This is a genomic window from Flavobacterium sp. LAR06 (assembly GCF_041946075.1).
Taxonomy (GTDB): domain Bacteria; phylum Bacteroidota; class Bacteroidia; order Flavobacteriales; family Flavobacteriaceae; genus Flavobacterium.
In genome coordinates this window covers 1-115343 of sequence record NZ_JAUTYT010000008.1, presented here as the reverse complement: position 1 = coordinate 115343, position 115343 = coordinate 1, and the positions used below count along the sequence as shown (strand labels likewise).

General features: G+C 35.1%; 99 protein-coding genes. 44 read left to right on the top strand and 55 right to left on the bottom strand.

Annotated features, from left to right (window positions below):
* Positions 1 to 21: 21 nt before the first annotated feature.
* On the bottom strand, positions 22 to 1302 hold the full coding sequence (locus tag Q7C23_RS13185) for an acetyl-CoA C-acetyltransferase (protein WP_375032961.1): 1281 nt from the start codon (positions 1300 to 1302) through the stop codon (positions 22 to 24).
* Positions 1303 to 1420: 118 nt separating this feature from the next.
* The gene (locus Q7C23_RS13180; RefSeq protein WP_375032960.1) at positions 1421 to 5371 is read right to left on the bottom strand and encodes a two-component regulator propeller domain-containing protein; all 3951 of its coding nucleotides are present in this window, start codon (positions 5369 to 5371) and stop codon (positions 1421 to 1423) included.
* Between the two features lie 392 nt (positions 5372 to 5763).
* Here Q7C23_RS13180 and Q7C23_RS13175 point away from each other — a divergent pair, with 392 nt between their 5' ends.
* The 10 genes from Q7C23_RS13175 (at position 5764) to Q7C23_RS13130 (ending at position 22312) form a co-directional block, all read left to right on the top strand.
* A complete protein-coding gene (locus tag Q7C23_RS13175) occupies positions 5764 to 8772 on the top strand; it encodes a SusC/RagA family TonB-linked outer membrane protein (protein WP_375032959.1) in 3009 nt (1002 codons plus the stop codon).
* An 18-nt stretch (positions 8773 to 8790) separates the two neighbouring features.
* Positions 8791 to 10317 carry a RagB/SusD family nutrient uptake outer membrane protein gene (locus tag Q7C23_RS13170; protein ID WP_375032958.1) on the top strand — a complete coding sequence of 509 codons (1527 nt, stop codon included), beginning with the start codon at positions 8791 to 8793 and terminating at the stop codon, positions 10315 to 10317.
* An 81-nt stretch (positions 10318 to 10398) separates the two neighbouring features.
* Complete coding sequence (locus tag Q7C23_RS13165) at positions 10399 to 11571, top strand: 1,4-beta-xylanase (protein WP_375032957.1); 1173 nt, start codon at positions 10399 to 10401, stop codon at positions 11569 to 11571.
* Between the two features lie 94 nt (positions 11572 to 11665).
* The gene (locus Q7C23_RS13160; protein ID WP_375032956.1) at positions 11666 to 12709 is read left to right on the top strand and encodes a glycoside hydrolase family 43 protein; all 1044 of its coding nucleotides are present in this window, start codon (positions 11666 to 11668) and stop codon (positions 12707 to 12709) included.
* Entirely contained in the window at positions 12710 to 14458 is a 1749-nt protein-coding gene (locus tag Q7C23_RS13155) for a sugar-binding protein (protein ID WP_375032955.1), read from the top strand. It begins immediately after the preceding gene.
* Positions 14459 to 14579: 121 nt separating this feature from the next.
* The gene (locus Q7C23_RS13150) at positions 14580 to 16394 is read left to right on the top strand and encodes a glycoside hydrolase family 2 protein (protein ID WP_375032954.1); all 1815 of its coding nucleotides are present in this window, start codon (positions 14580 to 14582) and stop codon (positions 16392 to 16394) included.
* Between the two features lies 1 nt (position 16395).
* Positions 16396 to 17424, top strand: a complete 1029-nt coding sequence (locus tag Q7C23_RS13145; RefSeq protein ID WP_375032953.1) for a family 43 glycosylhydrolase — start codon at positions 16396 to 16398, stop codon at positions 17422 to 17424.
* A gap of 21 nt (positions 17425 to 17445) precedes the next feature.
* Positions 17446 to 18621 (top strand): aldose epimerase family protein, encoded by a 1176-nt coding sequence (locus Q7C23_RS13140; RefSeq protein ID WP_375032952.1) that lies wholly within the window; start codon positions 17446 to 17448, stop codon positions 18619 to 18621.
* Positions 18622 to 18697: 76 nt separating this feature from the next.
* Complete coding sequence (locus Q7C23_RS13135) at positions 18698 to 19675, top strand: glycoside hydrolase family 43 protein (RefSeq protein ID WP_375032951.1); 978 nt, start codon at positions 18698 to 18700, stop codon at positions 19673 to 19675.
* A gap of 243 nt (positions 19676 to 19918) precedes the next feature.
* Positions 19919 to 22312: a TonB-dependent siderophore receptor gene (locus Q7C23_RS13130; protein ID WP_375032950.1), complete on the top strand. Its 2394-nt coding sequence runs from the start codon at positions 19919 to 19921 to the stop codon at positions 22310 to 22312.
* A gap of 147 nt (positions 22313 to 22459) precedes the next feature.
* Here the strand turns inward: Q7C23_RS13130 and Q7C23_RS13125 are convergent, their stop codons facing one another.
* The 3 genes from Q7C23_RS13125 to Q7C23_RS13115 form a co-directional block, all read right to left on the bottom strand.
* Complete coding sequence (locus Q7C23_RS13125; RefSeq protein ID WP_375032949.1) at positions 22460 to 23479, bottom strand: LLM class flavin-dependent oxidoreductase; 1020 nt, start codon at positions 23477 to 23479, stop codon at positions 22460 to 22462.
* A gap of 123 nt (positions 23480 to 23602) precedes the next feature.
* Entirely contained in the window at positions 23603 to 24010 is a 408-nt protein-coding gene (locus Q7C23_RS13120; RefSeq protein WP_375032948.1) for a DUF1634 domain-containing protein, read from the bottom strand.
* Positions 23997 to 24833: a sulfite exporter TauE/SafE family protein gene (locus Q7C23_RS13115; RefSeq protein WP_375032947.1), complete on the bottom strand. Its 837-nt coding sequence runs from the start codon at positions 24831 to 24833 to the stop codon at positions 23997 to 23999. Before Q7C23_RS13115 ends, Q7C23_RS13120 begins: the two co-directional genes overlap by 14 nt.
* A 252-nt stretch (positions 24834 to 25085) precedes the next feature.
* On the opposite strand from Q7C23_RS13115, the gene Q7C23_RS13110 reads away from it, so the two are divergent.
* Together Q7C23_RS13110 and Q7C23_RS13105 are read left to right on the top strand one after the other, a co-directional pair.
* The gene (locus Q7C23_RS13110) at positions 25086 to 25526 is read left to right on the top strand and encodes a TlpA disulfide reductase family protein (protein ID WP_375032946.1); all 441 of its coding nucleotides are present in this window, start codon (positions 25086 to 25088) and stop codon (positions 25524 to 25526) included.
* A 3-nt stretch (positions 25527 to 25529) separates the two neighbouring features.
* Entirely contained in the window at positions 25530 to 26141 is a 612-nt protein-coding gene (locus Q7C23_RS13105) for a thioredoxin family protein (protein ID WP_375032945.1), read from the top strand.
* A gap of 75 nt (positions 26142 to 26216) precedes the next feature.
* On the opposite strand, the gene Q7C23_RS13100 is transcribed toward Q7C23_RS13105, so the two are convergent.
* The 3 genes from Q7C23_RS13100 to Q7C23_RS13090 form a co-directional block, all read right to left on the bottom strand.
* On the bottom strand, positions 26217 to 26510 hold the full coding sequence (locus Q7C23_RS13100; RefSeq protein WP_375032944.1) for a DUF3861 domain-containing protein: 294 nt from the start codon (positions 26508 to 26510) through the stop codon (positions 26217 to 26219).
* Between the two features lie 255 nt (positions 26511 to 26765).
* A complete protein-coding gene (locus tag Q7C23_RS13095; RefSeq protein ID WP_375032943.1) occupies positions 26766 to 27497 on the bottom strand; it encodes a LytR/AlgR family response regulator transcription factor in 732 nt (243 codons plus the stop codon).
* Positions 27497 to 28540, bottom strand: a complete 1044-nt coding sequence (locus Q7C23_RS13090) for a sensor histidine kinase (RefSeq protein WP_375032942.1) — start codon at positions 28538 to 28540, stop codon at positions 27497 to 27499. The genes Q7C23_RS13095 and Q7C23_RS13090 overlap by 1 nt, the downstream gene beginning before the upstream one ends.
* 267 nt (positions 28541 to 28807) lie before the next feature.
* Between Q7C23_RS13090 and Q7C23_RS13085 the strand changes: the two genes are divergently transcribed.
* The 4 genes from Q7C23_RS13085 (at position 28808) to Q7C23_RS13070 (ending at position 35371) form a co-directional block, all read left to right on the top strand.
* Positions 28808 to 29974 (top strand): efflux RND transporter periplasmic adaptor subunit, encoded by a 1167-nt coding sequence (locus Q7C23_RS13085; protein ID WP_375032941.1) that lies wholly within the window; start codon positions 28808 to 28810, stop codon positions 29972 to 29974.
* 7 nt (positions 29975 to 29981) lie between these two features.
* The gene (locus Q7C23_RS13080; RefSeq protein ID WP_375032940.1) at positions 29982 to 33143 is read left to right on the top strand and encodes an efflux RND transporter permease subunit; all 3162 of its coding nucleotides are present in this window, start codon (positions 29982 to 29984) and stop codon (positions 33141 to 33143) included.
* Between the two features lie 19 nt (positions 33144 to 33162).
* Positions 33163 to 34569 (top strand): efflux transporter outer membrane subunit, encoded by a 1407-nt coding sequence (locus Q7C23_RS13075; protein WP_375032939.1) that lies wholly within the window; start codon positions 33163 to 33165, stop codon positions 34567 to 34569.
* Between the two features lie 328 nt (positions 34570 to 34897).
* Positions 34898 to 35371: a hypothetical protein gene (locus Q7C23_RS13070; protein WP_375032938.1), complete on the top strand. Its 474-nt coding sequence runs from the start codon at positions 34898 to 34900 to the stop codon at positions 35369 to 35371.
* A gap of 68 nt (positions 35372 to 35439) precedes the next feature.
* Here the strand turns inward: Q7C23_RS13070 and Q7C23_RS13065 are convergent, their stop codons facing one another.
* On the bottom strand, positions 35440 to 37788 hold the full coding sequence (locus Q7C23_RS13065; protein ID WP_375032937.1) for a mechanosensitive ion channel family protein: 2349 nt from the start codon (positions 37786 to 37788) through the stop codon (positions 35440 to 35442).
* A gap of 203 nt (positions 37789 to 37991) precedes the next feature.
* Between Q7C23_RS13065 and Q7C23_RS13060 the strand changes: the two genes are divergently transcribed.
* Both Q7C23_RS13060 and Q7C23_RS13055 read left to right on the top strand, forming a co-directional pair.
* Positions 37992 to 39593 (top strand): Na+/H+ antiporter, encoded by a 1602-nt coding sequence (locus tag Q7C23_RS13060; protein WP_375032936.1) that lies wholly within the window; start codon positions 37992 to 37994, stop codon positions 39591 to 39593.
* A gap of 140 nt (positions 39594 to 39733) precedes the next feature.
* Entirely contained in the window at positions 39734 to 40771 is a 1038-nt protein-coding gene (locus Q7C23_RS13055; RefSeq protein ID WP_375032935.1) for a LacI family DNA-binding transcriptional regulator, read from the top strand.
* A gap of 167 nt (positions 40772 to 40938) precedes the next feature.
* Here Q7C23_RS13055 and Q7C23_RS13050 read toward each other — a convergent pair whose 3' ends face one another.
* Entirely contained in the window at positions 40939 to 41193 is a 255-nt protein-coding gene (locus Q7C23_RS13050; RefSeq protein WP_375032934.1) for a hypothetical protein, read from the bottom strand.
* A gap of 329 nt (positions 41194 to 41522) precedes the next feature.
* Between Q7C23_RS13050 and Q7C23_RS13045 the strand changes: the two genes are divergently transcribed.
* From Q7C23_RS13045 to Q7C23_RS13035, 3 genes are all read left to right on the top strand, one after another.
* Entirely contained in the window at positions 41523 to 41951 is a 429-nt protein-coding gene (locus Q7C23_RS13045) for an SRPBCC domain-containing protein (protein WP_375032933.1), read from the top strand.
* Position 41952: 1 nt separating this feature from the next.
* Entirely contained in the window at positions 41953 to 42279 is a 327-nt protein-coding gene (locus Q7C23_RS13040) for an ArsR/SmtB family transcription factor (RefSeq protein ID WP_375032932.1), read from the top strand.
* Positions 42280 to 42501: 222 nt separating this feature from the next.
* A complete protein-coding gene (locus Q7C23_RS13035) occupies positions 42502 to 43473 on the top strand; it encodes a LysR substrate-binding domain-containing protein (protein WP_375032931.1) in 972 nt (323 codons plus the stop codon).
* A 157-nt stretch (positions 43474 to 43630) separates the two neighbouring features.
* Here Q7C23_RS13035 and Q7C23_RS13030 read toward each other — a convergent pair whose 3' ends face one another.
* The gene (locus tag Q7C23_RS13030; protein ID WP_375032930.1) at positions 43631 to 44428 is read right to left on the bottom strand and encodes an alpha/beta hydrolase; all 798 of its coding nucleotides are present in this window, start codon (positions 44426 to 44428) and stop codon (positions 43631 to 43633) included.
* 92 nt (positions 44429 to 44520) lie between these two features.
* The gene (locus Q7C23_RS13025; protein ID WP_375032929.1) at positions 44521 to 44937 is read right to left on the bottom strand and encodes an OsmC family protein; all 417 of its coding nucleotides are present in this window, start codon (positions 44935 to 44937) and stop codon (positions 44521 to 44523) included.
* Positions 44938 to 45477: 540 nt separating this feature from the next.
* Between Q7C23_RS13025 and metN the strand changes: the two genes are divergently transcribed.
* Genes metN through metQ form a run of 3 tightly spaced genes read left to right on the top strand, consistent with a single transcriptional unit; the run spans position 45478 to position 48017 of the window.
* Positions 45478 to 46509: a methionine ABC transporter ATP-binding protein MetN gene (gene metN, locus Q7C23_RS13020; RefSeq protein ID WP_375032928.1), complete on the top strand. Its 1032-nt coding sequence runs from the start codon at positions 45478 to 45480 to the stop codon at positions 46507 to 46509.
* Positions 46502 to 47155, top strand: coding sequence for a methionine ABC transporter permease MetI (locus tag Q7C23_RS13015; RefSeq protein WP_375032927.1), 654 nt, complete (start codon positions 46502 to 46504; stop codon positions 47153 to 47155). The genes metN and Q7C23_RS13015 overlap by 8 nt, the downstream gene beginning before the upstream one ends.
* A gap of 43 nt (positions 47156 to 47198) precedes the next feature.
* The gene (metQ, locus tag Q7C23_RS13010; RefSeq protein ID WP_375032926.1) at positions 47199 to 48017 is read left to right on the top strand and encodes a methionine ABC transporter substrate-binding lipoprotein MetQ; all 819 of its coding nucleotides are present in this window, start codon (positions 47199 to 47201) and stop codon (positions 48015 to 48017) included.
* Between the two features lie 187 nt (positions 48018 to 48204).
* On the opposite strand, the gene Q7C23_RS13005 is transcribed toward metQ, so the two are convergent.
* From Q7C23_RS13005 to Q7C23_RS12960, 10 genes are all read right to left on the bottom strand, one after another.
* Positions 48205 to 48606 (bottom strand): response regulator, encoded by a 402-nt coding sequence (locus tag Q7C23_RS13005; RefSeq protein WP_375032925.1) that lies wholly within the window; start codon positions 48604 to 48606, stop codon positions 48205 to 48207.
* Between the two features lies 1 nt (position 48607).
* Complete coding sequence (locus Q7C23_RS13000) at positions 48608 to 49867, bottom strand: ATP-binding protein (RefSeq protein WP_375032924.1); 1260 nt, start codon at positions 49865 to 49867, stop codon at positions 48608 to 48610.
* A gap of 3 nt (positions 49868 to 49870) precedes the next feature.
* Positions 49871 to 50170: a circadian clock KaiB family protein gene (locus tag Q7C23_RS12995; protein WP_074657902.1), complete on the bottom strand. Its 300-nt coding sequence runs from the start codon at positions 50168 to 50170 to the stop codon at positions 49871 to 49873.
* 2 nt (positions 50171 to 50172) lie between these two features.
* Positions 50173 to 50469 carry a circadian clock KaiB family protein gene (locus Q7C23_RS12990; protein ID WP_026985338.1) on the bottom strand — a complete coding sequence of 99 codons (297 nt, stop codon included), beginning with the start codon at positions 50467 to 50469 and terminating at the stop codon, positions 50173 to 50175.
* A gap of 7 nt (positions 50470 to 50476) precedes the next feature.
* Positions 50477 to 52147 (bottom strand): circadian clock protein KaiC, encoded by a 1671-nt coding sequence (kaiC, locus tag Q7C23_RS12985; RefSeq protein WP_375032923.1) that lies wholly within the window; start codon positions 52145 to 52147, stop codon positions 50477 to 50479.
* Positions 52148 to 52624: 477 nt separating this feature from the next.
* The gene (locus Q7C23_RS12980; RefSeq protein ID WP_375032922.1) at positions 52625 to 53434 is read right to left on the bottom strand and encodes an SDR family NAD(P)-dependent oxidoreductase; all 810 of its coding nucleotides are present in this window, start codon (positions 53432 to 53434) and stop codon (positions 52625 to 52627) included.
* 183 nt (positions 53435 to 53617) lie between these two features.
* Complete coding sequence (locus tag Q7C23_RS12975; protein WP_375032921.1) at positions 53618 to 54205, bottom strand: TetR/AcrR family transcriptional regulator; 588 nt, start codon at positions 54203 to 54205, stop codon at positions 53618 to 53620.
* Between the two features lie 536 nt (positions 54206 to 54741).
* Entirely contained in the window at positions 54742 to 55347 is a 606-nt protein-coding gene (locus Q7C23_RS12970; RefSeq protein WP_375032920.1) for a DNA-3-methyladenine glycosylase, read from the bottom strand.
* Between the two features lie 317 nt (positions 55348 to 55664).
* The gene (locus tag Q7C23_RS12965) at positions 55665 to 55892 is read right to left on the bottom strand and encodes a hypothetical protein (RefSeq protein ID WP_375032919.1); all 228 of its coding nucleotides are present in this window, start codon (positions 55890 to 55892) and stop codon (positions 55665 to 55667) included.
* Positions 55893 to 55926: 34 nt separating this feature from the next.
* The gene (locus Q7C23_RS12960) at positions 55927 to 56067 is read right to left on the bottom strand and encodes a hypothetical protein (RefSeq protein ID WP_375032918.1); all 141 of its coding nucleotides are present in this window, start codon (positions 56065 to 56067) and stop codon (positions 55927 to 55929) included.
* A gap of 878 nt (positions 56068 to 56945) precedes the next feature.
* On the opposite strand from Q7C23_RS12960, the gene Q7C23_RS12955 reads away from it, so the two are divergent.
* Positions 56946 to 57638: a hypothetical protein gene (locus Q7C23_RS12955; RefSeq protein WP_375032917.1), complete on the top strand. Its 693-nt coding sequence runs from the start codon at positions 56946 to 56948 to the stop codon at positions 57636 to 57638.
* Positions 57639 to 57704: 66 nt separating this feature from the next.
* On the opposite strand, the gene Q7C23_RS12950 is transcribed toward Q7C23_RS12955, so the two are convergent.
* The 9 genes from Q7C23_RS12950 to Q7C23_RS12910 form a co-directional block, all read right to left on the bottom strand.
* A complete protein-coding gene (locus tag Q7C23_RS12950; protein ID WP_375032916.1) occupies positions 57705 to 58088 on the bottom strand; it encodes a DUF5367 family protein in 384 nt (127 codons plus the stop codon).
* A gap of 6 nt (positions 58089 to 58094) precedes the next feature.
* Positions 58095 to 58937, bottom strand: coding sequence for an NAD(P)H-binding protein (locus Q7C23_RS12945; protein WP_375032915.1), 843 nt, complete (start codon positions 58935 to 58937; stop codon positions 58095 to 58097).
* 72 nt (positions 58938 to 59009) lie between these two features.
* Entirely contained in the window at positions 59010 to 59888 is an 879-nt protein-coding gene (locus Q7C23_RS12940) for a helix-turn-helix domain-containing protein (protein WP_375032914.1), read from the bottom strand.
* A 298-nt stretch (positions 59889 to 60186) separates the two neighbouring features.
* Positions 60187 to 61203 (bottom strand): FAD:protein FMN transferase, encoded by a 1017-nt coding sequence (locus tag Q7C23_RS12935; protein WP_375032913.1) that lies wholly within the window; start codon positions 61201 to 61203, stop codon positions 60187 to 60189.
* A gap of 94 nt (positions 61204 to 61297) precedes the next feature.
* Positions 61298 to 61660 carry a hypothetical protein gene (locus Q7C23_RS12930; RefSeq protein ID WP_375032912.1) on the bottom strand — a complete coding sequence of 121 codons (363 nt, stop codon included), beginning with the start codon at positions 61658 to 61660 and terminating at the stop codon, positions 61298 to 61300.
* Between the two features lie 139 nt (positions 61661 to 61799).
* On the bottom strand, positions 61800 to 63986 hold the full coding sequence (locus tag Q7C23_RS12925; protein ID WP_375032911.1) for a PepSY domain-containing protein: 2187 nt from the start codon (positions 63984 to 63986) through the stop codon (positions 61800 to 61802).
* Positions 63987 to 64033: 47 nt separating this feature from the next.
* The gene (locus Q7C23_RS12920) at positions 64034 to 64513 is read right to left on the bottom strand and encodes a DUF2271 domain-containing protein (RefSeq protein WP_375032910.1); all 480 of its coding nucleotides are present in this window, start codon (positions 64511 to 64513) and stop codon (positions 64034 to 64036) included.
* 58 nt (positions 64514 to 64571) lie between these two features.
* Positions 64572 to 66056, bottom strand: a complete 1485-nt coding sequence (locus Q7C23_RS12915; RefSeq protein WP_375032909.1) for an ankyrin repeat domain-containing protein — start codon at positions 66054 to 66056, stop codon at positions 64572 to 64574.
* Positions 66057 to 66251: 195 nt separating this feature from the next.
* Positions 66252 to 66635 (bottom strand): response regulator, encoded by a 384-nt coding sequence (locus Q7C23_RS12910; RefSeq protein WP_375032908.1) that lies wholly within the window; start codon positions 66633 to 66635, stop codon positions 66252 to 66254.
* A gap of 185 nt (positions 66636 to 66820) precedes the next feature.
* On the opposite strand from Q7C23_RS12910, the gene Q7C23_RS12905 reads away from it, so the two are divergent.
* The 6 genes from Q7C23_RS12905 to Q7C23_RS12880 all read left to right on the top strand — a co-directional run bounded on the left by Q7C23_RS12905 (position 66821) and on the right by Q7C23_RS12880 (position 73970).
* Positions 66821 to 67858 (top strand): bestrophin family protein, encoded by a 1038-nt coding sequence (locus Q7C23_RS12905; protein ID WP_375032907.1) that lies wholly within the window; start codon positions 66821 to 66823, stop codon positions 67856 to 67858.
* Positions 67859 to 68100: 242 nt separating this feature from the next.
* Positions 68101 to 69438, top strand: coding sequence for a TolC family protein (locus Q7C23_RS12900; protein WP_375032906.1), 1338 nt, complete (start codon positions 68101 to 68103; stop codon positions 69436 to 69438).
* 11 nt (positions 69439 to 69449) lie between these two features.
* A complete protein-coding gene (locus Q7C23_RS12895; RefSeq protein WP_375032905.1) occupies positions 69450 to 70514 on the top strand; it encodes an HlyD family secretion protein in 1065 nt (354 codons plus the stop codon).
* A 3-nt stretch (positions 70515 to 70517) separates the two neighbouring features.
* On the top strand, positions 70518 to 72086 hold the full coding sequence (locus tag Q7C23_RS12890) for an MFS transporter (protein WP_375032904.1): 1569 nt from the start codon (positions 70518 to 70520) through the stop codon (positions 72084 to 72086).
* 52 nt (positions 72087 to 72138) lie between these two features.
* Entirely contained in the window at positions 72139 to 72825 is a 687-nt protein-coding gene (locus Q7C23_RS12885; protein WP_375032903.1) for an ion channel, read from the top strand.
* Positions 72826 to 72869: 44 nt separating this feature from the next.
* Positions 72870 to 73970: an AI-2E family transporter gene (locus Q7C23_RS12880; protein ID WP_375032902.1), complete on the top strand. Its 1101-nt coding sequence runs from the start codon at positions 72870 to 72872 to the stop codon at positions 73968 to 73970.
* 88 nt (positions 73971 to 74058) lie between these two features.
* On the opposite strand, the gene Q7C23_RS12875 is transcribed toward Q7C23_RS12880, so the two are convergent.
* From Q7C23_RS12875 to Q7C23_RS12850, 6 genes are all read right to left on the bottom strand, one after another.
* Positions 74059 to 75528: a glycoside hydrolase family 130 protein gene (locus Q7C23_RS12875; RefSeq protein WP_375032901.1), complete on the bottom strand. Its 1470-nt coding sequence runs from the start codon at positions 75526 to 75528 to the stop codon at positions 74059 to 74061.
* Between the two features lie 461 nt (positions 75529 to 75989).
* The gene (locus Q7C23_RS12870; protein WP_375032900.1) at positions 75990 to 76586 is read right to left on the bottom strand and encodes a hypothetical protein; all 597 of its coding nucleotides are present in this window, start codon (positions 76584 to 76586) and stop codon (positions 75990 to 75992) included.
* Positions 76587 to 76711: 125 nt separating this feature from the next.
* Positions 76712 to 76963, bottom strand: a complete 252-nt coding sequence (locus Q7C23_RS12865; protein WP_375032899.1) for a hypothetical protein — start codon at positions 76961 to 76963, stop codon at positions 76712 to 76714.
* 250 nt (positions 76964 to 77213) lie between these two features.
* Positions 77214 to 77786: a ferritin-like domain-containing protein gene (locus Q7C23_RS12860; RefSeq protein WP_375032898.1), complete on the bottom strand. Its 573-nt coding sequence runs from the start codon at positions 77784 to 77786 to the stop codon at positions 77214 to 77216.
* Between the two features lie 18 nt (positions 77787 to 77804).
* Positions 77805 to 79946 carry a catalase gene (locus Q7C23_RS12855; RefSeq protein ID WP_375032897.1) on the bottom strand — a complete coding sequence of 714 codons (2142 nt, stop codon included), beginning with the start codon at positions 79944 to 79946 and terminating at the stop codon, positions 77805 to 77807.
* Between the two features lie 331 nt (positions 79947 to 80277).
* The gene (locus tag Q7C23_RS12850; RefSeq protein ID WP_375032896.1) at positions 80278 to 81327 is read right to left on the bottom strand and encodes a glycoside hydrolase family 130 protein; all 1050 of its coding nucleotides are present in this window, start codon (positions 81325 to 81327) and stop codon (positions 80278 to 80280) included.
* A gap of 307 nt (positions 81328 to 81634) precedes the next feature.
* On the opposite strand from Q7C23_RS12850, the gene Q7C23_RS12845 reads away from it, so the two are divergent.
* Both Q7C23_RS12845 and Q7C23_RS12840 read left to right on the top strand, forming a co-directional pair.
* Positions 81635 to 81997, top strand: a complete 363-nt coding sequence (locus Q7C23_RS12845; protein WP_026983956.1) for a BlaI/MecI/CopY family transcriptional regulator — start codon at positions 81635 to 81637, stop codon at positions 81995 to 81997.
* The gene (locus Q7C23_RS12840) at positions 81994 to 84003 is read left to right on the top strand and encodes a M56 family metallopeptidase (RefSeq protein WP_375032895.1); all 2010 of its coding nucleotides are present in this window, start codon (positions 81994 to 81996) and stop codon (positions 84001 to 84003) included. Before Q7C23_RS12845 ends, Q7C23_RS12840 begins: the two co-directional genes overlap by 4 nt.
* 70 nt (positions 84004 to 84073) lie before the next feature.
* Here the strand turns inward: Q7C23_RS12840 and Q7C23_RS12835 are convergent, their stop codons facing one another.
* The 12 genes from Q7C23_RS12835 to Q7C23_RS12780 all read right to left on the bottom strand — a co-directional run bounded on the left by Q7C23_RS12835 (position 84074) and on the right by Q7C23_RS12780 (position 96533).
* A complete protein-coding gene (locus tag Q7C23_RS12835; protein ID WP_375032894.1) occupies positions 84074 to 84994 on the bottom strand; it encodes a phytanoyl-CoA dioxygenase family protein in 921 nt (306 codons plus the stop codon).
* Positions 84995 to 85172: 178 nt separating this feature from the next.
* Positions 85173 to 86714 (bottom strand): hypothetical protein, encoded by a 1542-nt coding sequence (locus tag Q7C23_RS12830; RefSeq protein WP_375032893.1) that lies wholly within the window; start codon positions 86712 to 86714, stop codon positions 85173 to 85175.
* A 433-nt stretch (positions 86715 to 87147) separates the two neighbouring features.
* Positions 87148 to 87885, bottom strand: a complete 738-nt coding sequence (locus Q7C23_RS12825; protein WP_375032892.1) for a hypothetical protein — start codon at positions 87883 to 87885, stop codon at positions 87148 to 87150.
* 160 nt (positions 87886 to 88045) lie between these two features.
* Entirely contained in the window at positions 88046 to 88585 is a 540-nt protein-coding gene (gene ilvN, locus Q7C23_RS12820; protein ID WP_375032891.1) for an acetolactate synthase small subunit, read from the bottom strand.
* A 409-nt stretch (positions 88586 to 88994) separates the two neighbouring features.
* The gene (locus tag Q7C23_RS12815) at positions 88995 to 89537 is read right to left on the bottom strand and encodes a YceI family protein (protein WP_375032890.1); all 543 of its coding nucleotides are present in this window, start codon (positions 89535 to 89537) and stop codon (positions 88995 to 88997) included.
* Between the two features lie 12 nt (positions 89538 to 89549).
* Entirely contained in the window at positions 89550 to 89900 is a 351-nt protein-coding gene (locus Q7C23_RS12810; protein WP_072970931.1) for a hypothetical protein, read from the bottom strand.
* A gap of 11 nt (positions 89901 to 89911) precedes the next feature.
* The gene (locus tag Q7C23_RS12805) at positions 89912 to 90757 is read right to left on the bottom strand and encodes a DUF5777 family beta-barrel protein (RefSeq protein ID WP_375032889.1); all 846 of its coding nucleotides are present in this window, start codon (positions 90755 to 90757) and stop codon (positions 89912 to 89914) included.
* Between the two features lie 2 nt (positions 90758 to 90759).
* Positions 90760 to 91155, bottom strand: coding sequence for a hypothetical protein (locus Q7C23_RS12800; protein WP_375032888.1), 396 nt, complete (start codon positions 91153 to 91155; stop codon positions 90760 to 90762).
* A 141-nt stretch (positions 91156 to 91296) separates the two neighbouring features.
* The gene (locus Q7C23_RS12795) at positions 91297 to 92202 is read right to left on the bottom strand and encodes a hypothetical protein (RefSeq protein ID WP_375032887.1); all 906 of its coding nucleotides are present in this window, start codon (positions 92200 to 92202) and stop codon (positions 91297 to 91299) included.
* Positions 92203 to 92533: 331 nt separating this feature from the next.
* Entirely contained in the window at positions 92534 to 95041 is a 2508-nt protein-coding gene (locus Q7C23_RS12790; protein ID WP_375032886.1) for a carboxypeptidase-like regulatory domain-containing protein, read from the bottom strand.
* A 27-nt stretch (positions 95042 to 95068) separates the two neighbouring features.
* A complete protein-coding gene (locus Q7C23_RS12785; protein WP_375032885.1) occupies positions 95069 to 95968 on the bottom strand; it encodes a FecR family protein in 900 nt (299 codons plus the stop codon).
* A 49-nt stretch (positions 95969 to 96017) separates the two neighbouring features.
* Positions 96018 to 96533: an RNA polymerase sigma factor gene (locus Q7C23_RS12780; protein ID WP_375032884.1), complete on the bottom strand. Its 516-nt coding sequence runs from the start codon at positions 96531 to 96533 to the stop codon at positions 96018 to 96020.
* A gap of 200 nt (positions 96534 to 96733) precedes the next feature.
* Here Q7C23_RS12780 and Q7C23_RS12775 point away from each other — a divergent pair, with 200 nt between their 5' ends.
* The 6 genes from Q7C23_RS12775 to Q7C23_RS12750 all read left to right on the top strand — a co-directional run bounded on the left by Q7C23_RS12775 (position 96734) and on the right by Q7C23_RS12750 (position 102477).
* On the top strand, positions 96734 to 97753 hold the full coding sequence (locus Q7C23_RS12775; RefSeq protein WP_375032883.1) for a hypothetical protein: 1020 nt from the start codon (positions 96734 to 96736) through the stop codon (positions 97751 to 97753).
* A 182-nt stretch (positions 97754 to 97935) separates the two neighbouring features.
* Positions 97936 to 98520, top strand: coding sequence for a TetR/AcrR family transcriptional regulator (locus Q7C23_RS12770; protein ID WP_375032882.1), 585 nt, complete (start codon positions 97936 to 97938; stop codon positions 98518 to 98520).
* A gap of 58 nt (positions 98521 to 98578) precedes the next feature.
* A complete protein-coding gene (locus Q7C23_RS12765) occupies positions 98579 to 99631 on the top strand; it encodes an aldo/keto reductase (protein ID WP_375032881.1) in 1053 nt (350 codons plus the stop codon).
* Between the two features lie 229 nt (positions 99632 to 99860).
* A complete protein-coding gene (locus Q7C23_RS12760) occupies positions 99861 to 100502 on the top strand; it encodes an NAD(P)H-binding protein (protein ID WP_375032880.1) in 642 nt (213 codons plus the stop codon).
* A 341-nt stretch (positions 100503 to 100843) separates the two neighbouring features.
* Positions 100844 to 101614: an alpha/beta hydrolase gene (locus Q7C23_RS12755; RefSeq protein WP_375032879.1), complete on the top strand. Its 771-nt coding sequence runs from the start codon at positions 100844 to 100846 to the stop codon at positions 101612 to 101614.
* 47 nt (positions 101615 to 101661) lie between these two features.
* Complete coding sequence (locus Q7C23_RS12750) at positions 101662 to 102477, top strand: alpha/beta fold hydrolase (protein WP_375032878.1); 816 nt, start codon at positions 101662 to 101664, stop codon at positions 102475 to 102477.
* Between the two features lie 86 nt (positions 102478 to 102563).
* On the opposite strand, the gene Q7C23_RS12745 is transcribed toward Q7C23_RS12750, so the two are convergent.
* From Q7C23_RS12745 to Q7C23_RS12725, 5 genes are all read right to left on the bottom strand, one after another.
* A complete protein-coding gene (locus tag Q7C23_RS12745) occupies positions 102564 to 103106 on the bottom strand; it encodes an isochorismatase family protein (protein ID WP_375032877.1) in 543 nt (180 codons plus the stop codon).
* Positions 103107 to 103154: 48 nt separating this feature from the next.
* A complete protein-coding gene (locus Q7C23_RS12740) occupies positions 103155 to 104729 on the bottom strand; it encodes a Na+/H+ antiporter (protein ID WP_375032876.1) in 1575 nt (524 codons plus the stop codon).
* A 183-nt stretch (positions 104730 to 104912) separates the two neighbouring features.
* Positions 104913 to 106244, bottom strand: coding sequence for an ATP-binding protein (locus Q7C23_RS12735; protein WP_375032875.1), 1332 nt, complete (start codon positions 106242 to 106244; stop codon positions 104913 to 104915).
* 33 nt (positions 106245 to 106277) lie between these two features.
* Positions 106278 to 106718: a response regulator gene (locus Q7C23_RS12730; protein ID WP_375032874.1), complete on the bottom strand. Its 441-nt coding sequence runs from the start codon at positions 106716 to 106718 to the stop codon at positions 106278 to 106280.
* Positions 106719 to 106729: 11 nt separating this feature from the next.
* Positions 106730 to 108556 carry an ATP-binding protein gene (locus Q7C23_RS12725; RefSeq protein ID WP_375032873.1) on the bottom strand — a complete coding sequence of 609 codons (1827 nt, stop codon included), beginning with the start codon at positions 108554 to 108556 and terminating at the stop codon, positions 106730 to 106732.
* Between the two features lie 297 nt (positions 108557 to 108853).
* On the opposite strand from Q7C23_RS12725, the gene Q7C23_RS12720 reads away from it, so the two are divergent.
* Entirely contained in the window at positions 108854 to 109279 is a 426-nt protein-coding gene (locus tag Q7C23_RS12720; protein WP_375032872.1) for a response regulator, read from the top strand.
* A 7-nt stretch (positions 109280 to 109286) separates the two neighbouring features.
* On the opposite strand, the gene Q7C23_RS12715 is transcribed toward Q7C23_RS12720, so the two are convergent.
* The gene (locus tag Q7C23_RS12715) at positions 109287 to 110735 is read right to left on the bottom strand and encodes an FAD-dependent monooxygenase (RefSeq protein WP_375032871.1); all 1449 of its coding nucleotides are present in this window, start codon (positions 110733 to 110735) and stop codon (positions 109287 to 109289) included.
* Between the two features lie 440 nt (positions 110736 to 111175).
* Here Q7C23_RS12715 and Q7C23_RS12710 point away from each other — a divergent pair, with 440 nt between their 5' ends.
* The 4 genes from Q7C23_RS12710 to Q7C23_RS12695 all read left to right on the top strand — a co-directional run bounded on the left by Q7C23_RS12710 (position 111176) and on the right by Q7C23_RS12695 (position 115231).
* Positions 111176 to 111376, top strand: a complete 201-nt coding sequence (locus Q7C23_RS12710; RefSeq protein ID WP_375032870.1) for a hypothetical protein — start codon at positions 111176 to 111178, stop codon at positions 111374 to 111376.
* A gap of 65 nt (positions 111377 to 111441) precedes the next feature.
* On the top strand, positions 111442 to 113223 hold the full coding sequence (locus tag Q7C23_RS12705) for a T9SS type A sorting domain-containing protein (protein WP_375032869.1): 1782 nt from the start codon (positions 111442 to 111444) through the stop codon (positions 113221 to 113223).
* A gap of 47 nt (positions 113224 to 113270) precedes the next feature.
* Positions 113271 to 114767: a hypothetical protein gene (locus tag Q7C23_RS12700; protein ID WP_375032868.1), complete on the top strand. Its 1497-nt coding sequence runs from the start codon at positions 113271 to 113273 to the stop codon at positions 114765 to 114767.
* 269 nt (positions 114768 to 115036) lie between these two features.
* On the top strand, positions 115037 to 115231 hold the full coding sequence (locus tag Q7C23_RS12695; protein ID WP_375032867.1) for a hypothetical protein: 195 nt from the start codon (positions 115037 to 115039) through the stop codon (positions 115229 to 115231).
* Positions 115232 to 115343: the final 112 nt, after the last annotated feature.

Genomic DNA, 115343 nt, shown 5'->3' with positions numbered 1-115343 from the left:
TAGGTTTGATTATCAAAGTTATTATTTCTCAATAATCATTGTAATTCCTTGTCCACCAGCGGCACAAATTGAAATAAATCCTCTTCCAGAACCTTTTTCGTTTAATAATTTTGCCATAACACCAATGATTCTGCCACCTGTTGCCGCGAACGGATGAGCGGCTGCCAAACTGCTTCCTTTTACATTCAGTTTTGTTCTGTCGATAGCGCCAAGAGGTTTTTTTAAACCTATTTTTGCACTTAACTCCGGGCTTTCCCAAATTTTTAAAGTGGCTAAAACCTGTGCAGCAAAAGCTTCGTGAATTTCATAAAAATCAAAATCCTGTAGATTTAATCCGGCTTTTTCCAACATTCTGCTCGCAGCAAATAAAGGCGCTAACAATAGATTTTGCTGATTTTTGACATATTCAATGGCAGCAACTTCAGCAAAAGTGATGTAAGCTAAAATTGGAAGTCCGCGTTCTTTTGCCCATTCTTCGCTGGCTAAAAGTACACATGAAGCGCCGTCTGTTAGCGGTGTTGAATTTCCAGCCGTTAATGTTCCGTTTACTTTATCAAAGGCAGGTTTTAAGGAAGCTAATTTTTCAATTGTACTGTCTTTTCTCAGATTATTGTCTTTGTCTAATCCGTTGAAAGGCGTTATCATATCATCAAAAAAGCCTTCCTCATAGGCTTTTACCATATTCAAATGACTTTTAAGCGCCAGATTATCCTGATCTTCTCTTGCTATTTTATAATGTTTAGCCGTGATTTCAGTATGGCCGCCCATGGAAAGTCCGGTTTGTGATTCTTCATTTCGGGGAACCAAAGGCGTTAAATCGGCCGGACGAAGTTTCAAAAACGTTTTGATTTTTTCTCCCAATGATTTCGCTTGTCGGGCGTTCAGCAGAATTTTTCTAAGTTTTTCACTAACTGCAATCGGCATATCGCTGATGGAATCAACTCCGCCGGCAATTCCGGATTCTATTTGGCCCAAAGCAATTTTATTGGCGATGTAAATAGCACTTTCTATTCCTGTATCGCACGCTTGCTGTAAATCGCAGGCAGGAGTGGCAGGATCGAGAGATGTTTTCATCACACATTCCCGAATCAGGTTACTGTCGTAAACATGTTTAATTACAGCACCACCAACTACTTCGCCTAATAATTGCCCTTTTAGGTTGTATTTATCAATAAGTCCGTTTAAAGCTGCAGTCATCATTTCCTGATTTCCAACATTCGCGTAAGCGGTATTAGCCCTTGCAAACGGAATTCGGTTATAACCTACAATGGCTACTTTTCTTATTGTATTGCTATTATTCATCTTTAGAACTGGTTTTGTTTTGAAGATTAAAGGTAATTAGAAAATGTGGCAATTAGATAATGATATTGGTGTTAATAATTATCTAATTGACACATTGGCACATTGACCTATTGGCACATCACTTATTCATCGCGATATAATCTGAAGGGGACATCGAAAAGTGCTTTTGAAAATTCCTTCCAAAGCTTGTTTGTGATTTATAACCCACCATTTCGGCGATTTCATACATTTTGTAGTTTTCATTCAATAGTAATTCTGCAGCTCTTTTTAAACGCACAATATTGATCAGTTCATTCGGGCTCAGGTTTGAAATATCTTTGATTTTTCGATATAAAGTAGAACGGCTCATGTTCATTATCTCTGCTAAAGATTCCACGCTTAAGTCAGGATCTGTAATGTTTTTCAAAATTTCGTCATCCAGTTTTTTAAGGAATTTTTCGTCTGTTTTATTGTGCGCAATACTTTTGATGTGCGAAAGCGGAGAACTCGCATAATAGTTCATAATCTGCTTTCTGTTTTCAATAAGATTATTGACCTGGACCTTTAAATAATCCATTGAGAATGGTTTTGCGATATAAGCATCGGCACCCACTTCTAAACCATCAATTTGTGACTTCAGGGAGTTTTTAGCCGTCAATAAAATCACTGGAATATGACTGGTTTCAAGATTTGTTTTAATCTCTTTGCACATCGTAATTCCGTCCATAACCGGCATGGAGACATCGCTGATAACGAGCTGAATATTTTGGTTATGAATGATTTTTATGGCGCTTTCACCATTATCTGCTTTCAAAATAGTGTAAGTTGAAGACAGTTCAGAAGTAATAAAATTTAATAAATCTTCATTGTCTTCCACCACTAAAATTTGTGCTTTTTCATTTTTGGATTCTGTTTCAATTTTTTCAATTTTAGTCTGAACCTCTTCTTTTTCAGAATCGGTATACAACATAAACTCTTCTTTTTGATGCAGCGGCACAATCAGTTCAAAAACATTTAGCTCTGAGTCTGGAATCAATTGCAGATTTCCATTGTGTAATTGCGTTAGCGAATGCGCCAATGAAAGCCCAATTCCGGTTCCTGAAGTAGAATCCATGTTATCAACCCTGAAAAAGGGTTCGAAAATTTTGTCTTTCAACTGAAACGGGATCAGATTTCCGTCGTTTTTAACCACCAAAGTCAGTTTTTTATCATCTCTGAATAAAGATATCGAAACCTTGTCTTTAGAGTATTTAATGGCGTTACTAATTAAATTGCTCAGGATTTTTTTAAAGGCTTCCTTATCGACAAAAGCAAAAATGTCCTTTTCTCCTAAATTAAGTTCAAAATTAATTCCTTTTTCTTCAATTAGCGGACTGAATCTTAAATGTAAATTTCGAACCTGAGAGGAGATATTGGCTTCCACGAAAGTGAGTTTTAATCCGCCAATTTCCGATTTTCTAAAATCTAATAATTCATTTACCAATTTCAGTAATCGCGAAGTATTTTTCTTCATGATAGAAAGATTCTGAGGTACTTCCGGCGATTGATGTTCCATCACCAAAAGTTTCTCCAAAGGCCCTTTTATAAGCGTCAAAGGCGTTCTGATTTCGTGCGCTACATTGGTAAAAAAGTCAATTTTAGCCTGATAGATTTCTTTTTCTTTTTCGTCATTCAGATGCTTTATTTTGCGGTTATTTTTAATCTGTGTCAGATTTTGAGAATAACGAATGATGTAGTAAAACGAACCGCAAATCAATAGAAAATAGAAAAAATAGGCGTAGGAACTCGCCCAGAACGGAGGCAGAATTACGATTTTTAGTTTCACTTCTTTACTCCAGACTCCAAAACTGTTTAGTGATTTTACTTTAAAAACATAATCGCCAGGAGCCAGTTCTGTAAAGAAAACTTTATTGTTTCTTTCGAGATACACCCAGTCATTGTTGACGTTCTCCAATTTATACCAATATTCTGTAAGTTCAGGAGCAGTAAAATTTAAAGAGGCAAATTCAAGATTAAACGACGATTGATCATTGTTTAATTCGAGCTCAGCAAGATGCGAAATGGATTGTTTTATAGGCGAATCATTTTCATTGGCGTCAATATCTTTATTATTGATCTGAAGATTCGTAATGAACATGGAAGGTGTATACTTGTTTTTAGTGAAATTCTTCGGATTGAAACTGATCATGCCGTTTAGATTTCCAAAATACATATCTCCATTTGTATCTCTAAAAGCCGAACTATAATTAAACTGATCGCTCAATAATCCATTGGCAGTGGTGTAAATTTTGATTTTTTTATGATTTGGATTAAATTTCACCAAACCTTTAGAAGTGGTTAGCCATAAATTCTTTTCTCCATCCTCTAAAATAGAATAAACGACGCTGCTTGGAAGTCCGTTTTTAGTAGTGAATTTTTTGAATGTTCTTGTTTTCTTATCAAATAAATTCAGACCATTTTCGGTAGCAAACCATAAGTTTTTATGGCTGTCTTCAAAAATCGAATTGATGGAATTATTGCTAATGCCATCCGGATTTTTATAATCATATATAAAAACCTCTTTTTTATGTGTTTTAGAATTGTAAAAAAATAAACCATCTCTGTAACTTCCTGCCCAGTAATTCCCATCACTATCTTCTTTAAAAATAGTATAGTGGGTGGTTTCGGGAAACATTTTTAAGATATCAAAATTGTCATTTTGTTCATTATAACGGTAAATTCCCATCGTAGTAACGACTATTAAATCTTTATTTTTTGTTTCACCAAACGAAAAAATAAAATTACTTTTCAAACCTGTTGAAGGATCATTAGCACTGTAATGCTTGATAACTAAACCCGATTTTCTATCTAAAACATCTAATCCATGCTCAAAAGTTCCTACCCAGATTTTATCCTTTCTGGGTAATAAAGCGTGAATATTATAATAAGAAACGCTGCTTTTGCTTCCGTTTGGTAAATAGGAAGTAAATTTTCCTGTTTTAGGATTAAAACGGTTTAAACCGGCATCTTCAGTACCAATCCAAAAATCGCCTGCGTCATCTTTGTGAATTTCTCTAACAGCGCTTCCTGTTATGGAATTTTGATTCTTCTGCGGAAAATATTTCTTGAATTGTGTGTATTGTTTTTGATGGTAGTTGATTCCTCCGAAATAAGTACCAATCCAGATTCCGTTTTCTTTATCAATTGTAATAGAGTAAGCCGCATTGTCTGAAATGGCATACGGATCATTATAGTTTTTTTTGAGGTTAACGCTCGTTTTTGTTTTTAGATTATAAACGTAAACACCGGATTCGCTGGCAATCCAAAGTTCTTCATTTCCCTTTTTTCTAAACTGACGTACAAAAACAGGCTCTTTGGTGCTGAATTTCAAATCAGAAGTCGTTTTGTTTTTTCTATTATATAGTAGTACCCCGTGATCCTGTGTTCCAATCAGAATATTTTCATTGTCTAAAGCATAAATTGTGGTGATTCTGAAATTGGTTTTATTGGAAGGAGGTGTTAAAGCGATATTTTCAAACGACAAACTTTCCTCAGAATAATGATATATTTTGTTTAAGGAAGAAGCCCAGATTTCGCCTTTTGAATCTCTTGCAATTGAGGTTGCCACAAAATATTTGTTAGGACTAAAAGTTTTGGTTTCTTTTTTGGATGGTGCGTATTTGTACAATATATTGCCTGAAATAAACCAAATATTTCCCTTTTGATCATGATTTATATCGTTGATTCTGTCATTTATAGCTTCGTTCAAAACTGTAAAATGATCTGTTTTTTTATCGTACTGATACAAACCTTTATCTGTTCCTACCCAAATATTCCCGTTATAGGCGTGTAACGATTGAACATAATTGCTTCCAAGACTGTGAATTGGATCGTTTTGACTTCTATACGTTTTAAAATGATAGCCGTCGAACCTATTTAAACCATCTTTAGTTCCAAACCACATAAAACCGTCTTCATCCTGAATAGAGGTGATAACAGTGTTATTTGAAAGTCCTTCTTCAACCTGAAAATGTTTAAAATAATATTCCTGTGCGTGAATAAAATTTGTTGAAAAAGTTAAAAAAAATAGTAAAAGAAAGAATTTACGCATTGTTATAATTTTTATTTGAAAAACAGGCTTCAGCAAATCGTCTCAATCTTATTCCAAATGTTGCACGAATTTTATTTTTAGTCAAAATTGATACAATTTGAATCATTTGAGAGAGATATTGACACAAATGAATCATTTTATTTTGAATTAAAATCATCTACTTTGAATTTTCAAATAAATCATATTGATAATTTTTAAGCAAAAAAAATATGCTATCAATAAAATAAAGTTTGAAAAAATACATCATTAATAATTTAACAGAAAAATGAACCAATTCTTATTAAAGAACAATATTAATTATTTTTTTGTTCGCATCCCGGACGATTAAAATTTTTAATATGACTTTACAAAACCAACCAAAAAAATGAAAAACTATCTAAAATGAAAAATCAATGAAAACAAAGTTCACTCAAATTTTAAAGCAGAGATATTACCTCTTGTTTTTCTTTAGTTTATTATTACAGCAAACGTATGCGCAGGAGCAGATTACGATTACAGGTACAGTTACTTCTGAAACTGGAGATCCGATTCCTTTCGCGAATGTTTTAATAAAAAACACAAAAAATGGTGTTGCCACCGACTTTGACGGAAAATATTCTATTGCAGCCAAATCAAACCAAACCTTGATTTTTAGCTCACAAGGATACAAAACCATAGAAAAGGCTATTAACAATCAAACGACTGTAAATGCTTCTTTAACCGAAGATGCAATGAAACTGGACGAGATTGTTGTGGTAGGTTATGGTTCACAGCAGAAAAAAGATCTTACAGGGGCAGTTTCACTAGTCAAAGCGGATGAAATCACGAAAAGACAGGTTACAACTGTTGCTGACGGATTGCAAGGCTTAGTTACAGGTGTTAAAGTTCGTGGTGGTGGACGCCCGGGACAGGAAGCCAATATTGAAATTCGTGGTTTAAAAAATCTTCAGAGTTCTAATCCATTATATGTAATTGACGGTTTAGTGACAACGGCCAACAGAGATTTTAATCCTAATGATATTGAAAGTATTCAGGTTTTAAAAGATGCATCGGCGGCTGCCATTTATGGGTCAAGAGCTGCAAATGGTGTTATCATTATTACGACCAAAAAAGGTAAAAAAGGACCGCTTCAGGTTGAAGTTTCGGCAAAAACAAGTTTTACCACTATGCCAAGATATGATTTAATGGAAACGGAAGAGTTTGCGAAATACAATAATATGGCATACGATAATGCCGGATTTACAAGACAAAACCTAAATATGGCTGTAAATACAGACTGGCAGGATGAAGTTTTTGAAACCGGAATGATTCAGGATTATAATGCCAGTTTTGCAGGTGGTGGAGAAAATTCTACTTTTTTCATGTCGGCTAATTATTTTGGAAATCAGGGAACTGTCGTAGGGACTGATTTTGACAGAATCTCTTTCCGTGTAAATTCAAGTGGTTCAAAAGGAATTTTTAGCATTGGAGAAAACTTAGCGATCAGTAATTCCAAAACAGATGAAATGTCTGGAAATCCAATTATTGATGTATACAGATTAACGCCTACAATTCCGGTTTACGATCCTTCGAACCCTGGAGGATATGGTTACGGAAAGCAAGGTGTTGCAGATACCTTTGGAACAAATCCATTGGCAATTGCAGATTTTGCTAATACTACAAATGAAAATTTTAGAATAAGAGGAAACATTTGGTCAGAAATAAAATTCGCACCCTGGTTGAAATACCGTTTCAATTTTGGATACGAAACCAGCGTTGATTCGTATGAATTTTTAAGAAAAGTTGGAAATTGGTCCTTAAACCAGCCGGTAGATCAATCCTACACAGATCAAAACAGAGGAAGATCGCAAACAATGCTGTATGAAAACACATTGACTTTCAAGAAAGAATTTGGCAAACATGATATTACTATTTTGGCAGGTCAGACTTTTCAAAAAGATACTTATGACCAAATTTACGGGACAAAAAGAAATCTTCCAGTAAATTCAGCAACAGGTGAATATTATACGGTTTTAAATCAAGGAAATTCGCCGGTAGTTGGAGGTTTCATAAATGAAGCAGCTTTGACTTCTTATTTAGGAAGATTAGAGTACAATTATGATAACCGTTATTTATTTAATGCTGTGATTAGACGTGACGGATCATCAAGATTCAGCGATGGCAATAAATGGGGTAATTTCCCGTCGGTTTCTGCAGGATGGAGAATCAGCAATGAATCCTTTTTTAAATCAGAATTCATAAAAGACTTAAAAGTAAGAGCGAGTTACGGAGAATTAGGTTCTGGAAATATTAGAGAATATGAATCTAAAAGTTTTATTAATAATTTCGGACAGGTTGTTTTAGGAGACGGACAAACTTTATATCCTTCTGCAACTCAGGTAAAACTTGCCAATTCTGAATTGCGTTGGGAAAAATTAAAACAAACCAATATAGGGTTAGATCTTGGTGTTTTAAATAATGATTTGCGTTTTACAGCAGATTATTTTATTGCCCGTACAGAAGATGTATTATTTGGTTTCCCGATTTTATTAACAACAGGAAATGATGGAGGAAACCCAATTTCTAATGCTGCAACTGTTGAAAATAAAGGTCTTGAGCTTGAATTGGCGTACAGCAAAAAAATCAATGATTTCTCTTTTAATGCTTCTGTAAACTTCACAAAAGTAAACAACAAATTAGTTGCTTTAGGGAACGGTCAAAATGAAAACATTGTTGGAAACACAATGACCCGCAGCGGAAATCCGGTAGGAATGTGGTATGTACTGCAAACAGACGGCTTATTTCAATCTGCAGAAGAAATTCAGAATTATAAAAATGCAGATGGAAAAGTTATTATGCCAAATGCTTTGCCAGGAGATATTCGCTTTAAAGATGTTAATGGTGATGGAGAAATTACAACTGAAGACAAAGATATCGTTGGAAGCCCATGGCCGGAATTTGAAATGGGGTTAAACGCCGGAGCGGAGTATAAATCTTTTGATTTCTCGATGAACTGGATCGCTTCGCACGGAGCAACTGTTTATAACGGATTTAGAAGTGTTGTAGATCGTTTTGATGACAATAGTAATTACAGAACAGGAATACAACCATGGACACCTGAGAATCCAAACACTGATTTTCCTAGAATTACAAAAGGTTCAACTTTAAACTCAAGAGGAGACAGTGATCGTTTCTTGGAAAGCGGTGACTTTATCAGACTAAAATACATTGGGTTTGGATACAATTTACCTGATAGTGTTTTACAAAAATCAGGAATTACCAGAGCAAGATTAACATTATCTGCACAAAACGTGATTACGATTTCTAAATATAAAGGATTGGATCCTGAGTTCAGCAACAGTAATATTTTTGAGAGAGGTGTTGATAATGGTGCTTTCCCGAACCTTCAGACCTATTCTTTTGGTGTTGAGTTTAGCTTTTAATTTTAAAAAAATAGCATAATGAAAAAAATAATAACAATAACCGTAGTTTTTTTAGGTCTCTTTTTCGCATCATCTTGTGAAAATGAATTAGACCTGAACAGCCAGACTGATATTGAAACAGAACAATATTGGAAAACTGAAAGTGATGCACAAACCGGAGTCAACTCTATTTATGCCATGTTTTATAAAGATGGTTTATGGGCAAGATGGATCTATTTTCGTTTAGATTTAACTTCTGATGAAGGTTATAGTGTAAGTCCGTGGACAGAATTGGCAGACTGGACCAGATTCAATTACATCAATTATAATTTTTGGGAAGGGAACAATGTAACATGGAGAGATACGTACAAAGCCGTTTTTAGATGCAATCAGGTATTAGCCAATGTTCCGAATATTCCATTTCAAAATGAAGATGATAAAAAGAAAATTTTAGCTCAGGCTAAGTTCTTCAGAGCATTACATTATTACTATGCTGCTATTCTTTGGGAAAATATTCCATTGGTTTTAGAGCCTTCTACGCCAGCTGATTTACCGCAGCAAAGAAATGTAACAGAAGTTTGGGCTCAGGTCGAAAAAGATTTGAATGAAGCTTACGCCGATTTACCAAGAGATTGGGCAGGAGACCAAACGGGAAGACCGGATAAAGGAGCGGCAAAAGCTTTTCTTGCAAAAGTGTATATGCAACAGCACAAATGGACAGAAGCGAAAGCAGCTTTAGAATATCTAATTTCTGGTGATGGAGCTAAATACAGCTTAGTGTCGAACTACAGAGATAACTTTACAGATATTAATGAAAACAACAACGAATCTGTTTTTGAAATCCAGTTTGGAGATCAAAGAAAAGGAGGAACTGGTGAAGATCCTAATGCTGCAGTTTCAAGTAATCGTGCGCAGTTTTTTGCGCCAAGAAGTATTGGATGGTCTGACGGACAAGCTCGTTTTTGGTTGATAAATGCTTTTAAAGAGGAGCAAAATAAAGATGGTAATCTTGATATTCGTTTAAGATGGACCTTATATTACCCGGATTTATTGGCCGATTTTGGAGACAAAACCTATGGTAAAGATTGGGAATGGAACAATGATGAAGCCTGGTTTAGAAAAGGAAGCCGTGACTATTACAGAAATAATGAAGATTATTATAGCCAGGTGAATTACAGACTAATTCGTTATGCTGATGTTTTATTACGTTATGCCGAAGTTTTAAACGAATTAGGAAATACTGCTGCCGCTTATCAATATGTTGATTTAGTAAGGGCGCGTGTAAACATGAATACATTGGCTGTGGCGCATCCTGAAATAGGAAACGATCACGATAAGTTTTTAGAAAGATTAAAAATGGAAAGAGTTTTAGAATTAGCCGGCGAAAGTGTTCGTTGGGAAGATTTAAAACGTTGGGGCGATTTAGATACGCAGGCCTCTGTTGATAAAATTGCACTTCGTGACCCTGATTTCAAAAACTTTACAGTTGGTAAAAATCAAAGATTGCCAATTCCACAGGTTGATGTAGACAATAATCCAAATCTGGATCAACACCCAGAATATTAAACTATTTTTAAGGGAATCAGACCACTCAAGTCTGATTCCCTTATCATAAAAGAACGATTGTTCATAATACCAAAATTGATAATGAGAAAAATAAAATTGTACCTAACGCTTACGTTAGCAGGGCTTTTATTGCTTAGCTGCAACAAAACAAAAAGCAATTCTGAAGAAAATAAAAACGAAACAGCCACAGTTGAAAAAAGAGAAATCTGGACCAAAGAACAGGCTAATAAATGGTACGCAGAACAGCCCTGGATGGTGGGTGCCAATTATTATCCGAGCACGGCCATCAATCAGTTAGAAATGTGGCAGGCCGACACTTTTGACGCAAAAAGAATTGATCAGGAATTAGGCTGGGCCGAGGGAATCGGAATGAATGTAATGCGTGTTTATCTTCACGATTTATTGCACAAACAAGATGCCGAAGGACTTTACAAACGCATGGATACTTTTTTAGGAATTGCCGATAAACATCATATCAAAATATTATTTGTTTTGTTTGATTCATGCTGGGATCCGTTTCCGGTTTTAGGAAAGCAACGTGCTCCAAAACCGCATACGCATAACTCAGGATGGGTTCAAAGTCCGGGACAAAAGGTATTACAGGATTCAAAAGAATATCCTCGTTTAGAGAAATATGTAAAAGAAACGGTTTCTAAATTTAAAGACGACAACCGTATTTTAGGCTGGGATCTTTGGAATGAACCGGATAATATGACGGGACCATCTTACGAAAAAGTGGAAATTAAAAACAAAGCCGATTTGATTCTGCCTCTTTTAAAGGATGTTTTTGTGTGGGCGAGAGAAAGCAATCCATCACAGCCATTGACTTCCGGAGTTTGGGTTGGAGACTGGAGCGACGAAGCTAAAATGAAACCAATGCACAAAATGCAGATCGAACAATCTGATGTAGTTTCTTTTCATAATTACAATACGCCTGCCGATTTCGAAAAAGTAATCAAACAATTACAACGCTACGGTAAACCTTTGTTGTGTACAGAATACATGGCGAGACCAAACGGAAGCACGTTTACAGGTTTCTTACCAGTTGCCCGCAAGTATAATGTTGCTATGATCAATTGGGGATTAGTGGACGGAAAAACACAAACCAAATATGCCTGGGACAGTTGGACAAAAACATACACTGCAGAACCAGAAGTTTGGTTTCACGAGGTATTCCACACAGACGGAACGCCATATATCAAAGCCGAAACAGATTTGATTAAAAAGATGACGGCTGAGGCGAATAAGAATTAGATAATGTGCCAATTAGATAATTAGATAATTATTTCAAAGCTTGTAATGAATTATCTAATTGACACATTGTCACATTCAATTAAAAATAATAAACATGATAAAACAACTTATTTTTCTAGGAATATTGTTAGTTGGATTTTCTGCGAAAGCACAACAGCCAGATCCGCCGGGGCAGGTTAAAGGAAGTGAAAAACCTAAAAACGAAGCCTATCTTTTTGCACACATGACGCACAAAGATTATGGCAGATTGTATTATTCCGTTAGTTTGGATGGTTTGCATTGGGATAATCTAAATGATGGGAAAAGGGTTTTTGAAGACTATAAAGGCCATCCGGATATCTGTAAAGGGCCAGACGGGAAATATTATATCGCCGGAAACACGGGTGACGATGCGAAAAGCATTAATATTTGGGTTTCGGATGATTTAATTACCTGGAAAAAACATTCAGATTATACACCTGATTTAAAAAGTACGACTGATTATGCGAATGCTTTACAGCGAATTGGTGCGCCAAAACTGTATTACGATGCACCTTCAGGAAAATTCATCATGACCTGGCATACCCCGCATCTTGACGGAACAAAAGAAGATCCGGAGCGTTATTGGGCAAGTCAGCGAACCTTATATGTCTTGTCTAAAGATTTAAAAACTTTTGAAGGAACCCCAAAACGTTTATTCGATTGGGATATGGGAACGATTGATGTTTTCATCCGTAAAGTTGGTGATTCCTATTATGCTGTTATTAAAGATGAAACCTATCCAACTTTGTATTGGACAACGGGGAAAACGATAAGAATTGCGAAATCAAAATCGCTTTTAGGACCTTATTCTTTGCCTCAACAATCTATCAGTCCAAATTTCAGAGAAGCACCAATGTTGATTCCTTCACCGGATGATAAAGCCTGGTACATGTATTACGAGCAATATCCGGGAGTTTCCTACGGATTATCAATTGCAGATAACCTAAACGGACCTTGGTTTCAGGCTTCAGGATATACTTTTTTTGCGGATTGGGACAAATACAGTTTTCCTGAAAAAGTGCGCCACGGTTGTATGGTTACCATTTCAAGAAACGAATATGACAGTTTGGTGCAGCAATTTGGCCTGACCAAAACCGAATCAAAACCTAAAAAGTAAATGAAAAATGTAAATAGTTTTTTGCTGGGGTTAATTTTTATTCCGTTGCTTTCCTGCAGTGATTCATCAAGCGATCCAATTAGTGAAGAACCAATTGTTACGCCAATTGAATCCAAACCTGCAACAGAAGGCATCAGAATAGCCTGGGATTATGCATCTCTGACTCAAATTTCTGATAAGAACAGTTCTGACTATAATGGTTACGCCAGATTAATTCAATTAGACAGCAAAAAACTAATTTGTACTTATGAAGCCGGAGGAGCCATTTTGGTTAAAATCAGTAATGATTTAGGTGCAACCTGGAGCGCGCCCATTAAAGTGGTTTCAGGAACGGCTTCCGTAAATATGACAACGCCTGATATTTTGCAATTAAAAGATGGCTCGATTCTGATTTGTTATAATCCAAGACCTATTGCAAATAATAGTGGAGCAAATTTTTCTATTAATACCATTAAAAGTATTGACGGAGGATTGACCTGGACTGATAGTAAAATTGTTTATGAAGCGGCAGCAGAATTTGAAAACGGCTGCTGGGAACCTTCGGCATTACAAATTCCAAGTGGAGAAATTCAGTTGTTTTTTTCTAATGAGAATGTATTTAGAAGTTCGAATGAACAAAACATTTCACTGCTTCGTTCTTCTGATGGTTCAACCTGGTCGGAGAATCCTGAAATAGTAAGTTTTAGAACTGGAAAAAGAGACGGAATGCCATCGCCGATGCTGTTGAAAAATCAAAGTGAGATTGTATTTTCAATAGAAGATAACGGTACAAACAATCAGTTTAAGCCTTATATCATTCGAAATACACTTTCAGAAAACTGGAAACAAACGGTTGATGCCTCCAGCAATAATAGAAATTATGCTTTAGCAGAAGAAATAAATCCTGCTGCCTACGCAGGTGCACCTTATTTGGCTCAGTTAAGTACAGGTGAGGTTTTAATGTCTTATCAGGGAACAGAAAACAGAGCCACGAATGACATTAATAATTCTGAAATGAAAGTAGTTATCGGAACTGATCAGGCTAGAAAATTTGACAGGAAATCGGTTCCGTTTTTAATTTCTGGCGGAAAATCAGGTTTATGGAATAGCATTGCTGTTTTAGATGATGATACGGTTATTGCGCTGACAACGACAAATCAGTTTGGAAATTCATCTCAGGTATGGATGATTAAAGGCCGTGTTTTACCCGAAATTAATGCAGCAAATGCAACAGCGGTAACTGACGGACAAAGCAACGAAGCCGAATGGAAGAAAACAAGTCCTGTTTTTATTGGCCAAAATGGAGCATCACAGCTGGAAGCAAATTTTAGTTATGATGCATCGTTTTTATATGTTTTTGCAAAAGTGAAAGATAGCGAGGTTGTGAATGCAAACAGCATTGGCGAAAGCGATGGTTTTAATCTGTATTTAGATCCGAAGAATCAGAATTTAATAGCACCTGGTACTTCAATTTTCAAATTAGAATTTGGACAAGCAGCTTCATTTTCAATGTCTGAAGGCGAAAATAGTAAGTGGAAGAAATCAGATAAGATTCAGGGAATTGTTTCAACAACTGTAAAAACAGCTACGGGATATCAAATAGAATCAAAGATTCCATGGAGTCTATTAGGAGGGATACCTTCAAAACAAACAAGAATTGGCTGTAATGTAGAACTAAGAAAAAAAGGCGGCACAAGTTATTTAGAAAGTATTTCGAGCAATATAGCTGAAAAACCGTATTCGTGGTCAAGCCTGAAATTGAATAATTAAGAATAAAGAATAGTGAAGTAAAATTCACGTAAAATTGGTTAGTTAAGTTAGTGTTTGGAATTACCAGGCTTTTGTGGAAATGGCCTGGTAATTTATTTAATGTCTAAAAAAGGAAATTGTAATGAGAAACAAAACGATAATGCTGGTTGCCCTGTTTTTAGGATTTGCAGCAAATGCACAATGGAAGCCACAAGGAGATAAAATCAAGACAAAATGGGCCGCTCAGGTTGATCCAAATAAAACGTTACCTGAATATCCCCGTCCGATTATGGAGCGCAGCCAATGGAAAAATCTGAATGGTTTATGGAATTACACCATTCAGGATTTTAGAAAAACGGCGCCTTTAAAATATGATGGGCAAATTCTGGTTCCGTTTGCGGTAGAATCGAGCTTGTCGGGTGTCATGAAACAAGTGGGAGCAGAGAAAGAGCTTTGGTACGAAACCAATTTTTCAATTGAATCAAATTGGGAAGGCCAGAATATTCTTTTGCATTTTGGTGCTGTTGACTGGAAAACAGAAATTTTTATTAACGATATAAAAGTTGGTTCGCATACTGGTGGTTACACGCCATTTACATTCGATATTACGCCTTTTATCAAAAAAGGAAGTGCACAAAAATTGGTGGTAAAAGTTTGGGATCCTTCAAACGATGGCCCACAGCCACGAGGGAAACAAGTCAAAAACCCGGAAGGAATCTGGTACACGCCTGTTACCGGAATTTGGCAAACCGTTTGGATTGAACCGGTAAACCCCAAAAATATCACCAATTTAAGAACAACTCCAAATATCGATCAAAACAGTATCAATATCAAAGCAGAAGTTGCCGGAGCAGAAACGGGCGATATTATTGAAATTGCTGTTTTTGATGGAGCAAAAGAAATCGCTAAGGAGAAAGCGGTTGTAGGGGAAAGTTTGGATATTGTTTTGAATAATCCAAAATTATGGTCCCCTGAAAGTCCGTTTTTGTATCAGACAAAAATCAGTTTAATTAGTAAAGATAAAGTGGCTGATGAAGTTAAAAGCTATTTTGCTATGCGAAAAATTTCATCAAAAAGAGATGAATATGGTATTGTGAGAATGCAGCTGAATAACAAAGATTACTTTCAGTTTGGTCCATTGGATCAAGGCTGGTGGCCGGACGGATTGTATACTGCACCAACAGATGAAGCTTTGAAATATGACATTATTAAAACAAAAGAATTAGGTTTTAATATGATTCGTAAACATGTAAAAGTAGAGCCAGACCGCTGGTATACACATTGTGATCAATTGGGAATTTTAGTTTGGCAGGACATGCCAAGCGGAGACGATCAGCCAATTTGGCAAAACAAAAAGTATTTTGATGGAACTGAATTACAGCGTTCGGCAAAATCGGAAGAAATCTACAGAAAAGAGTGGAAGGAAATTATGGATCATTTATATTCTTATCCGAGTATCGTGGTTTGGGTTCCGTTCAACGAAGCCTGGGGACAATTTAAAACGGTAGAAATCGCAGAATGGACAAAAAAACACGATCCAAGCCGATTGACGAATTCCTCTAGTGGAGGAAATCATTTCCAGACCGGAGATATTTTAGATTTGCACAATTATCCAGGGCCGGAAATGTATTTATATGATGCAAGAAGAGTAACTGTTCTAGGCGAATATGGTGGAATTGGTTTGCCAATTGAAGGCCATTTATGGAGAGCCAATGACAATTGGGGATATGTAAAATTCAAAAATGAAAATGAGGTTACTACTGAATATATCAAATATGCTCAAGTCTTAAAAAACTTTGTGAAATCAGGATTTTCAGCGGCTGTTTATACACAGACAACAGACGTTGAAGGCGAAGTAAACGGATTTATGACGTATGACAGAAAAGTAGACAAAATGGACCTTAAAAAAGTAAACAAAATAAATACTGAGGTGATTAACGCCTTAAATAAAAAATAAAATGAAAAAGCACTTAATTCTCTTTTTGCTAATGATTGTTTCTGCTGGATATTCGCAGCAAAAAACATTCTCTAATCCTATTTTGCCTTCGGGCGCTGATCCCTACAGTACGTACTACAAAGGGTATTATTACTACACCAATACCTTAGGAAACAGATTGGTTTTGTGGAAAACCAAAGATTTGTCTGATTTAAAGAATGCCGAAAGTAAAACAATTTGGGAAGCTCCAAAAGGGACGGATTATTCGGCAGAAATATGGGCGCCTGAATTTCATGTAATTAACGGAAAGTGGTACGCTTATTTCGCCGCAGATAATGGCGATAATAATAACCATCGTATGTATGTTTTAGAAAATAAAGTATCAGATCCGTTTAAAGGAAAGTGGGAATTTAAAGGAAAAATTGCTGCAAAAACGGACAAATGGGCCATTGACGGAAATGTATTTGAATACAAAAAACAGCTGTATATGATTTGGGCAGGCTGGGAAGGCGACACAAACGGACAGCAGAATATTTACATCGCCAAAATGAAAAATCCGCTTGAAATTGAAGGGGATCGTGTTTTAATTTCTTCTCCAACACATGGGTGGGAAACGCACGGAGCACTGAATGATCCTGTTAATCCGCCTCAGGTGAATGTTAATGAAGGTCCGCAGTTTTTACAAAATGGCGATAAAATTTTCATAGTGTTTTCGGCCAGCGGTTGTTGGACAGATTTCTATGCTTTGGGATTATTAAGTTTCAATGGCGGTGACAATTTATTAGACCCAAATGCCTGGAAAAAAGCGGATGAGCCAATTTTCAAGCAATCGGATAAAAACAAAGTTTACGCTCCGGGTCATAATTCATTTTTTAAATCTCCGGACGGAAAAGAAGACTGGATTTTGTATCACGCCAATTCAAACCCGGGCGAAGGATGTGGGAACAAGAGATCACCGAGAATGCAAAAAATCAGCTGGGATGCAAACGGATTTCCGGTTTTGGGAGAACCAGTAAGCGAAGAAACGCAATTGGCTATTCCATCAAAATAAAAACATTTTAAAATCATCAAAATGAAAAATATTCAAATAGCAGCAGTCGTTTTGCTGGCTCTTTTTCAATTTAATTGTAAAGACAATAAAAAGGATGTTCCATCTTCTGAAACAACTTCTGAAATAAAAACAGATTCGGTTAAAGCCGTTTTAGAAACAAAAAATTTTGATACTATAATTGATGGTAAAAAAGTCAATTTGTATTGGATCGAAAACAAAGGAATAAAAGCTGCTTTTACCAATTATGGAGGAAGGTTAATCGGACTTTGGGTTGCCGATAAAAATGATAAACAAACTGATGTCGTAGTGGGGATGAACAGCGCAAAAGGTTTTAAAACTTCAACGGAACCTTATTTTGGAGCAACCATTGGTCGTGTTGGGAACCGTATTGCTAAAGGAAAGTTTACTTTAGAAGGAAAACAATATCAGGTACCTTTGAACAACGGTAAAAATGCTTTGCACGGCGGTGTAAAAGGTTTTCAGGATGTAGTTTGGGATGTGAATAAAACGAATGAAAACACACTGGTTTTTAGTTATGTTTCTCCAGACAGAGAGCAGGGTTTTCCCGGAAATTTAACGGTAAAAGTGACGTACACGCTTGAAGCGGATCAAACCATCAAAATGGAGTATGAAGCTACGACTGATAAAACAACTTTAGTGAATTTAACCAATCATGCCTTTTTTAATTTGAATGGAGAAGGAAGCGGTTCCATTTTAAAGCACGAATTGCAAATTTATGCTAATGAATTTACACCTGTTGACGAAGGTTTAATTCCATCCGGAGAATTGAAATCCGTTAAAAACACTCCTTTTGATTTTACTTCGAAACATACTATTGGCGAAAGAATTGAAACCAAAGACGAGCAATTGAAGTTCGGAAAAGGTTACGATCATAATTACGTTTTAAACGGGACCAGAAAAAATGGACTGAATCATGCAGCCACAATTTCGGGAGATAAATCCGGAATTACACTTGATATTTATACTGAAGAACCGGGTTTACAGTTTTACAGCGGAAATTTCATGCAGTCTAAAAACACTTTTAAGTCGGGAGCCAAAGATGATTTTAGAACGGCTTTTGCCTTAGAGACCCAACATTTTCCAGATGCTCCAAATCAGCCAAAATTTCCGCCAATTGTTTTGAAACCGGGACAAAAATACCATACGGTTTCGTTGTATCAGTTTTCTGTAAAGTGATTTTAATTAGATAATTAGAAAATGTGAGAATTAGAAAATGTTAGAATAATGTAATTTTATTTAATCAGATTTAAAAATGAAAAAAATAGTAAGCATGATAAGTTTGTTATGTGCTTTTGCTGCCTGTTCGCAGGAAAAAAGTACAGACAAACCAGCAGAAACGAAAGCAAATGCTATTTTATTGGCCGATCCAACTATATTTTATGATAACGGAACCTATTATTTATACGGAACTACCGGAGGAGAAACGCCATTAAACGGACAAGGATTTATGGTTTATAAATCATCCGATTTACAAAAATGGGAAGGGCCGGCAGGTTCTCAAAATGGACTGGCTTTAAAGAAGGGCGATGCTTTTGGTGACAAGGGTTTTTGGGCACCACAGATTTTAAAGTATAACAATACGTTTTACATGATTTATACGGCTAATGAAAATATTGCGATTGCCAGCAGTAATAGTCCGTTGGGGCCATTTAAAAATGAATCTCAAAAGCCAATTATTGAAACAGGAAATCAAATTGATCCGTTTATTTTTATTGATGAAGATGGAAAGAAATATTTGTATCACGTAAGATTGACAAAAGGAAACCGAATTTTTGTAGCCGAAATAAATGACGATCTTCAAAGCATTAAACCAGGAACTTTAACCGAATGTATCTCAGGAACCTTACCTTGGGAAAACACTCAAAATACAGACTGGCCCGTTACAGAAGGACCAACGGTTTTAAAACACGATGGTTTGTACTATTTGATTTATTCTGCAAATGATTTCAGAAATCCTGATTATGCTGTTGGTTATGCGACAAGCAAAAGCCCACTTGGGCCTTGGGAAAAGGGTGCTGAAAGTCCAATAATCAGTAGAAAAAATGTGAAACAGAACGGAATCGGCCATGGAGATGTTTTTTGGGATAAAAACAATAAAATGCATTATGTTTTGCATACCCATTTTAGTGAAAGTACTGTTGCGCCAAGAAAAACAGGAATTATTTCAATTGATTTTGATGGAAAAACTTTAAAAGCAGATTCTGGTAGTTTTGTTTTTTTTGAAAAGTAAATAAAAATTTATTTCTGTTAATTTAACTTAAATTCAGCTAATTATTGTGGCAATTATTTAGAATGAAAAATGTTTAATGAAGGGCTGTTTCTTTTGGAACAGCCTTTTTTTGTTGGTTACCAGTTATTTGTGCTCTTATTTAAAGGAAATTAATCTTTTTCTTATTTAGAATAAGTAAAAATAATTTGGATAACACAACTTTAGAACTTACTTTTGCACCATAAATTTAACACCTTATTCAAAATGAATATAAATACTATCAAAAAAGTCTTCTTTTATATGCTGTTTTTGAGCTCATTAAGTATGATGAGTCAGGAATTAGGAAAAGTAACTGGAAAAGTTACCTTAAGTGGAAACGTCCCTGCAGAAAATATTGCAGTTGCTCTTAAAGGTACTAAATATACTGCCGTTACCAATTCGTATGGACAATATGAGATTAAGAATGTAAAGCCAGGCAGTTATGTAATTAGCATTCGTGCTGTCGGAATTCAGCCAGTTGAAGACAATATTGTAGTGAAATCGAAACAAACTACAAATAAAAGCTTCTCACTTTCTGAAAGCCAGGAAGACCTTGAAGAAGTTGTTATTACAAAAAACAAATACAAGCAAGATAAACCTTCTTTATCTCTGCGTTTACAGACACCGGTTTTAGAAATTCCACAAAACATACAAATTATTAGTGGTCAGACCTTAAAAGATCAACAAATTACGAGCATGAGTGATGGTGTTATTCGTAACGTGAGTGGAGCTGTACGTTTAGAGCACTGGGGTGATTTGTATACTAATATTACCATGCGTGGTTCTCAAATTCAGGCCTTCCGTAACGGATTTAATGTAGTTTCTTCTTTCTGGGGACCATTAACAGAAGATATGAGTTTTGTTGATCATATTGAGTTCGTAAAAGGACCAGCAGGATTTATGCTTTCAAGCGGAGACCCAAGCGGGCTTTACAATGTGGTGACTAAAAAGCCAACCGGAATCACAAAAGGAGAAGTTTCTGTACTTGGTGGAAGTTATGACTTTTACCGTGTAAGTATCGATCTTGACGGTAAATTAGATAAAAAAGGAAAATTATTGTACCGATTCAATGGAGCTGCTCAAAACAAAGGTTCTCACCGTGCATTTGAGCACAATAATCGTTATGTAATTGCTCCGGTAATTTCATACCAAATCGATGATAAAACAAAATTGACTGCTGAATATAATTTTCAGTATGCAAATATGACAGAGGTAGGTTCTTACTACGTATTTGGACCAGCATCAGGCGGATATGCAACTTTGCCAGTTGGATTCACAATGACACAGCCAGGTTTGCCTGATACTAATATTCAGGATCATAGTGGATATTTAATGTTTGAACACAAATTTGATGATAACTGGAAGCTTACTGCACAGACTTCTTATTTTAAATATTTACAGCAAGGATACAGTTCTTGGCCAAGTTTAGTTGGATCAGATGATAATACTCTTGGAAAAGGAAATATTATTAGAAACGTTGGTATTTGGGATGCAGAAAGTAATATGTATTTGGGACAATTATTTGTGAACGGAAAATTCAATACAGGATCTGTTAGCCATAAAATACTAACGGGAGTAGATTTAGGAAGTAAAGATTATATGGCTGATTGGGGACAATCTCATGATCTTGATACAGCTGCTAATCCATTCAATGTTTATAACCCAAATTATGGAACACCATCTAACGGTTTTCCTGCTTTTGATCGCGAAACACCTCTTAGCCAGAGAGCAGGTGGACTTTATGGTTCGGAATATGCAGCTGGATATATTCAGGATGAACTTGGTTTCTTCCAAAATAAATTAAGATTGACACTTGCTGCAAGATACACATGGATTAGCCAGTCCAGCAGCTATGAGGATACAAAGTCAGACAGTCATATTACACCACGTGTAGGGGTAAGTTATTCTATAACTGATAGTTTTGCAGTATACGGATTGTATGATCAGGCCTTTTTGCCACAGACAGGTAATGTTAAAGAAGGAGAAGAAATCAAACCTTTGACAGGGAATAATATTGAATTTGGTATTAAAAAAGACTGGTTTGACGGTTCATGGAATACATCTTTATCTGTGTACAATATTTTAAAGAAAAACGAACTCACAACAGATCCTTTGAGTAATCCAAGTAAGCCAGTTAGTGTCGTATTAGGTGAAAAAAGAGCTCAGGGAGCTGAATTTGATGTGAGAGGAAAAATCTTTGAAGGTTTAAATCTTATTGCAAACTACGCTTTTACTGAATCTATTGTTCTTGAATCAAATGTTACAACTATTAAAGAAGGTTCTGTTGTCCCTGGATACGCAAAACATACAGCAAATGCATGGTTAAACTATACTGTTCAAAGTGGTAAAATTAAAGGATTTGGAGTTTCTTTAGGAGGAACTTTCCTTGATGGCCGTCAAACAGATACATGGAGTGAAGGGCTTCAAAAATTACCATCTTACTTTAAATTAGACGGAGGTTTATCTTATGAAACAGGAAAAGTAAAAGTTACGGCGAATGTTTTCAATATTTTGGATAAATACCTTTACAGTGGTTCTTATTATGAGTGGCTTTCTGCTTATTACTGGCAGACAGAAGCACCAAGAAACTTCAGAGTTGGGGTTACTTATAAATTCTAATTTTTAGAAAAGATTAAAAACAAAAACATCCGCTATTTGCGGATGTTTTTGTTTTTAATAGGTTCAAAGGGGGAGAGTGACAAAGGTTCAAAGGTTTGATTTAGGTTTGCTAAAAATCCTTTTAATCTGTGTAATCTGTTGCAAAAATTAACCCTTATGAATCAAAGGAATCACTTTTGTACCAATCAATTCTATAGCATTCATTAATTGCTTGTGGGTTAGTCCTGCATTGTCCATTTGGAAAGTGAATCGGTCTACGCCACCCAAAGATTCGCTATGTCTTAATAATTTTTCTACCACACGTTCCGGACTTCCCACAATTAACACACCATCGTCATCAATTAAACCATCAAATTTGGCTTTTGTAACGGGCGGCCAACCACGCTCTAGTCCTAATTTTGTCCAAAGTTCGGCATAACCAGGATAATATTCATCGATGGCTTTTTCTGTTGTACTTCCAACAAAACCCGGAGAGTGCAAACCAACTTTCAATTCTTCTGGTTTATAACCTGCTGCTTTTCCTGCTTCACGATATAAATCGATTAAAGGACGAAAACGATGCGTTTGTCCTCCAATAATTGCAACCATCAATGGCAATCCTAAACTTCCCGCTCTAACAAAAGATTCAGGAGTTCCGCCCACACCCAGCCAAACAGGTAATTTTTCCTGCAATGTTCTCGGATAAATTGGAAGGTTATTCAAAGCCGGACGGAATTTCCCTGACCAGGTTACAAATTCATTATCCCGAATTTGTAGAAATAATTCTAATTTTTCTTTAAAAAGCGCATCGTAGTCATTCAGATTAAATCCGAAAAGGGGATAGGCTTCAATAGAAGAACCACGGCCTACTACAATTTCGGCACGACCTTTTGAAATCAAATCCAAAGTAGCAAAACTTTGATATACTCTCACTGGATCGGCAGCACTTAGAACCGAAACAGCACTAGCTAATCGGATATTTTTTGTTCTTGCGGCGGCAGCACTTAATATCACTACAGTAGCCGAATCTAAAAATTCTTTTTTATGGTGTTCTCCAATTCCAAAAACATCCAGACCAACCTGATCTGCCAGTTCGATTCTTTGAAGTAATTGTTCCATTGCATCAACACTACTCAAATTGTTGCTGCCATACATTGCCGAAGCAAAACTGTCTATTCCTATTTCCATAATTTTAGGTTTTTGCCACGAAGGCACGAAGTCACAAAGTTTTTTTTTGCTCTGAGCTTTAAGATACGCTTTAAGCTTTTTGGGAAAGCCTATAGCTTAAAGCTTACAGCCTACAGCAAAAGATCAATGAGAGAAGCCAAATGAAACACTGATTAAAATAATCAGAATCACAATCAGTGTAATCGCAACATAAAGATAATCTTTCTCCAGAAGGAAAGAAAATAAAGAGAGCAAAACACGAAATACAGGCGTCAGAAAAAGTAAAATGATTCCGAAGAAGATTAGTGATTCACCTTTTCCCTGAATCACGCCCTGATAAACATCAGCAACTACTTCAAATATGTTTCGGTCATTTTCATGAAATACAGAGTAATTCTCAATATGTGTGCTTTGTCCTATCAAATAAACTATTCCACCAATAAAAGCGACTGCTAATGAAATCCAGACGCCGTAACGCAATAAATTACCTACGATGTTTTGAAAATCTTTTTCTCCAAATTTTTCTTGCTGCATACTGTTAGATTTTTCCATTTAGTCCGTTATAAATCATATTTACTGCCAAAACAAAAATCAGGCAGGCAAAAAATATTCTGAGTTTTTTAGGGTTTGTTTTTACTAAAACTTTGGCTCCGGCCATAGCACCGAATAAAACACCAATAACAACCGGCATACAAATTCCGGGTTCGATATAACCTTTTTGAATATAAATCACAGAACTTGCCATTGCCGTAACACCCATCATAAAATTGCTGGTGGTGGTCGAAACTTTAAAGGGAATTTTCATAATATTATCCATCGCAATTACTTTAAAAGCTCCGGAACCAATTCCGAGTAGTCCCGACATCATGCCGGCAACTCCCATCATACTGAAACCGCCAATAACGTTTTTTGTTCCGTAACTGATAACTTCGCCATCATGTGACGGATAAGTGCCTTGTAATCTTAGCTTTTTAGCCAACGGACTTGATTCTAATACAATATGTTCTTCTTTTTTTCTAAGAGAATTTATAGCTGAAAATATTAAAGTCATACCGAATAAAACAGCTATAAATGAAGTAGGAGCAATAGTAGATAGTAAAGCACCGCAAACGGCGCCAATTGTAGTGGCGATTTCAAGAAAAATTCCCAAACGCATATTGGTAATTCCTTCCCGAACATAAGCCGCAGCGGATCCGGAGGAAGTTGCAATTACAGAAACCAAAGCGGCACCAATGGCGTAATGAATATCAACTCCTAAAACGACAGTTAAAAGCGGAATAATAATGATACCGCCGCCTAAACCTGATAATGAACCAATAAAACCTGCTAAAAAAGCGCCAATAAGCATAATCAGGGTAAACGTAAGTATTGTCATTCGAATCAATTTTGTTTTTGCTAATTTACGAATAGAAATTTGGTAAGGAAATCTTTCGGCGCTTAAAAAGTCCTTAAAAAAACGAAAACGATTTAAATTTTGGAATATTTTCAAAGGAATAAATTTCCGCATTAAACTTTCATTAACAGCAACAAAAAAAATTATCGGTTACATTTGTATGGATAATTCAGAAACAAATAATTCTATTGTATGATGAAAATTCGAACATTTAGTTTTTCCATATTTTTCTTAATGGCATTTACATTTTCGGGATACAGCCAAAATGTTAAGCTGCTCAATATTGTCCAGCTTAACGAAAGGATAAAAAATGGAAAAGACAGTACTTATGTAGTTAACTTTTGGGCCACCTGGTGTGCGCCATGCATTAAGGAATTGCCTCATTTTGAAAAACTTCAGGCCGATTATAAATCGGGGAAAGTAAAAGTTTTGTTGGTAAGTGTTGACTTTAAGTCAAAATTGAGTTCGGCTGTTGTGCCGTTTGTAAAAAGGAAGAATTTAAAAAATGAAGTTTTTCTATTGAATGAAAGCAGTCCACAAGAATATATAGACCGCATAGATCCCTCATGGTCCGGAAGCATTCCGGCTACGCTTTTTATCAAAGGCGATAAACGAAAGTTTATGGAAAACGAATTTACTTATGAGCAATTATTAACTGAATATAAAAAACTGTAAATCATGAAAAAGATAATCCTTTTAGTTATGTTGGCGTTTTCTGCCTTTCTTACGCAGGCGCAAAATGCAACCCTTAAAGCTGGAGATGTTGCGCCAGACTTTAAATTGAAAAATGTAGATGGCAAAGAGGTTTCGTTCTCCAGTTTTCCAAAAGCAAAAGGTTATATTGTAGTTTTTACCTGCAATAAATGTCCATACGCGATAGGTTATGAGCAAAGAATAATTGATCTGGATAATAAGTTCAGACCACAAGGTTATCCGGTAATTGCTATCAATCCTAATGATCCGGAAGCTTCTAAAGCAGATACTTTCGAAAAAATGCAGGAATTGGCCAAAAGCAAGAAATACCCTTTCCCTTATTTATTTGATGCAGGCCAAAAGGTAACGGATCAATACGGAGCAAAACGTACGCCGCATCTTTTTATCGTCTCAAAAACAGCTAAACGAAATGTAGTTGAATATGTAGGTGCCATCGATAATGATCCGGAAGGAAACAATCCACAGAAAACGAAATATGCAGAGGATGTGATTGCAGCATTAAAAAGCAATCAAAAACCAACTATTACTCAGACAAAAGAAATTGGCTGTACCGTTAAGAGAAAAGCAAAGGCTTAATTTGTCTTTTTATTTATGTAAAAAACGCTTCAGAAATCTGAAGCGTTTTTTGTTTTTACCGCATTTTTATACCTATTACAAACTCTTTAACTTCTTCATAAACACAGGAAAAACCTCGTTTAATTCATCAAATAAGGGATTTTTACGATGCTTCAATTTCATCTCTCCAAATAATTTTAGTCCCAACGCAAATTGAATCGCTTCAGATTCATTGTCAAATAAGTTTTTTGCCTTTATTCTTTCGATGATATCAAATATTTCATCGTGATTACTAAATTCTATTCCAAGTTCTTTTGCTGGCTGGTTTTCGCCGTTTGCGTATTCTTTTAAGCTTAGTGTTAAGTAATATTTGTTTGATCTTTTTTCCATGAGATTTTAAATGTAATATGTAGTTAAAAATAGATTGGGGTATTTATCTTCAAATGTAGGTTTGTAAAATATTTTAAAATGAGCTCCATCGGAGCGTTATGTTTATAGTAAATAAATGTATTCCGATTTAAAGCTCCAGCGGAGCGATATGTATTGCGGGATATTCGCTCCGCTGGGGCTCTATTCTCACACCGTATAAAATTCTATAAATATGGCGCCCCTCTGGGACTGCGGCGGCGATAATTTTTTACACTTTTACTTTATCCATTTGTCAACAATTACTTTAAAAGTCTCTTTATATTGTTCGCCAACGGTAATTTCTGTTTTATTAATGAAAATTGAATTCTTGCTTATTGCGCTTATTTTTTCAAGAGAAACAATAAACGAACGGTTCATTCGCATGAATTTTGAAGACGATAGTTTTTCTTCCAATGCTTTTAATGAAATCAAGGACATCAAAGCTTTATCTGAATTTTCGAGATGTACTTTTACGTAATCTTTTAAACTTTCAATATATAAAATGTCTTTCAAATTCACTTTTACCCATTGATATTCTACTTTCAAAAAGATGAAATCATCTGCAGCAGTGGCTTGCAGATTTTCATTGGAAGTTTCTTCGGCCAATTGCAAAACTTTGTTGGCAGCACGCAAAAATTCTTCGTAGCTGAAAGGCTTTAAAAGATAATCAACGGCATTAACTCTGTAACCTTCGATAGCATAATGATTATAAGCCGTTGTAAAAACAATTTTTGGCAATAATCCCGCCTGTTCCTGTAAAAGTCTCGCCAATTCCATTCCGGTTAAATTAGGCATATTGATGTCTAAGAAAACCAAATCTGGCTGTTTTTCCCGAATAACACCCATGGCTTCAACGGCATTGTCACAACTGGAAATTAATTCCAGAAAAGGCGTCTGCTCAATAAAAGTTTCGACCAGTTTTAATGCAAGAGGCTCATCATCTACTGCTATACATTTTAATGTTGTCATTATACTAAAGTTATTTGCAGTTTTACGTTATACATGCCATTTTCGCCAATTCCGGCTTTTAGGGAATGTTTGTTTGGGTAGATTAAATGCAGTCTGCGTTTTGTATTGGTTAGTCCAATACCGCCTTCACTTGTTGTAGAAGATTTTTCGAAATAAGTATTTTCTACTTCAAAAGTAAGATCACTTCCATTTTGCGAAAGCGAAATATGTATTTCACTTTTATCCGTAGCGTGAATACCATGTTTAAAAGCATTTTCTACCAAAGGAAGCAACAGCATCGGAACGATTGGATAATCCTGTATTTTTTCAGGAATATCTGTTGTAATGGTCAATTTACTATTGGCACGAAGTTTCATCAGGGCAATAAAATCCTTCATAAAATCAGCTTCTTTCAATAACGTGGTTCTTTCTTCTGTACTGTAAAGTAGGTAGCGCATCATTCGGCTTAAAGTGTGCAGCGCATTTCTGGAATCTTCGATGTTTGTATAAGTAAGCGAATAAATACTGTTAAGTGAATTGAAAAAAAAGTGCGGATTAATTTGCGCTTTCAGCATTGCCAATTCAGCCATGGTTTTATCCTGTTCTAATTTTTGTTTGTGCTGTGCGGCTTTCTGCCAGTGTTGCAGCATCGCAAAACTGGTACTGATTCCTAAAACCAATAAGGTTAAACTAAAAACATAGTTGTCAAAATAATCATTTCTATATTTTTTAAAGCCTAAAAGCGCGGCCAGTTTATCATGAAGATCTGTATTGTAATTATATAAATAGGAAACAAGCTGCAGGGCAAAAACGATCCAGAGCGCCCACAGTAAAAATGGTGTTACTTTATCTTTTATGATTGTTTTTGGAACTATAATCAAGGCATTATAATAAAAAACAACAATCAACAGAAATAAGACAAGAGATTGCCAAAACCAAAAAATGCCCGGAAGGTTAATATTCCAGGTAAGCGGTATGTAAAACAGCTGAATGTATCCTAATAATATCCAGGTTAGGATATGGATTACAGGAAACATATATGGTTTGAAAAAATTAAATGTCATTATACTTTCTGATTTTAAGGACAATATTAGTTTTTATTCCAATATAACAGAAAACCAATCGCTCAAAATGGAATCACAATCCACAAAAACCATTTTACAGCCGACGAGCCTTTATCAAAAATACGGTTTTTTACCGAAACAACTTTTATCGGTTCTCACTGTATATCTATCGATTGTGTCTGGGGCTTCGTCTATTTGAAAAATTTTGTTTGAAGAGTTTTAGTTCTTTTGCTTATTAATAAATTGATAATCTCATATTTCATCAAAATGAATAAGCAATCTTTTTTAAGCATTCTTGCTGCGTCTGTTATCATCGCTTCGTGCGGGAATAAAAATGATCAATCGGCAAAAGCCGGAGCTGCAGCACAAGTAAAAGAATATAAAACGCTGACATTACAGCCACAGTCAGCCACCTTATATACCGATTTCCCAGCAACCATTCAGGGACAGCAAAATATCGAAATTCGCCCAAGGGTTGAAGGCTATATCGATAAGATTTTTGTTGATGAAGGTGCCGTTGTAAAAGTGGGACAGCCTTTATTCAAAATCAGTGCTCCGGAATACGAGCAAGAAGTTAGAACGGCATCTGCAAGTATTAAAAGCGCACAGGCTTCTGTAAGTGCTGCAAAATTGGCCGTGAATAAAGTAAAACCTTTAGTTGAAAAAGGAATCATTAGTAAATACGATTTAGAATCTGCGCAATACAATTACGAATCAGCTATGGCTACTTTAGCGCAGGCAAACGCCGCTTTGGTAAATGCGAAAACCAATTTAGGATATACAACTGTAACAAGTCCGGTTAATGGCGTTGTAGGTTCTATTCCGTTTCGTTTAGGAAGTTTAGTAAGTTCAAATACAGCAGATCCTTTGACCACAGTTTCAAGCATTGGTAATGTTTACGCTTATTTTGCTTTAAATGAGAAAAAGCTTTTGGATTTTACTCAAAGCACAGCATCTCCGGGCACTACGCTGGCTCAAAAAATTAAAAATATGCCTGAGGTTTCCTTGCTTCTTTCAGATGGTACGACGTATCCGGAGAAAGGTAGAGTTGAAACCGTAAACGGATTAATTAATACAGAAACGGGTTCGGTAACTTTTAGAGCACGTTTCGGAAATCCAAAAAGCATCATCAGAAGCGGAAGCAGTACAACAGTTAGAATTCCGAATGAAGTTGTAGAAAAAATACTAATTCCACAAAGTGCCACATTCGAACTTCAGGATAAGGTTTTTGCCGTTACAGTTGGAAAAGACGGAAAAACTAAAAACGTAAATATCACAGTTTTAGAAAATACAGCAGGTAATTACTATGTAGTTACAAGTGGTTTAAAAACAGGAGATCAAATTGTATTAGAAGGAGTAGCTTCATTAAAAGACGGAAGCGAAATTAAACCTCAAAATCAGAGCTCAGAAACGGTATACGCTGACTTAAAATAATAAAAAAATGTTTAAAATATTTATAAAAAGACCTGTTCTTTCGACAGTAATATCTGTTATTATTGTTATTCTGGGTATTTTGGGACTCGTTGAGCTGCCTATTTCTCAATATCCGGATATTGCCCCACCAACCGTAAACGTTTCAGCAAGTTATACGGGTGCGAATGCCGATGTGGTACTGAAAAGTATTGTAATTCCGTTGGAAGAGCAAATTAATGGTGTGGAGAACATGACCTACATGACATCTTCAGCAACAAATGATGGTAATGCCTCTATCAAAATTTTCTTTAAAGTAGGAACAAATCCTGATTTAGCAGCGGTAAACGTTCAAAACAGGGTTTCAAGAGCGACAAGTTTATTACCGGTAGAGGTAACTCAGGCCGGTGTAACGGTAACTAAGAGTCAGAGTAGTAACTTGTTGATTTTCTCTTTATATAGTGAGGATAAAGCATACGATCAGACTTTCCTTCAAAATTATGCTAAGATTAACCTTGTGCCGCAAATTCAGCGTGTAGTTGGAGTAGGAGATGTAACGGTTTTTGGTGCCAAAGATTATTCGATGAGAATCTGGTTAAGACCGGATATCATGCAGCAATACAAACTTATTCCGAGTGATATTTCGGCTGCTTTGGCAGAACAAAATATTGAAGCTGCACCTGGTAAATTTGGTGAGAACGGCGATCAGGCGTTTCAATATGTAATTAAATACAAAGGGCGTTTAACAAGCCAAAAGGAATTTGGTGAAATCATTATCAAATCTGTTGGTAACGGACAAATGCTACGCTTAAAAGATGTTGCCAAAGTAGAATTAGGGTCTTTAAGTTATGCGTCTACAATTAAAACAAACGGAGTAGAATCTGCGGCGATGGCGATTAGCCAGACTCCGGGATCAAATGCCCGTGACGTAATCAACAATTCTAAAAAACTGATCGAAGATGCGGCTAAAAACTTCCCGAAAGGAGTAAAATATACCATTCTTGTTGATGTCAATGAAAATTTAGATGCTTCTATCGAAAAGGTAATTCATACTTTGATTGAAGCTTTTATATTGGTTTTCATCGTTGTATTTATCTTCCTTCAGGATTTTAGATCAACATTAATTCCGGCGATTGCGGTTCCGGTTGCCATTGTAGGAACATTTTTCTTCCTGAGTTTATTTGGATTTACGATTAATTTATTGACCCTTTTTGCGATGGTACTTGCGATTGGTATTGTCGTCGATGATGCGATTGTCGTCGTCGAGGCCGTGCACGCTAAACTGGATCATGGTTATAAATCGTCTAAAAAAGCAACAATCGATGCGATGGATGAAATCTCCGGAGCGATTATTTCGATTACATTAGTAATGGCAGCGGTATTTATTCCGGTAACCTTTATTAACGGATCTACAGGAGTTTTCTACAAACAATTTGGTATTACGCTAGCGGTTGCGATTATTCTTTCGGCAGTAAATGCTTTGACTTTGAGTCCGGCATTGTGTGCTTTGCTTTTAAAACCGCATGCTGATGACCACAAACATAAAAGTTATCTTCAAAGATTTTACACTTCGTTTAACGTTGCATTTGATAATGTAACCAACAGATACAAACGTTCGGTTAGTTTTCTTTCGGTAAAAAAATGGATTGTATTGGCCGCTATTCTTATTGCCAGTGCAGGATTGTTTTATATGATGAAAACGACACCATCTGCTTTCGTTCCTTCGGAAGATCAGGGGACAGTTTTTGCGAATATCAGTTTACCGCCATCGGCCTCTATGGAACGTTCTGATGTAATCGCCAAGCAAGTAGACAGTATTGCCAAAACGATTCCGGGAGTTAAAAACACGCTTCGTATTGTGGGACAAAACTTTACAGCCGGAGCGGGAAGTGCTTACAGTATGGTTATTGTAAAATTAGTACCGTGGGATGAACGTGAGTTAAGCGTTAATGATGTAATTGGTCAGCTTTTCGCCAAAACAAGTGGTATTCGTGAAGCTAATATTTTCTTCATTTCGCCACCGACAATTCAGGGATTTGGACAAAGTGGTGGATTCGAATTTCAGTTGCAGGATAAAGGAGGTCACTCAACAGCAGAATTCTATAAAGTGAATACTGACTTTTTAGAAAAACTATCTAAACGTCCGGAAATACAATATGCAACAACACCATTTAATCCTGGTTTTCCACAATATATGATGGAAATTAATTTGGCTAAAGCCAAAGATGCAGGAGTTCCCGTAAACTCGATTTTATCAACGATGCAAGGGTATTATGGTGGATTGTATGCTTCGAATTTCAATAAATTCGGAAAACAATACCGTGTTATGATACAGGCTTCTCCGGAATTCCGTACCAATACAGAAGGATTAAATAAAATTTTTGTTCGTAACAATGCGGGAACAATGGCACCTATTACAGAGTTTGTAAAAATGACCAGAGTTTTTGGACCGGAATCGATTTCAAGATTTAACTTATTTACTTCTATTTCGATTACAGGAGCGCCAAATCCGGGCTTTAGTTCAGGAGATGCTATTAAGGCAATTCAGGAAGTGGCTGCTGAAAATTTACCAGCAGGTTATGGTTATGAATTCTCAGGTTTAACGCGTGAGGAATTGGCTTCAGGAAGTGAGACTATTTTCATCTTTATTCTTTGTCTTGTATTCGTTTACTTCTTATTAAGTGCACAATACGAGAGTTATATATTACCATTTGCGGTCTTGTTTTCAATTCCGTTTGGATTGGCAGGAGCTTATTTATTCTCGATTATTTTCAAATTGAACAGTAATATTTATTTACAGATTTCCTTAATCATGTTGATTGGATTGCTGGCGAAGAATGGTATTTTGATTGTCGAATTCGCATTAGACCGAAGACGAAAAGGATTGCCAATTGTACAAGCGGCAATTGAAGGAGCCGTGGCGCGTTTACGACCAATTTTGATGACTTCGTTTGCGTTTATTCTCGGACTTGTTCCGTTGATGTTTGCAACAGGAGCAGGAGCTGTCGGAAATAAATCGATCGGAACCGGAGCAGTCGGAGGGATGTTAATCGGAACCATTTTGGGAGTATTTGTAATTCCGGTTTTGTTTATCATTTTCCAGACTTTACAGGAAAAAGTAAGTGGTCCTGCTAAAGACGGTTATGATGACGATGATGAAGAAGTGCAGTTGATCGAAGCTCATAAAGAGTAAATAATTTAATTCAAAAGAAATGACTCATAGTTCAAATAAATATATTGTACTGGTACTGACAGCCGCACTTTTAAGTGCGTGCTCGATTACCAAAAAGTATGAACGTCCGAAAACTATTTCGACAGATAAATTGTATCGTGATCAGGCTTCTGCCGATTCGACTACTATTGCGAATATGCCCTGGCAAAGTGTTTTTAAAGATGAAAAATTAAATGCGCTGATTCAAAAAGGATTAGATCAGAATTTGAATCTGAAAAATGCTATTGAAAATATTGTGCAGGCGCGTGCTTCGCTAACTCAAAGTAAATTAGCGTATTACCCAACTTTAAATTTGGATGCTAACGCAACCCGAACTAAACAATCAGAAGCAGGGTTGAATTTCCCGGCAGGAATCAACATCAATACTTTAACCACAACTTATAAATTAGGTTTGAGTACCTCGTGGGAGGCTGATATATGGGGAAAATTAAGCAGTTCTAAAAGAGCAGCTTTAGCAACTTATTTGGGTACAGATGCAGCCAAACAAGCTGTACAAACACAATTGATAGCTGATATTGCCAACAATTATTTTTTATTATTGGCTTATGATAAACAATTGCTTATCACGCAGGAGACTTTAGAAAGCCGAATCAAAAATGTGCAAACCATAAAAGATTTAAAAGAAGGCGCAATTGTTACCGGTGCGGCGGTTGTACAAAGTGAAGCCAACCAATACGCGGCAGAAGTATTGATTCCGGATTTAAAACGTAATATTCGCGAGACAGAAAATGCAATTCATATTTTGTTAGGTGAAGCTCCGGGACCAATTGACAGAGGTGTTTTAGAAACTCAAAATATACCTCAGAATCTGGCGACTGGTTTGCCTTCTCAATTATTAGAAAATCGCCCCGATGTGCGTCAGGCTGAATTTAATTTGAGAACGGCTTTTGAAATGACAAATATGGCTAAAACCTATTTTTATCCAAGTTTGACATTGACAGCAAGTGGTGGTTTTTCGAATTTGCAATTGACAGATTTCTTTACCAATTCGGTTTTCTATTCGCTAATTGGTGGATTGACACAGCCTTTGTTCAATCAGGGAATTAATAAAATGAGATTGACGACGGCGCAATCGCAACAAGTACAGGCTTATAATAATTTCCAACAAAGTCTTTTGGTTGCAGGACAAGAAGTTTCCAACGCTTTGTACGCTTATCAAATGGCGGCTGACAAAGAAGATTCAAGAAAAAAACAAATTGAAGCCTTAGAAAAAGCAGTTGATTATACACAGCAGCTTTTAGAATACAGTTCGGATACAAACTATACAGATGTATTGACATCACAGCAAAATCTTTTAGCGGCACAATTGAGTGGCGTTAATGATAATTTGCAAAAATTACAAGCGGTGGTTGATTTGTACCGCGCTTTAGGCGGAGGCTGGAAATAGATTCTTTATGCCGAAAAGCATTATTGGTCGATAAAATGGGCTGATCGGTATAAAGAATAATTCTGAAGTTGAAGTTTGTTGTTATTTTTGAAAAATAATAAATACAAGTCAAAGAAAAAGATCTGAAGTTCCACACAATGATCTCTATTATTAAAACATGACTAATGAAAACGCCTCAAATTTTGAGGCGTTTTTGTTACCTCTATGTCGGTTAAAAAGTGCTCTCCGTCGATTGGTTTGGTGGTTCTGTATAATGGATGTGATAATCGAAATTATTGGCACTACTTTCGATTACTATTAAATGAAATTAAAATTTAAAACAAAAACGATGAAAAAATTAGTATTCGCCTTAGTGCTTTTTATGAGTATATCTTTTGCTCAGGCACAAGTTTCAATTAATGTAAATATTGGGACTCCTCCAAGCTGGGGACCGGAAGGAAATGACGACAGTAGATATTATTATTTACCGGATATTGATATTTATTATGATGTCGCGGAACGCCAATATATTTATGATAATAATGGCAGATGGATTCGCGATAAAAGACTTCCTTCACAGTACAGAAATTATGATTTATATGGAGGTTATAAAGTGGTTTTAAAGGATTATAAAGGAAACACTCCTTATTCGTATCACAAGAAACACAGAGAAAATTATCCAAAAGGATATCATGGAAAACCTCAAAAAAGCAGAGGAAGTAAACCGGAGAAAAACAAATCAGAACACAAACAGAAACATGAAAACCCTAAAAATTCAAAAGGGAATTCTAATAAAGATCATAAGCATGATGATCATCATTAATTAAAATGCGATTAACGAAAAACGCCTCAGATTTCTGAGGCGTTTTTTATAATTTATAATGTCAATTCTTAACTCGAAAAAGTCAATCCTTTAGCTTTAAAACTGCTAAAAAGAACCTGACGGGCAGAACTAACGGTTTCTTCGGTACGGTAAATACTGCACCAGAACTTCACTAATACTTTATATTTTCCATCAGAAATAGCATTATAAAAAATTTGTGGTGTTTTGGTTGTGTTTACCAAAGACAAACTTTCCAGTGCCTGCATGATCGTCGCATTGATATCGTCCGGAGTGGTATCACCACTAATGTCTATTGAAACTTCAACCAATTTAAAATTGTCGGTATACGTCCAGTTGGTGATATTTTGAGACAATAAATTTCCATTGGGAATAATGATTTCGGCACCGTTTGGCGCATTGATTTTAGTGGTTCGCAATCCCATTGATTTTACACGACCGGATTCAGAACTAATTTCGATAACGTCCCCAATCTGTATTGGTTTGTCAAAAATTAAGATAATACCCGAAACGAAATTATTAACTACATTCTGAAGTCCAAGTCCAACACCGACACCTAAAGCTCCTAAAAGAATACTCAGTTTATCTAAGGGCATTCCTGAGGCGGCAACGGCCAAAAGATAACCACCAATCAAAACAATTAATCTGGTGATAAGTAACTTAGAATGTTGTCTTTTGTTGACATTTTCTTCATTTTCGTCATCAATTTCACCAAAGAAATACGCGACATATTTTTGGAGTAAATGGGCAATCCAGATGATGATAAAAAACAAAACAATGTTTCCTAAGGTAAAAGTTATGCTTCCAATATTGTTAGGACGGCTTAGTAATTCTCCTAAAGAAGTTCGAAGTGATTGCCAAATGTTTAAATTCGAGGCAATTACCACCACCCACATATAACCAATTATCAAAACAAAAGGCTTTTTGAGTGTATTGGATAAACTTTCGTGATCAAAAATCTTTTCAATTCCACGTTTAACCCTGGTGGTATATATCTGCAGAAGAATGATTTCTAAGATTATTTTCAATAGCACACTAAGCGCTACTATCTGCGTAAGGGAAATGAAAGCAGTCAGGCTCAGCATGTTCGAAAGTGAAACTCTTCCGAAAAGGTTATAAAGTATCGATAAACCATTAAAACCAATAAAAATTATACTGGCCCACTTAAAAAATCCCTGGATGTATAATTGTTTTTTGAGTGTTTTGATTTGCACCAGGCCATAGCGTATTCCAAAAATATTTATGGCAATAAAAGCACAGCGTTGAAAGAATCCAACTTCAATAAAAAGATCCAGAAAACAAAGCGTGAAGAATAATCCCAATAGAAATAGCCAGTTTTTCATCGCTACTTTTGACCATTGATTTTTGAAAAGAATAGTCAAAATTCCTAGCAAAAGCATTTGAAGTAATTCTATAAACAAAGCCGGTGCAAATAAATTACTAACAACAGCAATATTAAGTCCAATTATAGCAACCGGAATAAGAAACCCTCTGTTTAAATATTTGAAATTAAATAATGAAAGGTTTTCTGAATGTCCATTTGTTTTAAGATATTTTAAGTTACGTGAAACATACCAGGCCAGAAGTCCAATAAAGAAGAGCAGCGTAATGAGTCCTCCAGTGCGATAACTCAAATAATAAGCGGCAACTTTTTCCTCAATAACTATTTTGGCGCCAATGTTCTGTGCCACTGTTTTTTTAGGAACAGAGTCGTTAACACTCCATAAAAAAGGATATTCTTTATGCAGCATGCTAATTCCGGACTTTTCAAGCTTACCTTCTACAACCAGCAATGCGTTTGAAACGGCTATTTTTCGTTGTACGGTAATTCTTTTTTTCTTGTTTAGAATCCCCTGATTTTTTGTCATCAGGCTATCTGTACTAAGATATTTTTTTCTAAGATTGGCAAACTCTTTTTTGAAATGCTTGCGGCGGATGGTATCCTTTAAAAGTGCCATCAGATTTTTGTCTTTACGCAGCTCGATAAAACGGCCTTTTATCTTCTCCAGATTTTCATTGCGCAAGTTGATAGCCGTATTCTGTTCTTCCAGTTGTTGCTGAATTTCTTCCAGAACCGTATGATACATTTGCTGGTTACGCACATTTGGGTTCGCGCCTTTCAAACTTGCCAGAATCAGGTCAAGTTTGCTTTGCGTTCTTTTAATTTCTCCAAATAAATGATGAGAAGCACTATCAAAATCGGCATCATTATAAGCTGATTCCATCATTTCATTGGCCTTTTCAATAGCCATAAGATACTCACTGTCTGTGGTTGCTTCTTCAAATAATTTGGAACGGGTTTCCTTTTTGGGAGCAGCGGTTTGTGAATAGGAGAGTGGCGCATAAAATAACGCAAGAAGTAAGGCTAATAAACAAAGAGAATTTCTTTTTTGTAACATAATTGCAATGAATTTAGGGTTTCCAAATTTAATTGTTTTTAAGACACTTTAATAGAAAATATCTAAATATTCTGATGCCAGACAAGTAAAAGTGTTTTGAATTCTGTGCCGGATTATTTACTGTTTTTTACATTCATAATCGCATAAAATATTATATTAGTTCCCTAATTTCGTATAATCCAAAAAACTATAAACGGCAGTAAATGGAAAATATCACAGTAATCATTATGTTACTATTTGGCGTTGCTTTTCTTAGCCTGATTAGTAAAAGATACAATTTTCCAATTCCAATTGTTTTGGTACTTTGCGGTGTTGTTATTAGTATTGTTCCCGGGCTTCCGGTTATTGCCCTAAATCCGGAAGTAGTTTTTATTATTTTTTTGCCTCCGCTACTATATCACGCTGCCTGGTATACGAGTTGGTTTGAATTCAAAAAAACGATTCGGCCAATAACGATGGCAGCTGTTGGTTTAGTTTTATTTACCACGCTGGCAGTTGCTCTCGCAGCCCATTGGCTTATTGAAGATATGTCCTGGCCTTTGGCTTTTTTACTGGGCGCTATTATTTCACCTCCCGATGCGGTTTCGGCTACTTCAATAACAAAAGGTCTGGGTCTTCATCCTCGTCTTATTGCAATACTTGAAGGTGAAAGTCTGCTTAATGACGCTAGTGGATTAGTAGCTTATAAATATGCACTGGCGGCAATTCTGGCTGGAAATTTTGTGCTTTGGGAGGCTGGTTTGAATTTCTTTATCATGTCAATACTTGGTATTGCCATTGGTTTAGTGGTTGGTTTTGTAATGAGCATTGTTCATAAAAAATTTGTTTGCGATGATATTATCGAAGCGACATTAACCCTCTTAACGCCTTTTGCTTCTTATTTAATTGCAGAGCATTTCGAATGTTCCGGTGTACTTGCCGTGGTAACAACCGGACTTTATCTTTCGGCACGATCAGGAAGTATTTTTACACATGAAAGCCGTATTATGGCCGTAACCATCTGGAGTATTTTGACTAATATTTTAAATGGTCTTATCTTTATATTGATTGGTTTACAGCTTCGTCATATTATCATTGGAATCAGTAATTATTCTGGCAGTTCTTTGTTTCTATGGGGAGCGAGTATTAGTGCAGTTGTTATTGTAGTACGTTTTCTATGGGTAATTCCGTCAACATTGTTGCAGAAATACTTAAGCAGTAAAAATAAACAGAAAGAAGAATTTGATTATCGAAACATGATCATTTTTGGGTGGTCGGGAATGCGGGGCGTAGTTTCTATGGCAGCCGCTTTGGCATTGCCTTTAATGATGAATGAAAAAGAGGTGTTTCCTTTGCGTAATCTTATTATCTATCTGGTTTTTTGTGTCATTCTTTCGACATTGGTCATTCAGGGATTAACACTTCCGTGGCTGATCAAAAAATTAAAAATTCAGCCTTATTCTATTATAGCCGAAGAATACGAGATCAGGAATGTTATTGTTTCTGAGACAATTGCCCATATTGAAGATAACTTTTCATTGCTTAATGACGATTTACTTCATAACATTAAAAGTAAATATGAAGTGAAGTTTAATCGTTTGCAGAAAACAGAACTTCCGGCTAATTTTTTTGGGAATGGTAATGTAATGGGAGGAGAGATTTTTAATGAGTTTACTAAACTTCAAATAGATCTGTTGAATATTGAGCGCGTAAAATTGGAAGTGATGCACAAACAAGGGGCAGTCAATGAAGAAATTTTTCGAAAAATAGAAAAAGAACTGGATTTGGAAGAAACACGTTTGTGGATGGAAATGTATGAGGAGTGACAATTAGATAATTGGAATGTTAGAATGTTGGATTTTCATCATTAGATGTTGAGATTGGCTGATCGTAAAAATGGAAGCTTAATTTAGGAAGATATAATGTTGTAAAATAACTTATATTTACATCTCTTATTATCTATTTTATGGAAGAAAATAAACACGTAACGATCTATGATATTGCTGAGAAGCTAAATCTGGCAACCTCAACAATTTCACGGGCTTTAAAAGATCATCATTCAATAAGTGATAAGACGATCAAGAAAGTTAAAAAGGCCGCAAAAGAAATGGGTTTTGTACCCAATACTCTTGCCGCAGGTTTGCGTGGAAACAAGACAAAAACAATAGGTGTTCTGATACCAACAGTTACACAGCCTTTTTTGTCATCATTAATTAGTGGTATCGAAATTACGGCTCAAAAATCGGACTATTCGGTAATTATCATGCAATCGCATGACTCGTATCACGACGAAGTTAATATGGCAAAATCCTTATACAGCAACCGTGTAAGCGGTGTTATTTGTTCGCTTGCGATGGAAACCAGAGATACTTCGCATTTTCAGCAATTTTCAAATAACAATATTCCATTGGTTTTTGTAGACAGGGTTCCTAAGGACTACAATACTTTCAGAGTTGTAATTGACAATTATTCTGCAGGTTATAAAGCGACAAAACATCTTATAGAACAAGGTTGCCTCCGCATTGCGCATTTAACAGCGGGCTCAGAATTTGGTAATTTATATAACGAAAGAAAAAGAGGTTATGTTGAAGCCTTGAGAGATCACAATTTGCCGGTTGATGAAGAATTAATTATTGATCTGAAAGCCGTTACTTATGAAGAAGGAGTGAAGGCAAGCAATAAATTGTTTGACATAAAACCACTTCCTGATGGCGTTTTTGCTTCAGGAGATATCATTGCGGTCAGTGCGGTGCAAACAGCCAAGAAAAGAGGTATAAAAGTGCCTGAAGATATTGCGATTATTGGTTTTAATAATGACCCTATTTCTCAAATTATTGATCCTAATTTATCGACTATAACGCATCCTGCTGAAAAAATGGGAAAAGCGGCTGCAGATATTATTATTAAGAATCTGAAGTCGGCGAAAAATGAAGATGTACAGGAAATCGCTTTCTTAAATACGGAAGTACTTGTACGTGAATCTTCCAGAAGAAAAGAATCTTAAGCCTTATTGAATAATAAGTTTTAGTTCTGGAATCAAAATTCATAAAATTTAACGGCATTTTCTAATATATTAAACTCCTTTCAATTTTAATTTGAAGGAGTTTTTTTATGATTTAAGAGCAACCGATTGCCATACTTTTTTGTTTGTGGTGAAAGTTAATTCAGCGCTCAAATTGAATTTGAAAAAATACTTTCTATCATATATTTGACATGGACAATAAAAACATCTGTGTCTTTAATCTGTTGTTTGATTAATGAATCATAATCCGTTAGGTTAAACTGTTGGATCATGTCTTTTTTTAGATATTTTATAATGGATTCAATACTGCGAGTATCATTGTCCTGCTGTTTTTTAAATTCTCGCTGTTTACTTTCCAAATATTGCAAACTCTTTTTTAATCTCTGAATTTCAGTCTTTTCCAAACTTTTACGGCTTTTATAAAATTTAACGAAATAAAACGATAACCCGGAAGGTCATTAAACTCAATATGCTCCAAAAACTTCTCCATTTGAATTTAAGCCATTCCAGAGTATCGTATATTGATACATACGTACAATTTGAGATTTTGGTTTTGCTAAAAATTATAGAATTTTTTAAAAATGTTATAAAATTTCCATGTTTTTGTTTTAAATAATTGACAATAGGTTATTTAGGTTTTGTTCTAAACGGAACATTGTTATCTTTTTTTTTGAAAATAATTGTGTAACTCAAAAGTTACTTATATATTTGTGTAACTTAAAAGTTACTTATTATGAAAAGAAGCATCAAACATCAGTATTTTTTTGCTCATTCCCCTGAAAAGGTTTGGCAATACCTGACAGACTCAGACTTAATGGCTCTTTGGTTAATGAAAAATAATTTTAAACCAATAGTGGGAACCGATTTTCAATTTAGAATCAACCCGATTCCGGATTTAGATTTCGATGGTACTTTTTATTGTACCGTTTTGGAAATTGAGCCATACAAAAAATTGTCATATTCCTGGAAAAGTGGGCCAGGGGATGAGAAGATCACGCTTGAATCAGTTGTGATTTGGAAACTCGATCCCACAGAAAAAGGCACACAAGTTTATCTGGAACATAACGGATTTGACAAAGATGAAAACTTTGATTTTTTCAATGGTTTAAACCACGGTTGGCTGGAGAAATTCGAAAAAATAAACAATTTATTAAACGTATAATATGGCAACACCAGCTCTTGATGTATTTCAGGTCATTGGAGACCCAAGCAGAAGGAAAATGCTTTCCCTGCTGTGCGAAGACCGTCTGACCATTAATTCGCTCGCTGATCATTTCGATATGAGTCGTCCTGCAGTTTCCAAACATGTGAAGATTTTATATAATGCAGGTTTTATCTCCATAGAAGACAGTGGGCGTGAACGGTATTGCAGTCTCAAAAAAGATGGCTTTGATGAATTGAAGAATTGGATTTCTTTCTTTGATGAATTCTGGGGAGCGAAATTGAAGAAATTGGATTCTTTGATGGGGGATAGCAAATTGCCTAATTAAATGAAATTTGAACAACTTTGACATTTTACCACAAAGTGCGCAATCCCGATAGTTATCGGGATACACAAAGTTCACAAAGTTATATTCACATAGCTTTGTGAACTTTGTGTTTTTACAAAGCCGTCCACATCAAAAAATCTTCATGCACTTTGTGCTAAAATCTCTACATTTTTATAATCAAAATTGATATTTTTCTATCTTTATAAAATAAAATTATAATCAATGACGATCCAGCAATTAAAATATATTGTAGCCTTAGACGAAGAACGCCATTTTGCAAGAGCTGCCGAAGTTTGCATGGTAACACAACCCGGACTAACCATTCAGTTAAAAAATCTTGAAGAAGAAATCGGAATAAAGATTTTTGATCGGAATAAAGTACCATTGACGCCAACTATTTTAGGAATCGAGATTATCAATCGAGCAAAAAAAATTCTTCGCGAGGCAGATGAAATTCGGGATTTTGTAGTGAATGAAAAAAACCTGTTAGAAGGGGAGATCAAAGTGGGTATCATTTCCACTTTATCGCCTTATTTGATTCCGTTGTTTATTAAAGCGATGAAAGAGGCAACTCCAAAAGTACATTTCATTATAAGGGAATCCAATACCGGTCAGTTGATGAAAGATGTAGAAACGGGAACCATTGATGTGGCTATAATGGCAACACCAACCGGAAATCCCAATTTGATTGAACATCCTATTTTTAAAGAACCGTTTGTTGCGTATTTGAATGAATCCCATCCCATGGCGAAAGAAGCGTTTTATGAAATGCAGCCCGGAGATAAAACTGAATTATTGTTATTACATCACGAGTTTTGCTATAATGCACAATTACTGGATATCTGCGGTTTAAAATCCTCAGATAAAATAAAAGAGCAGTTTACCTACGATATCAGTTCGATTGAAACCTTAAAAAATTTAGTCCGCGCGCATTTAGGATTTGCTATTATTCCACAGCTTTCTATTTTGAACGATGCACCATCAGGACTTTTTAAACCATTCACGGAACCTATTCCTGTAAGAGAAATCAGTCTGGTAGTTTCCGATTCGTTTTCAAAGAAATTAATCCTGGAGAAAATGAACGAAGCCATCTGGAATTCCCTCCCGGACTCCCTCAAAAAAGATTTTGCGTATAGAAAAATACGCTGGAACGATTCGCCTTATTTTGTAAAGGCCGTTAGTAAGTTTATGTAATTTTAACACATTGAAACATAGTTTTCCTTTGTAGAGAAAGGCGTTTCACTTGCTTGAAAACACATAGCTATGTGTCGTGAAACAAGTGAAACGCCTTTTTACAGTATAAAAACCTATGTTTCTATGTGTTTAAATATTTAGATCAAATTTGAACTAATTATTGTTTCTTAGAAGCAGCGATAATAACTTTCGAAACAGCCTCTGGTTGCGAAATAAAAACCACATGGCTTCCTTTTATTTCTGTGATTTTTGTGTTCGAACGTTTGTACATCGCACGTTGAATATCTGGTGTGATACTTTTGTCTTCAGTTGCTACAATTCCGTAAGAAGGTTTATCTCTCCAGGCTGCTTTTGTAATAGGTGTTCCAAATCCTTGTGCGTGGAAAGCACCTTGAGAAGCATACATGAAATCAGCTTGTTCTTTGCTTATATCTCCGGCAAAACCAGCGTGGAATTTAGCTTTGTCATAGTAAGCAATTCCCTTGCCATCTGGAGCCAATACACCATTTTCAGGAGCTGGAGGCGCAGTTTGTAACCATTGAATAGAGTTTTCTCCGTTATCAGGCTGTAAAGCCGCTACGTAAACTAATGCTGCAACTTTTGGGTGGTTTCCGGCTTCTGTAATTACAGTTCCGCCCCATGAATGTCCTACCAAAATAGTTGGTCCATCTTGTCTGTCTAAAGCTAAGTTAGTTGCAGCAACATCATCTGCTAATGAGCTCAACGGATTTTGAACAATAGTTACGTTATATCCTTTTTTAGTTAAAATTTGGTATAACCCCTGCCATCCTGAACCGTCTGCGAAGGCACCGTGTACCAATACAACGTTTTTGATTTGTGGAACAGTAGTTTTAGTTTGTGCGTTGATATTTACAGTTGTAAATACTAAACTTAAGATTAAAGCGGCGAACAGGAAATAAGATTTCAATTGTTCTTTTATAGATAGTGTTTTCATAATGATTTTAGATTTTAAATTGTTGATTTTAGATTTTGACATTGAAATTGTCATTAATTTTTGATGTTGATATTTGATTTTTGATATTGAAATTAATTCAGTGTTACAGCCAAAGTAATTTCAGTGTTTAATAATTTTGAAATTGGGCAAATTTCTTTTGCTTTTTGAGCTGCCAGTTGAAAATCTTCTGCTGAAATTCCAGGAACTTTTCCGGTTAGTTCTAATTGAATTAAAGTAATTGTTCCGTCTTCGAAAGTAACTTTTGCTACAGTATCTAAATCTTCCGGAACAAAACCAGCTTCAGATAATAAAAAGCTTAATTGCATGGTGAAACAGCCTGAATGTGCCGCTGCGATTAATTCTTCAGGGTTGGTTCCAACTCCTTGTTCAAAACGGGTTTTGAAAGATAATTGCGCTTCGTTTAAAGTTGTGCTTTGTGTACTGATGGTTCCTTTTCCTTCCATCCCAGTACCTTTCCAATTTGCGTTTGCTCTTCTTGTAAATTTCATGATTTCTATTTTTTAAGTTGTTTTAATTATTTAAAATCAATTGTTTGATTTTGATGAGGCAAATTTAGGGCGAGTATGTTTATTAATCAAATTAATAATTTTTTAGTATTATTAAAATAATTTATAATGATTGAGTTTAGAGGTTTTATGGAAGGAAAACAGCTTTAAGAAAATTTTTGAGGACGGAATGGAATGTAGAATATGAATGTAGAATATGAATGTAGAATATGAATGTAGAATTTGAATGTAGAATTTGAATGTAGAATTTGAATGTAGAATAAAATGAGTTAATCTACTATTTTGATAGGTTAATAAAAGTTTTGATGATTTATGAGGTAAAATCAAAAAATACTCTTTAAATTTGCAAACGCAATGAGAAATAAGAGCTATAATATGAAGAATTATTATAACAGCAACAAAATGATGTGCTGGGATACTGTAATGATTGTATGGGCTTCTATATAAAATAGTACTATTTTTTCAAAAAGCCTTTCATGAGTAATTTGAAAGGCTTTTTTGTTTTTAAACTAAAATTAAAGAATGATTGAATTAAAAAACGTTAGTAAAACTTTTCATCAGAAAGACCGAATTGTTTCGGCGCTATCGGATGTCTCGCTAAAGGTTCCGCCAGGGAAAATTTTTGGTGTAATCGGAACTTCGGGAGCAGGAAAAAGTACTTTAATCAGATGCGTTAATTTACTGGAAAGGCCAACTTCAGGAGAAATTATTGTGGATGGAAAATCGCTAATACAATTATCAAACGCTCAGCTTGCTATTGAAAGAAGGCAAATCGGAATGATTTTTCAGCATTTTAATTTACTTTCATCGAGAACAGTCTTTGAGAATGTTGCTTTTCCTTTGGAATTAGCGGGAGTTTCAAAAGAAGCGATCAAAACGCGGGTTTTAGAATTGCTTCAAATAGTTGGCTTAAGCGAAAAAGCAAATGATTATCCGGCAAGTCTTTCGGGAGGACAAAAACAAAGAGTTGCCATTGCCAGAACATTGGCCAATAATCCAAAAGTTTTATTGTGTGACGAAGCAACAAGCGCGCTTGATCCTGCCACTACAAGATCTATTCTGAACTTATTAAAGGATATCAATCGCCGACTTAATATTACGATTTTATTGATTACACACCAGATGGAAGTGGTTAAATCAATTTGTGATGAAGTAGCGGTAATTAGTCACGGAAAACTAATAGAGCAGGGAAGTGTAGGCGAAATTTTTGCCGACCCTAAACACGAACTGACAAGGGAATTTATTGTCTCTTCCTTGCATCTGGATATTCCTGCTGTTTATCTGGAAAGATTACAAAAGGAAGATGGTACAAACTTAAACCCACTATTAAGACTTGAAATGACTGGTAAATCAGTAAATGAACCTGTCATTTCAGAAGTTTCGAGATTGTTTGATACTAATTTTAAAATTATTAGCGCACAAATGGATCAGGCTGGCGAAGTTAATTTTGGGATTATGCTGATCGAGTTATCCGGTAAACGCGAAAACTACAAAGCTGCAATCGAGTATTTTATATCAAAACATATTAAAACAGAAATCATAGGTTATGTCTGAATCCATTATTGAATTATTATTAAAAGGAACCTGGGAAACGATCGTCATGACATTTTTGTCTGGTTTTTTCGGTTTTCTACTAGGACTTCCAACAGGTATTTTGCTTTTCCTTACCCGTAAAAATCAAATATTAGAACAGCCTGTTTTAAATCGAGTGTTATCTATTTTGGTGAATATTTTCCGTTCGATTCCCTTTATTATCTTAATTGTCTGGATGATTCCGTTTACCCGCGTGATTGTCGGAACCTCTATTGGCGTTAGTGCGGCACTGGTTCCATTAAGTATTGGTGCAGCACCCTTTATTGCACGATTGGTAGAAAATAGTCTTTTAAGTTTGCCATCTGGATTAATTGAAGCCGCAAGAGCTTTAGGCGCAACACCTTTTCAAATAGTATATAAGGTATTACTGCCGGAAGCTTTACCTTCTTTAATCAATGCAGCCTCTATCACTTTAATTACGCTTGTAGGGTATTCTGCAATGGGTGGAGCAGTAGGAGCAGGTGGTTTAGGACAAGTGGGGTATCAGTACGGTTATATTGGGTATGATGCCGTAACCATGAATTCGGTTTTGGCTTTACTTGTAATTCTGGTATTCTTAATCCAGTTTGCCGGCGATACTTTATCAAAACGATTTGACCACAGATAGTTGTCAATTAAAAACTTAGAATTAAAAATTAAAAAATATAAAGATGAATACTAAATTAAATTTCTTTAAAACAGCCGGAATTATAGCTTTATCACTTGTTTTATCAAATTGTGGAGAAAACAAAAAGAACGATCCGCATCATATTAAAGTAGGAGTTGCTTCCGGACCAGAATTGAAAGTAGCAGAAGCTGCTAAAAAAGTAGCCAAAGAAAAATACGGACTTGAGGTGGAATTGGTGTCTTTTAATGATTATGTAATTCCAAACGAAGCGTTGAGTCAGGGCGATATTGATGCCAATGCTTTTCAGCACAAACCTTATTTAGATGAGCAGTCTAAACAACGCGGTTACAAATTGGCCATTATCGGAAAAACATTTGTGTACCCGATTGCGGCTTATTCTAAAAAAATAAAAAGCCTTTCTGAATTGAAAAACGAAAGCACGATCATTATTCCAAATGATCCAACAAACGGTGGACGTTCACTATTGCTTTTAGAAAAAAACGGTTTATTGAAACTCCGTGCAGGAGTTGGTTTGTTGCCTAAAGTAACAGACATTGTAAATAATCCCAAAAATCTGAAAATATTAGAATTAGAAGCGCCTCAATTGCCTCGTGCTTTAGATGATCAAAATGTTTCGATTGCTATTATCAACAACACTTTTGCGTCTCAGGCAGGCTTGGTTCCGGCACGTGATGCCTTGTTTGTAGAAGATAAAGATTCTCCTTACGTAAATCTGGTTGTAAGCCGTGAAGACAATAAAAATGGGGAAAAGGTAAAACAGTTTCTTCAGGCATTCCAATCTGCCGAAGTAGAGCAGGTGGCCGTTCGTGAGTTTAAAGGTGGGGCTGTGAAGGGCTGGTAGTTGATGGTGAATTGTTAGCATAAATGAAGAACAAAATATATCTTCTTATAAAACCAACTCACTAGCCCTGATGGGAAGGGAAATCCTTTTGTGGTGGGGTTCACCACAAAAGATACAAGTGGATAGCGGGAAACAGCTCCAAAAAAAAACGAGACCCTCTCTAAAAGAAACATCTCGTTTTATATTTTTATTCTTCAATACTACTTAAAATCGTCTGCGGGATTTCGGCGAAAGCCTCGTAGGAGTAGGGCTTAATGAGATAGCCTTTTACGCCCAGTACATCGCATTTTTGTTTGTAAGAAGGGTTTATGCTAGTGGAATAGACAAAGCAGGGAATGTTTTTGAGGTCGTTGTGGTTTAAAATTTCCTGCAGGGCCTCGATGCCGTTGAGTATGGGCATGTTAATATCGGTCAGTATCACATCCGGGTTTTCGTTTGCCGCATTTTTTAGGAAATGGAGCAGTTCTTCGCCATTGGCTACGAGGCTCACTTTCGCAAAACTGGGGTTGTTGTTGAAGATTTCAGAGATTACATCGGCATCGTCTTCGTCATCTTCGGCTATTATGATATGAAGTTTTTTTTGTGGCATTTTATACAATTGGAAAGTAAAGATTAAAAGTTGTTCCTTCGTTCAGTGTACTTTCGACAGTGATGTTTCCGGAATGGTTTTCCATTATCCTTTTACAGATCGCCAGGCCTATACCGTTTCCGGAATATTCGTTTCGGGCATGTAGGCGCTGAAAGATGGTGAAAATTTTAAGCAAATGGCTTGATTCCATTCCAATTCCGTTGTCTTTGATCTGAATCTTGACAAATTTAGTGTTTTGTTGTGGAACTTCAACATCTGTGGCATCGGCTTCCAGAATTTGTATAACAGGCGGGATGTTTGCTTTGCTGTATTTAATGGCGTTCGAAATCAGGTTGGCTAAAAGCTGGCGCATTTGCACTCTTGATGCCTTTATAACGGGCAGGTTTCCGGTCTTGATCTTCGCATTTTTATCGGTGATAATGACTTCGAGATCTTCGATTACTTCTGTAATAACGGCGGCCAGATTGACTTCGCCCCGTTCTTCCTGTTTGGTATGCGAAGAATATTGCACCAGATCATCTACGAGCGAATTAAGACGCAACACCGAGAATTTGATGATGTTCATGGACTTGGAATCAATTTCGTTAAGATAGGTGCCGTCAATTTTGCCGTTGTGCATGACAATTTTCCGAAGCGGTTCTTTTAAATCGTGCGAGATCACGTGAATGAATTCTTCAAGACTGCTGTTGATTCGGTTGAGCTCGTTGATTTTGCCTTCGAGTTCTGCCTGATGTTGGATTAACGCTTCTTCGTGTTTTTTCTTTTCGGTTAAATCAATCACTACGATTCCGATCGCGTCTACTGAAGGTTCAAGATCGGTGAGGGAAATATAGGCCGGAAAAGTAGTAGGGGAGCCACCATCGCTTTTAAAAAGGATTTCGTGTGTGCCAAGACCCAATTTTAAGCCTTCGATAAGTGTAGCAAATTGCGAAGGGTTGTCGAAAAATTCCTGTATGTAATTCCCAATAATTTTTTCTGAGGGCGTATTGACCAGTTTTGCAAAATAATCGTTGCAATATAAGATCAGCCCATTTTTGGCAATACTCAGGGCACCCTGTCTGAATTTCTCGATTAGCAGTCTATATGTATAATCGGCTGTTTCCAGTGAGTACAGCTGCGGTGTTCCGTTGGTGTTGACCACAAGGGCATCAACATCTCCTTCTTTTATGGCATCAATGATGCTGTTTGATTCGTAAAGCCGTTGCTTTAACGATTCAATTTCTGCCAATAAGGAGTCAATATTTTTATCGTTTACTATCAAATTCTATTCACTTAAATTAAGTATTCTCAATACCTTTTCCTTGTCTGACAAATCGCCTAAAATGATTCGCCGTGGAGCGGGCTGTATTTTTATTAAAGTTGGGATCGCTACAATTTGATGTATGACAGCCTGTTCTGTATCCCGGCTAATATCTACGATTTCCAGTTCGTAGTTATCGCGGAGATGTTTGTCGCATATTTTGCGTAAATTTTCGATAGCATGTCCTGATTTAACAGACATACCCGAAACAAAAAGCATGAACTTATGTTTGGTTGTACTTGTCCCATCAGCTGAATTGTCCATTTTTAAGTGTTTAAGGGTTTAATATTAAGCCCTACAAGCACTCTTTCCTCATTTGAAAGATCGCCAATGATCTTGCGAATAGGTTCCGGAAATTTCCTGACTAAGGTTGGTACAGCCAAAATCTGATCACCTTCGGCCAATTGTGGATTCTTCAGCAAATCGATAATTTCGATGCTGTATTTCCCTGCCAGGTGTTCTTCTGCGTACTTTTTTATATTTTCAAGTGCTTTGATCGATTTTGGCGTTTGACCTGCTATATAGAGCAGTAACTGCCATTCGGCTACGACTTCTTTTTTCATCTTGTTGTTATTTTTTCTTAGAAAATGTTGCCTGTAATTCTTCTGTGGCTTTCAGGGAGCTTAATTCTTCCTGTGCCGATTCGAATTCGTTTCTAAGTGCTTCTATATTGGCTTCCAGAACTTTGCGTTTGCGTTCAATTTCTCTGTCTTTTCGACTAATTTCGTTCTGAAGCTTAATATCTGATATAGTTTTTTTGTTTTTTTGAGTTTGTCTTGCTGTACCGGTCAGGATTCCATTCGGACCTAGTTCTACATCCAGCAATTCGATTCCTTTACTCGTAATCACAAATTCCCTAACCTGATTGGAATGGCCCATGCCTCTCGCTTTGATAATAAATATCCCACGGTTTCTTTCGCCAATGCCTTCCATATCGCGAACCGTGATCCAGGTATCGACTAATGACGATACGGATTCTTCAGCCAAATCGGGTCTGAAATTATCGGTTTGTTTATTTAAAGACGTAAAAAGAGCCGTTATATTGTGTGCTTTCAGCATATCAATAAGTCTTACCAGCATCGAACGTACTTCGTGTTCACTTCCTACGGTGATCAAATTGCTTATAGGATCAATAATTATAGTAGTTGGCTGAAACTCTTTAATTAGTTTTCGAAGCGTAAGCAAATGCAATTCTAATCCGTTCAGCGAAGGACGTGAAGAATGGATCTGCAAAATTCCTTTTTTAATGTGTTTTTGAAGATCAATACCAATCGATCTCATATTGCGAACCAATTGCTGTGGCGATTCTTCAAAGGCGAAATAGATGGTTTTTTCGTTCTTTTCGCATTGTTCATTGGCAAAATAGCAGGCCACGGTTGTTTTGGCTGTTCCGGCTGTTCCTGAAACCAGGATATTGCTCCCGCGAAAAAATCCGCCGCCGTGAAACATATCGTTTAAGCCCGGAACTCCTGTCGAAACGACATCAGAACTAACTTCGTTATCGAGTTTTAGAGACGTAATAGGCAATACTGAAATTCCGTCTTCGTCAATCAAAAACGGATATTCGTTGGTTCCGTGTGTAGATCCTCTGTATTTCACGATTCGGAGCCTTCTTGTCGAAACTTGTTCGATCACACGATGATCCAGTACGATAACGCAGTCTGAAACGTATTCTTCTAATCCCTGACGGGTAAGGGTTGCTTCGCCGCGTTCTCCGGTTATGATTGCTGTTACTCCTTTGGCTTTAAGCCAATGAAATAAACGGCGCAGTTCGGCTCTCAGGATCGCCTGATTGTCCAGACCTGCAAATAAAGATTCTATGGTATCTAATACTACTCTTGTCGCTTTTACCGAATCGATAGCGTATTCTAATCTGATGAATAAACCATCGAGATCGTATTCGCCTGCTTCTTCAATTTCTGATCGCTCTACGCGCACGTGATCCACTACCAGTTTTTTGTCTTTTTTAAGTTTTTCAATGTCGAAACCTAGTGATTTGACATTTAATGTAAGGTCGTCCGACGGCTCTTCAAACGACATGAAGACCCCGGTTTCGTTATGATCGGTGATTCCTTTAATCAGGAACTGCATTGACATTAATGTTTTCCCACAGCCAGCACCTCCGCAGATTAAAGTAGGGCGCCCTTTTGGGAAACCTCCGTTTGTAATCTCGTCCAGTCCGTCAACTCCGGTTGGAGTTTTGGGGAATATAAAACTATGTGTTTTTGATTTTTTCTGCACTTTATTTAAATATACTGTTTTCTCAAATATACGTTTTCTTACAGAATTAACGATTAGTTTTTATTGAAAATTTAACAGCTGTTTAAAGAAAATATCAATAATTACATAAAAATAAGGGTTTTGATTGCTTTAAAATTGGAAATGAAGTTAAATTTTTGAGATTGTTGATAGGTTTTGAGATGGGGATTATGTAAGATTTTAAGGGGAAGATGTAATGTTAATTTTGAGATGTTAGAAGCAAGAGACAAGATGCAAGAAAATAGAATATAGAAGAAAGAAGAAAGAAGCAAAAAGTAAGATTTGAAATTTAAACTTTGATTTATAGCCGGCTTAAGAAATAATCTATTTTAAGAAATAATCTAATATAAAAACTGCTGCTTAAGTTGAAACCTGAAACAAAACAAACAAAAACCAAAAAAAACGAGATCATTTCCTAAAAAAGAAACAATCTCGTTTTGCAATCAACTTAAAAAAAAATTATCCGTGTGCTGCTACAGAAACGTCATTCCATTCTTCCCAGGTGGCTAGTTTTTGTTCGTAGGCATGTTTGGTGAATGGTAAAGCTACTTTTCCTAGGAATAGGCGTAGAGGTGGGTTTTCGGCTTCGACTAGTTTGATGATGGCCGGAACTGTAGCGCCTGTTTGTCCGAAAGTGTCAGGATCATGTCCTTCTGCAATCGCTTTTTTAAGACCGTCGTAAGCGTCGATGGGTTTGCTGTTGAATGTGTTACCCCAGATATCAGTGAAATAACCGTTTGGTTCTACCAAAGTAACGTTGATTCCGAATTGTTTTACTTCCTGAGCTAAAGTTTCAGTAAGACCTTCAACCGCAAATTTAGAGGCGTTGTAAAGACCTAAAACCGGTAAAGTGGTAATTCCTAAAATAGAAGAAACCTGAATGATGTGACCGCTTTGTTGTTTTCTCATGATAGGCAAAACGGCTTGTGTTAACCATAAAGTTCCGAAGAAATTGGTTTCGAATTGTGCTCTTGCTTCTTGTTCGCTAGCTTCTTCTACCGCACCGTTTAAGGCATAACCGGCATTGTTGATCAGGATATCAATGGCCCCGAAATGTTGGTGTACTTTTTCTACTATTGCAAACGATTCGTCACGATTGTTTACGTCTAGTTTAAGAGGTAGAATTGCTTCTCCATATTGTGCTTTTAAGTCAGCCAGGGTATCAATATTTCTTGCTGTTGCAGCTACCTTGTATCCTTTTGCTAAAAATGCTTCTGCCCAGGCTCTTCCGAATCCTTTTGATGCTCCTGAAATTAAGATTGTTTTCATGATAATTGTGAATTTTTAATTGTTAATGGTGAAATGTGAGTTGTTAAATGTGAATTGTTAGTTGTTTAATTGTGTAACTGTTTATATGCTTCCTGTTGACTATCGATCTTTGCCCCTTTGTAACTTTGCCTCTTTGAATCTTTTTTAAAAGTGACCGATAGGTCACTTTTTTAATAAAAAAAATTAGAGGCTGTTTTTCTCTATGGTTTTTTTGAGGGTTTTGACGATGATTTGCATCTTATCGTTGTTTTCTGACATTCTTGAAATTAAATGACCTCCTTCCATCATGGCGAAAATTACGGTGGCAAACTCTCCGGCATTCCATTTGGGCTTGAATTCACCGTTGGCGATGCCTTTTTTAATGCTGTTTTCTAATAATTGCTGATTGTATTTTATTCCCTGATTGATCTTTTCTTTTACAACAGGGTTGGTGTCATCTGCTTCTGTTCCGAAATTCAATAACGGACAACCTCCTGTTAGGGGCGGGTTTACCGCATTGCTGAAAAAATCGATATACGTAAATAGTTCTTCTTTGGCTGTTTTGCTTTGGCTGATTTTCGCCATCAGTTTATCGCCTAATACTTTCATATTATGATCTACGGCAGCGCAGGCCAGAACTTCTTTGTTTTCAAAATGAACGTACATGCTGCCTTTAGACAATTTGGTCGCTTCCATAATATCGCTCATAGAGGTTGCAGCGATCCCTTTTGTGTTAAAGATGGGTGCTGCTTTATCGATGATGAATTGTCTGGTTTCTTCTCCTTTTGCCATGATAGCTCTTATTTTACCTTGCAAATATATGACCGATTGGTCATTTATCCAAATTTTTTATGATTTATTTGTGATTGTTCTAGGTGAGATGTGAAATGTGAAATGTGAAATGGCGCACGGATGACGCGGATTTAGGCGGGTTTTTGCTGATTTCTTTTGCCGCGGATTGCATGGATTTTAATGGATTTATTTCTTTGGCTTAAAATTATTTCACGTAGATTTTGCGGATTTGGGCAGATTTGTGGGATTTTTTTTTGTCATAGAGTATATGGATTTATGGATTGTTTTCTTTGGCTATAAATTTTGTTCTCGCAGATTACGCAGATTTGGCAGATGAAATCATTCTAATCTGTGAATCCCGATAGCTATCGGGAGTGGCTAAACTTACCAAAAAATAATCTGTGCAAACCAGCTAAATCCGTTCAATCTGCGGGCAATTTCTGCTATAAGTAAAATCAATAGTGGTTTATTAAGTATTTGTTATTCTAATTATTAGTGGTGTATAGTTAAATTTTTTCTTTAATATAGTTTTTTGTTTAGACCTTATTAGGTTTGCTTACATGTTTATTGCCTTTTATGAAAAATCTCCAGGGTAAAAAGGCGTCTTCCTGCGCGTATGCGACACCTACTCTCGGGGTTGCGGCTATGTCATTTTCTGAATATCGGATGCCGTGATCTTCAATCCAGATTTCTTCTCCGCCTAAATCTTTTTGATTAAAAGTCTTGTCAATTCCTAAAGCTTTAGCCGCAGAACCGGGACCCGATGAAATAGCGCTTTTAGTGATCGGCATATTACGTCGTAATTCCATTGTTTCTGTACCAATCAGGGGCTCAATAGCCCGTATGAGCACAGCATGCGGTTCATTTTTAACGGAAGTTACGATATTGAATAAGTGATGAATGCCATAGCATAAATATACATAGGAGACGCCGCCTTCGCTGTACATGATTTCGGTTCGGTTGGTACGTCGGCCGCCATAGGCATGAGAGGCCTTGTCTATTTCGCCGAAGTAGGCTTCGGTTTCTACGATAACACCTGCTGTTACTTGCCCTTCGATTTGAGTGAATAGCACTTTTCCGAGTAAATCTTTGGCCAAAAAAAGGACATCCTGATGAAGATAATAGGATAATGGTAATTTCAAAATAACTTAATTTAATGCTTTAGTAAGTGATTAATAATTATGTGATAATTAGATTTTTATATATTAAAATAAGCGTGTTTTTGGTTGTCTTTTTTTCTAAAATAGCTTTGTTTTGGAATTCTATTTTAAGGATTAAAAATAAAGAAGCTCAATTAAACAATTGAGCTTCTTTATGAAATGAATTTCAAAAATTAATTAAAGCGTAAAGGATGCATAAGATACCAGCATTCTTTTTTAGGCCAATTTGTTTTTCAAGTTTCAGGTTTCAAGTTTCAGGTTGCTTTACTTTGCGCATAGTTTAACCGTTAAGATTATATTCAGGAATCAGATTTGTCTTTTTTATCGAAATCTTCATCTGAAAAATTTTTAAGATCGGCATCTAAAGCGTCATCAAGAGCATCATCAGGATCTTTGTCGAGTTCGGTTTCTAAGTCCTGTTTTAATCTTTTGTTTCTCTTTTTTTTACTGACAGAATGGATTAACTGTTCTTCGGGGTGAAAATTGCGATCGTCCAGACCGAAATCTTCGTTGATTTCTCTTGGCATAATCTAAAGGTTTTATTGGTGTTAATTTATTTATTTATTTATTTATCTGAACTGATTTCCTCGTTTCACTGCTTGATTTCTCATTGCTTCTGGCTGAAGTTGCCATTATTTTAGCTTTTTTAGCAGAGGTTCTGGAACTGTTTTCAACGTTGTTTTTCTGGTTTGAAATATTCATCTCATTGCTTTTAAAAAATTAATAGATACAAATCTAAAACGGAACAAAAATATAAGTTTATACTTTTTTTGTTTTTAATTGCATTATTGTTAGGTGGTTATATTTTATTTGTGTCTAACAAAGCTAGTGATTTTGTAGATGTATATCTACAAAAAGGGTTGCATTTTGCTTCTATTCTAAAATTGAGGTTTCAATTTATAATATGAAACAGACTTAACTTACAATTTGTTTTTTTTAATTCTATTCCGACATAACTTTATACTGTTCTTAATTTCGTGAGAATTTGATTTCTGTTTCTATCAGGGTGTTTTTTGGAGTCTTAAATTCAATCAATTAAAAAATCACATAGTATGGCTGTTCCTAAAGAGTTGTATAATGCCAAATTCGCAGAGTATATAGAATCGCTTAAGATTTTATATTTAGTCGATGACAAGTTTAAAATGATTTGCGATGACTACTGTACTAGCAGGATGAAAGCGGATAAGTTTAAGAAAAAATTCGAAAAGCATTTTCAGTATAAACTGGAATGTGACAATTTGTCGAAAGAATTAGAAGACGAAATATTGATTTATCTTATTCGGAAAGGGTAGAGGGAGAGAGGAAAGAGACAAGAGAAAAGAGGCAAGAGAAAAGACAATAGAGTATAGAAAATAGAGTATAGAAGATAGATTATAGAAGATAGACTTTCGATGTTCGGGTGTTGCTATGAAAGAATAATTAGAAAATATCTTAAAAACAAAGCTCCTGATTAGGAGCTTTGTTTTTTATAGTGATAACCAGATTACTGTTTAATAACCTGCAGGATTTTATATGCAGATAGGTTTCATTTTTGTGTGGTGTAATACAAAATATAAGTTATTAATTTAATTCGAATCGATATGATAACAAATTTCCGAATTAGAATGGCCGCAGCTGTTGTCGCTATTATTTATATCTTAGTTCAGACCTTTCAATGGTGGGTTTTTGCGAAAGTACCCGAAACCGGAAATGTAATTACCGATTTTCTTAATGGAGGAAACAAACTCAATATTTACAGATCCTGGCTGATGCTTTTGAGTATGTTTGGACTCTTGTATTTATTTTTCACCATTTGTTTTGATGATTTCAGGCAGGATAAAGGCTGGCGGATTCTTGCTTTTTCAGGTTTTTTTATTTTTTGTTTACTTGAACTGTTTATACGTTCGATTGAATTGTTTTTTGTGCAGGGTTATTTAGTTGATACTTATGCAACGGCAAATAGTGCAGATCGGGAACCTATTATTAAAACGGTTACGTCGCTACAACAGGTTTGGTGGGCGTTGTATTTTCCGTTAGGACTCTCTCAATTGTTAGGAAGTATTATTTTGGCGGGTTTGTATTTGAAATCAATGGGAATTGATCGTCTGATCAAAGTTGTTTTCATTATCAACAGTTGCCGATTGTTTCTGCGAATGCTCGATTCTTATCTCGATATTAATATTCTAGGTATAAGTACTTTATTGAACAATGAATTATACTTGCCATTGGTGATCATTATGTTTGGGCTGAAGGCTGTTTGGCTGGTCAAATCGCCACTTAAAGAACCGTCCTGATTTTTGTTAGTATTGCTTTAGATTTATATGAAAATAAAATACGCCAGAATGACTCTGGCGTATTTTTTAATTTATTTCGATGTTCTTCTTCCAGTAAAAATAAACCGTAAAAACAGTTATCAAAACGAAAATCCATAAAACGGGACTGCTGAAGAAACTTTGATAACTTCTTCCATTTGGAATTTCAACAAAAGGAACTGTGATCAAAACATCCAATAATAAAGCTGTTGAGGATATTAAAATCCCCGTTATAATTCCGTTAGTTTGATATTCTTTTTTATAATAAAACTGAGCCGCGAGAAAAGCATAAAATGAAATACAGATCATGACAATGAAAGCCTGCCAGTAAAACGAATCCTGTATTAGCTGAATATTTCCCAGAATATAAAAAGAAATACTCACACAAGTCCAAACGAACAAACCTGACAACATTCCTCTGAAATAAATCATTTCAGTTTAGTTTTGAGGTACAGTCTGATTCCAAACTCCGGTTTTAGCGGTTTCTATAGCATAATTGGAGAAATCTTTAGCTTTTCTGCCCAAAACCTTTTCTATATCCGTGGTAATGGATGAGTTTCTTCCATCCAAAACCTGGTCAAATAAATAATTTACCAGCCATATATGATCTTCCGGAACCTGATATTCTTTCAACATCTGGATATATTCTTCTAAAGTTAAAGATTGAAAAGCGATTTCTCTATCCGTAGCTTTTGCAATTTCGGCAATAACTTCTTTGAAAGTTAATAATCTTGGCCCTGTAAGTTCGTAGGTTTGTCCGTTGTGTTTATCTTCCAAAAGAGAAGCTGTAATTACATCTGCAATATCATCAGCATCTGTAAAAGGTTCTAATGCTTCGGCTCTTGGTAATGCAACGTAACCTGCTAATATTGGCTCCAGAAAGAAGCTTTCACTAAAGTTTTGGTTGAACCAGCTTGCTCGTACGATTGTCCATTTTTTTGCATTGGTTTTTACTATTTCTTCGCAAACTTGCGCTTCTTTTTCACCTCTTCCGGAAAGTAAAACCATTTTCTGAACGCCCATTTGCGTTGCTAAGCCACTAAAAAGCTGGATAGCGGTTGTTGCGGATGGAATAGCCAAATCAGGCTGATAACTGATATAAACGGCATCTATGTCCTGAAGCGCCGCTTGCCAGGTTTCCGGTTTTTCCCAGTCAAACGGAATGGCGGCAGATCGTGAACCTGCGCGAACTTCAACATCAGCATTATTTTCTAATCTTTCTAATACTCTGCGTCCTGTTTTCCCGTTGGCTCCCAGAACTAAAATTTTTGTAGTTTTCATATCAATTCGTTTTAAGTGATTAACTGATACAAATTTGGGCCGATTAGAACGAAATCATTTGTCGGAAAAGAATTAAGATTTGTTTGAAAAGAATTGTTGTTTGACTTCATTCGGTCGCGTGCCGAATTTAGTATAAAAAGCATTGGAGAACGAACTCAAACTTTCATAACCCACTTCCCAAGCCGATTCCTGTACGGTTTTTTCACTATCACGAAGCAATTCATAGGCTTTATGCAATCTTTCTTCCTGTATGTATTTAAAAACCGGAATTCCGAATAGTTCTTTAAAATTCTTTTTCAGTTTATTGCTGTTGAGTCCCACCATTTTGGATAATTCGGTTATCGATGGCGGTTTTGAATAATGAGTGGTTATAATTTCCTTAGCATGAAATAATTTGTTTTTGTCGTATTCCGATAAATCTGCTTTTTTGTCTGTGGTTAGTAAAGCAAAAAAATGAGCCAAAAGTTCATTAACCTGACTTTTTAAAAACAGCAGTCGGGTAGTCCCGATGTACGACGTATTAAAGATTTTCTGAACAGCCTGTTGCATATCCAGCGTCATATAAAACGCAGGGCCTTTTACAAAATGTTCTTTTGGATGCATCAAATCTGAAAGATGGTTTTCGAAGATTTCTTTTTCAGCCTTAGGCAACGAGTTAATGTATTTAAGTTTGGCGAAGATGCTGATCGACTGCAAAGGTTTGTCCGGTTCAATTTTATGAGCGAATTCCACTTTCTGATTTCCGAAAAAGCAAATGGCTAAACCGGTAGTATTAGTAAGGTATTTGGTTTGATTGTTATGTTTGATTTCCAACTCGACATTGCCCGAACCATAAAATGCAAAACCAATAGAATCGCCGTCAATTTCGCATTTTTCCACTACTGTTTTGGTTGCATAGGACTGCTCAATTAAAACAATAAAATCATTTACTTCCAGAATATCTGTTGTCATACTAAATCAGGATCTTTTGATAAAAGTATGAAAAGTTGTGGTTTTTTGGAATATTAAAAAGAATTAAAAATTAAAAATCTGCAGAATCTGCGTGAGAAAAAATTAAACACATAGAGAACATAGGTTTTATGTCTAAAAAAGGAAATGGAAAGAAACTAATTTCTAACACATAGCTGTATGTAATTGAAGGAATTAAAATTTATAAACACAATTTACGCCAGCTATGTGTTTTTAGACAAATGAAATGCCTTTTTTAAGCGGTTACAAAGTCTATGTCTCTATGTGTTTAAATTTACACCTAGTTTTTCAAGTGAAATTTGGTTTTATTGAAATTCTTCGATTTAATAATTTTCCCTTTATCTGTAATCATAATCCAGCGGTATTCCGGATATTGATTAATAAGTTTGATTCCGGCTTCTTTTCCTAGAACCATGATCGAAGTACTAAATCCATTGGCTGTTTCTGCATTTGGACCAAAAACAGAAACACTGCAAAGTCCGGTAGAAGGGTATCCGCTCGCAGGATTGATGATATGAGAATATCGTTTTCCATCTAAAACTACAAATTTTTCATAGCTCCCTGAAGTAGTTACCGCGCCATCGTGCAACGGAACAACGGCAAAAAGTTTATCAGTATCAAAAGGATTTGTCATTCCGATGTTCCAGTCTTTGCCATTGGGTTGTTTTCCCCAAACGGTCATATCTCCGGTAGCGTTTACAATTCCGGCTTTGATGCCTTTGGAAAGCATTAAATCTTTGCATTTGTTGGTGGCGTATCCTTCCCCTAAAGCGCCAAATCCAATTTTCATTCCTTTTAATTTTAGGAAAATAGTCGATTGTGCGCTGTCTAAAATGATGTTTTTGTAACCGACTTTCTCAACTGATTTTTTTATGGCTTCCGCCGAAGGCATTTCGGTCATCGAACCATCAAATTTCCAGATGCGGTCCATGGCAGCAAAACTAATATCGAAAGCGCCATCGGTAATTTCAGAAAAACGAAGGGCTCTTTTTGTCAGTTCAAAAACTTCTTTGTCCACTTTTACAGGACGAATTCCCGCATTCTGATTGACTTCTGAAACTTGAGAGGTAGGTTTCCAGTCCGAAATAAGGTTTTCGATTCTGGTGATTTCAGCAATAATTTCATCAATGGATTTTTCTGCTGCCAAAGAATCGTTTGCTACAATCGAAATATCAAATCGGCCTCCCATAAGCATAGTTGTTCTTTTTCGTAACGTTTGGGCTTCAGCATTGAAACCGCAAACAAGTACCAAAATGAACAGGAGAGAATTGAAAAATGAATTGTATTTAGATTGCATATTATTCGTTGTGTTTAATTTCTAACACATAGAAAACATAGGTTTATATGTTAAAAAAGAATATAAAAAAGAAACTAGTTTCTCAGAAGTTACTCTAAGGTTTATAATTCCAGGAATACATTCCTGTTGGTTGAATACTGTCTATTACAATAAACTTTTCAGTTTTGTCTCTTCGAAAAATATATAAATATTTTTCTTCTGATCCTTTATGGATTGAATCACCGACCTTGATAATACTTCTTGGAAAAAAATCATATTGCCACATATACATTTCAGTATCGTTTTTGAACGGAATGGTGCCACCAGTCGGAGTGTCAGTAATCTTGGTCACCACAAAATCATATTTTTCAAAATGCACAGCTCTCGATTTAAAATAGGTATTTATAAATGAAAAGATTACTGCGCCTATGAATATCATAATAAGCAAATATCTGATTTTATTGAAGTTTTTACTCATATAGGATTAAAGTTTAAGCGATTCCGATAGCTATGTGTTTTGAGGTAAATGAAATGCCTTCTTTAAAGATTACAATATCTATGTTTCTATGTGTTTAAATTTTTAGACACATTTTTTTACCATTGTTATGGAATTAAATTTAATAACAATCTGTCAATAATTGACCACTGTTTTTATAGTCGCTTAGTTGTTTGTTTTTCTCCACTAATAAAGCATCAAGCGTCGATTCAACATCTTTTTGCATAGCCAATGAACCACAAATCATGATTACGCCATTATTGGATAATAAATCAGTAAAAAAGTCAGCATCACGTTTGATTAAATCCATTACATAATAATGATTTTCTTCACGGGATAAAGCCAAATGAAAACTTTTTAAATGTTGCTTTTGCATCATTTGGGATGCGAAGGTTTTATAGCCTGAAACCGTTTCCGTTTCCATTCTGAAACCGGCGTATAAATGTGTTTCTGTTTTTTTCTTGTTTTGTTCGATCATTCCAAGGAAAGGCGCAATTCCGGTTCCGTTGGAGATAAAAGCCACTTTTGAAGCTTTCTTTGGTAAATGAAAAGCATGATTATCGATGATTCTTGCTTTGATGACCTTACCGGGTTTTAACTCATTCAAAAAGCCGGAACCCAATCCGTTTGGATGCAGTTTAACAACCAATTGAATGTTGCCGGAATGATTTCCGATAGAGTAGAAACGCTCTCTGGTATCATTGGCAGGATAAATAGCCAGTAAGTCGCCAGAAGTAAATTTGGCTCTCATATTAGCTCTAAGCGTAAGGATAAAAGTATGTTCTGTCTCAGAAATAGCGGTTTTGTCCAGAACCATTATTTTCTGCAAACCTTTTGGCGCATGATTGTATAAAGAAGGCGTTGTAGGCAATGGAATTCCGGTTTTGGCACTCCATAATTTAATCCATTCTACAAATTCCATCGCCGATTTGTCATTGACAGTTTGTAAATCCAGAAAACGTTCTGCCCAGTTTTGTTCTTCTAAAAGACTATCAATTTCGCGGGCAAAACCACAAAAATCAGGATAAGCGGTTGAACCAAATCCAACCACAGAAAAATTGATTTTTTGCTGTTGTGTGTGTTTCTGCAAAAGGGATATGAATTTTCTTCCGTTGGATGGCGCGTCGCCTAATCCGTGTGTGGAAGAGAAAACAATAATATGTTCTGCTTTTGGGAAAGCCGTATAACTATTCAATTCCGTTAAAAAAGCCTTTTCACCAGCAGCATTCAATTGTTTCTGAATCGCATTGGCAAATCGCAATGAACTTCCGTTTTCAGACCCAGCCAATAAAATGTATTTGCTTTCACTGGCTTTGAATTTATTTTTGATTCGGCTTGATCTTCTTTTTAAAGTCATCGCAAAACCGGAATAGATAAAAAAGAGAATATTGGCAGTAGCAAGAGCCAGAACTAAAGCCCAGATCGCGTTAATTCTTCCGGTATGAAGGTCCAAACTTAAAGCAGCAAATTGAGCCGTCATTGGCGATCTTTTTTCGCTAATTACTTCACCCGTAACCTGATTCATTTCAATTTCGCGGTCTTTTAATTCAATGATATAATATTCTTCAGGATCATCTGTAAAAGGAAATTCGATTTTCTTTACATCCGTTAAAAGTATAGTATTGAAAACATTGACTTTCACAGCTTTTTTGGCAGGAATAATAGTTTCTGTCTTTTCCTTTTGCTCTTTTTTATCCATGAAAAAGTTAAACCTTTCCAGAGACAAATAGGTTCCCGTAAGTGCAATAATCAAAATCGGAATTAAAGCCAATCGTCCTAAAACCACATGGTAATATTGAGCAAAGTATTCTTTGATTACTTTCGAAAAGAAATTGCGGATTCCTTTTTGTCTTTTCAAAACCAAAACAAACCCGGAAATAGCAATCAGGAATAATAAAAAAGAAATAACACCCACAAAAAAACGACCGGCTTCATGTAGAAACAAAGAGCGATGAAGGCTGGTTATCCATTGAATAAACTCACTTTTCTTGACCGGAGTTCCTAGTTTTTTTCCTGTTTTGACATCAACATAAGCGTTGATATCATTGCCATCCTGATCAATGGCCTGCAGTGTTACAAATTGATTGTAATCAACAGTTAATTCGGTCATTTCAGAATAGTTCTTTTTTAAAACAGGAAGTGTTTCTCCCAAAGTTATTGTATCAAAATTTTCGACTTTGTACGGAAGTGTTTTTTCCTGTACAGCATCAACAGCCAGGATAATACCCGTTACCGATGCCAAGATCAAAAATAAAGAAGAAACCAAAGCCAAAGCCAGGTGAGAGGAACGCCAAAAAGAAAGAGTCATTGAATGAAAGCTAAATGGTAATCAAATGCAATTGAGTAGCTAAGGTATTAGATTTTGTTTAATCTTACGTATCTGATGTATCCTTTACCTTCTGTTTTATCAGCAAGTCCTGCAGTTGTTAGCGGAATTTCTGCATCAGTCACATAATATTTCTGATCCTCAACAGCCGATTCAAAACGTAATTTATATCCTTTGTTCAGTTTAGCATCTTCAATTTCAAAAGTAGTAATACTACGATCACCACCTGTAACTGAAGCTCCGCTGGTCGCGCTGATATCGTCATGTTTCTTAGTCTGAAATTTATTCCATTCTTTTAATGAATTGTACCATTTTTTATCATCACCCATTACATAAAGGGTTTTTTCATACTCTCCTTTTGGATTAATAAGAGAAACTACGATATAAGCACCTTCACCCATATAATTTGCCATTTGAAGCATGCATTTATATTTGCTTTGAGCAACAGATTGGAAAGAAACAAGGCATATTAACGCAGCTGTAAAAGCGACTTTAAGAATTGATTTCATGTGTATTGTATTTTTATTGGAATTTGGAATTTTTCTTATTTGGAATTTTAAAAATTATTTATTTTAAAAACTCGATTGATATATTTTGCTTTGTTAACGACTCGTTTTCTTTTGCAAGAGCGTAGGCACTTTCGTCAAATTCAGTTTTAATGTCTTTTTTAGCACCAATTGAAATCAGATATTTCAGGACTTCATCATTTTTAGAAATCATAGCAGCTTTGTGTAGCGCGGTCATACCGTCTTTGTTTTTGGCATTTACGTCAATGTTTAAAGAAGCTAATTTTTTCAATAAATTTAAATCGTTTTTTACGGCCGCAAAATGATACAAAGTGCTGCCGTCTTTTTGAGCAGCAGCAAGATTTAAGCCTTTGTCTTGTAGTAATTTTATTTTTGCTTCTAAAGGATCTGGACCTTTTGCTGCTTCAGGACGATACGATTGAATTAAATATACACCTAAGTTGTTACCATCTTTGTCTGTTACATTTACATCTGCAACTTTATTTAAAAGAAAAGCAACATTTTCAGGAGTTCCCGATTTTACTGCAATTGTCAAGGCCGATTCTCCTTTTGTATTTTTTGCGTTTACATTTTTTGTAACCGCTAGTAATTGTTCTAAAACAGCCGTTTCTCTTGATGAAGCGGCTTTGATAAGCGGTGTGTTTCCTTCTTTGTCTAATTTGTTGGCATCAACACCTTTAGAAAGGAAATATTTAATGATTTCTGTCTGATTAGGTTTAGCTGCCAATACGTGCAGGATATTTTCTTCTGATTTATTTACAGCTGTTGGTTTTAGCTTTAATTCTTCGACTAAATATTTATAAGCCTCTATAGAAGTAGTTTCTCTACGGTTTCCTTGTGCAGCAAAAAATAAAGCATTGTCATTATATTTAATCCCTTTAGCTGCGATTTTTTTTAGTAATTCAATATTTCCAATTCGGGCTGCATAATTAAAAGCAGTATTTCCGTTATTGTCAACATCTTTAAGTGACATTCCTTTAGTAGTGAAATAGTCTGCAGTAGTTAGGTTTTTATCATATGGCATAGCAAGTAGCAATAAATTGGCGCCATCTTTGTATTTTTTCTTTGGATCTAAACCTACTTTGAAAAATGCGTCATACAAAGCTGGATTATTTTGTCCGCTGGTAGCAGCGAAATCAGCCGGTGTTGCCCCGTGGCTGTCTTCAAGAGTAATATCTGAACCTTTTGCAATAAGATATTCTACCATTTCAACATTTCCTTTATAAGCGGCCCAATGCAGGTAAATACGATTATCATGAGTTGATTTAGTAACGGGGTTACCTGACTGGTCTAATAAAAATTTAATTGTTTCATTAGGTGCCTCATTATTAATGGCGAGCACAACAACATCAAATGCATTTGGATTGGATTGAGACGGATTGTTTCCTTTTGCGATTTCGGCTTTTACAGTTTCCACATTTGGAGTAGTCTTCCAAAAGCTTGCTTCTAATAACATATTCTTTTGCTGTGCATTAGAAAATAGAGCAGCAACTAATGCAATTGAAATGAAAAGTTTCTTTTTCATATTTAGAATTTTACAATTTTATAAATAGTTTGGTCATACTTTTATTTCTTCTAAAAAGTACTTTTAAAGTAATCTATTTAGAATAAATAAAAATAAGGCAAATGTAAAAATAAATATTAGTAAGACAATTTTATTTGGAAAAGAAAATCAATCTTAATTCAGTCTTAAGATTAGGGTATGTGAAAAAGGTTTAATTTACGAATAAAGTATTTCGTGAAGTATTTGGATTAATTCTTTGTAGCTATTTGGTTTGCAAATAAAATTACTGGCACCAATTTTTTGATAAGTATCTTTTATGATTAGATCAGACTGGCCGGATAAAACGATAATTGGTATATTTTGTAAACGGTCATCTTCTTTTATTTTTTGCAAAAAATCTTTTCCCGTTAAACGTGGCATTTGCAAATCAAGAAAAATAATATCGGGTAATTGTGTTGCTTTTTTGAGGTCTTCAAGCGCCACAGAAGCGTCTGTAGAGGCTGTAATAGTGATGTTTTCCTTAAATGAATTAACGGCTTCTGAAAATATTTCAATATCTTCAAGATCATCATCTATTACCAAAATATGTTGATAGTTCATATTCTAAAAATAAGTGGAAAAGAGTCAAATAAAATTACATAATTTCATATATGATTTTATATAATACCAAGGTTTTTAAGTTTCGGATAAATGATTTTAACGATTAAATGTCACTTTTTAAACCTAAAATGATATTTGTATTACGCTAATTTTTATCTTTATAAGGGTTATAAAATCAGATACTTATGTTTGTAAATAATAGTTTCAGCTTTAGTGCATTAGTGAAATTCAGCGGAGGTTATTTATTATGGATTATTGTATGGTCGTTTCTGGTTTTATTTTCATACGAATTTCTACATCTAAAATGGATTGCAATTCCGTGGGTTAGTATCGGGATCATTGGTACTGCGGTATCTTTTTACATTGGTTTTAAAAATAACCAATCTTACGAACGAATCTGGGAGGCCCGAAAAATTTGGGGAACAATCCTTAATATTAGCCGTATGTGGGGTGTTACTACGAGAGGTTATATTAGAAATCATCCATCTGTTGAAAAACTTTCTGAAGAAGAAATTGATGCCATAACCAAAAAACTCATTTACAGAAATATTGCTTATGTGTATGCTTTTCGTGCCCAATTATCAATACCTACATCCTGGGAACATATTACACTTGGGACTCATATTGCCAAAAGAAGTCGAAGATCCATAGAAAAAGTGGCTGGTGATACTCTTGAAGATGATTTTACGAAAGAGATGCTGGAAAAATATCTTAATTCTGAGGAATATGCTGATTTGAAGAGATTCAGGAACATGGCTACGCATATTATTGATTTGCAATCGCAAGATTTAATGCAGCTTAGAAAAGATGATATCATTAATGATTTTTACCATGTGCAATTGCAAACACTGCTGAATAATTTATACGATGAACAGGGTAAGGCAGAGCGAATTAAAAATTTTCCGTTACCCCGTTTATATGCCTATGCAAGTAATTTATTTGTCTGGATTTTCATTGTTTTATTACCATTTGGATTAATTGCCCAGTTTGATCAAATGGGACCTTATAATGTATGGTTGTTTATTCCGGTCGTAAGTATTGTTTCCTGGATTTTCCTGCTTATGGAACTTGTTGGGGATTATTCTGAGAATCCATTTGGAGGTTTGCCAAACGATATCCCGATGCTTTCTATCTGCCGAACTATTGAAATTGATTTAAAACAAATGATGAAAGAAGAAGATATCCCAAAAACTATTAAGGCCCAAAACGGAATTTTATTGTAAAAGAGACTACTTTTTTTAAAGTTTGGTTTAATTTTATTATTTTAAGAATTAATCTGATTATTTAAAAATAAAATTAACATTTGTTTATGATTATCGAAATAAATATTTAAATTTGATAGGATGTCTCGGTTTATGTAATTGAAATATTCAATTTTTTTCTCCGTACAATCTTTTAGTTGAAGTTATTTAAAATGAATTGTTACTAAATACAATCCTACATAACTAAAAATGAATTAAATCTTATGAATTATTGGCAATTAAAAGATTTAGGTTTAAAGTTTTTGTTTCTTCTTTTGGTATGTACTACCAGCTTTAGTTTTGCTCAGCAAGATAGTCTCGGAAATGCAAAAAAAATCAAGCTGGATGAAGCCATATTACTTGGTATTCAAAATAACAAACAACTTAAAATTGCCAATACCAATCTGGCCATCGCCAATGAAAATGTAGGTCAGGCTAAAATTGCTAAAATGCCCCGCATTGGATTAAGTGCAGGATATACGTATATAGGTGATCCAAAGCTGTACGAGGGATTTTACGAAAGCAATATTACAGTAGATTATTTGAATCATATGGGATTTGCCAATGTGGTATCGGCGATTCCAATTTACAGCGGAGGTTCTATCAACAATAGGATTGAGCAACAAAAATTGCTAAGCCAGATGCAGGAATCCGTTGTTAAGATGACTGAGGCCGACGTTAAAAATGCGATTACAGAACAATATTTTACTCTTGAAAAGCTATACCGCCAAATTGAGGTAACCAAACAAAATATTATCAATACAGATCTTCGTATCAGCCAGTTAAAATCACGCGTGAATAACGGTCAGAACTTAAAAAGTGATCTTTTAAGAACCGAACTACAACAATCTAATTTTAAGGTTTCTGTTTTTAGAAGTACCAATACAATCGAATTAATCAGTAATTATCTGGATATCATCATTGGGTTTCCTACCAATACGATTTTAAAACCTGAAGTTACAGAAAGCATGATTCCGACAGAAAACTTAGATCTGCAACAAAGTTTAGAAGAAGCCTTTTTGAATAGAGAAGAGTTAAAACGAGCCGAAATTGGCATTCAGCTTTCTGAATCTTCTTTGAGTCTAACCAAAAGCGGTTTCAGACCCAACATCAATGCCAATCTTATTCTGAATACCGAATATCCGGCGCAGTGGCCCACTTATGTCAATATTCTTAATTATTGGGCGGCAGGTCTTTCTTTAAGTTGGGATGTTTCGAGTTTTTATACTTTAAAACACCGTATTTCGGGAGATAAACTGGAGATTGATAAGAGTAATATTGCTTTGGCCGTGACGAAAGACCAAATTACTACCGAAGTAAAAAATGCTTATGTGCGTTATGTCGAAAGTAAAGAGAATATCAAAACCTTTAAAAAAGATGTGGAGCTCTCCATGAGCAATTATAAAATTGTAAAAAGCAGGTATGATAACGATTTTGCCTTAATCAGTGAAATTGTAGATGCTGAGCTGCAATTAAATAACTCCCGAATTGAACTGGTTAACGCCAATTTAGATTTAATTATTCAATATTATTCCCTGCAATATGCAATGGGTAAACTTTAAGATATAATATCATGAGCGAAGAAAATGCACCAAATGAAGCAATTGAAAAAAAGGATAATAGACGAAACACGGTTCTAACGGTTTTATCTTTTGTTTTTTTGATTGCCGGAGCTTTATGGATTTTAAGCTTGTTTTTTGATTTCAGTAATTATGAAACCACTAATAACGCTCAGGTTGAGGCTTATATCAACAGTGTTGCAGCAAGAGCAACCGGTCATATTAAGGAAATCAGGTTTGAAGCCAATCAGTATGTTCATAAAGGCGACACTTTGGTTATTTTGGATGATTCGGAATACATCATCAAAGTAAAGCAGGCCGAAGCTGATTTGGCTATAGCCGAGGGAAACCTGCATTCCTTAACACAGACCATTACGACCTCAGCATCGAATCAGGCTTCAGGGCAGGAAAAGTTGGCCGGAGATTTGGCAAGTCTTGAAAAAGCACAAAAAGATTATCAACGCTTCAAAAATATGTATGCCGATTCGGCTGTGACCCGTAATCAATATGATCAGGTAATTTCGAAACTGAAATCGGAAGAAGCTTATGTAAAAGCGAGCCGAAAAGGTCTGGAGGCGAGTGGATCTGTAACCAAACAAAGCAATATCAATTTGGAAGCAGCACGAGCGACAGTCGCCAGAAAAAAAGCAGATCTTGATGCAGCAAAGTTGCAATTATCCTATACCAGCATAATAGCCCCATCTGATGGTTATGTTGGAGAACGCAATCTTTCTATCGGAGAATTAATCAATGCCAATCAGACTATAGCCACGATTGTACTCAATCAAAAATTATGGATTTCGGCCAATTTTAAAGAAACGCAAATCGAAAAAATAAAACAAGGGCAGCAAGTAACCATTACCATTGATGCATTGAACGGAAAAGAATTTAAAGGTAAAGTAGTTGGTTTTTCTCCTGCCACAGGAGCTAAATTCTCTATGGTTGAACCTGATAATTCAACTGGAAATTTCGTAAAGATAACGCAGCGAATTCCTGTTAGAATTGAATTTGAAGCTGCGGCTAAAGATTTAGAAGAAGTAAAGCCAGGAATGAATGTAACGGTTGAAGTAAAAAAATAAAAGATGATTGCAGGAAAAAAAGGAAGTGTTTTTACTCTCATAGGGCTTTATATCCTTACCATTCCTTTTTTTAATGGACTGAATGTTAGTACTTATGATAATTCCCAGATTCTCGGGCATTTTGGGGCCTCGACAACTGTTTTTACGTATTCTGTTTATATCCCTATTTTTAGTATGCTGGCTTTTATGCCTTTAGGGTTAAAATTAGGTAAACAGATTCCGGTTCGCACCATGATTTTATCCGCTAGTTTTTTATCACTACTATTCAATACCGCCTGCTTATTTGCACCCACAATTGAATGGTTTACTCTATGCCGCGCCCTTTTGGCCATTGTTTCCGTGATCGGAATATTTGCTTCAATGTTGCCTATTTTATTAAAATACAATCCTGTTTTCAATATGGCTTTGCTGTACGGTATTCTTCAGTTCATTCAAAAAGGAAGTCAGCATTTGTATCAATATTTTGGTGCTCATTTTACGAGTTTGCATAACTGGACTTTCGGGATCTACTTTCTGAATATCAATTTTTTAGTCTGTATTCTTCTGGCCTGGTTTTTTTATAAAGCCGATGTTGCCCCAATGAAAGCAGTATTTCAGTTTGACTGGAGAGGCTGGATTATCATGATTTTGTTTTTCATGGTTATTCTCTTTTTATGTGCCGAAGGACAAACCCGAAATTGGTTTGATGATCCTAAAATAGGATTGGCTACGGCTATTTTGTTTTTATTATTTGGAATTTACCTGCTGCATGCCCGTTTTACAGAAAATCCTATAATCGATCCTGCTGTTTATCAGTATAAAAATGTAGTGATTGGTGCTTTTTTGATGTTTTATATTGGGGTTATGAACGGAACAGGCAGTGTTGTAACAGGTTATATGACTAATATTTTAGGTTTTGATTCGGTTTTGGGAGCGCAAACACACCTTGCTTTATTATTTGGTTTGTGTATTGCAATTCCGCTGTCAACCTATCTTTTATACAAAAGAATCTATCTGGCCACCATCTGGATTATTGGTTTTGCTTGTTATGGATTGTATCATGTTATGCTGTACTTAAGATTTTATCCCGGAATAGATTCCTCAGATTTCTTTTTGCCATTGGTTTTTAAGGGACTCGGAATGGGATTTCTTTTTCCGGTTTCATTGCTGTATATCTCAGAAGGAGTTCCGCCAAAATTAAGTACGTCCCGTATGATGAGCGGGATTATTGCCCAGGCCGTTTTTGCATCGCTTTTAGGAAGTGCAATTTTAGCAACCGCTATTGCCAATATGAATATACAGCACAAAACGGGACTTAGTCAGCAATTGACAGCGACTAATAAAGAGGCTGAAAATCAATTGGCCAGTTCCAAAAGAAACTTTTTATTCATGGGATTATCTGATGACGAAGCACAGAAGAAAGCAGAGAAAAGCCTTTCTAATCAAACCGCTCAGACCTCGATGTTACTGGCCTACAAAGATATTTATCTGGTCATGTCGGCGATTTGTTTTTTGCCCATTTTTATCATTCTTCTCTTTAAACTTTGGCGAAGGCCAATAGGAAAAGTGGAGGCAGAGCCAATACCAATATAAGTCGTGCATAAAAAAATTGTTTAGCCTTTTATTTAATTAACAATTAAGAATTATGGAACTAAAAAATGATCGCTTTTTATATCGTTTATGGACTCACGAAAAAGGACTTAGCGTCATGTTTTTACTGCTTTGTATCATGCAATTTATTGTGGTTCCGTTATTTGGCAGCTATTCTCGTTTTATGGTATTTGTCAATATTTTTTGGATGTTATTTATTATGGCGGGAATTATTTCATTGGCAAAAGATAAAAAACAGGCCCTTCTTATTTCCATTATTCCATTCCTGTTTTTAATGGTACAATGGATCGATTTTTTTCAGACCAACCTTATTGTGGTATTTGCAGATCTCTTTTTGTCGGTTGCTTTAATGTTGCTCTTAATTACATTGGTTTTGATCAAAGTATTAGAACCCGGGCCCGTAACACAATATCGTATTATTGGTTCGATAGTCGTTTATATGTTGTTGGTTAATCTATGGTGTACGGTGTATTTATTCATTTTTAAACACATCGAAGGTTCTTTTCAGATGGCTGTTTCTCCTTTTGAAAGCAGTAGTGAGCAGGCTAATTTTATGTATTTCAGTTATATCACCATGACCTCGACAGGTTATGGCGAAATTGTCCCCATTCATCCTTTTGCTCGCTCCCTCGTTCAGATCGAGGTGCTGACAGGCGTTTTATATCCGGTAATCTTAATAGGAAGATTGGTTTCTGATGCCAACTTTTCTTTGAAAAAATAATAAACAAAAACGTAAAACCAATTATTATCTAAAAACAAAATAAAATGGAAAATTCGAATGTGAATAAACGAAAAGAACTCTTTGACACTATTTTACAGCTATTTTTTATCTTTCTGGTTGTTGGGTTTTGTCTTACATTGCTAATGCCTTTTTTTATGCCAATTCTTTGGGCAGCAATATTAGCTGTAGCATTTTATCCTTTATTTAATTTTCTGCAAAGAATATTAAAAGGACGAAAAACGTTGGCCGCTGTAATAATAACAATCACTATTATAGCCATAATGTTAGTTCCGGTAATATATGCCTTAAAAGCAGCAACATCCAATTTTTTAGAATTAAAAACGGAGTTTGAAGCGGGAACTCTTAAGATTAGTCCGCCGAAACCTTCGATTAAAGAATGGCCTGTGGTTGGTAAGCCGCTTTATGAGTTTCTACAGTCTGCTTCAACAGATTTGCAGCAAAGTGTTGTCAAGTATCAGGATCAGATTAAGGAATTCTCGACAAAAATTATGGGAAGCATCGTGAGTTCCGGAATGGCATTTTTACAGTTTATCCTTTCCGTTATTATTGCTGGCGTTTTGCTGGTTTCGCCTGGAGCCAAAACTATGGTTTATAAATTTCTAAGAAAGATTGCCGGAAACGAAGCAGATGAAATTATGACGATTTCAACTTCTACTATTTATCAGGTGGTAAAAGGGATTTTGGGAGTGGCCATTATTCAAACCATTATTCAGGCATTTGGATTGTTTTTAGCCGATATTCCCTATGCTGGAATATTAACCTTGATTTGTCTTGTTTTTTCTATTTTACAGATCGGGCCCATTATCATTAATATTGGGGTAATTGTATATCTCTTTTCTACAGGAGATTCTGGTTATGCGATTGGTTGGACTATCTTTTTTGTCATAAGCGGACTTTCGGACAATGTCCTGAAACCACTTTTATTGGGTAAAGGCGCTTTGGTACCTATGCTCGTGATCTTTTTAGGAGTAATTGGCGGATTCATCATGTCAGGATTTATAGGATTGTTTGTAGGTCCAATCATATTTTCAATTGGGTATAAATTGTTCATTGCATGGCTGGATGATCATCCTTATGCTGAACCAAAAACCGTAATTATTGAGCCGGAAGCTACTATTGAATAAAGTTTATTTTTAGCAATAAATAAAAAAACAAATCCCATTTCGGTATCGAAATGGGATTTGTTTTATAAACTAATTTATGTGTGAAATCTTATTTACTACTCTTTAAAGCCATTAATAAATCGACTAAATCGACAACGGCATAAGTAGAAGAATAATCAGAAACGGCATAAGGCAATATCAGGCTGTTATTATGAATAATAGCACCACAAGAATAAACTACATTGGGTACATAACCTTCACGTTCGTCTTCCAGAGGTGAAAGTAAAGGTTCTTTTAGTCTTCCAATTTCCTTTGATGGATCATCAAGATCAAATAAGGAAGCTCCAATGCAATAACGTCGCATTGTACCCACGCCATGGGTAATAACAAGCCAGCCTTCTGTGGTCCAGAGTGGTGACCCACAATTTCCAATTTGGGTAAATTCCCAGGCAAAGCGAGGTTCCTGAAGCAGGATAGGAGTGTTCCACTGTGTAACCCTGTCTGAATACATGATGTAGTTGTTAACGCCATCAATGCGGGAGAGCATCGCATATTTGCCTTTAATTTTTCTGGGAAATAAGGCTAGATTTTTATTCTGAGCACCCACACCGTGCAAAGGCATCACACGAAAAGTGTAGAAATCCTCAGTTGAAATAAGTTTCGGCAATATAGTATGGCCATTATAGGCTGTGTAAGTGGCCAATACGCGATGAGAATCATCATGATCATCATCAAAACGAACAAAACGGGCATCTTCTATACCACGGCTTTCCGACTCGGATATCGGAAAAATAACACGCTCTGTGATGTCAGAATCATGTTTGAAAGACAAATCATAAAAAGAATTGGCCAGCCAGATGATTTCTTCCAGTGCGGTCCTTCTTTCCTGACTAATCGAAGGATCGCTTAAACTGGTTTTCACCAGGCTTTTTAAGATGGCATATTCAAATTCATCCGGTAATTCCTGCATGATTTGTGTGATGTATTTGTCATGCGTATGCATTTCAGATAATTTCATTAAGAATCGCTCTTTATTGTACAAAGTTTTATGCTCGATTTCGGCCTTGTCAATATGATGTCCAATCTTCATTACCTGAAGATTGTTGTTTCGATCCAGAATGGCTCTTCTAAAAACAATGGAAGAAATATGACCTTCTCCAGTCGCTCTAAAAGAAAGAATAACACGTTTTTCGCCCATTTCTAATCCTGTCTGATCAAAATCTTCTATAATTGACGGATTAAAAATAGCAGCTGATTCAATCGCATATTCCATGGTACAGTAGGAACCTATCAGCATTTTTCGATCGAGGGAAATGGCTTCATAATCCACCTGCATTCCTTCGATTATGGGCCTTATTTTCTCGCAATGTTTTAAAAATATGCTTGAAATATTTCGATGTCGTCGTGCAAATTCGCGAAGGGTCTGTTCCAGAGTTTGTAAAACCTGTTTTTCATCCAGCATCATTATCCGCATCACCATTTGTTGGGTTCTTTCATCGCCATTCATAAAATATCGGGCAACAACTCTTTTCGAATCTGGTGTAAATACTATGTTTTTTCTAATGATGGGTACTCGCATATTTTTATTTTTTTGTTAGATAAAAGTCAGTTTATTTTTATTCCTGGCGGATAAAATGACTTCAGTTATTTTTACTTTATGGTCCTTTTTCGGATAAATTAAGAAGTATATCTATTTTAAAATAAGCTTAACTGTGTATTGATAGCTCTATACAAGTTAGTGATTTTGCTAACGAAAAAACCTTAAAATTTTATTAAAACTCCATGCATGGCCTGTCACTTTACCAGTTTTAGTTTTTCTGAAACAATTAATTTATAAAGCCTGATTTTAATAAAGGGGTATTTCAAATTTACAAAAAAGAATAAAATTATTTGTATAAATATTTGATTTACAGTAGATATATTTTGAAGCTTGTTTTTAAACAGAAAAGAAAGAACGTTTGGAATAAAAAAAAAGGGACAAATGATTTTTTCATTTTGTCCCCATTAATAATTTTGAACGAATAATTAAACCTTTTAAGTTTACTCTTTATACAAAATGATAACTGCTTTGTAACCCTTACCAACATTCCATTGGCTAGATTCGATTACTTCGCCTTTATCATCATAAACCTGAAATTCAGCTGTATTTGGTGAAGCAGAACCTTCATTCAAAGCTTCAAAATCAATTTTGTTGATACCTTTTACTAAATTTATTTTAAATCCTTTATAACTTCCATCAAGAATTACTTCAGGTTCAATAACCTTATCATTCAGATACACTTTAATCTTATCACCGTCAACAAAAGCAGCATCTCTGTAACGAATCGTAGAGGTAAAAGATTTCGTTACAAAACCACCTAAATATTCATTTCTTCTATAAAAAACACCTTCTACATTGGCTTCTCTTTTGTAAAGAATATTATTATTGAAAAGTTCGTCCGGATTAATTTTCAAAACAATAGGCTCTTTTGAAAGTGCCGGTGGTTCTGCAGTTGGAGGCACTTCAGTTGGCGGAATAACTTCTTTATTTTCTGAATTTTTAGGTGGGATTGACTGTTGCTTTTTGTTAAGCTCATTTTGTGCAAATCCATGCAGCGAAATACCAATCATTACAACTAAAAACAAAATCTTTTTCATACTTTTTTACTATTTTATATATAAGTTAATATTATATTTAACCTATTAACCTAAACATTTAATTAAATTATTTATTGTCTTTATCAAGAATTGATTATCAAAAAGTGTGCACTTTTATAAATTAATTAACAGCTGTTGCCTTTTTTAAAAAACTTCTCCAATTCTGAAATAGTATCGGCAGGATTTATTTTATACATCATCATAGGAATAGCGCCAAACTTAAGTTCAAGATTTCTGTTGTAACTGATGTACGGCAGTACATTAAAATCGATATTCTTTTTGGGTTTGACAGTTGCAGTACTATCATTTGATTTCGTTTGCGTCCATGCCAGTGAGCAGCAAAAAGACAAGATTATAGATAATAAAATTTTCTGCATTTGGTTTCTTTTGAAAATTATGAATCAGCACTTATTAGATTATTTTCCTTTTTAATTTACTATTCCTTTTCGGAAAGGATTATTATAAGTATGCGTAGAATTATTTATAAAGAACTGAATTATAGTGTGTCATTGTTTTAAATAAAGGATTTACATCCATGTTTTCAGATGAAATCTTGTTATGAAAAAACATCTGCATAAACTGCAGATGTTTTTAGTAAAAATGAAAATAAGTAATTAAGTACGCTGCTTATTCAGCTGCAACCCTATTTACTGTATTTAATGCAACATCATTAAGTACACAGTCGGCTTCTTTTTCTTCAGCCAAAGTTTGCGTTAACAATTTTGCGACGTCATTTTCGCCAAGTGTTTTGGCAAAGGCACACAAAGTACCGTAGGACGCAATTTCATAATGTTCAATTTTTTGTGATGCTGCTATAATGCCGGCATCTCTCACGGCTCCAGGAACCGTTTCCTGCAAAATGCTTTCGCCTTCTTTAAGCAGTCCTGCCATAGCTTCACATTTTTTTCCTTCTACACTTTCCCCAAGGAGTTCGAAAACTTTTTCTAGTCTTTTTACCTGGTTTTCGGTAACAGAAAGATGTTCTAAAATGGCACTCGTAAGTGCAGGAGATGTGGCATTTGAAGCCATTTTAGGCAAGGCAGTAACAAGTGCATTTTCTGCCCAATAAATATCCTTAAGACTGTCTATAAAGAAGTCTTTTAACTCTGAAGCGGCATCAGCAGAAGGGGATACGATATTATGTTTACCGTTTTTATTGACGGCCGTTTTATCCGGTGTAGGTTTATCTGAATTTTTCATATGATTTATTTTTTAATATTAGTTGTATAAATTTTCTTCACGTTCCCAAATACGATGGCTGGCCATAGCGTTTATGAAATCAAGTGCAAATGTTTCGGTTGCAGCATCACTGTATAAAATAATTCCAGTATCATCATTATTAAGTTTTGAAGCAAAAAGTGTTTCGCTGAGTACTCCAATTGCCTGACCATCGGCACCAATAACTTTGCAGTGTTTGTAAGCATCGTTTAAAAACTCAAGTACGTCATCATTTTGCGCCAAATCTTTTAGGCCTTCACTCTGCGGAATATAAACCGCGTCAAAAAGTACTGATGATGTAGTTAGTAAACTAAAGTCAACCGGAATTGCACCACCTTCATCTGTAACAACAGATCCGAGATTTTTTGCAATGACAAATCCTTTGGCATCTTCTTTTAATAATATATTCTTCATGTTCATCACGGAAGCGGCAGAAACACCATCGGCACAAAGTATAGCCACTTTTCTCGAAGCTATTGTGGGTGTATTTGTTGGGTTTTTGATCATTGAAAGCGCATCTGAAGATTTTACAGAGGAATCAATAGAACGTGGTTCCTGATTTCCCATTTCATTTTCTGGAGAAACACCTTTATTTATAGGAGTTTCAAGAATTGAAGGTACTGAGGTACCTAATCCTTCAGCCACTTTTTCGGCTAGTTGCATGTCTACCTGAGATAAAAGCCCAAGCATTCTGACTCTGATCGCAGCTGTTTCTACTTTACCTAGTTCAAAACGTAGTGCTTTTACAATATGACTTTTCTCTGTAGGGGTCTGGCTGTTGAAGAATAATTTTGCCTGACCAAAATGATCTGCAAAACTTTCGCTTCTTTCTCTGATTTTATGAGCATCAACACGTTCATTAAAACTTGAAAATCCACCTTCTTCAATTTTGGCCTGAAAAGGACATCCTCCGCCAAGCGAATTTGGATGATAACTCACACGGCCTTTATTAATTTCCTGACGCATATGTCCATCTCGCTGGTTGTTGTGAACCGGAGCAACACTTCTGTTAATCGGAATTTCATGAAAATTAGGGCTTCCTAATCTTGATAGTTGCGTATCCGTATAAGAGAATAATCTTCCCTGAAGCAACGGATCGTTTGTGAAATCAATTCCCGGTACAACGTGTCCAGGGTGGAAGGCAACCTGTTCTGTTTCTGCAAAGAAATTATCTGGGTTTTTATTTAATACCATTCTACCGATGATTTTAACAGGTACAAGTTCTTCCGGAACAATTTTAGTTGGATCCAGTAAATCAAATTCATATTTGTGTTCGTCTGCTTGCGGAATAATTTGTACGCCTAATTCCCATTCAGGGAAATTCCCGTTTTCAATAGCTTCCCACAAATCCTGTCTGTGGAAATCAGGATTTTTACCTGAAATTTTTAAGGCTTCATCCCAAACTACAGCATGTGTTCCTAATTTAGGTTTCCAGTGAAATTTCACAAAAGTAGACTTGTTTGCTTCGTTAATTAATCTGAAAGTATGCACACCGAAACCTTCCATCATTCTGTAACTTCTCGGAATAGCACGGTCAGACATCGCCCACATAATCATGTGCATAGACTCCGGCATTAGGGAAATGAAATCCCAAAAAGTATCGTGTGCTGAGGCGGCCTGCGGAATTTCATTATGAGGTTCCGGTTTTACGGCATGAATCAGATCCGGAAATTTTGAGGCGTCCTGAATAAAAAATACAGGAACATTATTTCCGACCAAATCATAAATTCCTTCCTGAGTATAAAATTTAACCGCAAATCCTCTTACATCACGGGCAAGATCGGTTGATCCTCTAAAACCTGCAACAGTCGAAAACCGAGTAAAAACAGGTGTTTTTAGTCCTACTTCTTTTAAAAATCCTGCTTTAGTTAATTCCGGAATTGGGTTGGTAACTTCAAAATAACCATGAGCTCCTGAACCACGTGCGTGTACAATTCTTTCCGGAATTCTTTCGTGATCAAAATGGGTAATTTTTTCTCTTAGTATAAAATCTTCGAGTAGAGAAGGTCCGCGTTCGCCAGCCTTAAGTGAATTGTTGTCGTCGTTAATGCGAACACCCTGATCTGTGGTCAGGAATTTATTAGTTCCATCTGATTTATTTTGCAATAAGTCACGCTGTTTTTCGTCTTGTAAATTTTTCATAAACTGTAAATTTTGATTTATTTTTTAATAGTTTAATGTCGGAATACCAAGGGTTTGCATTCAAGGTTTCCAAATTTACTCCATGTAATTGCCAACATATTATAAGATTTTTTTATAAGGTTGTACAATTACCATGATAGAGAAAAGCATGTCAATGTGTTGTTAATCAAATGTTTTTATTTGATAAATAGTAACAGGTTTTATAGTGAAGATCCAATTCATCTTATATAAACAGAAAGCAGTATAATAGCAAAACAGAAAGAAATCCATTTGCCAGTTTTGAAAGTGAGAATGACTCTATAATAAAGATTGAAGATTATTCTGGAAGAGCTTAGGTTTCTAAAGCTGCTAAAATTTCTTTAATTGAAAAATGAGCTCCACAAACAAATTCGTCAGCAGCTCCGTAATACATGGTAATTTTATCACCATCCACAACATGGCCATTGGTGAAAACCACATAACCGAAAAATCCGCTCAGTTCGTAATTTTCTTTTGGACTCATTATAGGTTCGACGGTACGCGCAATAACTTTCGAAGGATCTTCTAGATCCATTAAAAAGGCTCCGAGACAATACTGATGTTCCGCATTTGCTCCGTGATAAATTTCGAGCCATCCTTTATCGGTTTTTATGGGAGCGGCACCGGCACCAACTCTGGCACTGTCCCAAAGTCCCATGCGTGTACCCAAAAGAAATTGATGATTTCCCCAATGAATTCCGTCTGGAGATTCGGCTAGCCAAATGTAGTTGCCGCCAATCTGTGGACTTGATGGCCGATGTAAAGCATAAAATTTGCCGTTTATTTTTTCTTCAAAAATGGCGACATCTTTATTATGCGGAGGAAATATCATGCCTCTTGTTTCGAAATTTTTCCAGTCTTTGGTGGTACGCAATCCAACACCAACACCGTTGGATGAAACGGCTGTATAGGTTATATAAAAAGTATCTTCAAGATAACTTACCCTGGCGTCTTCAATACCAAATTGTTCTAGTACCCCATAACCTACAAGTGAATTGTATCCTTCAGGGGAGTAAAAATGAATTCCATCATCGCTGCATAACAGACGAAGATGAGAGAGTGTAGTTAAATAATCAAGTCCTTTATATTGAATTACTCTGGCATCTGTAGCAACCAGATCAGGATCGTTAAGTGGTATTTCAATAATTTCAATTTTACCTAAAGCGTTTACAACAGGAAAAAAGATAACGCCTTCTTTTTGTGCAATGCTTTCTGCAACTCTTACCAACAGCCAGGTTTTTCCTCCGAAAATAAAAACGCCCGGATTCAAAAGACTGATAATTTGTAATTCTTCGCTGCTTGCCTGCAAATCTTTGGGCATCAAAAGCGGATTCTCTGGAAATCTTTGTGCAATGTCGCTCATAATTTATTGGTTTAAATTAATTAGAAATTCGGCGCAGGCTAAAATGAGTTTTTAAAAGTAAGGAAACATAAAAATAAGCAATTTTGTGGTTATCTCCTTTTATATAATAAGAGTTTAATTTTTCAAGGTTGACATTTTAGTTAAAATAAAAAGAAAGTTTTTATTTGGTTATGTTGTTGTTAATCAATATCATGAAGTTTGTTTTAACCTGCAAGTCTGCTTTACTTACTAATAGATTAGTTAAATTACTAACAAATTAGTTTGTCTACTAATTAATTAGTAGTATCTTGCATCAAAATTTATAACCATGATAAAACTAGCTAAAAGAGAAGAACAAATCATGCAGGTGTTTTGGGATTTGAACAAAGCCTTCATACGAGATATTATTCCATTGTTACCAGATCCGAAACCGCATTATAATAGTGTGGCGACAATAGTGAAGATATTAGAAGAAAAAGGTTTTTTGAATCATGAAACGGCTGGAAATATGCATTGTTTTTTTCCTGTGATTAGTAGAGAAGAATACCAACAATTTGCGTTGAAGGATATTGTTAGTCAGTATTTTGATAATTCTTATCCGCGAATGCTGGCGTTTTTTGCCAAAGAGCAAAAACTTACCGAAACAGAATTAGATGAAATTGTGCACCTTATTAAAAAAGAAAAGATATGATACCTTATATTTTATACTCAGCGCTTATTCTTACTGCCTGTTTGGTATTTTACAAACTGCTTTTGCAAAAAGAAACGTTCTTTCATTTAAACCGGTTTGTATTGCTTTCCTGTATGGCATTGGCTTTTATTTTGCCTTTAATCCCGATTCCTCAGCAATTATCGTTTAGAAAAATTGCAGTAGAAAAGCCTGTTATAGTAGCAAAAACTTTGGTTAATGCCAATATAACTCCAGCAGTAAAAGAAGAGCCTGTACAGCCAACTCTTATTGAAGAAACTCAACAAGTAATCAATGTTGAATCAGTTACTCAGGTGTTGGTTTATTTGTATTGGTTTGGCGTGATTGTCTTTGCACTTAACTTTTTGATGCAGGCCATTATACTGCTTTACAGAGCCTATTCAACATCAGTTATTCAGGATGGAAAATTTCGTATTGTCGAAATAACAGGTGATAAAGCGCCTTGTTCTTTTGCTAATAATATTTTTATCAATCCGGAGAAATATGAATGGGAAACCTACAATCAGATTTTACTGCACGAAAAGATTCACATTGAGCAAAAACATACTATTGATCTTTTGCTAGCTGAGGTCGTTCTTATTTTTCAATGGTTCAATCCTTTCGCATGGCAATGGAGAAAAACGTTAGAAATCAATCTTGAATTCCTGACAGATGATCAAATGCTGCAACAAGATGTGGTTGAAAAAGAAAGTTACCAATTCAGTCTGCTTAAAGTAGCGGCACCCCAATTCCCTTTGAGTCTTACAACTAACTATAATCAATCATTATTAAAAAAACGAATCATCATGATGAACTCAAAAAAATCAAACGTGCACACCACCTGGAAATATTTTTTCCTGGTGCCAATTATGGTGCTGTTTGCCTGCCTTTTTAATCAACCGGCAGCGCAAAGTCAAAATCTTGCTTCTAAAGAGAAACCAGAAAAACAGTCAAATAATCAGGGCGGAATGGAAACCGAAGGAAGTTGGTTTGCTACAATCAAAGGTAATTCTGTAAACATTCAGTTTAAAAGCGACGAGAACAATTCTAACAGTACTTTTCAGTTGAATGAATTTAATGACCTTCCAAGAGACAAACAAGGTACTTTTACCCTGACGCGCGAAGCCGGAACAATTACTTTTACTGGTAAATTTGAAGGTGACAAAGGAATGGGAACCTATAAATTTACAACCAACAAGGAGTATGGTACAGCAATGCGCAAACAGGGAGTTGATCTTGAAGATGATGAAGATTTTATGGTTTTCTTTATGATCAATATCAAACAATCTTATGTGCAAATGCTTAAGAAAAAGGGTTACAGCGATTTAGATAAAGATCAGATTATTCCTCTTGCGGCATTAGATGTAAATGAAGCTTATATTACTTCAATCAAACAAGTAATTCCTGATATTGATTTAGATGATTTGGTTCCTTTTAAATCGTTAGGAATAGACAAGGCTTATATTGAAGAAATTCGTAAATCAGGTTACAAAGACCTAAGTCCGGGTAACATTATTGCATTAAAATCTCAGGGGATAGATGCAAAACATATTAAGGATTTCAAAAGTTCTACAAATTCGAAAAAGAATAACAAAGATGCAGATGACGAAGAAGATAAAGAGGACGACGTTATTGCATTTAAATCATTAGGCATTGATCAGGCCTTTATTGACTCCTATAAAAAAATAGGATATAACGATCTTTCGAATCATGATTTGATGGCTTTGAAGTCATTAAATGTTACACCGGAATATATAAATAGTTTTGGGAAAGCAGGTTACAAAAATATCACAGCAGAAGATTTGTTTGCGTTGAAATCACTAAATGTAACGCCTGAATTAATACTGGAATATAAAGATCTTGGTTTTAATAATTTGGATCTTAACGATGTAGTGGGAGCAAAAGCAGTTGGTGCTACACCTTCTTTTATTAAATCGATGAAAGGAAAAGGACACGATTTTAAGAGCTTAGATAAATATATTTCATTAAAAGCTGTTCTTGGAAATTAAACATAAAAAATAAATCAAGTTGTAAGACAAAACAAGGCCCAAACCGAAAGGAATGGGCCTTTTTTATGATTTAAAGCCATTCTTCCGAAGTGGTATAATCATCCGGTAAGTAAGTAAGGTATTGAACCATTCTTGGGTTTTCGCCTTTGTTTGCTGTTGCACAATGTGGCAGCGCATTATTCCATATTATAAAATCCCCTGCATTACCAATTATAGGTTTAGCTTCTAATGTTTTAATGGCTTTTTCTCTTGGGTTTTCGTTTGGTTTAAGGTCATCGATCCAATGATTTATTTTATTGTGAAATCCCGGAACACAGTGAAAAGCACCATCATTAACACCACAATCAGTCAGATAGAGTAAGCCTTGAAGACCAAATGGAATGGGCTGTTTTAAACTAGTGTCCCAATGAAGCGGACTTCCCATAAAAGTAAAATTTTCAGTCTCAGGCGGATTAAAACTTACTTTGTCAATGGTTTTATAAATTTTATCTGTATTGTAAAGCAGTTCGTATGCTTTATTTATTCTCGTAGAAAATCTGTTTTTATTCAAGGTTTCATGATCCGAAAAATTAAGCATTAAGCCTTTTTGATTTTGATGTCTTTTATACCATGTTTCTTTTTTGCGCGGATCCATTTCCAGAAAATCCCATATGGCTTGTTGTGTCGCTTCGCAATCTTTTTTTGAAATAGCATTTTTTACAACGACATAACCGTTTTTATCCCAAAATTGAAGATCTTCTTCTGACAGAACGTTATCCGTAGAATTTTCAGATGTCGTATTTTCATTTTTTGTTCTAAAATTGATCCAGTTTTTAAATGTACTAAGATCAGGTTTTTCAAAGTATAAAAACTGTAATGTGTCTTCCATGCTAATCCCTAATTGGTATAAGGATTTAATCTCTTCGTTCCAGGTGTGGGTATCATCTGAAGCAGAAAATTCGGAAGGGTACAGTGCGCGTTTCCAGAGTTTTTCAAGGAGGGTTAATTGCATAACTTCTTGGTATTAGTATAAGAGTGCTATAAAATTAGTGATCTTTTACTAATGTATTATAAGTAGATATACCTGATATTAAGGCTTATATATTTATCTTTTGAAGTCCTTTAGCTCTATATAAAAAAAAAATCCACATCATAATTTGATGTGGATTTCACTATTTTTACTCTATAAATTAATTATCAGAGAAATTTCCAATTTGTTGTAAATGGCGCTCTGTTTGGTATTTGTTAAAGTTATTCCATTGTGGCGGAGAACTTGTTTTTTGCCCGTACATTGCATCCAGACAAATATTGTTGTCTTTGTATTTATCATGTAAAACAGCCAGAATTTTGAAGAAAAATTCGTCTAGTAATACAATCGCATCAAATTCAGATTTTAAAGTATTATAATTTTCATCTGAAGGATTTAATAGCTGAAGTAAATTTAAAACTTCGTTCTTTTCTTCTTCATTAATTTCAGTTGCATAACCCATTTTCAACGTTTTAAAAACAAGATTATTCCACGCTTTGCTATCATGACCCCACTGAACATCAGGAAGGTTTAAAGAATGCTCACAAATTAAAATAATTGAGAAAAGTACATCATTTAAATATTCGGCCGGAAACTCATCAAAACTTCTGAATTCGAAACCGCTTTGGTACATTTTTTCCTGATTAAAATCAAGACCCACTTCTGAAAGCATTTCATATTCCATTTCAGTTTCAATCTGATCGCGCCACCAAATGTTTTCTTCTTTTTCGAATTTCAGTAACTTTCTAAAATTGTCTACGTTATAAGTTAGAATTTTACCTTTTGGCATTGCTTTGTTGTATGTTCCAACTCCTATGTAACGAGACATTGCATTTCGCATAGAACCTAAAGTAAACTTTTTATCCAGACTGTATTTGTCGCTGATCACGCCCATAATATCAGGACTTCCAAGAGTAGCTATGAAAAAAGGCTCAAACCATTGCAGTAAATAAATCGCATTAGCGTGTATTTTTTCAAACTCATTGTAATCAACAATTCGACTGTCTTCAGTCAATGAAGGTAATGTAATATGAAAATGATACGTTCCGTTATTAAACAAAACCAGATTTTCCTGATTGGTCATGAACATATTAAGTCCGTTGTTATAATCTGGGAAATTTAATTTTCCATTTAAAACAGATGATTCATTGATTTTATCTAAAAACAACTTTTTGGTCGCTTTTAGCTCTTTGCAAGAATCAGCAATAGTTCTGTTTTCAAAATATTTGGTAACAAATTCGATAGAATCGCCATCAAAATGTACAGATCCCATTGTTTTGTTTCTTTGGGTAATCATACTTTGAATATTGTAGGGCTGATCTTCAAGGAAAAGTTCCATGATCGATTTTCCAAGATATTCAGGATTTTCAATTGGCTGTGCGCTTACTTCACCAGTTGCAGTATCAATCAATGGTTTTATTGGAGATAATGTTTTGTGCTGATAGTTGATATCCAGTTTTTCAAGCGAATGACTGTTCATCATTCGGCTTACTTTATAGTTTTCATTTACACAAAACGCTTTTTTCAAAACAGGAGTTAAGCTTTCCGGTTTATAGCATTTTCTGTAGTCGATACTGTATTTCTCAAAACCAATTTTTTCTTGTATAAACTCACCAGAAACTATTAAGGATTCCTCAAATTGCATATAGGTTTCGTTTTCTAATCCAATTCCCCAATAATATTTTTTTGTCTGATTGTCTTTCATTTATACTAATTTTCTTTTTATGGTTGATATTATTTTAAAGTTGTTTTTTATTCAGAAATACAGTTCTAATTGCTCAAAATCAGAGACAAAAAAGCTGCAACGGATCGCATAAATTGTTGCCTCCATTAAAAAAGTTTTATTCGACTTTTAGAATTTTAGAAATGTATTTTAGTTTTAGGAATTTTGCACTTGTATCAACTGAATAACCGATAAAAAAGTAAGATTTTATAAAGGGGCTTATAAAACTGTAATGATCATTAATTACTTTTATATCAATAATTTAAGCAGATGAATAGCCTAATTGTACTTTTTAGCTATTCCTGTTTTTTCCAAGTTGCAAAAGTAGTTTTTTATTATGTCATTTCCAAGTGGTTAACACGCTGAAAATCAATTATTTTTTTGAATGTTTGAGTAGGAGGTTTGTAGGCTTAATTTATTCATGATAGTAAAACACAAAAGAGGAATATAATTCATCATTCCACCAGTCTTTTCTTACTTCCGAAAAGTAATTGTAATTCAGTTTTCCCGCTTGCGATTGTAATGGATAAACTACAACACCCTTTTCACGATATGCCTTATGTAAATCTGTTTCGGGAACTACAGGAACGATATGTCCCGAAAGTCCTTTTTCTCTTCTTTTGGCACAAATTATTCCGATACCGCCATTTTCATTTACTTTCTTTTGAATCTCATCAGCAGTATACATTTTCTCCCAGCCAAAATTCGGTCCCCATTCAGAAAACCAATCGGTTATGGCACTGGAATAAATTCTGTCTACGGTTTGTTCAAAAACAGCTTCAACCTCTTGTCCTTGTGCCATTTTTTCAAGAGATTCGTCTGTCCACCAAACTGTGGGAAGATATACTTTGGAGAAGTAACAATAATCGTAAGAGTAGACATTGCAATAGGTATCTTCAACAGTTCGCTGATACCTGATACTATTTTCAACATCAAGTTTCGAAATAAGTCGGGAAATACTTTCTTTTTTACTGGCAACGCTCGTTAAATCTCTATAGGGAATAGTGGAATCGCTAAGCGGTGTTTCCTTCATTTCCATAGAATCTAAACGAGATTCCGGATGGGGTAATAAATCGGCTTTTTTTATTTGAGGGTATGTAGTTGGAGTATTTTCCAGAGGTAACGATGCTACCGTTTCTATATGTTTTTCCATTTTGACTTCTAAAAATTAATTGACTCAACAGCATAAAAATTGAATAATTACACCGTTTTTTGTCAGCTAAAAAAGTAAATATAACAATTTAAACTTTCTGAGGAATTTTGACAGCAGAAAATAGTAGAAAAAATAACAGATTTTAAGTTTTTTCAAGGCGTTATACAAAAAGTTCCTCTCTCTGCATTTCCATATCTGACAATTCCTTTGCAAAACCTTCACTGTTTTTTATCAGCGCAATTCTGGGACTTTTTACAAACTCAATAAGACTAAAATTAGACAATTTGACAACTAAATTAGTTATTTCTTTTTCGGTTCCAGAGGCTTGAAAAACAGTGTAATCTCTTTCGATGGAAACAGCTGTAATATCCGATTTTTTTAGGAAATGACTTAAATTTTCTTCATATATAGTGGCTGTTGGTACTTTAAAAAGTGCAATCTGTTTCCAGATAATTTCTTCATTGGTATTGCAATAACATTTATACACTTCAATGATTTTTTCGATTTGAGGTACTAAGTTTTGAACTACTTCAGAAGTTTCTGTTACTACAATTGTATAGCGGGATATGTGATCAACTTCACAAGAAGAAAAGTTGAAGCTTTCTATTTTAATTTTTTTTCTTGAAAAGATTAAAGTGATTTTTTGAAACAATTGTATTTGATCTTCGGCATAAATTGTAAAAGTGTATGGGTTTTTCATGGCTATTTCTTGTGAGTATTCATTAATTGTTAGGTTTAATTTTTTTCAAAAAAAAACCTTTCTCGTTTTGACAGAGAAAGGTTTTTATTATGCAATAGAATCCTGACTCGTCATGTGAGACGAATAATAATAATTGCGATAATACTGTTTGTTGTTACGTTTTTCATAATGGTTTAAAATCAAAAAGACCTCCTGATTAAGGGAGGTCTTTTTAAATTATATCTTCAAATATATTTATATAACACCTCGCTGTAGACATTTAATAATGGCTACACTAATAATAATAGAGATGTTACTATTGTTTTTCATTTTCTTTTTATGAGAGGCAAATATATTGATTTTTAGTCAACTTTAACAACACTACCTTGAAAACAAAAAAGAGAATAGATTTCATTTTTTGATATGTCTTCTATTTTGTTAACAGTAAATTGAAAGTGATCTTTACTTTGTCAGCCACTTTTTTGCTAACCAACTTAGGGATTTCAATGTCAAAGTCTTCTGGTTTTACGTCAAAATTTCCTGTTACAGTAATCTTATCACCAGATTTTGAAATTTTAGCATTTGTTGTTACTTTTTTTGTTTTCCCGTGCAGAGTTAAATCTCCGGAAATTTTAAATATACCGGAGGCTGATGAAAGTTTTGCTGCATCAAAATCTTCTACTTTTCCTTTAAATGTTGCTTTAGGAAATTTGTCCGATTCGATATAATTTTCATTAAAATGTTCTTCCATTAAGGCAACTTTAAATCGGAAACCTTTCATGAGGGTCAGCACAGCAATTTCTCCCGTTGTTGCGTCTAAAATGGCAGATGTATTTTTGTTTTCTGCCGCAATCTCTTCGAAAGATTCAACTGAAGCTTCAAATTTTAAGCTTCCGGTTTTTGTCATATATTTTTGAGCCGAAACATTTACTATTCCAACAAACAAAAATAGGAGCACAATTATTTTTTTCATTTTACGGTTGATTTAATTTTCCAATAATCCATCTGTATTCCATTGCAGGATGGTATTAATTTTGTCCTGCGGCATTCTTCCTGCTTTTGGCATTAGTCCCGGCATTCCGTTTTGTCGCTGAATCCGATCTAATAAATTTGTAGTAGACACGGCATTTTTTACCTCATCATAAGTTTCTAACGGAATAAGTGATCCGCCTGAAGAATGACAGCCAATGCAATTTTGATCAATAATAGATTTGACATTTGCCGTGTAAGTAACTTTTTCAACTATAACAGTTGGTTCCTGCAGACTTTCATACGTATTCGATTCACAAGCACATAGTGACAGGATAAGGCCTGATAAATAAATGTATTTTTTCATATTTTGTACTTTTAAAAAACTCTATATAAATTAAACCCAAAGAAAAAATCGCCTTTTCCCCAATCGCCGGCAGCACTTGTTAAGTAACCACTTTCAGTCATTGATTGCGAGTTTGTAAAAAGCAATTGAAAAACGTGACCGCCGGTTTCTATGTCAAGTCCTACAGATAAGGGGTTGTTGTAAAAGTCTGGTTTGTTAAAATTCTGACCATATTCTAAATTAAGAGAAAGTCTTTTAGTTAATTTTAATCGTCCACCAGCTCCTAAAGTGAATTGGTTATCGTTTTCTATTTCAGGATTGTATAAGTTTTTATGGATGAAGGAAGGAACTAATTCTAAAGAAAGTCTGTCAGAGAATTTTCTTGAAATCAAAATTTGGTGTATATAACTCAAACGGTCAGAGAATTCAATTTTGGGATAATCTTCTTCTTTTAATCCGCTATTAAAATCGATAGTACTGTAACCAACAATATCAAAAGGGAAGGTTTCAGTTTGTCTTACTAGTCTAAATTTGGCTGATGCTTCATTCATTTTTAGCAAAGTATGATGCGATGCACTAACGGAAAGCCAATCGGTTACACCATAGATTCCGCCAATTTTTGTCGTGGCGTCATCAAAACCAAAAAACTCGGAAATACCTCCTTTTACAGACCCAAATCGATGCGATATTACCATATAGAATTCTTTCTTGGCAGCTAGTTTTGTAGATTGTAAGGTTATAATCTGTAAGGCCTTAAAGGTAGCAGTTACACTTTTGTCAACGACCTGAGTAGAATCCAGGTCAGAAAGAAGATCATCTTGAGCGTTACTGTAAAAACAGATTAGAAAGCTGGCTATTAGGAATATTTTTTTTTTCATATTTACTGTTGTTGAATACTGCATTGATCAAATTTTACTAGTTCGAACAAATCATCATAACCAATACATCTTCCTTTTATATTGATTTGTTTGTTTATCAAAGTCTTTTTTACTTCTCCGTTCATCTTGCAAAAAACTTTTTTGTCTACAACCATAGTAGAATCCGTAACTTCTGAAACGATTCCTTGAACTTCAATTGTTTTATTTAAGTATTTAGCGTCGGCCTGAGATGGATTTGCAGCATATTCTTTTTCTAGATTTTGGGCACTAATGGTAAGTGCTGATTTTTCATTATTGATGTCTCTGGCATCTTTATATAAAACATTTTGATAGATATAGTAAGGGCCAAAACTTATCACTAATAAGAATATCAGAATCTTTATTCTCGTTTTAGTCATGTTAATTTTAGGATTTTAAATTATACTACAGTAGGGCAGTTTTTCTTCCTTTTTATTATTTCAAATTAGTCCAATAGAAATTGAACTAATTTGAAATAGATTTAAAAGGGATTACATGAATTTCTACTAATGGTTAGCAGTTTATATCGCAAGAGGTATGTCTTTTACCGGTACAGGCCAAACTCCCGGGCTAGGGAAACTAATTCCTTTATTTGCGCCCCTTATTTTTGCATCTTGCCCAAAATAATATAAAGGCCAGCCATTGTAGACTAATTGAGATTTGCCAAATACTGTAATAACACTAAATTTAGATTTGTCAAGAATAGAAGGAACAACAATTTTATCTGTTTCATATATTGGCCAAATAGCATTGTTTGAAAAATCTGCTGCTGTAAAATTGTTTACTTTGTAATTGTCATTTACGAAAGTATATAATGTCAAACCTTTTGCGTCTGTAAAATAGGTAGTTAAGCCATCTCCAACAGTATAATCTGATTTGTAGTTTTTACCATCATGTCCCACAAGCTGGCTTCTTACGATCATAATAGAATAATCTGGTTTCGCAATAAACCAAATACCACCAACTCCATCTCCGGTCGTTTGGCCTGGATCTTCTATTTTATTAGTACCTCCATTACCATATGGGTCACTTCCAGAAACCGGCGCATAGTAGTACAAAGGCCATCCTTTATAGGTTAACTGTTTTTTAGAAGACGCTGTAGTAATAGTTCCAAAATCTGAAAATGTTAAACCGGCACCTAGCTTATCAGCCGTTAAATTATCTACATAAAAAGGAGGCCATAATGCCTCGCATCCTCCTGTACAAGAGGATTGTCCTTTTGCATCTGTTGAGAAAAAATACAAAGATCTTCCACTTTTGTCTGTCAGATAAGATCCTAATGTTGCACTTGTAGAAAGTTTAACTTCTGTTTTTACTTCTGGCGGTGTAGGAGTAGTATCATCACTACCGTTATCGCTGCTACAGCTAAGAAAAAAAGTAGTTACTACAAGGGCAATTAAAGCTAATTTAAGTTGTTGTAATTTCATGGTTTTTGTAATTAAGTTACTATTGAAAGGAAAAATTATACTTTGACTGATTCTGTAAAGTATTGTTATCATTATACTTATATATCGAGTATTTGTGCCTTCTTTTAATGGCATTTCGTTCGATGATTTAATTGATTAGGTTACGAACTGTCATTAAAAAGATCGCGATGATGGGTTAGTATTAATTTTTTTAAAGAAGTCATGTTTTTTCTTTTGATAGGATTCAATAGTAAAACAGCCTTGATGTAGATTACCCTACCAAAGAATTGATGTTTTTATAAAAAAAATAAAAAAGGGACAAGTATCTTTTATAAATCTTGTAGAAAATGGTTTACAGAGAAACCCTAAAACTCAGATTAGGAGTTCTTTGCAGTGCGAATGTTTCAACTTCTTCTATAGAATTTGTTAAAGTACTTATTCTATAATATTCGCTAATTTCATTTTTTCGATTTAGGATATTTAAAATGGAGATTCCTAATTTGTACTGAATTCCATTTGCTGTTTCCCATTTGTAAGTAGAGGAAATATTAACCTGCGAAAAAATATGCAGATTGGTGTTGTTTGGTTTGTTGTAAACCAATACGGGAGCTGAAGGATCAATTTGAGAAAGGTCAGGAGAAGTTTTTGGCCTTCCGGAAGACCATTTTGTTCCCAAAGCAATTTTAAAATTGTTTTTCTCGTATATTCCTGCCCAGGATACGGTATGCATTAATTCAAAATTGTTTGGGAAACTTGGATATTCATAATTAGAAAAATGATAGATATTATGGTTGTAAGTATAACTTAGCCAGGTTAGAAAATGATTCATTTTTTTCTGAATTAACATCTCTGTGCCCCAAACTTCATAATCACCAGACATTCTAACAAACTCTAATTGATTCTGAAAACCCTGGCTGGAAGTGGTAATACCATTTACTTTTTTATAAAAATTCTCGATATCCAGCAGCCAGTTATTCTTTTTATAGAATAAATTTAAAGAAAGCTGTTTACTTTTCTGAATAGGAATTGTCGTGTTATCAGAGATGATCCAGCGTCTTTTTTCGATACCAAAATAGTCTTTCTGCAAATCAATGATTTGCTGTAGATTTTGACTTTTTAGCTCGCCGAGTAATTCTATATTTAAATTTTTATTGATACCATAACTAAACTGAACTCGTGGTTCTACAATATACTTTTTAAACTTTTCAATATAGTTAATTCGGGTTCCTGCCTTAAAATAGAGTCTGGAAAGTGTATCATTGTATTTTCCTTCTAAAACTATTGCGTGAATTCTTAGTACGTCTTTAACTTTACGATAGAAATCTGGATTAGTTACCTGCTCTAAATTAGTAACTCCCATTTCATTATATTGATAGCCATCGTTAAAACTAAATTTAGAGTTAATCGTATGATTGTTTTCCATATTTATTCCATTGTTATTAACCGTATTTTCCTGAATTACTATTTGATCTCCAATACTAGTTTTTTGGTTGGCCAAAAGTTCATAGGAAGAGTTGTAAATATTAATTTTAGTGGTATTGAAGCTGTTCCAGTTTCTTTTCCACGACAGGTTTCCACCATAATTTTGTTGGCGTAAAACATTGTTTTCGGATCTGTTTATATCATATACAGTAGCACTCTGAAAAACCTTCAGATTATCTTTAATGGTAATTAAATCCAGGATTAGCTGGTCTTTGCTTCCAATTTTTTGGGCATACTTGAGTGTTGCATCATAGAAACCAAATTTTTTATCACTATGATAATTGACATTTTGATTTTTTGAAAAATCAGTTATTGTGGTGTTTTGAAATACTTTATTGAAATACTCTTTATACGTGGGGGTTTCTATAAAATCAGTAATCGATTTGCGTGCTGAAATTTCGATATAACTCTTTTTTGAAAGATTGTACTTTCCATAAATATCAGCATTAATCATATTTATTCCTGCACTAAAAGAATTTTTCTCTACTGATTCGGGAGTCGAAGAAATCGCCACGACACTCGAAACACTTTCTCCAAAAAAGGCAGAACTTCCATTTTTATAAATCGAAATGGTATGTGCCAAATTAGGGTTAAATACCGATATTAATCCAAAGAAATGTCCTGTTTGAAACATTCGTATTCCGTTCCACAAAAATAAATTCTGATCATGTGTACCGCCGCGTACATTAATGCTCGATACACTTTCGTCGATGCTGTTTACACCTGGTATTTGCTGCATTGTCTGTAAAGCATCTGGTTCTATAAGTCCGGGCAGAATACCAAATTTCTTCGGTTTAATTTCAAATGATCCATCTTTATTTTTTGAAATTCCTGAAGCCAGGATCGCGGATGCTTTAATTTCGGCAAGTTTAGTAATTTCAGATTCTAATTCAATTTGAAGGCAGCTTTCGTAGTTAGCCTTATTGACTGCAATTCTTTTAGTTATAAATCCGACATGACTAATTAAAAGGATACCTTCCTCTTCTTTTTTTAATTCAAAATAGCCTTTTGAATCACTTGTAGTCTGAGTCTTGTCAATTAAACTAATGTTTGCACCTTCAATGGGTTTTTTATCAATACTAGAAAAAATATACCCGCAAATTAGCTGTGGTTCACTATCTTTTTTATAAATATTAATGAATTTGTTGCCAATATTTTCAAAAGATAAATGGGTGTTTTTTGCGAGATATTGTAGTTTTTGGTCTAGGGAAAGTGATTTTTTTGGAGGAGTTAATTCCAGACCGTTAATATTATCCTCAGTATAATTAAAACTAACCTGATGTTGCTGTTCAATGTCAGTTATGATTTTTTTAAAAGGCATAAGTTTTCCTTTGTCCTGAGCAAAAAGATTCAGGACAAGGAAAAATATAAAAAACAAAAAATGAAATTGTTTGGGGAGCAACATTTATTTTTCGTCAAAAATTATTTTATTTTTCGATACTTTTTTAGCCTCCAAATGATATGTTGTACTAATAATTTGCAAAGCGATATCTAAGTTTTTAGCTGGCAATTTCCCTGTGAACAAGGATGTTGTGTCTTTTGTGTTTAATTCGATTGTAATGTTGTATTGCCTTTCAACTTCGTCTAATAAGCTTCTAATGTTTTCTTTATAAAAGCAAATTTGATTGTCTGTCCACGCTGGTTTCAATGAATGTATTCTTGTGTTAGTTTGTTTTCCGTTTTCGAAACTAACACTTTGTCCGTGAGTTAACAGCATTTGAGTGTTGGCATAATTTACTTTTACGCGTCCTTCGTAACATACTACGTCAAATCTGTTTTTTCGGGCTTTAACGTTAAACTGAGTTCCTAAAACCGAGACTTTTCCGAGACTGGTATGTACTTCAAAGCGTCTGCCTTTGGCTACCTTAAAATAAGCTTCTCCCTTTAATTCGAGATGCCTATTGTTGTTCCAATTCCATTTTTTATAATTTATTTCAGAGCCGGAATTTAATACTACTTCAGAATTATCAGGTAGTAAAAAAGTTGTTTTTTCCCCGTAATTAGCTGTTTCGGTTTGAGGTACAAAAAACTTCATTGCAAAAGTAACTCCAAGAAAGAGCAGGAATATAGCGGCTGCTCTAAACATCCATTTTTTGTGTAGCGGTACTACTTTTGGAGCTGTTTTTTTCTGACTGAGAATACTGGACAACATAGCGTTTTCATCCACATCATCTATTTCTAAATGAGCGGTATATTTTTTTATTTTTTGGTATTTTTCGAAATCAGGACTTGCTTCAAATGCAGCTAATTCAGCCGGAGATAAATCATCGTTGAGCCATTTTGCTAATAATCGATCTTTTTTCATTGTACTAGTATTATATATTAAAACAAGTGGAACTAAATTTACCCTACTTTTATAAATCAATTTCTTTACGTAAGCTTAATAAAGCTAAATGAATACGTTTTTCAACTGCCTTGACACTAATGTCTAATTCTAAGGCAATTTGACTGTATTTCTTTCCATCAATTCGATGCATCAAAAAAGCAACACGTTGCTTTTCGTTTAGGTTTTCAATAGCCTTCAAAAGTTTGGCCTGAAATTGTTTTTCTTCGAGAAGGTATTCTGGATTTTCATTTGTTTTGTCCAGACCGGTAAAGTTTTTTTCATATTTCAAAACAACTTTTTGGTGTGCCACTTCGTTAAGACTACTGTTGTTTGCAATGGTATAAATGTATGATTTTGCTTTTTCCAGCGGTACAGAAGAACAGTTTTGCCAAAGTTTGACAAATGCTTCCTGTGCCAAATCTTCTGCCTGATCCATGTTGCCAAATTTGTAGAAAAGAAAATTTCGCAGTGCTTTTATCTGACTTTTAAAAAAAGACGAAAAAATTATTTCGTCACAAGTATTTGATTGGTTTTTATTTAGCATTTGGATTTTCGGTTTGTACGCTGTAAAAGTATTTGTTTTTGCTTTAAGTAGGGTAAAAGGAAAACAGATTGTTTTATACAAGTAAGAAATGTTATTTGTTAGCGTAATTCAAAAATAGAAAAAATGAAACCAAAAGCCTTGATGCCGAATTTATTAAAAACCAGTTTCTTAAATTTTATTACATTTGTAAAAATATCAATATGTTCCCTCTGAAAAAATATTTGTCAATAGCAGTTTTCTTGTTCTTACTTTCTTGTCAAAGTGAAATGGATGAGCAAAACAATAATGCACAGGGAACAATTACAAATGTTTCTCCTCTAACGAGTTATTTGCAAAGGGTGGCAATGGTGCAAACAGTGCAGGATAATATAATTGACGGCTCGACTTACTGCACTATAAAACTACCTTATACCGTTACGGTTAATAACGAGCAAATTGCTGTTAACACCAAAGCAGATTATCAAAAAGTAATGGATAATATCAACGAAAGCACTACCGATGATGATATTGTAAAAATAAGTTTTCCAGTAACGATGGTGTATTACAATTACATCGAAAAAAATATTCCGAATGAGGCTGATTTTAATTCTTTAATCGATTATTGGAATATGTATCCAGATCTTTTATCGAAAATAAATGGATTAAACATTAATTATCCTATTACAATAAATACCTATAACAGTGCAAATCAGGTAGCAGGATCTGTATCGATTACAAGTGATCAGGCGTTTTTTAATTTTATAAAAAGCCTGAAGGGCAGTCAATATATTTCATTGCAGTATCCAATTTCTATAATGGATTACCATAATCAAACAAAGTCTATTACAAATAATTTAGACTTCGAAAATGCTATAAAATATGCCATTGATTATTGTCCGGAAAATAATCTTGTAACACTTGATTTTGCTTCAACTATAACAAGTGGTTCCTGGGAAATACCTTATTATTTTGACGATTCAGAAAAAACTTCCTCTTACAACGGTTACTCATTTGTTTTCAAAAGCGACAAATCTGTAGTTGCCAGCAACGGAACTACTTCAGCAACGGGCACTTGGGAAAGTACTGTACAGAATAATATTAGAGAATTAAAACTAAATTTCAGTACAGAACTGCTTGGTAAACTAAATAATAGTTGGAAATTGTTTGAGTTTAATAATTCGCAAATAAGATTACGCGACGTAAGTAGTAGCACCAGCTATCTTTATTTTGAAAAACAATAATTTCTGGAAGTTAAAAAATAGGCCTTCATCTTATCCTCTATATTTAAATATTTAAAAAACAAGTATAAATAGCTGTTAGTTAGTTAGTTGTATACGAGTTTTGTTAATTTTCTGTTAAAGAGTTAATCTTATTTTGTACTAATCGGTACAATATTATATCTTTAACCCATAATTAATTCAAAATGGCTGGAAGACCAAAAATATTCGACGAACAGGAAGTGATTTCAAAAGCCGCGCAGGTCTTTTGGGAGAAAGGATATGAAGCCGCTTCAGCCGAAGAATTGTTAAAAGCCATGGGAATTGGTAAAGGAAGTTTTTATCTTTTTTTCAAAGGAGGTAAAAAAGAACTTTACGAAAAATCACTGCAGCAGTTTGCTTCTAATTTGCTTTCACGATTGAGAAAAGAAATTTCGGAGAGCCAAAATCCTTTTGAGTATCTGAAAACTTTTTTTCTTGAACTTTCAGAAGGTGCCAATATACATAAGGCAAAAGGATGTTTCATGGGAAATGCTTTAGTTGAAATGGCAGCAAAAGATGAATATACCAGAAAAATGATAGCAAAACTTCTCTTTGAGTTAGAAAAGATCTTTGTTGATATCATCCAGGAAAGCAAAGACAAAAATATTATCAAAACAGATAAAAGTGCTGAACTTCTGGGAAGTCATCTGCTTAATTTATGGAACGGAATTAATATTACCAAACGAATGAATATGAACGACGCTTCTTTGGCGGCGCTAATAAAATTTAATCTCGATATGATCGGGTGATTTTTTTTAATATATTTTGTACCTATTAGTACAAAATAAAATTTAAGCTTTTTATATTATGAAATACAAAATTTTCGGACAGAAAACCGGACTAAGAGTGTCGGAACTGGCATTAGGAACAGGAAACTTTGGAACACGTTGGGGACATGGTTCCGACGAAGAAACCTCAAAAAACATATTCAATAAATACATTGAAGCGGGAGGTAATTTTATTGATACAGCCGATGGTTACCAATTGGGCCAATCAGAAGAAATCCTTGGAAATCTTATCAAAGAAAAACGCCACGATTTAATACTTTCTTCTAAATTCTCTACTGGAGGGTCTACATTATTGACTACAGGAAACAGCAGAAAAAATATAATTCATTCTGTTGAACAAAGTTTAAAACGTCTGGATACTGATTATTTAGATATTTATTGGGCGCATCTTTCTGATGGACAGACACCAATTGAAGAAATTATGAGAGCAATGGATGATTTGGTTCGTCAGGGGAAAATTTTGTACACCGGATTCTCCAATTTTCCTGCGTGGAAGATAGCAAATGCAGCGTTGCTTGCCGAGCTTCGTGGATGGGCTCCGGTTGCAGGAATACAAATAGAATACAATTTAATTGAAAGAGGAGCAGATCGCGAATTATTACCTATGGCGGAATCACTAGGTTTGGGAGCTGCTTTTTGGTCTCCATTAGCCGGAGGAACACTAACTGGTAAATATCGTTCGAATTTGAAAGATGAGACTTCAAGACAACAAGCTTGGGGAGGAGCATTATTAAAAGGTGAAACGGGCAACAGGGAAACTGAAATTTTAAATATGCTAGAAAATATTGCGAATGAAAAAGGAACCAAAATATTAGACATAGCTTTAGCTTGGCTAAGACAAAAACACGACAATAGCGGGTTATCTACTGTGACAATTTTAGGCCCACGAAACGAACAGCAGCTTGCTGATAATTTGAATTCACTAAATGTTACACTTTCCAGCGAAGAGATTGAAAACCTTAATCAAATAAGCACAATTGATTTAGGATATCCCCATAAAATGATTTCAGAAAGTCAGGTGGGTATATTTGGTGAAAGTACCGGACTTGTAGAAGTAAAACATAAAGTTTAAAAACGCAAAAAAATAAGAGAATTTCTAAATAGGTTAAAAGAAAAAAAAGCTAAACGAGGAGTTTAGCTTTTTTTTTACATTTGTTAGAACGCTATCTAAGGTAGTTAAGTTTTTTATATCCTTACCTTAAATGAAATTTTGATAACAATGTAAATTGAAAACCAATTTCGAGATGGAGTCCGGAGGAAAAACAGTAAAACAGTTAAAAAGGAATTTTTAAATTTATATTATGAAAGCATTAGTTATTGGAGCAACAGGTTCGACAGGAGAATTTTTGGTTGACCAACTTTTAGAAGATGCGGCTTATACCTCAGTTACTATTTTCGTTAGGAGATCTATCGGAAAACAACATCCCAAGTTGACAGAACAAATTATCGATTTTTCTAATATAGATTCTTACAAAGATGTAATTATTGGTGACGTGTTTTTTTCTTGTTTAGGAACAACGCTTAAAGCTGCCGGCTCCAAGGAAAATCAAACTAAAATAGACTTTGATATTCCCGCAACGTTTGCAAGACTAGCAAGAGAAAACGCAGTTCCATCTTTTGTTTTGTTATCTGCTTATGGTGCTGCTGCAAAGAGCAAGGTTTTCTATTCTCAGATAAAAGGGAAATTGGAAGATAAAATTGCAGAACTTGATTTCCCACAATATATTATTTTCAAACCTGGATTGTTGTCAAGAGTTGGCACAGATCGATTAGGTGAGAAAATCATGGATAATCTGCTAAGAGCAGCCAATGCAATAGGATTGTTTAGAAAATTCAAGCCATTGGCAACTACTATTTTGGCGAAGAAATTGGCAATTGCTCCAAAAGTTTTACCCAATGGAACTTCTATCATTGAGCTGGATCGAATATTCAGTTTCGGATAGTATTTTTTAGTTTAAAAAGGTATAATTCCTATCAGTTTTTCCGATAAATAACAGAGCGATTCCAGTACTTTTTAAGGAAAAGCTATTTCTTGTTATATATCACAAATGGCATTAAAAATTAGCGAAATGTAGCGAGTAGTAAAAAACATTTTTTATTTAATTGATTGATAATAAGTTATTTGTAATTTAGGTGTAAAGATTGTATTAGTATTTTAGAATTGAAAAATCAGGTAAACAATGTCATTTATTCAAAAAAAGACAGTTGTTGGAATAGTAATTAAAGCTTGAAATTTTAAAATCGTCATTGATAATACATTATTAATCCTTAAATATTAATTCTTATGACAAAATCAAAATACATAATTCTCATCCACGGAAACTTTGTAAATGACGTTAGCTGGGCAAAGTGGAAAACGTATTACGAACAAAAAGGATATACGGTTTATACACCTGCTAATCCGGGACATGATGGAAAACCTGCAGCTTTAAGAAATCAGGTACATCCTGCACTTACTAAAACAGGTTTTATAGATGTGGTTGACAACATTTCGAAACTGATCGACAGTCTTCCTGAAAAACCATTAGTTATTGGACATTCAATGGCGGGAATGGCAGCGATGAAATTGTTAGAATTAAATAAAGTAGCGGCAGCTGTAAGTATAGATGGTGCACCGCCTAAAAATGTATTTCCTCCAATACAAACATTAAAATCAGTGATACCGGCATTTGGCTTTTTTTCTGGTAAAAAGTATTTTATGGGAAGCCGTGAGTGGTATGATAAATGTTTTTTTAATACACTGCCAGAAAGTGAAAGAGCAGATGCTTTTGCAACTTATGCAGTCCCTGAAAGTTATAAAGTAAGCCGTGAGTTGGTCCTAAATTCTTTTTCTAACATTGATTTTAGTACATCACACGAACCTATTCTATTTATTGGAGGAGGTAGTGACAATATTTTCCCACCATCCCTTACAACAACTTTAGCCAATAAATACAAAGACAAAAAAAGTCGTGTCGATCTCAAAATTTTTCAGGGTAAAAGCCATTTCATCTGTGGAGAAAACGGATGGGAAATGGTGGCCGATTATATTTTGGACTGGTATGAAAAACTATAAAAGTGAATTCAATTTAAAGTGATTAATAACCATTAAAAAAAAGTAAAATGAGTACGATTACAGTTAAAGACGGAACAGAAATTTATTATAAAGATTGGGGAACAGGACAGCCTATTTTCTTTCATCACGGTTGGCCATTATCAGGAGATGACTGGGATGCACAGATGTTATATTTCCTTGATCAGGGATTCCGGGTAATTGCGCATGACAGACGTGGGCATGGAAGATCTACACAAACGTATAAAGGAAATGAAATGGATACTTACGCAGCTGATGTAGCAGAACTTACAGCATTTTTAGATTTGAAAGATGCCATACATATCGGACATTCAACCGGAGGCGGAGAAGCCATAAGATATGCTGCAAAATACGGAAGCAGGGTGGCAAAAGTAATATTGATTAGTGCCGTAACGCCTTATATGATTTTGGATGATAACAATCCAGACGGAGTTCCAATCGCAGTATTTGATGATATTCGTTTGAATACAGCCACTAACAGACAACAGTTTTATCACGATATAACGTTCCCGTTTTACGGATACAATAGAGAAGGGGCTGATATAAAAAAAGGAATTCAGGATAATTGGTGGCGTCAGGGAATGAATGGAGGAATTAAAGCACATTATGACTGTATAAAAGCATTTTCGGAAACGGATTTTACAGAAGATTTGAAAAGTGTAGATAAGCCCGTACTTATATTACATGGAGAAGACGATCAGATCGTTCCTTATGTGCCAACAGCTTTAAGAGCTGCTAAATTGGTTAAAAATGGAAAATTAATTACTTATCCAGGTTTATGTCACGGAATGCCAACGACAGATGCAGCAACTATTAATGCTGATATTTTAGCTTTTATTAAATAGTAAGAATCAGATTTAAGTAAAAAATTGTAGAAAACTAAAACCGCAGTATAAACTTCTTCTGAATCTAATGCTGTGGTTTTTTTATATTATTTAATAAATTTAGTAAGTACTTCCTTAAAGAGTGGTGTTTCTGCTTTTTCAAGCCACTCAAAAGCCAGCATATCTGGTGTGATTATTTCAGCACCGTTTTTACTCATTCTTTCAAGCGCTCTTTCTTTATCATGTGAAATTCGGGTGCCAACGGCCGAATCAAGAATAAAAACCTGATAATCCAATTCCAAAAGATCCAGAACAGTTTGCTGTACGCAAATGTGCACTTCAGTTCCTGCAACAATAATTTGTTTTCTTTCTTTTTGGATTTTATCAGTAAGATTTCCCTCGCGAACAGCAGAAAAATAGACTTTTGTTACAATATCTTTTTCTTCGAATTTATCTCTTAAAACCGCTGGTGTTGTTCCTATTTTATGAGGACAATGCTCAGTCAAAAGATTTGGAATACCAATGGTTTGTGCTAAATCTACAACCCAGGAGACACTTTTCATCACTTCTTCATTTTCGTAAATTTTCGGTAATAGTTTTTCCTGTACGTCAATAATGAGTAAAGTAGAATTCGATGGTAAGATTTTCATATGCTTAAATTTAGCGTTAGACAGTTACTCAATCAAATTAATTAAATTTTAAAGAAAGCGCAACTTTTCCTCTTCAATATCCAAATAATACATTTGCCTTCTGACTATGGATTCGTCTAAAGTTTGATCTTCCTTGTTTTTATCAATCAGCCATTGTCTTTGTTCGTTTAACAGATCGAGATAAATAACTTTAAGTTCTTCTCCAATCGATTCGTCGTCTATTCCATTGCTGTGAAGTTCCCATTTTTGGATGAGATGCTGCAATGGTGTATTGTTTTCAACTTCTCCGCTATAATGCGTTTTTAGATACTTTATAGCGTGTTCTGCTAATTCTTTTCGAACCGCATTATACGCCTCTTCGCGCGGTATAGGATCATAAATATCTGTAAGATTAATTTTTTTGATGAAGTAAGGCAGCGTTAGGCCCTGAATGACTAAAGTCAGAAGAATTACAATAAAAGTGATAAACAAAATAAGGTTTCGCTGCGGAAAACCATTTCCGTTATTTAAATAAACAGGTATTGATAATGCTGCGGCTAGAGAAACAACACCGCGCATTCCGGTCCAGCCGAGTATAAAAGGTGTTTTTATACCGGGATTTCTTGTATCCGCTACAGTGATGAAGTTACGGGCAATCATTGTTACAAGTACGGCTCCATACGAAGAAAGTATTCGACTCACCATTAAAACCAACGTAATCAGCACACCAAACCCAATTGCTGAAGGAAGGCTTACTTCTTCAAGGCCTTTGGTAATTTGCGGAAGATCTAGTCCAATTAACATAAAAACGAATCCGTTTAATATAAAACAGAGGCTCTCCCAAACATTTACACCGCGCAAACGAGATTTGCTGGTAAGAAAACGATGTCTGTTATTCGATAAAAGCAAACCTCCGCTTACTACAGCCAAAACCCCGGAACAATGCACTTCTTCAGCGGCCAGGTAAATAATGTAAGGTGTAAGAAGCGTCAGGACAATATCTGCATTTGTATCAGTAGGTAAGTACTTGTGTGCTTTCATAAAAAGCCATCCTATTAGTAATCCTATAGATACTCCGCCAATTATCATCCAGCTAAAACTTGTGGCAGCCTTAACGAATATAAACTGCTCTGTTGCGACAGCGATCATAGCAAATCTGAAAATGATTAAGGAAGACGCATCATTCAATAAACTTTCGCCTTCCAGAATAGAGGAGATTGCTTTTGGTACCTTGACAAACTTTAAAATAGCACCTGCACTAACTGCATCTGGTGGAGATACAATTCCACCCAATACAAACCCTAATGCCAGCGAAAATCCAGGAATAAAATAATTGGCAACAAGTGCAACTGAAAGAGCTGACAGAAAAACGACAACAAAAGCAAAGCTTGTAATTATTCGTCGCCAGCGCCACATTTCCTTCCACGAAACGGTCCAGGCAGCTTCATAAAGTAGAGGAGGAAGGAAAATAAAAAATATGAGTTCAGGTTCAATATTAATTACGGGTACACCCGGAATAAAACTAATGGCCAATCCCGCTAATACAAGCAAAATAGGATAAGCCACTTTTATTTTATTTGCTATCATAATCAGCAATAAAATAACTATTAATATACCAAGATAAAAAGGGAAGTTATCAAGCATTCTTTTAATTTATAAAAGGAAAAATTAATGTTGTATTTAACTACACAGTCTGTTTTTTTTGAAATATTTAGATATACCATTGCAGATATTAGATCAGATTAAAATGTTATTTGATTGATTTTTATCTGATCAGAAAATATTCTTTAGCTAATTTAATTAATTTTAGCAGAACATCTACGGAGACTAATGCATTTCATATTCGCTATGTAAATCACTAGCAATAACTTCTGAAAATTGTTTATCGGTTTTTAAATCTTCCGGGATTTTCTTAAAGTTTTTATTAATTGGTATGTAGATGTTAAATGTAACGCCCTTATTTAGATTCCCATCAGCAATTATAATTCCGTTGTGGTTCTCTACAATCTTCTTTACTATGGCTAAACCAATTCCAGTTCCGGAATAATCCTCAGTATGATGCAGTCTCTGAAAGATGACAAAGATATTTTGATTGTACTGCGCTTCGAAACCAATTCCGTTATCCTGAAAAGTAAAATTCCAGTAATCACAAATTTGCGGACTGTTTGGCAAATTAAGCGCTCTAAATTCTTCATTTTTAAGAATCGAAGAATGTATTGTAATTTGAAGAGGAACTTCAGGTAAGCAAAACTTTAGAGAGTTGCTTATTAGATTGTAAATTAGCTGTCTAAACTGAAAGGCCATAATATTAACCGGCATCAATTTATTTATTTTAAAAATAGCTTTTTTATGATGGATAGTATCATTAAGTTCTAATTTTACATCATCAATAATGTCTTGTAGATCAGTTGTTTCGTATTGATTGTCGACTGTACTGACCCTGGAAAAATCTAACAAGTCTTCTATGAGTTGTCTCATTCTTGTTGCTGCGACATGTATACGGTTCAAATTGTTTTTTCCGTCTTCGGTCATGGTTTTCATTTCTTTTTCCATCATGATTGAAATGAAGATTTGAATTTTTCGAAGCGGCTCCTGAAGATCATGGCTGGAGATAAAATTGAAGGCAAGCAGCTCTTTATTTGCATTTAGCAATTCAATAGCCCTTTTTTCTTTTTCAGCGTTTTGAAATTCCAGTTCCTGATTTGCTATAAGCAGTGCTGCAGTTTGTATCCTTAGTTTCTGGAGGAGGTCTTCTTTTTCAATTAGTTCCTCAGCTTCTTTAAGGGCACGTGTAATTTTTTGCAGTAAAGACGAAAAATTATTTTTAGATACATAATCTGTAGCACCTTCTTTTATAAGCATTACGGCATTTTCCTCACCAATAGTACCTGAAATAATTATAAAAGGTATATTGAGTTCCCGGTCTTTAATTATTTTAAAGGCAGAACCCGCATCAAACGCGGGTAGTGAATAATCTGATAATATAATATCCGGACAAAAAGTATCAAGTGATTCTTCAAAAGCTTTTCGGGATTCCACTATTTTTGAGCTAAATGACAATCCAGATTTTGTCAAATGCCTTACTATTAAGTCCGCATCAGCAGTATTGTCTTCTAATAACAAAACTTTTATATCTTTTTTAATTTGATAAGGAATCATAGTTTCAGATTAAATAATTGTTCGCTTCTAACTTTAGAGTGCTGGCTGACTGAGTATCATCCAGTACATACCCATATCTTTTATGGCATTAAAAAAATTACTACTGTCTACTGGTTTTACGATATAACTGTTGGCTCCCAAACTGTAGCATTTAGCTATATCGGGATCCTCTTGAGAAGAAGTCAGGATAACTACCGGAATTGATTTAAATTGAATATCACCTTTAATTTTTTCAAGCACCTGTATTCCGGACATCTTTGGCATCTTTAAATCCAAAAGAAAAAGTTTTGGATGCGATTTTGGATTTCTTTCGGAATAAATTCCTCTACAGTACATAAAATCAAGCGCTTCGGCTCCGTCTTTTACATGTAAAAGTTTGTTTGTAAAACCGCTTTTGTTTAAGGCGCGTATAGTTAGTGTAGCATCTTCCATGCTGTCTTCGGCAAATAAAATTTCAATATCGTCGTAATTCATTTTTTTATTTTTTAATGTTTAATATCTGGCAGGCTAAAGTAAAATTTTGCACCTGCATCTAATTTTGATTCTGCCCACACTGTTCCATGGTGTCGGTTTACTATTTTTTGCACTATCGCAAGTCCGATGCCTGTTCCTGAGAACTCCTCCTGTGAGTGCAGACGCTGGAAGACACCAAATAATTTATCATAATATTCCATGTCAAAACCGGCTCCCCAATCTTTTATACTATAGATAATTTTATCATTTTTGGAAGTTGATGTTATCTTAATTCGGGTTTCTGATTTATATTTTGAATATTTAATTGCATTTGAAATTAAATTGATCCATACTTGTTTAATTAAAGACGGATCTCCATTTGCCGGAGCAAGTTCATCGATTTCGAATATTGGTGTGTTTTCGCCTTTTTCAATGGTTAAATCGCTTATAACAGTATTTACAAGTGACTTCATATTTATATCCATAGAGGATACCTGTTTACGACCTAATTTGCTGAAGGCTAGTAAATCATCGATAAGAACTCCCATTTTATTGGAATTTTTTATGATGCCGTTGAGTACATTTTTTCCATCATCGTCAATGGCATCACTATGATCTTCGATTAGAATTTGTGTATATCCATTAATGGCACGTATTGGTGCCCGAAGATCGTGCGAAACAGAATAAGAAAAGGACTCCAGTTCTTCCTGAGCTTTCTTGAGCTCATCGTTTGCAAGTGTCAATTCTTTAGTACGTTTTTCCTGATAAGCAAGTTCCCGATTGGTAACAATCAATTCGGCTGCACGCTTTTCTTTCTCCACTTTTCTTTTTTGTTTCAGAATATTTTCGGCTGCTAATTTCTTATTGGCAATAATCAACTCCGCGGCACGTTTTTCTTTTTCTTTACTCTGAATGGCAAGTTCTTTATTGGCAATGATTAATTCAGATGCTCTTTGCTCTTTTTGTTCATTCTGAAACTTTAGCTCCTTGTTGGCAATAACTAGTTCTGCAGCACGTTTTTCTTTCTCTTTATTCTGAAAAGCGAGTTCTTTATTAGCAATGATTAATTCAGATGCCCGTTCCTCTTTTTGTCCGTTCTGAAATTTCAGTTCTTTATTGGCGACAACGAGTTCGGCTGCACGTTTTTCTTTTTCTACATTTTGAAAAGCAAGTTCCTTGTTTGCAATAACCAATTCTGATGCTCTTTTTTCCTTCTCTTGTGCCTGAACAGCCAACTGTAAAAATTGTGTTTTGGCAAGCGTAATGTCTGTAGCAATTTTTAAGATCTTATAGGGTTTGCCGTGAATGTCTAAAATGGGTGTGTAACTACCCAAAAGCCATATTAATTTTCCATTTTTAGCAACGCGAATAAATTCATCTTTTTGATACATCCCTTTTTTTAAACTGGTCCAAAATAATTTATAAGCATTCGATTTTGAGTAGGAGGGATCAACAAAAACACTATGATGTTTTCCCAGTAAATCAATTTCACTATAGCCCATAATGGCAAGAAAAATTTGATTGACACTTAAAATATTGCCTTCGAGATCGAACTCAATTGAAGCATTAGTAGTATTTATGGCGTTGATGTGATTGTTTAGTAACTGCTCTTTTGCCTTTAACTGTTCTTTTAAGATTTGAATTTCTGCCAGCTGTTTTTCATTATTCTGAAGGGCAGATTTTGTAATTAGAGGCTCAATTTCTAAAGTTTTGTTTGTCTTTTGATTATTCGGAGTTGACAGCCCTTTTTTTGAGATGTCTGGAGCTGTACTGTTTTGATTCTTTTCTTTTTGATGAAAAGTTATCTGATCTGGAGAAAGGAGTGTTTCCTTTTTGTCATTTTTTTCTTTAATATTCATATAATGCGAAGTTATATTTAGAAAAATAATGGCAGTAATTTGCTGGAAAAGCACCTATATTTTAGTAATTATTAGAACGGAAACCTTAAATTTAAATTAAGGAAATTATGGTTTTTAACGAATATAGTGAAATTAACTGATTAAACGCTTACTTATTTATAGTATTATAAAAAGTAAGTGAATACAAGATCATGATTTTTAACGACTTTGGCACTTGCTTTCGGAAATTTTGTATTCCGTTTAATTTAAAAGAGTACCTTTCCCATCAGTATAAATAACCTTAAAGTTGAAAAATTTATGAACAAGGGAGGACCAATAATCATTATAGAAGATGATCAGGATGATCAGGAAATCCTTGGGTTGGTATTTAAAGAACTTCATTATAAGAATGAAATTATTTTTTTTAGTGATGGAGAATCAGCACTTGATTATCTTACAACAACAGCTATCGAGCCCTTTATTATTTTCTCAGACATCAATATGCCCAAATTAAACGGGATCGAGTTGCGTTCAAAAATTCATGAAAATGAAGATTTAAGAATGAAGTCCATTCCTTACTTATTTTTTACAACAGGTGCAGAACAAAAACATGTTGTAGAAGCCTATTCAAAATCGGTACAGGGATTTTTTATAAAACCATACGATTTTATAGAAATGAAAGATATGATAAAAAGTATAGTGGAATACTGGCAGAAATGTGTTTCGCCCAATTATATAAAGTAGAAGAAGGCTAAAAATCTTTCTTCTTTAAACACCTTCCTCTGGGTTCATCGCCTTCATGAAGCACAATGTAAGAATGTAGGAATTCCGCAGCCTCAGCAGAATCTTTCACTTTAACAGCACTGCGTTCTAACATTTCGGATTCAAATTCAGTTAAAACACTTTCTCTTAGACCATTTTTCTTCCAATGAGCTAAAGATTTACATCCTTTTGCAATGCCTCGAGCTAGCGAGAGTGCATCCAGTAATGCTTGGTTTGCACCTTGTCCTTTAAAAGGACTCATAGGGTGGGCTGCATCTCCAATCAAAGTAGCTTTACCACTTTTCTCTAATAATTCTGAACTAAGTAATTCCCTGTCGTATACAGGATAACCGGAAATCTGAGCTTCCAAAGTTGCGGCTATAATCTGTGGAATAGGAGTGTGCCATTGCGTTCTGCGACAAGCTTCTTCCTTGAGTGCCTGAGTTCCCTGAGCACTTAATACTTTAGCTTCTTCCTCTGTCATCGGAAAACTAAGCTGCCACATTATAGAGTCGGATGTGTATGGCATCATGTAGATTCGTTCATTACCGTTTGCAGTTTGAAATACTGTAGCCGAATCCAGAAGAGAACTTTCAAGGTCTTTTAACGCACTTAAGGGACAAATACCCAATATCACAATACAGCCAAGATAACGCAAAGGAGTAGTTTCTTCACCAATCAATAATCGTCGGACAGAACTTCGAATTCCATCAGCGCCTATAACAAGATCAGCCTTAACGTTCTTTATTTCATCATTAACCTGAAAAGATAGAGTAACAGACTCATCATCAGTTTCTTTAAAATCTACTAATTGATGTCCCCATTGTACTTTTTTGTCTCCACCTAGTTGTTCTAACAAAGCTAAACGCAAAGATTGACGGGCTATATGAATATTGGTACGCTTTAGAGAATTTTTAGCCTCTGATTGTAGCCACTTTCTAATTCCCCATTCTCCAATCACTTTCCCATCAGTAGTGTGAACCAAATGTCTTGTTGAGGTTACACCTTCTTCTAAAGAAAATATACCAAGCCCCTCAATCGCTTTACTGGCTTGTTGCAAGGTAAGTCCATAACCTTGAGATCGTGCATCAAAATTAGTATCGCGTTCATAGAGAGTAAAAGGAATACCACGGTGTAAACAACCTACCGCCAGCGCCACTCCGCCAATACCGCCACCAATAATAGCAACGTGAGGATAGTTTTCAATATCAGCAATAGGAGAGGTGTCAGAAGTAATTAATCCCGATCCGGAACAATTCAGACATAAATATAAGTGCGCTTTAGGACGAACAGGAGTTTTTCCCTCACCATTCGATTTTTCAAACTGATCGAGTTCGGTTTGGTAGCGGAGTCGTACTTTCTTACTGAGCCTTTGACTTTTTTTGCCTCGTCCCTGACATTCAGGACAAGTAGACCAGCTTGTTTGTTTATCCTCCACTTTTATTACTTCCTTGAATTATGCTATTTGTCTTGAGTACCTCTCTAAGAAAATAAGCTTATATCTGTTTGATGCCGCAAATTTAAAACAAAAGTGCACCAGTACAAGATTAGTTTATCATTTTTTGGGTGAAATTCAATTTTAAAAAAGAAATCATATAGAAAATATGGTAAAATGTATTCTTTTGAAAATGTGATTCTTACGAAGTCTTACATGGGAATTATATAACTTTTTAAGTTTTAGATGTAAGTTTATTATGTAAGATAAATCGTAATTTCACAAAACCAAAAACATTAAGATGCAAAAGGGAATTACCTACTGCAATCTAAATTATTAGGAATATAAGTCCTTTTTATATTCAAAATTTCATCTGATAATATCTTATTTTTTTCTCTAGAACTTTGTTTTAGCAGCTATTCAATGCCCCAAAATTAAATATTATGAAATGTAAAATGACAATGTTAACTGTATTCTTATTATTTTTTTTATCACTGAAGATTTATTCGTTTCAAGGCGGCCCCCCGCCACCTACGATTCCTCCTCCTGTGGGATTACCTGTGTCTATTGATGATCAAATCTTATTTTTAATTGGTACGGGTATTTTATTAGGTCTTTTTATAGTAGGAAAAAAAAAAGCATAGCACCTGTGCTACTCCTTCGATTTATAATTATGTATGTTGTTTTGTTGTACCTCTAAATTGGAATTATGAAAAAAATACTATTCTTATTACTACTTAGCACTACAAAATGTTTAGCTCAGATTTATTTTGGATCTACTGCCAGTATGTACGTTAAAAATGAAATTCTTTTTGTGAAGCAAAACATTAATTTAGAAGCAAACTCGAATTTATACCTTCGAAATAATGGACAATTAATTCAGGGTACAACTCTTTCATCTACCAATATCGGGCAGGGTAAATTATCGGTGTATCAGGAAGGAACAAGCGATAATTTTGAATATAATTATTGGTGTTCACCCGTGGGAAATGCAACTGCCTCCATTGTCGGAAATGAAAGTTTCGGGATTACAATGCTAAATCAGCCAACCACATCAACGTTATCAAATCCTGCAACAATTGTGAGTAATTACAATGGAACAGCGAATCCGCTTGCAATTTCATCAGTGTGGATTTATAAACTAATTAACGCCAATAATTATTCGCAATGGGTGTTTGTTGGTAATGCAAGTACATTAGCTGCCGGAGAAGGTTTTTCTATGAAAGGAACCAGCGGAACAGATAGTACTAATCCCGAAGGAACAGGGATTGTAAACAACCCCGGAAGTGCCCAGCGATATGATTTTAGAGGAAAGCCAAATGATGGAAATATTACTATCAATTTAGGCGCTAATAATTCAACCTTAACGGGTAATCCATATCCATCGGCATTACATTTAAATGCTTTTCTATTAGATTCGGATAATGTGGCAGCTGGAGGAATCGCCTATTTTTGGGAACAGGACAAAACAGTGAATTCTCATTATCTGGCCGCTTATAGAGGTGGTTACGGAAGTTATTCACCAATGTCTCTGGGTGTTGATGGTGTATATGTACCGGCAACCTTCAATTCTTACAATCAGGATGGAACTTTGAATACAACAGGTTTGTCGTCCTCATTATCTATCCCCCGCAGATATGCACCAATAGGTCAGGGATTTGTAGTTTTTGCCAATGCTAATGGTACAGCGACCTTCAAAAACGCACATCGTGTATTTACCAAAGAAGGCGTAGGTGTTTCTCAGTTTGAAAAACAGACAAAAGATACAGCTAATAAAACGGACAATAATGATGAAGCAGTCATTTTCCAGTATTTTAAATTAAATACAATTATTGACAATAAGTTTACCCGACAGCTGGCACTGGCTTTTTTGCCTGAGGCTACAGACGGAGTAGATATTGGTATCGATGCCCTAAACATGGATACGAGTCCTCCAAATGATGTCGCTTTCCGGATTGAAAATGGTAGTTATGTTATTCAGGGAGTAAATTTTGACCAGGCCAAAAAAATACCATTAACAGTAAAAGCAACAACTAGTGCTACATTTAAATTTTACATTCCCGAAGTAATCAACTTTGACACTTCTCAGTCCATTTATCTTTATGATGCTCTTGATCAATCCTATCATGATATTAAAAATGAAGGTTATCAGGTAACCGTTGCTCCCGGGATATATTCGGACAGATTTAAAATCACCTTTACAAGCGAGACACTGGGTGTAGTTGAACTAAATGAAAAGCAATTTATAATTTTTCAGGACAATAATAACAATGCTTTAAAAGCATCAAACCCCAATAATATTGCAATTAAGACTTTTAAAATCTACGATATACTGGGTAAGGTAGTTTTATCCAAAAAGGATTTGGGAGCAGATTCCAATTTTTCTTTTTCAACTAATGGCTTAAGTCAGGGAATTTATATCGTTGAGTTTTTAACAACAGACAATGAAAAATTGACACAGAAAGTGGTTATCTCAAACTCAAACAGATAATTAAAGTATAAAATTGGAAATCACAAGCAACCCTAAATAGAGAAATTATGATAAATATATCTACTCCAAAAAATACAAGAATGATAGTATTACTGTTTTTCTTTTTAACATTTATTGGACACGCACAAATTGGTATTGGAACTGTTACACCGAACGCAAGTTCTGTTTTAGATATTACTTCTACTACTCAAGGTATACTTGCACCGAGAATGACCACAGTACAGAGAAACGCAATTGCATCTCCTGCTGATGCATTGCTTGTTTATGATACTGATGTAAAATCATTTTATTACTATAATTCTACTACTTCGTCCTGGGCAATTCTTAGTGGCGGAACCCTTCCAAGATTAAATTTCAAGCGAATTAGAGCCGGCGACAACCTGGCTGTTGTTCTTGCTGCGGAATTAACAGCTGGTGCGGGTGCCAAATATGTTTTAAATGCCAATACATTGTATGAAATTAATGGCCAGGTCGTGTTTAATTTGCCTATAGATTTAAATAACGCCTATCTGGACGGTTTGGATGCTAATGAAGATATTATAGTGAAAACATCAGGCGTTCTTTTTGATGGTACTGCGGGCGGCAGCATTAGAAACCTTACTATTACAACACCAGGCGCAACTGTATTTAATTTAAATGCTGCGTCATCGACCTCAACCTTTTTACTTAGAGATACCATAATTGCAAATGCAACAAGTGTTGGAACTATATCTGGTTATGGATTAGTTTTTTTGAGTATCGTCAATTTTTCAGGAAATACAAATGGTATTACTTACAATAATATCGGTCAGTTGCTATTGAGCAACCAGGCATGGTTTATCAATAATGCAGGCACGTATGAAAAATTTACCGGAACATTTAATTTGATAGAAAAACAAGGAGGTTTCTCTAATGTTGGTCCCGGAGCATATGGTGTGGATGTTTCTACAGCGGGTCTTACAATTAGTGGCGATGCTGTTTTAGAATCTGTTGTTTTTACCGGTGCTACTCCTGCTAATTATGTTAAACCATACACTACAGGAACTTACACGGGGTATAACTTCAACAACAGCTGGTCAGTTAGGGCTGCAGGAATTCCTACCGAGACAGATGCAAATGCTGTAGGAGATTTAGCTATAGACTACGCTGTAGGTACTGGCATTGGTGTTTCTTTTACAAACGGTGCAAATCCCAGTAATATTGTAAGAGTCGGAACTGGAACTACAGTCTCGACAGCATCAAATTTATTTCGCTTTTCTACAGACGGCGTTCCTTACCGCCTGAAATATCTCGGAAAAAAGAAAAGAATTTTTCAAGTTACAGGTTCTATTTCTTTTCAGGTTCCAGCGGCAGGCATTTATATAATTTATATTGCTAAGAATGGAACCATTATATCTCAGTCTAAAATTTATGGTAGAGGCGCGGCCGCATCGGACATTGTAGTCCTTCCATTAAATGCTTCAACTGAATTAAATACCAATGATTATATTGAGGTATTTGCACAGCGTTACTCCGGATCAAATGGAGATATTGTTGTCCCAAATATGAATCTAATTGTTAAATAATTAGAAAAAACATTTCGGTTGTTTTGAAGTTTATTAGATTGTCATCATAAAAATATAATTCACCGGCTTCTTATAATAGTAAAAGATTTTGCAGTAAAATAAAATGGAAGATTATGTTTATTATGGACACCAGCTTTATGCGTAAATTTTAATGAATATTAAAAAATATAATTGGCTGAATAGTGGTATTTTATAACTTTTAAAAATGATTATATAAGTAACAAGCTAATTATTTAAAGTAATTTTAGTAAAACTTAAAATTACATATTATGAACACAAATAATAAAAATCCGAAACCCAATAATCAAAAGATTGGCGCTGATAAAAGTGATACTAAAAAACATCAATATAAAGAATATGATGAGGTTTTAACAAATGATGAAAATTATGATGGTGATACTCATAAATTTAAAGGTGAAGCACCTGAATTAGACGATAAGATGGATAATGAAGAAAAAAAATAAAAACCAGAAGGTCAAAAAAAAGTCTCAAATAAAATTGAGGGCACTGAAAAACATCCCTTATTTTGATCAGGTTTATTTTTTAGACAAAAAAAACGCTTATAACAGGATTTAA

Coding starts and splice junctions, on each gene's coding strand:
- Q7C23_RS12700 (WP_375032868.1), top strand. CDS start 113,271: ATGATAAATATATCTACTCCAAAAAATACAAGAATGATAGTATTACTG.
- Q7C23_RS12875 (WP_375032901.1), bottom strand. CDS start 75,528: ATGCGAGTACCCATCATTAGAAAAAACATAGTATTTACACCAGATTCG.
- Q7C23_RS12935 (WP_375032913.1), bottom strand. CDS start 61,203: ATGCAATCTAAATACAATTCATTTTTCAATTCTCTCCTGTTCATTTTG.
- Q7C23_RS12775 (WP_375032883.1), top strand. CDS start 96,734: ATGTTCCCTCTGAAAAAATATTTGTCAATAGCAGTTTTCTTGTTCTTA.
- Q7C23_RS12745 (WP_375032877.1), bottom strand. CDS start 103,106: ATGAAAATCTTACCATCGAATTCTACTTTACTCATTATTGACGTACAG.
- Q7C23_RS12930 (WP_375032912.1), bottom strand. CDS start 61,660: ATGAGTAAAAACTTCAATAAAATCAGATATTTGCTTATTATGATATTC.
- Q7C23_RS12915 (WP_375032909.1), bottom strand. CDS start 66,056: ATGAAAAAGAAACTTTTCATTTCAATTGCATTAGTTGCTGCTCTATTT.
- Q7C23_RS13100 (WP_375032944.1), bottom strand. CDS start 26,510: ATGGAAAAAAGATCAAACAAATATTACTTAACACTAAGCTTAAAAGAA.
- Q7C23_RS12765 (WP_375032881.1), top strand. CDS start 98,579: ATGAAATACAAAATTTTCGGACAGAAAACCGGACTAAGAGTGTCGGAA.
- Q7C23_RS13060 (WP_375032936.1), top strand. CDS start 37,992: ATGGAAAATATCACAGTAATCATTATGTTACTATTTGGCGTTGCTTTT.
- Q7C23_RS13145 (WP_375032953.1), top strand. CDS start 16,396: ATGAAAAAGCACTTAATTCTCTTTTTGCTAATGATTGTTTCTGCTGGA.
- Q7C23_RS12960 (WP_375032918.1), bottom strand. CDS start 56,067: ATGAATATTTCAAACCAGAAAAACAACGTTGAAAACAGTTCCAGAACC.
- Q7C23_RS12755 (WP_375032879.1), top strand. CDS start 100,844: ATGACAAAATCAAAATACATAATTCTCATCCACGGAAACTTTGTAAAT.
- Q7C23_RS13125 (WP_375032949.1), bottom strand. CDS start 23,479: ATGGAAATAGGAATAGACAGTTTTGCTTCGGCAATGTATGGCAGCAAC.
- Q7C23_RS13080 (WP_375032940.1), top strand. CDS start 29,982: ATGTTTAAAATATTTATAAAAAGACCTGTTCTTTCGACAGTAATATCT.
- Q7C23_RS12955 (WP_375032917.1), top strand. CDS start 56,946: ATGATAACAAATTTCCGAATTAGAATGGCCGCAGCTGTTGTCGCTATT.
- Q7C23_RS13150 (WP_375032954.1), top strand. CDS start 14,580: ATGAGAAACAAAACGATAATGCTGGTTGCCCTGTTTTTAGGATTTGCA.
- Q7C23_RS12845 (WP_026983956.1), top strand. CDS start 81,635: ATGATAAAACTAGCTAAAAGAGAAGAACAAATCATGCAGGTGTTTTGG.
- Q7C23_RS13160 (WP_375032956.1), top strand. CDS start 11,666: ATGATAAAACAACTTATTTTTCTAGGAATATTGTTAGTTGGATTTTCT.
- Q7C23_RS12975 (WP_375032921.1), bottom strand. CDS start 54,205: ATGGCAAAAGGAGAAGAAACCAGACAATTCATCATCGATAAAGCAGCA.
- Q7C23_RS12950 (WP_375032916.1), bottom strand. CDS start 58,088: ATGATTTATTTCAGAGGAATGTTGTCAGGTTTGTTCGTTTGGACTTGT.
- Q7C23_RS13170 (WP_375032958.1), top strand. CDS start 8,791: ATGAAAAAAATAATAACAATAACCGTAGTTTTTTTAGGTCTCTTTTTC.
- Q7C23_RS13120 (WP_375032948.1), bottom strand. CDS start 24,010: ATGGAAAAATCTAACAGTATGCAGCAAGAAAAATTTGGAGAAAAAGAT.
- Q7C23_RS13030 (WP_375032930.1), bottom strand. CDS start 44,428: ATGAAAACACTATCTATAAAAGAACAATTGAAATCTTATTTCCTGTTC.
- Q7C23_RS13180 (WP_375032960.1), bottom strand. CDS start 5,371: ATGCGTAAATTCTTTCTTTTACTATTTTTTTTAACTTTTTCAACAAAT.
- Q7C23_RS12740 (WP_375032876.1), bottom strand. CDS start 104,729: ATGCTTGATAACTTCCCTTTTTATCTTGGTATATTAATAGTTATTTTA.
- Q7C23_RS12720 (WP_375032872.1), top strand. CDS start 108,854: ATGAACAAGGGAGGACCAATAATCATTATAGAAGATGATCAGGATGAT.
- Q7C23_RS12730 (WP_375032874.1), bottom strand. CDS start 106,718: ATGAATTACGACGATATTGAAATTTTATTTGCCGAAGACAGCATGGAA.
- Q7C23_RS12980 (WP_375032922.1), bottom strand. CDS start 53,434: ATGAAAACAATCTTAATTTCAGGAGCATCAAAAGGATTCGGAAGAGCC.
- Q7C23_RS12995 (WP_074657902.1), bottom strand. CDS start 50,170: ATGGACAATTCAGCTGATGGGACAAGTACAACCAAACATAAGTTCATG.
- Q7C23_RS12865 (WP_375032899.1), bottom strand. CDS start 76,963: ATGCAGAAAATTTTATTATCTATAATCTTGTCTTTTTGCTGCTCACTG.
- Q7C23_RS12810 (WP_072970931.1), bottom strand. CDS start 89,900: ATGAAAAAATACATTTATTTATCAGGCCTTATCCTGTCACTATGTGCT.
- Q7C23_RS12870 (WP_375032900.1), bottom strand. CDS start 76,586: ATGAAAAAGATTTTGTTTTTAGTTGTAATGATTGGTATTTCGCTGCAT.
- Q7C23_RS12905 (WP_375032907.1), top strand. CDS start 66,821: ATGTTTGTAAATAATAGTTTCAGCTTTAGTGCATTAGTGAAATTCAGC.
- Q7C23_RS13110 (WP_375032946.1), top strand. CDS start 25,086: ATGGCATTTACATTTTCGGGATACAGCCAAAATGTTAAGCTGCTCAAT.
- Q7C23_RS13140 (WP_375032952.1), top strand. CDS start 17,446: ATGAAAAATATTCAAATAGCAGCAGTCGTTTTGCTGGCTCTTTTTCAA.
- Q7C23_RS12860 (WP_375032898.1), bottom strand. CDS start 77,786: ATGAAAAATTCAGATAAACCTACACCGGATAAAACGGCCGTCAATAAA.
- Q7C23_RS12750 (WP_375032878.1), top strand. CDS start 101,662: ATGAGTACGATTACAGTTAAAGACGGAACAGAAATTTATTATAAAGAT.
- Q7C23_RS12835 (WP_375032894.1), bottom strand. CDS start 84,994: ATGCAATTAACCCTCCTTGAAAAACTCTGGAAACGCGCACTGTACCCT.
- Q7C23_RS12990 (WP_026985338.1), bottom strand. CDS start 50,469: ATGAAAAAAGAAGTCGTAGCCGAATGGCAGTTACTGCTCTATATAGCA.
- Q7C23_RS13055 (WP_375032935.1), top strand. CDS start 39,734: ATGGAAGAAAATAAACACGTAACGATCTATGATATTGCTGAGAAGCTA.
- Q7C23_RS12890 (WP_375032904.1), top strand. CDS start 70,518: ATGATTGCAGGAAAAAAAGGAAGTGTTTTTACTCTCATAGGGCTTTAT.
- Q7C23_RS13135 (WP_375032951.1), top strand. CDS start 18,698: ATGAAAAAAATAGTAAGCATGATAAGTTTGTTATGTGCTTTTGCTGCC.
- Q7C23_RS12725 (WP_375032873.1), bottom strand. CDS start 108,556: ATGAATATTAAAGAAAAAAATGACAAAAAGGAAACACTCCTTTCTCCA.
- Q7C23_RS12945 (WP_375032915.1), bottom strand. CDS start 58,937: ATGAAAACTACAAAAATTTTAGTTCTGGGAGCCAACGGGAAAACAGGA.
- Q7C23_RS12965 (WP_375032919.1), bottom strand. CDS start 55,892: ATGCCAAGAGAAATCAACGAAGATTTCGGTCTGGACGATCGCAATTTT.
- Q7C23_RS12925 (WP_375032911.1), bottom strand. CDS start 63,986: ATGACTCTTTCTTTTTGGCGTTCCTCTCACCTGGCTTTGGCTTTGGTT.
- Q7C23_RS12695 (WP_375032867.1), top strand. CDS start 115,037: ATGAACACAAATAATAAAAATCCGAAACCCAATAATCAAAAGATTGGC.
- Q7C23_RS12940 (WP_375032914.1), bottom strand. CDS start 59,888: ATGACAACAGATATTCTGGAAGTAAATGATTTTATTGTTTTAATTGAG.
- Q7C23_RS13015 (WP_375032927.1), top strand. CDS start 46,502: ATGTCTGAATCCATTATTGAATTATTATTAAAAGGAACCTGGGAAACG.
- Q7C23_RS13035 (WP_375032931.1), top strand. CDS start 42,502: ATGACGATCCAGCAATTAAAATATATTGTAGCCTTAGACGAAGAACGC.
- Q7C23_RS12760 (WP_375032880.1), top strand. CDS start 99,861: ATGAAAGCATTAGTTATTGGAGCAACAGGTTCGACAGGAGAATTTTTG.
- Q7C23_RS12825 (WP_375032892.1), bottom strand. CDS start 87,885: ATGGAAAAACATATAGAAACGGTAGCATCGTTACCTCTGGAAAATACT.
- Q7C23_RS12710 (WP_375032870.1), top strand. CDS start 111,176: ATGAAATGTAAAATGACAATGTTAACTGTATTCTTATTATTTTTTTTA.
- Q7C23_RS13025 (WP_375032929.1), bottom strand. CDS start 44,937: ATGAAATTTACAAGAAGAGCAAACGCAAATTGGAAAGGTACTGGGATG.
- Q7C23_RS12855 (WP_375032897.1), bottom strand. CDS start 79,946: ATGAAAAATTTACAAGACGAAAAACAGCGTGACTTATTGCAAAATAAA.
- Q7C23_RS13070 (WP_375032938.1), top strand. CDS start 34,898: ATGAAAAAATTAGTATTCGCCTTAGTGCTTTTTATGAGTATATCTTTT.
- Q7C23_RS13040 (WP_375032932.1), top strand. CDS start 41,953: ATGGCAACACCAGCTCTTGATGTATTTCAGGTCATTGGAGACCCAAGC.
- Q7C23_RS13045 (WP_375032933.1), top strand. CDS start 41,523: ATGAAAAGAAGCATCAAACATCAGTATTTTTTTGCTCATTCCCCTGAA.
- Q7C23_RS12735 (WP_375032875.1), bottom strand. CDS start 106,244: ATGATTCCTTATCAAATTAAAAAAGATATAAAAGTTTTGTTATTAGAA.
- Q7C23_RS12910 (WP_375032908.1), bottom strand. CDS start 66,635: ATGAACTATCAACATATTTTGGTAATAGATGATGATCTTGAAGATATT.
- metQ (WP_375032926.1), top strand. CDS start 47,199: ATGAATACTAAATTAAATTTCTTTAAAACAGCCGGAATTATAGCTTTA.
- Q7C23_RS13105 (WP_375032945.1), top strand. CDS start 25,530: ATGAAAAAGATAATCCTTTTAGTTATGTTGGCGTTTTCTGCCTTTCTT.
- ilvN (WP_375032891.1), bottom strand. CDS start 88,585: ATGAAAAACCCATACACTTTTACAATTTATGCCGAAGATCAAATACAA.
- Q7C23_RS13185 (WP_375032961.1), bottom strand. CDS start 1,302: ATGAATAATAGCAATACAATAAGAAAAGTAGCCATTGTAGGTTATAAC.
- Q7C23_RS12850 (WP_375032896.1), bottom strand. CDS start 81,327: ATGAGCGACATTGCACAAAGATTTCCAGAGAATCCGCTTTTGATGCCC.
- Q7C23_RS12830 (WP_375032893.1), bottom strand. CDS start 86,714: ATGAAAGACAATCAGACAAAAAAATATTATTGGGGAATTGGATTAGAA.
- Q7C23_RS13115 (WP_375032947.1), bottom strand. CDS start 24,833: ATGACAATACTTACGTTTACCCTGATTATGCTTATTGGCGCTTTTTTA.
- Q7C23_RS12805 (WP_375032889.1), bottom strand. CDS start 90,757: ATGAAAAAAAAAATATTCCTAATAGCCAGCTTTCTAATCTGTTTTTAC.
- Q7C23_RS13075 (WP_375032939.1), top strand. CDS start 33,163: ATGACTCATAGTTCAAATAAATATATTGTACTGGTACTGACAGCCGCA.
- Q7C23_RS13005 (WP_375032925.1), bottom strand. CDS start 48,606: ATGCCACAAAAAAAACTTCATATCATAATAGCCGAAGATGACGAAGAC.
- Q7C23_RS13165 (WP_375032957.1), top strand. CDS start 10,399: ATGAGAAAAATAAAATTGTACCTAACGCTTACGTTAGCAGGGCTTTTA.
- Q7C23_RS13175 (WP_375032959.1), top strand. CDS start 5,764: ATGAAAACAAAGTTCACTCAAATTTTAAAGCAGAGATATTACCTCTTG.
- Q7C23_RS12900 (WP_375032906.1), top strand. CDS start 68,101: ATGAATTATTGGCAATTAAAAGATTTAGGTTTAAAGTTTTTGTTTCTT.
- Q7C23_RS13095 (WP_375032943.1), bottom strand. CDS start 27,497: ATGACAACATTAAAATGTATAGCAGTAGATGATGAGCCTCTTGCATTA.
- Q7C23_RS13155 (WP_375032955.1), top strand. CDS start 12,710: ATGAAAAATGTAAATAGTTTTTTGCTGGGGTTAATTTTTATTCCGTTG.
- metN (WP_375032928.1), top strand. CDS start 45,478: ATGATTGAATTAAAAAACGTTAGTAAAACTTTTCATCAGAAAGACCGA.
- Q7C23_RS12895 (WP_375032905.1), top strand. CDS start 69,450: ATGAGCGAAGAAAATGCACCAAATGAAGCAATTGAAAAAAAGGATAAT.
- Q7C23_RS13065 (WP_375032937.1), bottom strand. CDS start 37,788: ATGTTACAAAAAAGAAATTCTCTTTGTTTATTAGCCTTACTTCTTGCG.
- Q7C23_RS13130 (WP_375032950.1), top strand. CDS start 19,919: ATGAATATAAATACTATCAAAAAAGTCTTCTTTTATATGCTGTTTTTG.
- Q7C23_RS12705 (WP_375032869.1), top strand. CDS start 111,442: ATGAAAAAAATACTATTCTTATTACTACTTAGCACTACAAAATGTTTA.
- Q7C23_RS12770 (WP_375032882.1), top strand. CDS start 97,936: ATGGCTGGAAGACCAAAAATATTCGACGAACAGGAAGTGATTTCAAAA.
- Q7C23_RS12800 (WP_375032888.1), bottom strand. CDS start 91,155: ATGACTAAAACGAGAATAAAGATTCTGATATTCTTATTAGTGATAAGT.
- Q7C23_RS12840 (WP_375032895.1), top strand. CDS start 81,994: ATGATACCTTATATTTTATACTCAGCGCTTATTCTTACTGCCTGTTTG.
- Q7C23_RS12780 (WP_375032884.1), bottom strand. CDS start 96,533: ATGCTAAATAAAAACCAATCAAATACTTGTGACGAAATAATTTTTTCG.
- Q7C23_RS12885 (WP_375032903.1), top strand. CDS start 72,139: ATGGAACTAAAAAATGATCGCTTTTTATATCGTTTATGGACTCACGAA.
- Q7C23_RS12795 (WP_375032887.1), bottom strand. CDS start 92,202: ATGAAATTACAACAACTTAAATTAGCTTTAATTGCCCTTGTAGTAACT.
- Q7C23_RS13085 (WP_375032941.1), top strand. CDS start 28,808: ATGAATAAGCAATCTTTTTTAAGCATTCTTGCTGCGTCTGTTATCATC.
- Q7C23_RS12815 (WP_375032890.1), bottom strand. CDS start 89,537: ATGAAAAAAATAATTGTGCTCCTATTTTTGTTTGTTGGAATAGTAAAT.
- Q7C23_RS12920 (WP_375032910.1), bottom strand. CDS start 64,513: ATGAAATCAATTCTTAAAGTCGCTTTTACAGCTGCGTTAATATGCCTT.
- Q7C23_RS13090 (WP_375032942.1), bottom strand. CDS start 28,540: ATGACATTTAATTTTTTCAAACCATATATGTTTCCTGTAATCCATATC.
- Q7C23_RS12880 (WP_375032902.1), top strand. CDS start 72,870: ATGGAAAATTCGAATGTGAATAAACGAAAAGAACTCTTTGACACTATT.
- Q7C23_RS12785 (WP_375032885.1), bottom strand. CDS start 95,968: ATGAAAAAAGATCGATTATTAGCAAAATGGCTCAACGATGATTTATCT.